The organism is Xanthobacteraceae bacterium (assembly GCA_019454205.1).
Classification (GTDB): domain Bacteria; phylum Pseudomonadota; class Alphaproteobacteria; order Rhizobiales; family Xanthobacteraceae.
This window is the reverse complement of sequence record CP075369.1, coordinates 1-115,343: the sequence shown is the minus strand read 5'-3', so window position 1 is coordinate 115,343 and position 115,343 is coordinate 1. Positions and strand designations below refer to the sequence as shown.

The 115,343-nt window shown below is 61.7% G+C and carries 97 protein-coding genes and 1 pseudogene (1 of these 98 running past the window's edge); 40 read left to right on the top strand and 58 right to left on the bottom strand.

Annotated elements, in window-relative coordinates; translation table 11 throughout:
* The 5 genes in view from KF794_00490 to KF794_00470 are tightly spaced (at most 42 nt apart) and all read right to left on the bottom strand, a layout consistent with a single transcriptional unit that may run on beyond the window.
* A protein-coding gene (locus tag KF794_00490) for an acyl-CoA thioesterase (protein ID QYK45235.1) crosses the window boundary here: on the bottom strand, positions 1-141 show its start. 297 nt of this gene lie to the left of the window's left edge; 141 of the gene's 438 nt are visible here — the first part of the coding sequence; the start codon lies at positions 139-141; the stop codon falls past the left edge of the window.
* On the bottom strand, positions 141-902 hold the full coding sequence (locus KF794_00485; protein ID QYK45234.1) for an SDR family NAD(P)-dependent oxidoreductase: 762 nt from the start codon (positions 900-902) through the stop codon (positions 141-143). Before KF794_00485 ends, KF794_00490 begins: the two co-directional genes overlap by 1 nt.
* A gap of 1 nt (position 903) precedes the next feature.
* Positions 904-2,163 carry a thiolase family protein gene (locus tag KF794_00480; GenBank protein QYK45233.1) on the bottom strand — a complete coding sequence of 420 codons (1,260 nt, stop codon included), beginning with the start codon at positions 2,161-2,163 and terminating at the stop codon, positions 904-906.
* Position 2,164: 1 nt separating this feature from the next.
* Positions 2,165-4,048, bottom strand: coding sequence for a feruloyl-CoA synthase (locus KF794_00475; GenBank protein QYK45232.1), 1,884 nt, complete (start codon positions 4,046-4,048; stop codon positions 2,165-2,167).
* A 42-nt stretch (positions 4,049-4,090) separates the two neighbouring features.
* Positions 4,091-4,894, bottom strand: coding sequence for a crotonase/enoyl-CoA hydratase family protein (locus KF794_00470; protein QYK45231.1), 804 nt, complete (start codon positions 4,892-4,894; stop codon positions 4,091-4,093).
* 450 nt (positions 4,895-5,344) lie between these two features.
* Here KF794_00470 and KF794_00465 point away from each other — a divergent pair, with 450 nt between their 5' ends.
* The 8 genes from KF794_00465 (at position 5,345) to KF794_00430 (ending at position 15,222) form a co-directional block, all read left to right on the top strand.
* The gene (locus KF794_00465) at positions 5,345-6,352 is read left to right on the top strand and encodes a tripartite tricarboxylate transporter substrate binding protein (GenBank protein ID QYK45230.1); all 1,008 of its coding nucleotides are present in this window, start codon (positions 5,345-5,347) and stop codon (positions 6,350-6,352) included.
* A 74-nt stretch (positions 6,353-6,426) separates the two neighbouring features.
* A complete protein-coding gene (locus KF794_00460) occupies positions 6,427-6,954 on the top strand; it encodes a tripartite tricarboxylate transporter TctB family protein (protein ID QYK45229.1) in 528 nt (175 codons plus the stop codon).
* A 30-nt stretch (positions 6,955-6,984) separates the two neighbouring features.
* Positions 6,985-8,511, top strand: a complete 1,527-nt coding sequence (locus KF794_00455; protein ID QYK45228.1) for a tripartite tricarboxylate transporter permease — start codon at positions 6,985-6,987, stop codon at positions 8,509-8,511.
* Between the two features lie 87 nt (positions 8,512-8,598).
* On the top strand, positions 8,599-9,318 hold the full coding sequence (locus KF794_00450) for a GntR family transcriptional regulator (protein QYK45227.1): 720 nt from the start codon (positions 8,599-8,601) through the stop codon (positions 9,316-9,318).
* A gap of 23 nt (positions 9,319-9,341) precedes the next feature.
* Positions 9,342-11,066 carry an oxalyl-CoA decarboxylase gene (gene oxc, locus KF794_00445; protein QYK45226.1) on the top strand — a complete coding sequence of 575 codons (1,725 nt, stop codon included), beginning with the start codon at positions 9,342-9,344 and terminating at the stop codon, positions 11,064-11,066.
* Positions 11,067-11,083: 17 nt separating this feature from the next.
* On the top strand, positions 11,084-12,487 hold the full coding sequence (gene frc, locus KF794_00440; protein QYK45225.1) for a formyl-CoA transferase: 1,404 nt from the start codon (positions 11,084-11,086) through the stop codon (positions 12,485-12,487).
* A gap of 68 nt (positions 12,488-12,555) precedes the next feature.
* Positions 12,556-13,482, top strand: a complete 927-nt coding sequence (locus tag KF794_00435; GenBank protein QYK45224.1) for a methionyl-tRNA formyltransferase — start codon at positions 12,556-12,558, stop codon at positions 13,480-13,482.
* Between the two features lie 42 nt (positions 13,483-13,524).
* Entirely contained in the window at positions 13,525-15,222 is a 1,698-nt protein-coding gene (locus KF794_00430) for a formate--tetrahydrofolate ligase (protein QYK45223.1), read from the top strand.
* Positions 15,223-15,285: 63 nt separating this feature from the next.
* Here KF794_00430 and KF794_00425 read toward each other — a convergent pair whose 3' ends face one another.
* From KF794_00425 to cpaB, 12 genes are all read right to left on the bottom strand, one after another.
* Positions 15,286-15,696, bottom strand: a complete 411-nt coding sequence (locus tag KF794_00425; protein ID QYK45222.1) for an OmpA family protein — start codon at positions 15,694-15,696, stop codon at positions 15,286-15,288.
* A gap of 29 nt (positions 15,697-15,725) precedes the next feature.
* Positions 15,726-16,649: a LysR family transcriptional regulator gene (locus KF794_00420; GenBank protein ID QYK45221.1), complete on the bottom strand. Its 924-nt coding sequence runs from the start codon at positions 16,647-16,649 to the stop codon at positions 15,726-15,728.
* Between the two features lie 156 nt (positions 16,650-16,805).
* Complete coding sequence (locus KF794_00415) at positions 16,806-17,174, bottom strand: hypothetical protein (protein ID QYK45220.1); 369 nt, start codon at positions 17,172-17,174, stop codon at positions 16,806-16,808.
* A gap of 309 nt (positions 17,175-17,483) precedes the next feature.
* On the bottom strand, positions 17,484-17,834 hold the full coding sequence (locus KF794_00410) for a hypothetical protein (GenBank protein QYK45219.1): 351 nt from the start codon (positions 17,832-17,834) through the stop codon (positions 17,484-17,486).
* Positions 17,835-18,018: 184 nt separating this feature from the next.
* The gene (locus KF794_00405) at positions 18,019-18,627 is read right to left on the bottom strand and encodes a tetratricopeptide repeat protein (GenBank protein ID QYK45218.1); all 609 of its coding nucleotides are present in this window, start codon (positions 18,625-18,627) and stop codon (positions 18,019-18,021) included.
* A 146-nt stretch (positions 18,628-18,773) separates the two neighbouring features.
* Positions 18,774-19,751: a type II secretion system F family protein gene (locus tag KF794_00400; GenBank protein QYK45217.1), complete on the bottom strand. Its 978-nt coding sequence runs from the start codon at positions 19,749-19,751 to the stop codon at positions 18,774-18,776.
* 4 nt (positions 19,752-19,755) lie between these two features.
* Positions 19,756-20,724, bottom strand: a complete 969-nt coding sequence (locus KF794_00395; protein ID QYK45216.1) for a type II secretion system F family protein — start codon at positions 20,722-20,724, stop codon at positions 19,756-19,758.
* Between the two features lie 5 nt (positions 20,725-20,729).
* A complete protein-coding gene (locus KF794_00390; protein ID QYK45215.1) occupies positions 20,730-22,154 on the bottom strand; it encodes a CpaF family protein in 1,425 nt (474 codons plus the stop codon).
* Between the two features lie 5 nt (positions 22,155-22,159).
* On the bottom strand, positions 22,160-23,362 hold the full coding sequence (locus KF794_00385; GenBank protein QYK45214.1) for a response regulator receiver protein: 1,203 nt from the start codon (positions 23,360-23,362) through the stop codon (positions 22,160-22,162).
* A gap of 169 nt (positions 23,363-23,531) precedes the next feature.
* Positions 23,532-23,861 carry a hypothetical protein gene (locus KF794_00380; GenBank protein ID QYK45213.1) on the bottom strand — a complete coding sequence of 110 codons (330 nt, stop codon included), beginning with the start codon at positions 23,859-23,861 and terminating at the stop codon, positions 23,532-23,534.
* Positions 23,848-25,284, bottom strand: coding sequence for a type II and III secretion system protein family protein (locus KF794_00375; protein ID QYK45212.1), 1,437 nt, complete (start codon positions 25,282-25,284; stop codon positions 23,848-23,850). The genes KF794_00380 and KF794_00375 overlap by 14 nt, the downstream gene beginning before the upstream one ends.
* Before the next feature lie 32 nt (positions 25,285-25,316).
* On the bottom strand, positions 25,317-26,162 hold the full coding sequence (gene cpaB / locus KF794_00370; protein QYK45211.1) for a Flp pilus assembly protein CpaB: 846 nt from the start codon (positions 26,160-26,162) through the stop codon (positions 25,317-25,319).
* A gap of 523 nt (positions 26,163-26,685) precedes the next feature.
* Between cpaB and KF794_00365 the strand changes: the two genes are divergently transcribed.
* Positions 26,686-27,642, top strand: coding sequence for a crotonase/enoyl-CoA hydratase family protein (locus KF794_00365; GenBank protein ID QYK45210.1), 957 nt, complete (start codon positions 26,686-26,688; stop codon positions 27,640-27,642).
* 18 nt (positions 27,643-27,660) lie between these two features.
* On the opposite strand, the gene KF794_00360 is transcribed toward KF794_00365, so the two are convergent.
* The 3 genes from KF794_00360 to KF794_00350 all read right to left on the bottom strand — a co-directional run bounded on the left by KF794_00360 (position 27,661) and on the right by KF794_00350 (position 33,480).
* Entirely contained in the window at positions 27,661-30,219 is a 2,559-nt protein-coding gene (locus KF794_00360) for a response regulator (protein ID QYK45209.1), read from the bottom strand.
* 9 nt (positions 30,220-30,228) lie between these two features.
* Positions 30,229-32,373, bottom strand: coding sequence for an EAL domain-containing protein (locus KF794_00355; GenBank protein QYK45208.1), 2,145 nt, complete (start codon positions 32,371-32,373; stop codon positions 30,229-30,231).
* Positions 32,374-32,655: 282 nt separating this feature from the next.
* Positions 32,656-33,480, bottom strand: coding sequence for an IclR family transcriptional regulator (locus KF794_00350; GenBank protein QYK45207.1), 825 nt, complete (start codon positions 33,478-33,480; stop codon positions 32,656-32,658).
* A 222-nt stretch (positions 33,481-33,702) separates the two neighbouring features.
* Between KF794_00350 and KF794_00345 the strand changes: the two genes are divergently transcribed.
* Genes KF794_00345 through KF794_00320 form a run of 6 tightly spaced genes read left to right on the top strand, consistent with a single transcriptional unit; the run spans position 33,703 to position 42,352 of the window.
* Complete coding sequence (locus KF794_00345) at positions 33,703-35,805, top strand: enoyl-CoA hydratase/isomerase family protein (GenBank protein ID QYK45206.1); 2,103 nt, start codon at positions 33,703-33,705, stop codon at positions 35,803-35,805.
* Entirely contained in the window at positions 35,802-37,514 is a 1,713-nt protein-coding gene (gene pimA, locus KF794_00340) for a dicarboxylate--CoA ligase PimA (GenBank protein QYK45205.1), read from the top strand. Before KF794_00345 ends, pimA begins: the two co-directional genes overlap by 4 nt.
* A 10-nt stretch (positions 37,515-37,524) precedes the next feature.
* Entirely contained in the window at positions 37,525-38,706 is a 1,182-nt protein-coding gene (locus tag KF794_00335) for an acetyl-CoA C-acyltransferase (protein QYK45204.1), read from the top strand.
* 14 nt (positions 38,707-38,720) lie between these two features.
* Positions 38,721-39,920 carry a pimeloyl-CoA dehydrogenase large subunit gene (gene pimC, locus KF794_00330; GenBank protein ID QYK45203.1) on the top strand — a complete coding sequence of 400 codons (1,200 nt, stop codon included), beginning with the start codon at positions 38,721-38,723 and terminating at the stop codon, positions 39,918-39,920.
* A gap of 28 nt (positions 39,921-39,948) precedes the next feature.
* A complete protein-coding gene (locus KF794_00325) occupies positions 39,949-41,100 on the top strand; it encodes an acyl-CoA dehydrogenase family protein (protein ID QYK45202.1) in 1,152 nt (383 codons plus the stop codon).
* Between the two features lie 25 nt (positions 41,101-41,125).
* Entirely contained in the window at positions 41,126-42,352 is a 1,227-nt protein-coding gene (locus KF794_00320) for an acyl-CoA dehydrogenase family protein (protein ID QYK45201.1), read from the top strand.
* A gap of 129 nt (positions 42,353-42,481) precedes the next feature.
* On the opposite strand, the gene KF794_00315 is transcribed toward KF794_00320, so the two are convergent.
* Entirely contained in the window at positions 42,482-43,249 is a 768-nt protein-coding gene (locus KF794_00315; protein QYK45200.1) for a glucose 1-dehydrogenase, read from the bottom strand.
* 147 nt (positions 43,250-43,396) lie between these two features.
* Here KF794_00315 and KF794_00310 point away from each other — a divergent pair, with 147 nt between their 5' ends.
* Entirely contained in the window at positions 43,397-44,809 is a 1,413-nt protein-coding gene (locus tag KF794_00310; GenBank protein QYK45199.1) for a sodium:proton antiporter, read from the top strand.
* A 9-nt stretch (positions 44,810-44,818) separates the two neighbouring features.
* Here the strand turns inward: KF794_00310 and KF794_00305 are convergent, their stop codons facing one another.
* Positions 44,819-46,366, bottom strand: coding sequence for a methylmalonyl-CoA carboxyltransferase (locus KF794_00305; protein ID QYK45198.1), 1,548 nt, complete (start codon positions 46,364-46,366; stop codon positions 44,819-44,821).
* Between the two features lie 87 nt (positions 46,367-46,453).
* On the opposite strand from KF794_00305, the gene KF794_00300 reads away from it, so the two are divergent.
* A complete protein-coding gene (locus KF794_00300; GenBank protein ID QYK45197.1) occupies positions 46,454-46,675 on the top strand; it encodes an acetyl-CoA carboxylase biotin carboxyl carrier protein subunit in 222 nt (73 codons plus the stop codon).
* 55 nt (positions 46,676-46,730) lie between these two features.
* On the opposite strand, the gene KF794_00295 is transcribed toward KF794_00300, so the two are convergent.
* The 5 genes from KF794_00295 to KF794_00275 all read right to left on the bottom strand — a co-directional run bounded on the left by KF794_00295 (position 46,731) and on the right by KF794_00275 (position 51,345).
* Positions 46,731-47,441 (bottom strand): ABC transporter ATP-binding protein, encoded by a 711-nt coding sequence (locus tag KF794_00295; GenBank protein QYK46525.1) that lies wholly within the window; start codon positions 47,439-47,441, stop codon positions 46,731-46,733.
* Positions 47,441-48,163 (bottom strand): ABC transporter ATP-binding protein, encoded by a 723-nt coding sequence (locus KF794_00290; GenBank protein ID QYK46524.1) that lies wholly within the window; start codon positions 48,161-48,163, stop codon positions 47,441-47,443. Before KF794_00290 ends, KF794_00295 begins: the two co-directional genes overlap by 1 nt.
* Complete coding sequence (locus KF794_00285; GenBank protein QYK45196.1) at positions 48,160-49,167, bottom strand: branched-chain amino acid ABC transporter permease; 1,008 nt, start codon at positions 49,165-49,167, stop codon at positions 48,160-48,162. The genes KF794_00290 and KF794_00285 overlap by 4 nt, the downstream gene beginning before the upstream one ends.
* Complete coding sequence (locus KF794_00280; protein ID QYK45195.1) at positions 49,164-50,039, bottom strand: branched-chain amino acid ABC transporter permease; 876 nt, start codon at positions 50,037-50,039, stop codon at positions 49,164-49,166. The genes KF794_00285 and KF794_00280 overlap by 4 nt, the downstream gene beginning before the upstream one ends.
* A 67-nt stretch (positions 50,040-50,106) precedes the next feature.
* The gene (locus KF794_00275; GenBank protein QYK45194.1) at positions 50,107-51,345 is read right to left on the bottom strand and encodes an ABC transporter substrate-binding protein; all 1,239 of its coding nucleotides are present in this window, start codon (positions 51,343-51,345) and stop codon (positions 50,107-50,109) included.
* Positions 51,346-51,682: 337 nt separating this feature from the next.
* On the opposite strand from KF794_00275, the gene KF794_00270 reads away from it, so the two are divergent.
* The 4 genes from KF794_00270 to KF794_00255 all read left to right on the top strand — a co-directional run bounded on the left by KF794_00270 (position 51,683) and on the right by KF794_00255 (position 56,346).
* Complete coding sequence (locus KF794_00270) at positions 51,683-52,879, top strand: ABC transporter substrate-binding protein (GenBank protein QYK45193.1); 1,197 nt, start codon at positions 51,683-51,685, stop codon at positions 52,877-52,879.
* Between the two features lie 75 nt (positions 52,880-52,954).
* Entirely contained in the window at positions 52,955-53,818 is an 864-nt protein-coding gene (locus KF794_00265; protein ID QYK45192.1) for a branched-chain amino acid ABC transporter permease, read from the top strand.
* The gene (locus KF794_00260; protein QYK45191.1) at positions 53,819-55,648 is read left to right on the top strand and encodes a branched-chain amino acid ABC transporter ATP-binding protein/permease; all 1,830 of its coding nucleotides are present in this window, start codon (positions 53,819-53,821) and stop codon (positions 55,646-55,648) included.
* Positions 55,645-56,346: an ABC transporter ATP-binding protein gene (locus tag KF794_00255; protein ID QYK45190.1), complete on the top strand. Its 702-nt coding sequence runs from the start codon at positions 55,645-55,647 to the stop codon at positions 56,344-56,346. The genes KF794_00260 and KF794_00255 overlap by 4 nt, the downstream gene beginning before the upstream one ends.
* Before the next feature lie 2 nt (positions 56,347-56,348).
* On the opposite strand, the gene KF794_00250 is transcribed toward KF794_00255, so the two are convergent.
* Positions 56,349-57,272: a helix-turn-helix transcriptional regulator gene (locus KF794_00250; GenBank protein ID QYK45189.1), complete on the bottom strand. Its 924-nt coding sequence runs from the start codon at positions 57,270-57,272 to the stop codon at positions 56,349-56,351.
* A 157-nt stretch (positions 57,273-57,429) separates the two neighbouring features.
* On the opposite strand from KF794_00250, the gene KF794_00245 reads away from it, so the two are divergent.
* From KF794_00245 to KF794_00190, 12 genes are all read left to right on the top strand, one after another.
* On the top strand, positions 57,430-59,025 hold the full coding sequence (locus KF794_00245; GenBank protein ID QYK45188.1) for a benzoate-CoA ligase family protein: 1,596 nt from the start codon (positions 57,430-57,432) through the stop codon (positions 59,023-59,025).
* 12 nt (positions 59,026-59,037) lie between these two features.
* Positions 59,038-59,844, top strand: a complete 807-nt coding sequence (locus tag KF794_00240; protein QYK45187.1) for an alpha/beta hydrolase — start codon at positions 59,038-59,040, stop codon at positions 59,842-59,844.
* Between the two features lie 138 nt (positions 59,845-59,982).
* Complete coding sequence (gene boxC / locus KF794_00235) at positions 59,983-61,638, top strand: 2,3-epoxybenzoyl-CoA dihydrolase (GenBank protein QYK45186.1); 1,656 nt, start codon at positions 59,983-59,985, stop codon at positions 61,636-61,638.
* A 13-nt stretch (positions 61,639-61,651) separates the two neighbouring features.
* Entirely contained in the window at positions 61,652-63,085 is a 1,434-nt protein-coding gene (gene boxB, locus KF794_00230) for a benzoyl-CoA 2,3-epoxidase subunit BoxB (protein ID QYK46523.1), read from the top strand.
* A gap of 11 nt (positions 63,086-63,096) precedes the next feature.
* Entirely contained in the window at positions 63,097-64,320 is a 1,224-nt protein-coding gene (gene boxA, locus KF794_00225) for a benzoyl-CoA 2,3-epoxidase subunit BoxA (protein ID QYK45185.1), read from the top strand.
* A 374-nt stretch (positions 64,321-64,694) separates the two neighbouring features.
* Complete coding sequence (locus tag KF794_00220; protein ID QYK46522.1) at positions 64,695-65,957, top strand: branched-chain amino acid ABC transporter substrate-binding protein; 1,263 nt, start codon at positions 64,695-64,697, stop codon at positions 65,955-65,957.
* A gap of 133 nt (positions 65,958-66,090) precedes the next feature.
* Positions 66,091-67,002: a branched-chain amino acid ABC transporter permease gene (locus tag KF794_00215; protein ID QYK46521.1), complete on the top strand. Its 912-nt coding sequence runs from the start codon at positions 66,091-66,093 to the stop codon at positions 67,000-67,002.
* Positions 66,999-68,330: a branched-chain amino acid ABC transporter permease gene (locus KF794_00210; GenBank protein ID QYK45184.1), complete on the top strand. Its 1,332-nt coding sequence runs from the start codon at positions 66,999-67,001 to the stop codon at positions 68,328-68,330. The genes KF794_00215 and KF794_00210 overlap by 4 nt, the downstream gene beginning before the upstream one ends.
* The gene (locus KF794_00205) at positions 68,327-69,079 is read left to right on the top strand and encodes an ABC transporter ATP-binding protein (GenBank protein QYK45183.1); all 753 of its coding nucleotides are present in this window, start codon (positions 68,327-68,329) and stop codon (positions 69,077-69,079) included. The genes KF794_00210 and KF794_00205 overlap by 4 nt, the downstream gene beginning before the upstream one ends.
* A gap of 4 nt (positions 69,080-69,083) precedes the next feature.
* The gene (locus tag KF794_00200; protein ID QYK46520.1) at positions 69,084-69,779 is read left to right on the top strand and encodes an ABC transporter ATP-binding protein; all 696 of its coding nucleotides are present in this window, start codon (positions 69,084-69,086) and stop codon (positions 69,777-69,779) included.
* Between the two features lie 86 nt (positions 69,780-69,865).
* Positions 69,866-70,828, top strand: coding sequence for a fumarylacetoacetate hydrolase family protein (locus KF794_00195; GenBank protein QYK45182.1), 963 nt, complete (start codon positions 69,866-69,868; stop codon positions 70,826-70,828).
* 92 nt (positions 70,829-70,920) lie between these two features.
* Positions 70,921-72,720, top strand: coding sequence for an ABC transporter ATP-binding protein (locus KF794_00190; protein QYK45181.1), 1,800 nt, complete (start codon positions 70,921-70,923; stop codon positions 72,718-72,720).
* Between the two features lie 6 nt (positions 72,721-72,726).
* Here KF794_00190 and KF794_00185 read toward each other — a convergent pair whose 3' ends face one another.
* The 17 genes from KF794_00185 to urtA form a co-directional block, all read right to left on the bottom strand.
* A complete protein-coding gene (locus KF794_00185; protein ID QYK45180.1) occupies positions 72,727-72,978 on the bottom strand; it encodes a hypothetical protein in 252 nt (83 codons plus the stop codon).
* A gap of 84 nt (positions 72,979-73,062) precedes the next feature.
* Complete coding sequence (gene cysG / locus KF794_00180) at positions 73,063-74,535, bottom strand: siroheme synthase CysG (GenBank protein ID QYK46519.1); 1,473 nt, start codon at positions 74,533-74,535, stop codon at positions 73,063-73,065.
* Positions 74,510-77,209 (bottom strand): molybdopterin-dependent oxidoreductase, encoded by a 2,700-nt coding sequence (locus KF794_00175; GenBank protein ID QYK45179.1) that lies wholly within the window; start codon positions 77,207-77,209, stop codon positions 74,510-74,512. Before KF794_00175 ends, cysG begins: the two co-directional genes overlap by 26 nt.
* Complete coding sequence (locus KF794_00170; GenBank protein ID QYK45178.1) at positions 77,209-78,822, bottom strand: sulfite reductase subunit alpha; 1,614 nt, start codon at positions 78,820-78,822, stop codon at positions 77,209-77,211. Before KF794_00170 ends, KF794_00175 begins: the two co-directional genes overlap by 1 nt.
* Positions 78,819-80,579: a NirA family protein gene (locus KF794_00165; GenBank protein QYK45177.1), complete on the bottom strand. Its 1,761-nt coding sequence runs from the start codon at positions 80,577-80,579 to the stop codon at positions 78,819-78,821. Before KF794_00165 ends, KF794_00170 begins: the two co-directional genes overlap by 4 nt.
* Positions 80,579-81,793, bottom strand: a complete 1,215-nt coding sequence (locus KF794_00160) for an NAD(P)/FAD-dependent oxidoreductase (protein QYK45176.1) — start codon at positions 81,791-81,793, stop codon at positions 80,579-80,581. The genes KF794_00165 and KF794_00160 overlap by 1 nt, the downstream gene beginning before the upstream one ends.
* Positions 81,794-81,803: 10 nt before the next feature.
* The gene (locus KF794_00155) at positions 81,804-82,229 is read right to left on the bottom strand and encodes a hemin receptor (protein QYK45175.1); all 426 of its coding nucleotides are present in this window, start codon (positions 82,227-82,229) and stop codon (positions 81,804-81,806) included.
* A gap of 28 nt (positions 82,230-82,257) precedes the next feature.
* Positions 82,258-83,046: an ABC transporter ATP-binding protein gene (locus KF794_00150; protein QYK45174.1), complete on the bottom strand. Its 789-nt coding sequence runs from the start codon at positions 83,044-83,046 to the stop codon at positions 82,258-82,260.
* A 9-nt stretch (positions 83,047-83,055) separates the two neighbouring features.
* Positions 83,056-83,949 (bottom strand): nitrate ABC transporter permease, encoded by an 894-nt coding sequence (ntrB, locus tag KF794_00145; protein QYK45173.1) that lies wholly within the window; start codon positions 83,947-83,949, stop codon positions 83,056-83,058.
* 54 nt (positions 83,950-84,003) lie between these two features.
* Entirely contained in the window at positions 84,004-85,326 is a 1,323-nt protein-coding gene (locus KF794_00140) for an ABC transporter substrate-binding protein (protein ID QYK45172.1), read from the bottom strand.
* 292 nt (positions 85,327-85,618) lie between these two features.
* Positions 85,619-86,791: an ABC transporter substrate-binding protein gene (locus KF794_00135; GenBank protein QYK45171.1), complete on the bottom strand. Its 1,173-nt coding sequence runs from the start codon at positions 86,789-86,791 to the stop codon at positions 85,619-85,621.
* Positions 86,788-87,378 (bottom strand): ANTAR domain-containing protein, encoded by a 591-nt coding sequence (locus tag KF794_00130; GenBank protein QYK45170.1) that lies wholly within the window; start codon positions 87,376-87,378, stop codon positions 86,788-86,790. Before KF794_00130 ends, KF794_00135 begins: the two co-directional genes overlap by 4 nt.
* A gap of 64 nt (positions 87,379-87,442) precedes the next feature.
* On the bottom strand, positions 87,443-88,138 hold the full coding sequence (gene urtE, locus KF794_00125) for an urea ABC transporter ATP-binding subunit UrtE (protein ID QYK45169.1): 696 nt from the start codon (positions 88,136-88,138) through the stop codon (positions 87,443-87,445).
* 1 nt (position 88,139) lies between these two features.
* Positions 88,140-88,892, bottom strand: coding sequence for an urea ABC transporter ATP-binding protein UrtD (gene urtD, locus KF794_00120; GenBank protein QYK45168.1), 753 nt, complete (start codon positions 88,890-88,892; stop codon positions 88,140-88,142).
* Between the two features lie 3 nt (positions 88,893-88,895).
* Positions 88,896-90,332, bottom strand: a complete 1,437-nt coding sequence (gene urtC, locus KF794_00115; GenBank protein ID QYK46518.1) for an urea ABC transporter permease subunit UrtC — start codon at positions 90,330-90,332, stop codon at positions 88,896-88,898.
* A gap of 206 nt (positions 90,333-90,538) precedes the next feature.
* Positions 90,539-92,158: an urea ABC transporter permease subunit UrtB gene (gene urtB / locus KF794_00110; protein ID QYK45167.1), complete on the bottom strand. Its 1,620-nt coding sequence runs from the start codon at positions 92,156-92,158 to the stop codon at positions 90,539-90,541.
* A gap of 81 nt (positions 92,159-92,239) precedes the next feature.
* Positions 92,240-93,523 carry an urea ABC transporter substrate-binding protein gene (urtA, locus tag KF794_00105; GenBank protein QYK45166.1) on the bottom strand — a complete coding sequence of 428 codons (1,284 nt, stop codon included), beginning with the start codon at positions 93,521-93,523 and terminating at the stop codon, positions 92,240-92,242.
* A gap of 496 nt (positions 93,524-94,019) precedes the next feature.
* Here urtA and uca point away from each other — a divergent pair, with 496 nt between their 5' ends.
* Both uca and KF794_00095 read left to right on the top strand, forming a co-directional pair.
* Positions 94,020-97,649 (top strand): urea carboxylase, encoded by a 3,630-nt coding sequence (gene uca / locus KF794_00100; GenBank protein ID QYK45165.1) that lies wholly within the window; start codon positions 94,020-94,022, stop codon positions 97,647-97,649.
* A gap of 45 nt (positions 97,650-97,694) precedes the next feature.
* A pseudogene (locus tag KF794_00095) lies at positions 97,695-98,093 on the top strand (allophanate hydrolase).
* Between the two features lie 12 nt (positions 98,094-98,105).
* Here KF794_00095 and KF794_00090 read toward each other — a convergent pair.
* From KF794_00090 to KF794_00070, 5 genes are all read right to left on the bottom strand, one after another.
* Positions 98,106-98,909: an SDR family oxidoreductase gene (locus tag KF794_00090; GenBank protein ID QYK45164.1), complete on the bottom strand. Its 804-nt coding sequence runs from the start codon at positions 98,907-98,909 to the stop codon at positions 98,106-98,108.
* A 142-nt stretch (positions 98,910-99,051) separates the two neighbouring features.
* Positions 99,052-99,939 carry a xanthine dehydrogenase family protein subunit M gene (locus KF794_00085; GenBank protein ID QYK45163.1) on the bottom strand — a complete coding sequence of 296 codons (888 nt, stop codon included), beginning with the start codon at positions 99,937-99,939 and terminating at the stop codon, positions 99,052-99,054.
* Positions 99,939-100,430, bottom strand: a complete 492-nt coding sequence (locus KF794_00080) for a (2Fe-2S)-binding protein (protein QYK45162.1) — start codon at positions 100,428-100,430, stop codon at positions 99,939-99,941. Before KF794_00080 ends, KF794_00085 begins: the two co-directional genes overlap by 1 nt.
* Positions 100,427-102,739: a xanthine dehydrogenase family protein molybdopterin-binding subunit gene (locus KF794_00075; protein ID QYK45161.1), complete on the bottom strand. Its 2,313-nt coding sequence runs from the start codon at positions 102,737-102,739 to the stop codon at positions 100,427-100,429. The genes KF794_00080 and KF794_00075 overlap by 4 nt, the downstream gene beginning before the upstream one ends.
* Before the next feature lie 30 nt (positions 102,740-102,769).
* Entirely contained in the window at positions 102,770-103,822 is a 1,053-nt protein-coding gene (locus KF794_00070; protein ID QYK45160.1) for an alpha/beta hydrolase, read from the bottom strand.
* On the opposite strand from KF794_00070, the gene KF794_00065 reads away from it, so the two are divergent.
* Positions 103,754-104,788, top strand: coding sequence for a GntR family transcriptional regulator (locus tag KF794_00065; protein ID QYK45159.1), 1,035 nt, complete (start codon positions 103,754-103,756; stop codon positions 104,786-104,788). The two genes, KF794_00070 and KF794_00065, sit on opposite strands and share 69 nt — an antisense overlap.
* On the opposite strand, the gene KF794_00060 is transcribed toward KF794_00065, so the two are convergent.
* From KF794_00060 to KF794_00040, 5 genes are all read right to left on the bottom strand, one after another.
* Positions 104,785-105,426, bottom strand: a complete 642-nt coding sequence (locus KF794_00060; GenBank protein ID QYK45158.1) for an ATP-binding cassette domain-containing protein — start codon at positions 105,424-105,426, stop codon at positions 104,785-104,787. The genes KF794_00065 and KF794_00060 overlap by 4 nt on opposite strands.
* Positions 105,427-105,429: 3 nt before the next feature.
* Positions 105,430-106,173: an ATP-binding cassette domain-containing protein gene (locus KF794_00055; protein QYK45157.1), complete on the bottom strand. Its 744-nt coding sequence runs from the start codon at positions 106,171-106,173 to the stop codon at positions 105,430-105,432.
* Positions 106,170-107,132: a branched-chain amino acid ABC transporter permease gene (locus KF794_00050; GenBank protein ID QYK45156.1), complete on the bottom strand. Its 963-nt coding sequence runs from the start codon at positions 107,130-107,132 to the stop codon at positions 106,170-106,172. The genes KF794_00055 and KF794_00050 overlap by 4 nt, the downstream gene beginning before the upstream one ends.
* Before the next feature lies 1 nt (position 107,133).
* Complete coding sequence (locus tag KF794_00045; protein ID QYK45155.1) at positions 107,134-108,030, bottom strand: branched-chain amino acid ABC transporter permease; 897 nt, start codon at positions 108,028-108,030, stop codon at positions 107,134-107,136.
* Positions 108,031-108,120: 90 nt separating this feature from the next.
* A complete protein-coding gene (locus KF794_00040; GenBank protein ID QYK45154.1) occupies positions 108,121-109,437 on the bottom strand; it encodes an ABC transporter substrate-binding protein in 1,317 nt (438 codons plus the stop codon).
* A 125-nt stretch (positions 109,438-109,562) separates the two neighbouring features.
* Between KF794_00040 and KF794_00035 the strand changes: the two genes are divergently transcribed.
* Both KF794_00035 and KF794_00030 read left to right on the top strand, forming a co-directional pair.
* The gene (locus KF794_00035) at positions 109,563-109,877 is read left to right on the top strand and encodes an NIPSNAP family protein (GenBank protein ID QYK45153.1); all 315 of its coding nucleotides are present in this window, start codon (positions 109,563-109,565) and stop codon (positions 109,875-109,877) included.
* Positions 109,878-109,903: 26 nt separating this feature from the next.
* Positions 109,904-110,719, top strand: a complete 816-nt coding sequence (locus tag KF794_00030) for an alpha/beta fold hydrolase (GenBank protein ID QYK45152.1) — start codon at positions 109,904-109,906, stop codon at positions 110,717-110,719.
* Between the two features lie 73 nt (positions 110,720-110,792).
* On the opposite strand, the gene KF794_00025 is transcribed toward KF794_00030, so the two are convergent.
* Complete coding sequence (locus KF794_00025) at positions 110,793-111,455, bottom strand: ABC transporter substrate-binding protein (GenBank protein ID QYK45151.1); 663 nt, start codon at positions 111,453-111,455, stop codon at positions 110,793-110,795.
* A gap of 80 nt (positions 111,456-111,535) precedes the next feature.
* Between KF794_00025 and KF794_00020 the strand changes: the two genes are divergently transcribed.
* Both KF794_00020 and KF794_00015 read left to right on the top strand, forming a co-directional pair.
* Positions 111,536-111,820 (top strand): adenylyl-sulfate kinase, encoded by a 285-nt coding sequence (locus KF794_00020; GenBank protein QYK45150.1) that lies wholly within the window; start codon positions 111,536-111,538, stop codon positions 111,818-111,820.
* Positions 111,821-111,895: 75 nt separating this feature from the next.
* Complete coding sequence (locus tag KF794_00015; protein ID QYK45149.1) at positions 111,896-112,363, top strand: Rrf2 family transcriptional regulator; 468 nt, start codon at positions 111,896-111,898, stop codon at positions 112,361-112,363.
* A 99-nt stretch (positions 112,364-112,462) separates the two neighbouring features.
* Here the strand turns inward: KF794_00015 and KF794_00010 are convergent, their stop codons facing one another.
* Entirely contained in the window at positions 112,463-113,401 is a 939-nt protein-coding gene (locus tag KF794_00010) for a restriction endonuclease (GenBank protein QYK45148.1), read from the bottom strand.
* A gap of 8 nt (positions 113,402-113,409) precedes the next feature.
* Positions 113,410-115,343: type I restriction endonuclease subunit R (locus KF794_00005; GenBank protein ID QYK45147.1), on the bottom strand; the 1,934-nt coding region annotated here is incomplete at its 5' end.

Sequence of the window (115,343 nt, the reverse complement as noted above, 5' to 3'; positions counted from 1 at the left end):
GTACTTCGTCAGGCCGGTCGCGGCTTCGAGCAGCATCGCGGTCGAGTGATCGAACATCGCAAAGTAACGCGGGTAGAACACGATGCCCGCGGGGTCGCAGTCGCCCCACTCGATCCGCACCAGCCTGCGATTGACGAACATTATTTGGGCGCCATGCGGAGCGCGCCGTCGATACGCACCACTTCGCCATTGAGATAAGTGTTGCGCACCATCTCCATCGCGAGCGCGGCATACTGTTCCGGCTTGCCGAGCAGTTTCGGGAACGGCACCGAGGCGGCAAGGCTGCGCTGCACGTCTTCCGAAAGGCCAAGCAACATCGGCGTAAGGAAAATGCCCGGCGCAATTGCAAGCACGCGGATGCCGAACTGCGCAAGCTCGCGCGCCGCCGGCAACGTGAGGCCGACGATGCCGCCCTTCGACGCGGCATAAGCCGCCTGACCGATCTGGCCTTCGTAAGCCGCGACCGAGGCGGTCGAGATGATGACGCCGCGTTCGCCGTCGGCGAGCGCTTCCGCGTTCTGCAAATCGGCAGCCATCAGGCGCATCAGGTTGAACGAACCGATCAGGTTGATGCGGATCACGCGGTCGAAATCGGCGAGCGGCTGCGGGCCTTCGCGGCCGAGAATCTTCTTCGGCGTGCCGATGCCGGCGCAGTTGATGAGCACGCGCGCGACACCATTCTTCTCGCGCGCTTCCTTCACGGCGGCGACAGCGCTATCGGAATCGGATACGTCGCACTTGATGGCGATCGCACCGATCTTTTCGGCATGCGCTTTCGCGGCATCCAGATTGACGTCGAGCAGCGCGACCTTCGCGCCAGCGGCGGCCAGTGCGGCGGCGGTGGCCGCGCCGAGACCGGAGCCTCCGCCCGTTACGAGCGCGGCGTGTCCTTTTACATCCATCTCAATTCATCCGTGACTGTTTGGCGTTCATGTTTTCGACGAGCAGCGCGATGCCCTGCCCGCCCCCGATGCAAGCCGATGCGATGCCGTAACGCAAGCCCGTGCGCGACAGTTCGCGCGCCAGCGTCACGGAAAGCCGCACGCCGGTTGCGCCCAGCGGATGACCGATAGCGATGGCGCCGCCGTTCACGTTGAGCTTGTTCTCGTCGAGGCCGAGTTCGCGCGCACAGGCCATGACCTGCGCGCCGAATGCTTCGTTGATCTCGAAGCGATCTATGTCGGACAGCTTGAGTCCGGCTTTTTCCAGCACCGCCTTGATCGCAGGCACAGGCCCGATGCCCATGATCTCCGGCGGGCAACCGACCGCCGCACCGGCAACGACGCGCGCAAGCGGCGTCTTGCCGTTCTTCTTTATGTAATCGCCGGATGCGACCAGTGCGGCAGCCGCACCATCGACGATGGCGGAAGAATTGCCGCCGGTCTGCACGCCGCCGAAAGCGGGACGGATCTTCGCGAGCTGTTCGACCGGCGACGGGCGAATATGCGTATCGTCCTTCACCGCGTCGATCTTGCCGGAGAGCTTGATGCCGCGTGCATTGTAGCCCTCGCGGGCGAATTGCTCCGTGATGACCGGCGTAATCTCACCTGCGAGGAAACCGCTTTGTTGCGCACTCAAGGCGCGCTCGAAGGAACGCGCGGCGAAGGCATCCACTTCCGCGCGCGTGATCTGGTATTTCTGCGCGAGGTTCTCCGCCGTGTGACCCATCGTGACATCGGCGGCAGGATCGAGCAGCGCTTCCCAGAGGAAGTCCCTGAACTCAACCTGCCCCATGCGGAAACCGCTGCGCGAAGTGTAGTTCGCGACCGGATTGCGGCTCATGGATTCCGCACCGACGCAGAGCGCGAGGTTCGCGCCGCGATGCGTGATTGCGTCCGCCGCCTGCATGATGACTTCGATGCCTGTGCCGCATACGCGCTGCACCATGTGTGCGGGCACCTCGATCGGCACGCCGGAGTAAAGACCGACATGGCGCGGCAGCATGTAGGCGTCGAAACTCGCCTGCGCCATGTTGCCGGTGACGACAATGCCGGTGTCTTCGGGAGAGATGGAAGTCTTCGCGAAAACCGCGCGCGCGGCCTTGATGCCGAGGTCGGTCGGCGAAACCTGCGACAGCGCACCAGTGTAATCGACGAACGGCGTGCGCACGCCGTCGACCAGCCACACATCGTTCCAGCTTGCGCTCAATCCCTTTGCCGTCATGTCAGTTTCCTTCCGCTGCGATCACCCGCACGGACGGCGGGCTTGCATAGAGTTCTTTCACCAAATGCGCGCGGCGCGCGAGCAGTGCGCGCTGGTTGAGCGAGCCTTTGTCGGTCATCTCGCCCGCGTCCATCGACGGCGGCTCGTCCAGCAGCAGGACGCGAATCAGGCAATTCGAGCTGCCGGTGCTGTCGCGAATGAAAGCGCGGAGGCGCTCCTGTACGCGCACGCGCACGGGCTTCGCGGCAAGCACTTCCGCGTCGGAAAGGCTTTTATCGAGTTCGGGATGCAACGCGCGGATCGCCGGCATGTCGGGCACGCCGAGGGCGGTGATTTCGTTTTCGTTCTCGCCCGCAAGCACGACGTCGCGCATATAGGGCTGGAAGCGGTTCATGATCTGCGTGCGCAGAGGGCCGACGCTCACCCAGGTTCCGGTAGACAGTTTGAAATCTTCGGTGAGCCGCCCGTCGAACAGCAGGCCTTTCTCCGGGTGGGTCGGGTCCTCGAATTTGAGCGCGTCGCCGAGGCGATAGAATCCTTCCTCGTCGAAAGCTGCCTTCGTCAGTTCCGGCTGCCGCCAGTAGCCGGGCGTAATGTTCGGCCCACGCAGCCGCGCTTCGAGCTTGCCCTGCGCGGGGACGAGTTTCAGTTCGATGCCCGGCGCGGGCAGGCCCATGTTGGTCGAGTGCTCGCTGTCCCACATGCGGCCCAGCGCGAACGGCGCGGTTTCGGTGGAGCCGAGGCCGGTGAGAAACGGAATACGCTCGCCGCAGGTTTCGACCGCCAGTTCCTTCATCGCGTCGAATACCGGCTGCGACAGCGCCGCGCCCGCGAACCACAGCACTTTCAGCTTGCTGAAGAACGTTTCGCGCAATGCCTTGTCGGCGCGCAGATACGGGATCAGCACCTCGTAGCCTTTCGGCACATTGAAGTACCAGGTGCAGGCGACGTCGCGCAGGTTGCGTACGGTGGCTTCGATTGCGCCCGGCGCGGGTTTGCCTTCGTCGATGTAGAACGTGCCGCCGTTATACAATACGAGGCCGACATCGTGATTGCCGCCCGCAGTGTGGTGCCATGGCGCCCAGTCCAGCGTCACCGGCGGCTCATCCTGAAAGAACGCAAGCGCGGAGCGCAACATCACCTGATTGGCGCACAGCATACGCTGCGTGTTGATGACCGCCTTCGGCACGCCGGTCGAACCGGAAGTGAAAAGAAACTTCGCAATGGTATCGGGGCCGATCTTCGCGTGCGCCGTTTCCAGCGCCTCGCCCGCCTCGGCTTGCATCAGGTCACCGAACAGCGTGCAGGGGCGCGCCGGAACCGGGTTCTTCACGACGACGATCTCGACGCCTTCCGGCACGACGGCTTCGATTGCTTTCGCGAACATCGCCCCGTCGCTGACGAAGACAAGGCCCGGCGTCAGCAGCGTGAAGATTTCGCGCAGCTTCGCGAAATCCTGCGAGACCAGCGAATAGGCAGGAGAAACCGGCGCGTAGGGAATCCCCGCATAAAGCGCGCCGAGGCTCAGGAATTGATGGTCGAGGCCGTTGCCGGAAAGGATAACGATCGGCCTCTCCGCGGAAAGATTCCGCTGCAGCAGCGCTTCGCCGATGTTGCGGGCAATACGGCGCGTCTGCACATAGCTGCTCTCGCGCCAGCCTTCGCCCGCACGCTCCGCCATGAATATGTTTTCCGGCGTTTCGCGCGCCCAGTGATCGAGCCGTTCGGTGATCTTGTCCGGATAGGCTGCCAGCGGCGCCTTGCATTTCAAATAGATCACGCCGTCGGCACGCCGCTCGACTGCTGGTTCGAGCGAACCAAGCCGTACGTTGCGCACGGGCACATCGTGCTCCCGCGAATTTTCCCGGCGCACCGGCTCCGGCATCGCCGCCTCTCCCTTTATCCGGTCCCGTTCGCGGGACTCGTGTCAGCGGACCACTTTCGGTCCGCGCTTTTCCAGAAATGCGCGCAGGCGTTCCTTCGCTTCCGGGTCGGAGGAAGCAACGGACGAAATCATCGCCTCGACCACATAGCCGCCGGCCGTGTCGAATTCCGCAATGCGCGGCATGACCTGCGTGATCGCGAAATTGGTGAGCGGCGCATTGTTTGCGATGCGTTTCGCAAGCTCGACGCCTTTCGCGAGGCCCTCGCCGTTCGCCACCAGATAATTTGAGATGCCGATCTGCTGGCCGTCTTCCGCGTTGAACACTCGCCCCGTCAGCATCATGTCCATCGTCTTCGCGGTGCCGATCAGACGCGGAATACGCACCGAACCGCCGCCGCCAACGAAGATGCCGCGGCTTCCTTCCGGTAACGCGTAGAACGCGGAGGGCTCGGCGACGCGGACATGCGTCGAGCAGGCAAGCTCCAGCCCGCCGCCGACGACCGCGCCATGCAGAACGGAAACCACCGGTACCGGTCCGAACTCGATCCGCTCGAACGCGTGATGCCACATCCGCGAATGATGAAAACCGGAAGTGAAATTGGTTTCCGTGAGATCGGACAGATCGAGACCCGCGGAGAAATGTTCTCCGTCACCGTGGATCACGACCGCCTTCACACTGGCGGGCACGTTCTCGAAGAAGTGCTGAAGGCCGCGGACAATATCCTCGTTCAATGCGTTGCGTTTCTCTGCGCGCGAGAGTTTGAGGATCGCGATCTCGCCATCAAGCGAGACACGCAACGAATTCGGCAAAGCGTTTAACGCAGCGGGTAGAGCGGCATTGCTCATGGGATCGAAGTCCGGTGAATTAGTTATGAACTATAACATTATTTTTCTGTATGGGAAGGTCTGCAGAAGCCCTTGAGAATCATCTGGTTTCTCTGCTGCACGACGCATTTCAGTCGGGCTACTCCTCTCTCAATCACTATCCGCAATGAACGATGCTGCCGTGGCACCGGAATGTTGGCCTCACACCCCAGGGTGCCGTTCTAAAATGAAACGCATGCAGCACGTGTAGCATGCGACTCACTCGCAAGCAGCGCGAGGTAATAGAGGCACTCTATCGGAATCGTCAGAGTCGATTTCCGGTTAGCGCGTGCAGCGGGGAAATTCGCGCAGCGCATCAACGAATCTCTGGAATAATGTATGCATTATTTATTGTAAGTAGCTCTCCCTTCGGATTAGCGTAAGCGATCAAAACCGGCGCAAGATCGGTTCGTTAATCACTGGGAGGACGGAATGATCCAATCAAAAAACAAATCGCTTGCGTTGGCTCTCGCGCTGCTCGGCGCGACGGCGTTCGCAGGTTCGCCGGCGAACGCGCAATGGAAGCCCGATCGTCCGGTCGAAATCATCGTACCGGCAGGCACTGGCGGCGGCGCCGATCAGATGGCACGCGCCATTCAGGGCATCGTCGCCAAGCACAAGCTGATGGAACAGCCGCTTGTCGTCGTGAACAAGGCCGGCGGTGCCGGCGGCGAAGGCTTCCTTGACGTGAAGGGATCGAGCGGCAATCCGCACAAGCTCATCATCACGCTCTCGAACCTGTTCACTACCCCGCTCGCCACTGACATTCCTTTCAACTGGAAGGATCTGACCCCGGTAGCCATGCTCGCGCTCGACGAGTTCGTGCTCTGGGTCAACGCCGAGAAGCCGTACAAGAACGTGAAGGAATTCATCGAGGCCGCAAAGAAGGGCGGCTTCAAGATGGCCGGCACCGGCTCGCGGCAGGAAGACCAGATCATCACGGTTGCCGTCGAAAAGGCGGCGGGCGTGAAGTTCACCTACGTTCCGTATCGCGGCGGCGGCGAAGTTGCCGTGCAGCTCGTCGGCAACCATGCCGATGCTACCGTGAACAACCCGATCGAGGCGGTCGCGCACTGGCGCGGCGGCAAGCTGCGTCCGCTCTGCGTGTTCGACTCCAAGCCGCTCGCTTACGATACCAAGATCGCCGGCGATGCAGCGTGGAACAGCATTCCGACCTGCAAGTCGCAGGGTCTGGACGTCGAATACCTGATGCTGCGCGGCTTCTTCATGCCGGCAGGCGTCACCGCCGATCAGGTCAAGTTCTACGTCGATCTGTTCCGCAAGGTTCGCGAGACCCCGGAATGGAAGGAACTGATGGCGCAAGGCGCTTTCAACCAGACCTTCATGACCGGCGACGAGTTCAAGACCTGGGTCGAGAAGGAACATCAACGTCACTATGAGTTGATGAAAGCCGCAGGCTTCCTCGCCAACAAGAGCTAACGATCCTCCCGCCGGCGGCAGACAAAGCCGCCGGCGTTTTCTTGTCTTTTTCCTCAAAAAATCAGGTAGACGTCATGAGTGGCGATCACAATGCCGCAAAAAGCGGCCCTTCACAGCGCACGTTCGAGATCGCGATCGCGCTTTTCTTCGCGCTGTTCGGCGCCATCATCGTCGCCGGTGCGGTGAAAGCGGGAATTACCTGGGGTTTCGACGGTCCGCGCGCCGGGTTCTTTCCCTTCCTGATGGGTGTGCTCGTTCTCATCGGAGCAGGCGTGACGCTACTCCTGATTCTCAAAGACAAAAGCGATCTCGGTATTTTCTCGGAATGGGGACATATCGCGCAAGTCGCCTCGGTGGCGCTGCCGACACTCGCCTACATCATCACCATTTACTTGATCGGCATCTACATCGCTTCGGCGCTGCTGATCGCTTACTTCATGATCGTGCTGAGCGGCTACAAGCCGTTGTTTACCGCGGTCATCGCGATCTCGATGCCGGTCATCATCTACTTCGTATTCCAGAAGTGGTTCCTGATCGCCCTGCCCGACGGCCTGTTCGGCGAGCAGATCGTCCGCTCCGTTACCCGCCTGTTCGGCTACTGACCCTAAACCCGCGCAAATCGAGTTCTCGTCATGGAAGAAATCGCCAATCTGTTCAACGGCTTCGCAACGGTGCTGGTGCCGTTCAACATTCTGCTGATGGTGATCGGCATCGTGCTCGGCATCATCATCGGCATTTTGCCGGGTCTTGGCGGCGCCAACGGCGTCGCGATCCTTCTGCCGCTCACCTTCTCGCTCGGCCAGACACCGGCGGGACAAGTCTCCGCAATCATCCTGCTCTCCTGCATATATTGGGGAGCGCTGTTCGGGGGCGCGATTACATCCATTCTCTTTAATATTCCCGGCGAACCGTGGTCGGTCGCGACCACGTTCGACGGCTATCCGATGGCGCAGCAGGGCCGCGCCGGCGAAGCACTCACCGCAGCCTTCACCTCGTCGTTCGTCGGCGCGCTGTTCGCGATCATCCTGATCACGCTGCTGGCGCCACTGGTCGCCGGATTTGCGCTCAGATTTGGCGCGGCAGAAAAATTCGCCGTCTACTTCCTCGCTTTTGCGAGTTTCATCGGCCTCTCGAAGGAGCCGCCGTTCAAGACGCTTACCGCGATGGCGGTCGGCTTCGCACTCGGTACCATCGGCAACGACCAGATCACCGGCGGCCTGCGGCTGACTTTCGGAATTACCGAGCTGATCCCCGGCTTCGACTTCCTGATCGCGGTGATCGGCCTGTTCGGCATCGGCGAAATCCTCCTGACCATGGAGGAAGGGCTGAGCTTCAAGGGCCGCGAAGCCAAGATCAACGCAAAGGTCGTGGTCCAGACCTGGAAGGAACTCGGCAAATACTGGTGGCTCTCGCTGCGCTCCTGCATCATCGGCGTCTGGATGGGCATTACGCCCGCCGGTGCAACGCCTGCTTCGTTCATGAGCTACGGCATCGCCAAACGCATGTCGAAGCGCGGCAAGAACTTCGGCAACGGCGAAATCGAAGGCGTGGTCGCGCCGGAAACCGCAGCCCACGCAGCTGGCACCGCAGCGCTGCTGCCGATGCTCGCGCTCGGCGTGCCGGGTTCGCCGACCGCGGCCGTGTTGCTCGGCGGTCTCCTGATCTGGGGCCTGCAACCGGGGCCGATGCTGTTCGTCGAACAGAAAGAGTTCGTCTGGGGCCTGATCGCTTCGATGTATCTTGGCAACGTCGTCGGCCTGATCATCGTGCTGACTTGCGTGCCGTTGCTCGCGGCGATCCTGCGTATTCCGTTCGGCATCATCGCGCCCATCATCCTGATGTTCTGCGCAATCGGCGCCTATACGGTGCGTAACAGCTTCTTCGACGTGATCATGATGCTGGCCTTCGGCATCCTCGGTTACGTGATGAAGAAGACACAGTATCCGCTGGCGCCACTGGTGCTCGCACTCGTACTCGGCGACCGCGCGGAAGAAGCGTTCCGTCAGGCGCTTATTTCTTCCGGCGGCGGCCTTGGCATCTTTTTCGCCAACTGGCTGGTCAGCTCGATCATGCTGCTCGGCTTCATCGCCCTGTTCTGGGGCCTCATCTCGGCCGGCATCGCGAAATTGCGGGGCGCGCGTCCCGCGACCGCCGCGTAATTGCGAAAGAAACGGGGAAGGCACTCGCCTTCCCCGTAATTATGTATTACAGTAAAGGCTTCATGCAGTTAGCATGAAGGTCAGGGCATGAGTGATACGCCGATACTGCGCAATGCCGACGCTTCGCCGCGCATCGTGGCCGAGCCGCTCGAAGGCACCGCAACCTTCAAAGACCGCGCCTACAACGCACTGAAAGAAGTGCTGCTCTCGCTCGACATTTACGATCGTCCCGGCGAAATCCGCCTCGACGAGCGCGCGCTGGCGCTGCAATTCGGAATCAGCCGCACGCCCGTGCGCGAAGCGATGGCGCAGCTTGAGCGCGAAGGTTTCGTGCGCTCGGTGCCACGCCGCGGCATCTACATCGTCCGCAAGACCAAAAAAGAAGTCGTCGAACTGATCGAGGCCTGGGCTGCGCTGGAAAGCATGGCGGCTCGTCTCATCACCGAGAACGCGACCGACAAGGACATTTCCCAGCTCCGCGAACTATTCGCCAAGTTCGAGAACGGCAAACTGCATGTGAAGCTGGACGAGTATTCCGAGGCGAACGTCCAGTTTCATCAGACCATCATCGCGATGAGCAAGAACGAGGTGCTGATCCGCCTCGCCGAAAACCTGTTCACGCATATGCGCATGATCCGCCGCAAGACGATCACTGAAAAGAACCGCGCCGACCGCTCGATCCACGACCATCTGGTCATCATCGAAGCGATCGAGGCGCGCGATACCGACCGCGCTGAAGCGCTGGTGCGTCAGCATGCGCTCGGCCTCGCCGATCACGTTGCGAAGAACGCAAACTATCTCGACTAAGAAAAAGGTTTCTGGAGGACAAAATGGCAGAAGCGGCACTCAAACAAGCCGGCCCGGAAGAAGAACTGACCGATGGCTTCAATCTCCTGATCGATGCGCTCAAGCTGAACGGCCTGAACACGATCTACGGCGTGCCGGGCATTCCGATCACGGACTTCGGCCGCATGGCGCAGGCCGCGGGCATTCGCGTGCTTTCGTTCCGCCACGAACAGAACGCGGGCTACGCCGCCTCGATCGCGGGCTGGCTTACCAAGAAGCCGGGCATCTGCCTCACCGTTTCCGCGCCGGGCTTCCTGAACGGCCTCACCGCGCTGGCTCACGCCACCACGAACTGCTTCCCGATGATCCTGATTTCCGGTTCATCCGAGCGCGAGATCGTCGACCTCCAGCAGGGCGACTACGAAGAAATGGACCAGCTCGCCGTGGCCAAAACCATGTGCAAGGCGGCCTATCGCGTGCTGCACGCACAGGACATCGGCATCGGCCTCGCCCGTGCGATCCGCTCGGCAGTATCGGGTCGTCCCGGTGGCGTCTATCTCGACCTGCCGGCCAAGCTGTTCGGTCAGGTCATGGGCGCGGAAGCCGGCAAGAAGTCGCTGGTGAAGGTGATCGACGCGGCGCCCGCGCAGATTCCTGCGCCGGATGCGATCAAGCGCGCGCTCGACGTGATCAAGGGCGCGAAGAAGCCGCTCATTATTCTTGGCAAGGGCGCTGCCTACGCGCAGGCCGATGAAGCCATCAAGAACTTCGTCGAAAAGAGCGGCATTCCGTTCCTGCCGATGTCGATGGCGAAAGGTCTCCTGCCCGACACCCATCCGCAATGCGCGGGCGCGGCGCGTTCTCTCGTCCTGAAAGACTCGGACGTCGTGATCATGATGGGCGCACGCCTCAACTGGCTGCTCTCGCACGGCAAAGGCAAGAACTGGGGCGACGCGCCAAAGAAGTTCGTGCAGCTCGACATCGAACCGCGCGAAATGGACTCCAACGTCGAAATCGTCGCTCCGGTCGTCGGCGACATTGGCTCCAGCGTGGACGCACTGCTCGCGGCTATGGGCAACAGCTTCCCGAAGGCGAACAGCGACTGGATGGCGACCGTTGCCAAGAAGCGCGACGAGAACGTCGCCAAGATGGCGCCGAAGCTCATGAACAACAACGTGCCGATGGATTACCACGGCGCGCTCGGTGTCATTAAGAACGTGATCAAGGAGCGCCCGGACACGATGTTCGTGAACGAAGGCGCGAACACGCTCGACCTCGCCCGCGGCATCGTCGACATCTACAAGCCGCGCAAGCGCATCGACGTCGGCACCTGGGGCATCATGGGTATCGGCATGGGCTATTCGATCGCAGCCGCGATCGAAACCGGCCACAAGGTACTCGCGGTCGAAGGCGACTCGGCGTTCGGCTTCTCCGGTATGGAGGTCGAAACGATTGCCCGCTACAAGCTCCCGGTCTGTGTCGTCATCTTCAACAACGACGGCATCTATCGCGGTACCGATGTGAATACTGCGAGCAGCGATCCTGCCACCACGGTATTCGTGAAGGGCGCGCGCTACGACAAAATGATGGAAGCGTTTGGCGGTGTCGGCGTAAACGCCACCTCTCCCGACGAACTCCGTCAGGCGATCAATGCCGCCCTCGACAGCGGCAAGCCAACCCTCATCAACGCGGTGATCGATCCGGCGGCGGGCAGCGAGTCCGGCCGCATCGGCAATCTCAACCCGCAAAGCGCACTCAAGAAAAAGTAATTCGAGCGAGAACAATCATGGCAAAAGCGAAGAAGAAATCGAAACTCAAGGCAGTGAAGGCAAAGAAGCCCGCGGCAAAGAAGACGGCCGCGAAGAAGGCGAACGGCCTGCCCTCGCCTTCGAAGAAGCCGTTCGGCCAGGCGGGACTCGCGCTCGACGGCGTGCGCATTCTCGACTTCACCCACGTCCAGTCCGGCCCGACTTGCACGCAATTGCTCGCATGGTTCGGTGCGGACGTGATCAAGGTCGAGCGTCCGGGCGTCGGCGACATCACGCGCGGCCAGCTGGTCGACGTGAAGGGCGCGGACTCGCTCTACTTCACGATGCTCAACCACAACAAGCGCTCGATCACGATCGACTCCAAGCACAAGAAGGGCAAGGAGATCCTCGATCGCCTCATTAAAGAGTGCGACGTGCTGGTCGAAAACTTTGCGCCGGGTGCCTTGGACCGCATGGGCCTGACCTGGGAGCACATCCACAAGCTAAACCCGCGCATGATCGTGGCGTCGGTGAAGGGCTTCGGCCCCGGCCCCTACGAAGACTGCAAGGTTTACGAGAACGTCGCGCAGTGCACCGGCGGCTCGGCCTCGACTACCGGCTTCCGCGACGGCCCGCCGCTCGTCACCGGTGCGCAGATCGGCGACTCGGGCACCGGTCTGCACCTCGCGCTCGGAATCGTGACCGCGCTCTACCAGCGCATCCGCACCGGCCGCGGCCAGCGCGTGCTCTGCGCCATGCAGGACGGCGTGCTCAATCTCGCCCGCGTGAAGCTGCGCGACCAGCAGCGCCTGAAGCACGGTCCGCTCACCGAGTACTCGCAATATGGAGAAGGCGTTCCGTTCGGCGACGCCGTGCCGCGCGCGGGCAACGATTCCGGCGGCGGCCAGCCGGGCCGAATCCTGAAGTGCAAGGGCGCACCGCAAGACCCGAACGCCTACATCTACTTCATTACGCAGGCGCCGGTCTGGGAAGCGATCTGCGACGTGATCGGCGAGCCGACCTGGAAGACCGATCCGGAGTTCTCGACGCCGAAGGCGCGGCTGCCGAAGCTCAACGCGATCTTCGCGCGCATCGAGCAATGGACCATGACCAAGACCAAGTTCGAGGCCATGGACATTCTCAACAAGTACGACATTCCGTGCGGCCCGATCCTTTCGATGAAGGAGCTTGCGGAAGACCAGTCGCTCCGCAAGACCGGCACCGTCGTCGAAGTCGATCATCCAAAGCGCGGCAAGTACCTCTCGGTCGGCAACCCGATCAAGCTTTCGGACTCGATCTCGAAGGTGAAACGCTCGCCGCTGCTCGGCGAACACACCGACGAAATCCTGAAAGACGTGCTGCGCTACTCGGCCAAGGAGATCGCCGACATCAAGGTGTCCGGGGCGATCACGGCGCCGGAGAAAAAAGAGAAAGCGGCTTAAGAGAAAATCACCCCGCCCCATCAACGGGGCGGGGTTTTTAAGAACAATTTTCGTGGGGAGATCGGACGATGCGTATCGTCGTGCATGGCCAGCAGGCCTTCGGCAAAGCCGTACTCGAAGCGCTCATCAAGCGCGGTGAAAATATTGTCGGCGTCTATGTCGCGCCGGAAAAGGAAGGCCAGAAAGCGGACCCGCTCAAGGAAGCCGCGCTGGCCGCGAACCTCCCGGTGTTTCAGCCGGATTCCTACAAGAAGCCGGAAGTGTGGGAGCAGTTCAAATCGCTCAAGCCCGATCTTCAGGTGATGGCTTTCGTCACGCTGTTCGTGCCGGAAGAATTCCTCAACATCCCGACCCACGGTTCCATCCAGTATCACCCCTCGCTCCTGCCTGCGTATCGCGGCGCGTCGGCAATCAACTGGCCAATCATCAAGGGCGAAAAGGAAACCGGGCTTTCGATCTTCTGGCCGGATAACGGCTTGGATACCGGCGATATTCTCATCCAGAAGAAGACGCCGATCTCCGACAAGGACACGCTCGGCACCGTCTATTTCGACCGACTGTTTCCGATGGGCGTCGATGCGATGCTGGAGTCGGTCGATCTCGTGAAAGCCGGCAAGGCGCCGCGCGTACCCCAAGATCATTCGAAGGCGACCTACGAAGGCCTTTGCCGCGCGGACAACGCGCATATCGACTTCGGCAAGCCGTGGGAACAGATCGACCGCCTGATCCGCGGCTGCAATCCTGCGCCGGCCGCATGGGCCACGATCAACGGCGTGAAGCTCAAAATTCTCGAAGCCACTCCCATTCCGGCGCGCGATCCGAAAGGCATCGGCGGCAAGCTTGGTGAAGTGGTGCTGGTCGAGAGCGACGGCATCACCGTCGTTTGCGCCGACGGCCGTTTCAAGCTGACCCGCGTGCAGGCCGATGGGCCGAAAGTGGGCGCAGGCGAATGGGCCGCTGCAGCAAAAATCGAAAAAGGCGCCCGCTTCTCCTAATTCAATCCCGATTCAAAACCTTTCAGTCACGGACAAAGTCCCATGCCCGCTTCCCAACACCAGAACCCGAAATCGGATATCGAAATCGCCCAGGCCGCGAAGATGCGGCCGATCACCGACATCGCCAAGGAGCGTCTCGGCATCGATGCCAAGAACCTCGAACCCTATGGCCATTACAAGGCCAAGGTGTCGATGGACTACATCAAGTCGCTGAGCGGCAAGAAAGACGGCAAGCTCATTCTCGTCACCGCGATCTCCCCGACGCCTGCCGGCGAAGGCAAGACCACGACGACGGTCGGCCTCACCGATGCGCTCAATCACATCGGCAAGAAAGCCATGTGCGCGCTGCGCGAGCCTTCGCTCGGTCCCTGCTTCGGCGTGAAGGGTGGCGCGGCAGGCGGCGGCTATGCGCAAGTCGTGCCGATGGAGGACATCAACCTCCACTTCACCGGCGACTTCCACGCGATCACGTCCGCGCACAATCTGCTCTCGGCGCTGATCGACAACCATATTTACTGGGGTAACACCACCGGCATGGATTCCCGCCGCGTCGCATGGCGCCGCGTGCTGGATATGAACGATCGCGCGCTGCGCGAAATTGTGTGCTCGCTCGGCGGTGTCGCCAACGGATACCCGCGCGAAGCGGGCTTCGACATCACGGTCGCCTCCGAAGTCATGGCGATCTTCTGTCTCGCCAAAGACCTCGACGACCTGAAAACGCGCCTCGGCAATATCATCGTGGGCTACACCCGCGACCGTAAACCGATCCGCGCCAGCGAGATGAAGGCCCACGGCGCAATGACGGCGCTGTTGAAAGACGCGATTGCGCCGAACCTCGTGCAGACGCTGGAAGGTACGCCCGCTTTCATTCACGGCGGACCGTTCGCGAACATCGCACATGGCTGCAACTCGGTGTCGGCGACAACCTCCGCGCTGAAGCTCGCCGACTATGTCGTCACCGAAGCCGGCTTTGGCGCAGACCTCGGTGCCGAGAAGTTCCTCGACATCAAGTGCCGCAAGGCGGGCCTGAAGCCCGATTGCGTGGTGATCGTCGCAACCATCCGCGCGCTCAAGATGCATGGCGGCGTCAAGAAAGAAGACCTCAAGAAAGAGAGCCTTTCTGCGCTCGACGCCGGCATGTCGAACCTCCAGCGCCACATCGAGAACATCAAGAAATTCGGCCTGCCTGCCGTGGTCTCGATCAACCGCTTCTCGGCGGATACCGACGCTGAGATCGCGCTGGTGAAGGAGAAGTGCAAGGCGCTCGGCGTCGAAGCGCTGATGGCCGATCACTGGGCCGAGGGTGGTGCCGGTGCAGCCGACGTCGCCAAGGCCGTCGTGAAGATTTGCGACGAAGGCAAGGCGAACCTGAAGCTGCTCTATCCCGACGAAATGCCGCTGTTCGACAAGATCCGCACCATCGCCAAAGAAATCTATCGCGCGGACGACGCCACCGCCGACAAGTCGGTGAAGGATCAGCTCAAGACCTGGGAAGAAATGGGCTTCGGCAAACTGCCGGTCTGCATCGCGAAGACGCAGTATTCGTTCTCGACGAACCCCGATGCGAAGGGCGCGCCCACCGGCTTCAACATTCCGGTACGCGAAGTCCGGCTCTCCGCGGGCGCCGAGTTCATTGTCGCGATCTGCGGTGAGATCATGACCATGCCGGGCCTGCCGAAAGTGCCGTCGGCGGACTCGATCGACGTCAACGCCGAAGGCAAGATCGTCGGCCTGTTCTAAAACTAATTCCGTCCAAGACTGCGAAGCCGCCCTTCGGGGCGGCTTCTTTTTTTATGCGATGATTTATTCGATCGTTATCTCGACGCGGCGGTTTCTCGCCTCGCGGATATTCGGGCCGGTTTTGACCAGCGGCTGCGAGATACCGTTACTTAGCGCATTGAAGCGCACCTTCACGAGCGGCGGTTGCCGCAGGAAGTATGTCAGTACGGCGTTCGCGCGCGTCAGGCCGAGCATGTCCGGACGCGCTTCCGCGGTATCGCAGTTACCTGCGATGGTAACGCGAGCGCTCGGCAGGATTTTTCTGGCGATGGTGTCGGCCAGTTCGCGGGCGGACGCAGTCATTTCCGCGCTCTGGAAATCCATGAAGATATTGAAGGTTTCGGGCTGCAAACGTGCCAACGCAACGACGGGAGAGGAAAACGCAAAGACCGATACGGCTTGCAACACACGCCGGCGATTCAGAACAAGGTTCATCGTTCCCTCCAGCTTTGTAAGACTTCCGTTCAATTTCCGATTTCGGTCTGCTTTCTTGTTTCGGCTTCGAGCTGACTTCCGATTCTCTTCGCTTCCGCGACCAGCGCTGCCGTCAGCGGCGTCATCGGCTCGCGCAGCGGCACGATGAGACCGATGGTATGCACCGCTTCCGGCTCGATGATCGGAATGGCGCGGATGGTTTCGGTCAGGCCGAGCGTCTCGGCGAGCTTCTCCGGCATGACGCTGGCCCACTGCCCGCTGCGGACGTGCGCGAACAGCACGATCATGGAATTCGATTCCAGCATCGGCTTTGGATCGCCTCCCGCGGTGCGCAGTAACTGCTCGATGATGCGCCGGTTCTGCATGTCGGGCGTGAGCAGGCACAGCGGCACTCGCGCAACCTCTGCCCAGGACACTTCCTTACGGTTGCCGAGCGGAGAACTTGAGGATGTCAGCAGGCAGTAGCGCTCGCGATAGAGCGGCACCGTGTTGACGCGGCCGAGCGGCTCGTTGTCCAGATAGGTAACGCCGGCATCGACCTCGAGATTCTCCAGCGCGGTAAGAATCTGGATCGAGGTCATCGAAAAGATCGTGAACCGCACTTCCGGGTGCCGCGCGCGATAAGGCGTGGTCAACGCGGAAACCATCGCCAGTGCGGTCGGGATCGCGGCGATGCGCAGTTGCCCGGCAAGGCCGGATTTCAGCGCACGCATTTCCTCGTGCAGGGTTCGCGTGTCGGCGAGGATGCGGCGCGCCCAATCGAGGGTGCGCTCGCCCTCCGCCGTGAAGCCGATGAAGCGGGAGCCGCGCTGCACGAGCAGCACGCCGAGTTGCGCCTCGAGCTGCTTGATCCCGGCGGAGAGGGTCGGCTGGGTCACGCCACAGGCATCGGCGGCACGTCCGAAATGCCGCTCGCGCGCCAGCGCCATCAGGTATTCCAGCTTATCAATCAAGCGCTTACTCTCCCGAAAGCGAGCCTAGCGCATCAATAGATATTATCAATCATTCTGCTTCGCGAAGACTATGTGCAGCGCGAAGTGTATTCCGCAAAGCAAAAGGCCCCGCGCTTTCGCGCGGAGCCTTTCCAATTCAGAGGCGGAAGCTGTTGCTTACCACCACCAGCCGTGCGCGTGCTTATGCTTCAGAACGTACTTGCCGTTCTTGCAGCCTGCGCCGCGGAAAACGGCATGGAAGCCGGTGCACGGCGTGGTGACCGAGTGGATCACCGCAGCAGTCGCGACGCCAGCAACGAAGCCGCCGGTGACAGCGCCGGCAGTGGTCGCGCCGAGGCCGGTGCCGGCCGCAGTCGAGCCGAACCAGGTGTTGTGGAGGCCGATGCCAACCACGGTGCCGACAACGACGCCCGCGACGAGCGGGAATTTGTTGTGCTTGTGACGCTTGTGCTTGGCGTCGGCGGCAGTCATGCCGGACGCGACCAGCGCCACAACGGCGGTGAGAACAAGAAGAACCTTGCGCATTTCATCTCTCCTAATTTGCACAATGGCGCACGCGCAGATTTCTGCCGGACGCGCCTTATGCGTTCCAGAAAACGAACCAGTTATGGGCGCTGATGTAGCGGCCCCCCGCATCGGGCGCCACTAAGACTCTGATTCGCACTTAATGCAAACGAAAAACGCAGAATGAGAAATCCTTAAGCACACGGCTGCGTGATCGCCAGGCAAGGACGATTTCCGGACGGATTAACGTAAATAGTAATGTGAAAATACGAAACGGCCCCGCAAGTTTGCGGGGCCGTTGTTCTTATGGGCGGTCGAAAGCCGGCCGGTTTAACGATAGCCGACGTACTGACCGTTACGGCAACCGGAGCCACCGAACAGTGCATGGAAGCCAGTGCACGGCGTTGCAACCGCATGAATTACGGCCGCCGTTCCGACACCCGCAATGAAGCCGCCGGTGATCGCACCCGCCGTCGTCGCGCCGAGCGCAGTACCTGCCGCCGTAGTGCCGAACCAGCCGTCATAAAGACCGATACCAACCGCGGTACCCACAGCCGCGCCTGCGAGCGGCGCCCAGTGACCGTGATTATGATGATGCGTACGCCAGTGATCTGCGTTCGCAGCGGTGACCGGGAGTGCCATCGCCGCAGCGGTGGCGAGAGCGAGAATCGTCTTGCGCATGATGATCTCCAATTCAGTCGTGTTTCATCCTGCCCCGACGCAGCAACGCGCCACGCGCAATGCCGTTCCAGCCTGCGCTGAATCGCGCAGTCGTCACATGCAAGGTGATGATGTGCAGAAATTTTGGCGAATGGAACTGCGGTAACACGCCGTTACGGCATGTTGCGTTCGTGTGTACGCAGCTTCAGCGCGCGTTACGAACGGAATCCGCGAGCAGATCGAGATTGTTTTTTACGTAGGGGTTGTGCGGATCTTTTGCTTTCGCCGCGAGCAGCTTCTCGCGTGCGCGCTTGTAGTCGCCGCGCAGAATATAAGAGTAACCGTGGTTGCTCAGCACTTCCGGCGTCGGGCCGAGAATCGCCTGCGCCTGTCCGTATGCGCGATCGGCGAGATCGAAACGGCGAAGACGATCGTAGGACGCGGCAAGACCGAGCCATGCTTCGGCGTTGCGCGGATTGGCTTCCACCGCGCGGCGGAAATGGCGCTCTGCAAGGCCGTAATTCTGTTCGCGGTAATGTTTCTTGCCGAGCAACAGGTCATCCGCAGCATTGTTGCCTGGCAAGGCTTCGCCGCCGGGACCGTTGTTCGCGGCGTTATTCCATACCGGGGATTTTTCCGGCGGGGTCAGCGGTTGCTGATCGACGAAGGCCTGCGGTGCGGGCGGCTGATCCCACGACGCGGCTTTCGGCTCCTCATTGCCGAACACATCAAGCGAGCCTCCGGTCTTGCAGCCGGAAAGCAGCAAGAGGCCGAAGCCCGCGATCAGCAATGTTCGTGTAGCGGCCTTACGCATCGGTACGCTCCGGGTACCGCGGGGCCGATTGTGGCTGCCGGCCGGGAAACCCAACTACAGTGTCCCCGGACATACCCACCCGTATTGAGCCTACGAAGCGCCCGTAAATAATCCCTTGGAAATAGTGGTAAACGAATCCTTGCGATTCAGAACGGGCCATACTTCACCCGGACATAGGCCGGCAGCATCGTCACGATGACGAGCACCGGGAAGATGCACAGCACCAGCGGCACCGAGAGCTTGGCGGGCAAGCTGTATGCCTTCTCTTCCGCCAGCGAGAGACGCTTGTGGCGCATGTCATCGGAATAGACGCGCAACGCATCGGTCAGACTGGAGCCGAGTTCGGCGGATTGCTGGAGCAGCGTCGCGAAGGCGCGCGCTTCCTCAAGGCCGAGGCGTTCGGCCAGATGTTCGAGTGCTTCGCCGAGGGTGCGGCCGGCACGGATTTCGAGGGTCGCCATGTGTACGTTCGCACTGAGCGACGGATACGAGTCGGATAGTTCGCGCCCGACGCGATCCAGCGACGCTTCCATGCTGAGGCCCGCGTCTGCGCAAACGACCAGAAGGTCCATGAAATCGGGGAAGCCCGCGCGATGCTCGGTCTGGCTCGTGGCAATGCGGCGTCCGAGATAAAGGCTCGGCGTCATATAGCCCATCATCCCGGCGCACATCACCAGCATCCAGAACCAGCTACTGGTGAGGTCGGGCAACAGGTTCGGCACGACCGGCATCGCAGCCGCGGCAAAACCAATGGCAAGCACCGTGCGCGCGATAAAGAAGAAGCCCGGTGCGCGCGGATCGAGAATACCCGCCTCGATCAGACGGCGGCGCAATACTTTCATGTTGCCGTCGTCGGCCGCGGCGTAGTGCTTGGTCGTGTATTCGATCAGCTTCTGCGCGGCGGTGATGCTGGCGAAGCGAAGCGAGCGCTTGTTGGCGGCATCATTCTGACGGCCGGGAATATCGACCACGATTGCTGCGGCGCGTCGCTTCAATTCGGCGCGGTTGCGGATCACCGACATGATGCCGAGCGCCAGCGCGGTGGCGGCGAAGAAAATAAGCGCGCTCACCACGGTTGCGGGGCTGGACCAGAGTGCTGCGAGCTTGTCGGAGAACGCCTGCATCGCATCAGATCCGGAAGTTCACGAGCCGGTACATGACGTAATTGCCGGCCGCCATCCACGCGGCAGCGCAGCCAAGCACGATCTTGGTGACTTCGACGTGCCAGATCTTGCCGTAGAAGTCCGGCGTCATGCTTTGCAGGATCGCGAACATCGCAATCGGCAGGCCGGAGAGAATGATCGCCGAGAACTTTCCTTCCGCCGCGAGCGCTTTCACCTTGCGCCGCATCTTGAAGCGCAGGCGGATGATGGCTGACAGGTTGCCGAGAATTTCACTCAGGTTGCCGCCGGTCGAACCCTGAATCGCAACCGCGGTCACGAACAGCGGCAGGTCGTCCTGACCCACGCGGAAATAGAGATTGCGCATGGCCGTCTCCAGATCGGCGCCGTAGGTCACTTCATCGGACACCATGCCGAACTCGGAACCGATGGGATCGGGCATCTCCCGCGCAACCATCGAGATCGCGACCGGCACCGGATGACCGGCCTTGAGGCTTCGCACGATGATATCGATGGCATCGGGGAACTGCGCACCGAATGCCTTGTGACGGCGATTGCGCTTCGAACGCAGCACCATCATCGGCAATATGAACCCGGCGAAGCCTGCGGCAAGAATTGCCTGCAACAGGCTTTCGCGAAAGAACCAGACACCGCCGAAAGTAGCGACGCTCAGCACCGCACAAATAACGATGAAACGGCCGACCGTGATGCGCGCGCCCGATTGCAGCACCAGCCGGTTCAGCGAGATCAGTCCGCTCGCATAGGCGCCGTGCGCGCTCAACGAGCGCTCGCGGCGCAACTGCACCAGAATATGCTCGCGGTTCGGCTGATGCTTCATCAGGCTGAGCCGCCGGTTCAGATGGCTGCGATACGAAGCCTTGTTATAGAAGAACAGATAGATCGCTTCCGCGAACACGATCGCGGAAACCGCCGCCAAAAAATAGAAGAGATGAATCTGGTCGAGTTCGAACGGCATGGCGGTCAGAGCGGTTGCGCCGGATCGAAGTAAATGCCGGGAATGTTGATGCCGCGCGCGACCAGATCGGCGAGAAAGCGCGGACGCACGCCGGTCGCGCGAAACTCGCCTTCCACCGTGCCATCGGCCGCGGTGCCGGTACGCTTGTACTGGAAGATTTCCTGCATCTGCAGGATGTCGCCCTCCATGCCGGTGATTTCCGCGATGCTCGTGACTTTACGCTTGCCGTCGGAGAGGCGCTGCAACTGCACGATCATGCGCACGGCAGATGCAATCTGACCGCGGATACTCGCAATCGTCATCGGCATTCCGGCCATGCCAATCATCTGCTCGAGACGCGAGATCGCTTCGCGCGGTGCGTTGGCGTGGATCGTCGCCATCGAGCCTTCATGGCCGGTGTTCATCGCCTGCAACATGTCGAAGGCTTCCTCGCCGCGGCACTCGCCGAGGATGATGCGGTCGGGACGCATACGCAGCGCGTTCTTCACCAGTTCGCGCTGCCGGATTTCGCCTTTGCCTTCGATATTCGGCGGGCGTGTTTCCATGCGGCCGACGTGCGGCTGCTGAAGCTGCAATTCGGCGGCGTCTTCGATGGTGACGAGGCGTTCCTTCTCCGAGATGAACGCGGAAAGCGCATTCAGCATCGTAGTCTTGCCGGAACCGGTACCGCCGGAGATGAGCAGCGTCACGCGCGCCTTCACGGCGGCCGCGAGCACTTCGGCCATCTGCGGCCGGATCGCGCCGATGTCGATCAGCTTGTTCAGGTTGAACGGCTTCTTGGAGAACTTACGGATCGAGACCAGCGGGCCGTCCACCGCAATCGGGCGGATTGCGACGTTGACGCGCGAGCCGTCTAGCAGGCGCGCGTCGCAAAGCGGATGCGATTCATCCACGCGGCGGCCGACCGCGGACACGATCTTGTTCACGATGCGCAGGAGATGCGGCTCATCCTTGAAGCGGACCGGCGTCGATTCCAGCATGCCCATGCGCTCGACGAAAACACATTCCGGCCCGTTGATGAGAATGTCGTTGATGGTCGGATCTTTCAGGAGCGGCTCGATGGGACCGAGGCCGGTCATCTCGTCGATGATCTCGCTCACAAATTCATCAAGCTCGTGCGCGTTGAGCGCGATACGTTCCGCCTTCGTGAACTGCGAAACCATATTGTAAACCTGCCGACGGACTTCCTCCTCCGGCAGCTTCTCCATGGCTGAGAGATTGAACTCCTCGATCACCTTGCGATGGAGGCGCACTTTCGCGTCGAGCATCTTGCTGGTCAGCAGAAGATTCTGTGCACCGGCTGGCTCGGGTTCCGGCGTGTTCGCGAGATTCTCGAGAAGCGAAGGCACCAGCGGCGTGTGTTCCGCCACTGTCTCAGGCGCAGGATTGGAAGCGGCGACAGCACTGCGGGAAGTGAAACGGCCCAGCATCAGCGTCACCCTGCCCGCGCGAACAGACGTTTCAGGCCGCCTGTCTCACTTTTTGCCGCTGCGTGCGGCATGATGAGCTTGCGCAGCGCCATCGTGACGTTGTTGCCGGGTTTCACTTCCTCCAGCGGCACGCCACGGTCGATAGCCTCGCGCACGATGCGGAAATTGTTCGGCAGCGTTCCCGCGAAGGATTTTCCGAGCGCGGACTCGATATCGCCGTGCTTCAGGCCGGGCACGAACATGCGCTGCTCGAAGCGATTCACGATGACTTGCGGATTGCAGTTCTCGCCATGGCGCTCGCTGATCGCCGAGACGAGCTTTTTCGCGTGGCGCAGGCCGGGGATCGTCATTTCGCTGACGATGAACAACTTGTTCGAGCCGAGCAGCACGCTGTCGGTCCACGAAAACCATGTGCGCGGCATGTCGATCACGACGTAGCGAAAATTAGCGGAAACGAGATCGAGCAGGCGCGTCACCATCACCGGGTCGAACGAGCGCATTTCTGCAGGACGGTGCGGCGCGGCGATCACCGAAAGGCCCGATGAATGGCGCGTCAGCATGACTTCGAGGAGATGCCGGTCGAGGCGCTCCGGGCGCGGCTCGATTTCGCTGAGGTCTAGGCGCGGCTCCAGATCGAGATAGTCGGCGACTGCGCCGTGCTGGAAATCGAGATCGACCAGACAGGTCGACGAACCGCGCTTGGAAGTTCCCTGCAACAACAGCGCAGACTGAATCGCAATCGAGGTCACGCCGACGCCGCCGGCAGCCGGAAGGAACGTGAAAATCTCCGCCTCTGCGACCGGCTCGCCAGGCGGCGGCGCTTTCGCCGCACGTGCGCAAGCGCGAACCAGTTCGATCGGCGCGACCGGCTTCACCAGAAAATCCGCGACCCTGATCTGTAGAAGACGGCGCGCGACGTTCTCGTCGAAGAATTCGGTGACAACTACCATCGGCGCGATGCCGGGCCGCGTCGTGAGCTGCGCAAGCTCGGCGATCTGGTCATCCTTGCTGGCGTCGAGATCGACGACGACGACCGCCGCAGCATTCAGCGCGGCATCAGGCGCGCCGGAAATGCCGGTATCGAACTGGTCGAGAGCGATTTGCGGATGCGTCGCGAATGTATCGACGACCATCTGCCGGAAATCGGCATCGGTCGAAATCAGCACGACATTCGTCGCGGAATCCGGTTTCTTGTTGTTCGCGTTCATTGCCCGTCCGGCACCCCTTGGAACCGCAAACAGAATAGCGATTGCGCCTTTCGGCCGAATAAAAATGCGGGCATCAATTGAATAGAAATTGAACGATCGCTTTCACCGAAACAAAACTGCCGGCGCATGGCGGCGCCGGCAGAGAACCGTTTACGCAGATTGCTTTCTGTTACTGCTGAACCGCGGGACCGTTGTTGGTCGGCGCGACTTCAACCGAGCTGGTGCCAAGACCGCGCGGCTGGATGACTTTGCCCTGACGGTAACGCTCGATTGCCTTCTGCGATACTTCGCCGTTGGTATGGATGGTGCGGTTCGCGGCCTCGCGCGGCCACAAGTCGATGGTCTGCACTGCGATGTTGTTCGCGTTTGCGTCGCCCGCGGAGAGATGAACGCTGTCGCGGCGATCATAGTAAAAGTCGGAACACGCCGCGAGACAGAGCGAAAGCACGGCGCCGAGCGCGACCTGCTTCATGCAGCTTGTCGAGTTACTGCGCGCCATTGGGCACCTCCGGCAAATCGAGCATGTGGCCGACCTGAGGACGCTGCGCCACCGGGCCATACATCTTGCGGATGTCGGCGGGCGTTACTTCCATGCGGCCGTTGACGAAAAGATCGTTGTCGTTCGGCGGCACGGTTGCCTCAAGCGGCGTGCGCAGCCGGTCGCCGGGGCGCGCGGGCTGCACCAGCCGCGGCGTCACGATGATGACGAGATCGGTTTCTTTCTTTTGATACTGCGCGCTGCGAAACAGCGTACCCAGCACCGGAACGTCGGCAATCCAGGGAAGCTGTGCGGCGGCGGTCGTCGTATTCGATTGCAGCAGACCCGCGATGGCGAAGCTCTGGCCGTCGCGCAATTCGATGGTCGTGGTGGCGCGGCGCACGATGATGCTCGGGATCGAAACGTTGCCGACCTGCACCGTGTTGGTGGGATCGAGCTGGCTGACTTCCGGCTCGATCTTCAGGTTGATCAGGCCGCCGGAAAGCACGGTCGGCGTGAAGGCAAGGCCAACGCCGAACTTCTTGAACTGAATCGTGATCTGGTTGTTCTGCGCCGCGACCGGGAACGGAAACTCGCCGCCCGCGAGGAAGCTTGCGGTATCGCCGGATAACGCGACGAGGTTCGGTTCGGCCAGACGGCGCGCAACGCCGCGATCTTCGAGCGCCTGGATCATCGCGTCGACGCGCACGCCCTTGTTCAGCAACGTGCCGATTGCGACGCCGAACGGCGTGCTGCCCGAAAGCAAACCGGCAGTGCCCGCGGTCGCCGCGATATTGTTGCCGACCACATCCCAGCGCACGCCGAGTTCGCGGCCTGCGTTGCGCGAGGCTTCGACAAAGCGCACTTCCAGCATCACCTGCTGCGGCGCTGCCACGCTCATCGAATTGATCACGTCAGGGCTGAACTGCTTGGCGAAGGTCATGATGCGGTCGAGCATGATGCCGTCGGTGACCAGACCAGCCAGCAGGATGCGGCCGTTCACGGTCGAGACGCGGACCTTCGCTTCGGGGAACTGGGCGCGGATGGCGGCCGCGATCTGCTGCGTATCGTGCGAAACCTCGATGTCGAACACGCCGACCAGCACTTTGCCCTCGCCGTAAACCGAAATACGGGTGAGGCCGATCTTGCGGCCCAGCACCGAGAGCGTGCGGTCGGTGAGCGGCATGACGTCGGCAACTTCAGGGTCGCCGACCACGATGTCGAGGAAAGAAGTGTTGGTGCGAATGTTCTCGGACTTGCCGACCGGAACGCGCACTTGCGACGTCTTGTGACCGGGATGGAATTTCACGCGCTGCATTTGCGCCTGCGCGCTGCCTGCGGAAACGGCCGCGAGCGGGCTGGCGCCCGCAATCGCCGTTGCCAGCAGCGAGACCAGCACGCGGCGGAAATTACGGGCGAAACGCCCGTTGATCCTGTCACTCATGTAAGCCCCCGTAATCCGCAAGCCAGCCCGGCTTACTGGATGACTCCCTGGTTGACTGCGCTGTTGGTCAGCGGCTGCTGTTCGGCAGGCACGCTGTAGTTTTCTTTTTTATTTCCGCGCATGACCGAAATGGTCGAGAAGCCGCTGTTCTTCGTGTCTTTCTTTTTCTGCTGCTTGTTCAGGTCGTCGAGCGTGATCTGCCGGGTCGGATCTACCGCTAGATCGCCGGCCTTGCGCAACGCGAGCGAAAGCGTGCCGCTCGAACCCGCGAGGACGAGCTTCTGCCCGTCAACCGTATCGACTTCGAGCGTTACCGCCTTCACCACCGCGGGCTTGTCCACGCGGTCGTCGGCGATCTGGTCGATAGCGAGAACCTTCACGTTCTGGAGCACGATGTCGGAGCTGCCGTTGCCGCCGCGCTCGCCGATACGGGTGAGCATCACGTCGACGCGGTCGCCGGGAAGCACGAAGCCCGCGACGCCCTCGATATCGCTGACGCGCAGCGTTACCGCCTTCATGCCCGGCGTCAGCACCGCCGATAGCGTGGCGCGCTGACCCGCGCCGGTGATCTTGGTGGCGAGGATCGGTTCGTTCGGCGCAATCGCAAGCAACACGGTGCGCTTGCCTTGTCCGAGCAGCGCTTCGACGGATGCGAAAGCGCCATCCGGAATCGCGGCGTCCGGCCACGGCACTTCGCGCAAATTCTGGCGGGAGAGTTCGACGCCGAAACGTAGCGGTGCATCGGCGACGACAATGGTGCGCGTCTTGACGACTTGCGGAGCCGGCATGTTCTTGATGCGCGCGTCGTTCTGGCTGTTCAGCCAGGACTGCGCGACGAACACCGCCAACGCGCCGAACACGACGGCTACCACGATCATGAGCAACGCGCTGATCCGCAAGACGTTCTACTCCGCGAACAAAGTCTGTCCCTGTTCGCTAATAGAAGCTCGACCGCAGTGTGGAATCCGTGAAGGAAATCGGTGCAATTGCTTTATGATGAAGCGCGCATGAAACCATATCGTTGTCGGTTTCTTACTCGTGTACGGAATGCCGCGAATGCACGCGAATCCGTTCATGCGCGATTTGCAATTCGTTCAGGCTGATTGCATTTGAAGTTAGGGACGCGCCCTGCTGTTTCTTTGTTATCGCTGAACGGAGCGGAATACCGGCGGCGTCATCGGCGCGCCGCCTTGCCCATGCATGCACGCATCCGGAGTTCCATTAACCAAACCTGCCGAAACCGCGGGCAATATGGTGAACAATGTATTAAGGTGATCGTCAGTTGTTCGGCGGCGGACACCAAGAATGCGGCTATCTCTGCCCTTATTCGGGCCGGGAAGGCTCTGGCACCTCGTTTGCCTGCTACCGGACTTGGTCAGTGCGTAACGGAGCTCGCGCAGCATGAGCCTTCCGAAGTACACCTTGATTTCGAACCCGTGGTTCGTCCCGCCAGAGAATTACGGCGAGGCATACCGCGCGCCGGTTCCCGCCAGTTTTCCGAACCAGCACTTTTCGGAACTCGACGTCGAATTCGACAATTCGACGCGGGCCTGCTGGTGCTACATGAAACCCAAGGGGCGGCCCAGTTACACGCGCGGCATGCTGCGCGACCTCGACTCGCTCCAGCAGGCGATCAAGAAAGCCTGCGCCGACGCGCGGCCTGGCGAAACGCCGGTGCAGTATTTCGTGCTCGGCTCGCGGATTCCCGGCATCTTCAACCTCGGCGGCGACCTGAACTCGCTGGCCCGCTTCATCCGTACCCGCGACCGGCACGCGCTGATGAGTTACGCGCGCGCCTGCATCGACGTGCTTCATAATAATGCGATCGGGCTGGATATTCCGGTGATGACGGTCGCGCTGGTGCAGGGCGATGCGCTCGGCGGCGGCTTCGAATCCGCGCTGGCGTGCGACTTCATCGTCGCCGAACGGCACGCAAAATTCGGATTTCCCGAAATCCTGTTCAACCTGTTCCCCGGCATGGGCGCCTATAGTCTGCTCAGCCGCAGGCTGGACGCCGCACGCGCCGAGCAGATGATCCTCAGCGGACGCGTTTACGACGCGGAAGAGCTACACGCGATGGGGCTGATCAACATTCTCGCCGAACCGGGCGAAGGCGAAACCGTGTTGCGGGACTATCTCGCCAATCGTGGGCGGCGCTTCACTTCGCAATGCGCAGTCTATCAGGCGCGGCGCAAGACGCATCCCCTGCCCTACGAGGAGTTGCGCGACATCGCGGAGATCTGGGTCGAGACGGCGCTACAACTGAAGGAAATCGACCTGCGCAAGATGGAGCGGCTGGTCGCGGCACAGGACAAACGCCGCGCGGCGGGCGGCTCGTTGCGCCCGGTCAGTTCGTAGCAGCAGCGAGGCGGAGCGTCAGGCTTTCAGCGTCGCTTCCGCTGTTTCCGGCTTGTCCTCGGCGTAGGCAATCAGCGCATCGCGGACGCGCTCGAACTCGGCATTCAGCTTGCGGAGATATTCCGTGCCGTGCGAGGCAAGCTCGCGCTCGCCGATGTGACGCCAGGCCAGGCACATCTTGTAAATGCGGCGTGCGCCGATATTCGCGGCACCGCTGCGCAGGGCGTGCAACTCCTCGCGCAACGCCGTCACGTCGCCGGATTCGATCGAACGCTTCAGGTCTAGCAGCAGGCTCGCGGTTTCGCGGTTGAAGTCAGCGATCAACTCGCGGACGAAAGTTGCGCCGCCGAGCGACTCGAGGTCCGACAGGGCGCGCGTGTCGATCGAGGAAGAATCGGCATTGCGGAACTTCGGATGCGAGGTGATTCGCTTCACGGTTTCGCTTTCCGTGAAAGCCTCCTGATCGCTCACGGTGCGGGCGCCGACAATCGTATCGATGATGTTGAGCAGGCGTGCCGGTTCGATCGGCTTGATGACGCAGGCGTCCATGCCCGCCTCTTCGCAGCGCTGCTTGGTTTCCGGCGTCGCGTCCGCAGTCAGCGCGATGATCGGCAGGCGCGGCTTGCCGAGCGAAGCAAAGCGGTGAAGCTTGGTCGCCTCGATGCCGTTCAGCACCGGCATGTTCACGTCCATCAGCGCGATGTCGAATGCCTTGGCCTGCATGGCATCGAGCGCCTGCTCGCCGTTCTCGACAATGCTGACGTCGTGGCCGGCACGTTCGAGAATCTTGGCAATCACCTTCTGGTTGGTCTTGTTGTCGTCGGCGACCAGCACCGATAGTTTGCGATTCGAGACCTGCTTCTCGACTTCGTCGCTCTCGGAATCGTCGGCTTCGCCGGCGGATGCAGCGGTCAGCGCAGCCGCGAGCGCCTCTTGCGTAACCGGCGCAGCAACGACCGAGGCATAATCGAAGCGGACCGGAAGCGCCGGAAGCGCATCTGCGGTCTCACCGCTTACCAGTATAAGCGACAGATTACCGGTATCGTGCAGGCGATACAGCATGCTGCTGACGGCAGCGCGGTCGGTGCCAAGCTGCGAGTCATCGATGATGACTATGGTGCGGCGAATGTTGCCGGTGGAAGGAAGCGAAGCCTGATCGCAAGCCTGACCTGGCGAGCGCGCGACTTCTACAACAGCGTTCGCGCTCTCGATAATCTTTTCGATATGCGTGCCGGTTTCGTTGTTGCGCGTGAGAAGAATGACACGCGAGGAGGCGAGGTCCGGCATCTGCGCGGCATCCACGCCTTGTTCCGGGGTGCGATAGCCAAGTTCGAGCCAGAACGTGCTGCCCTTGCCGAGTTCGCTTTCCACGCCGATGCGGCCGCCCTGGCGCTCGACCAGTTGTTTGACGATCGCGAGGCCGAGGCCGGTACCGCCAAAACGGTCGATGATGGATTCGTCGGCTTGCGTGAAGCTCTCGAAAATCTTGCCGATTGCCGCGGGCGCGATGCCGATACCCGTATCGCTGACCTCGAAGCGAAGACGCGCGGTGCCGTCTTTCTGTTCGAGCGCGTGGGCTGCGATCACGATGTTGCCGTGACCGGTGAATTTCACCGCATTGGCGGCGAGATTGGTGAGAATGTCGTGCAGCGCTCGCGAATTACCGTGCAACATGCGCGGCGTCTGCGGCGTTACATGCAACGAGAGACGTACGCCTTTTTCCTTCGCCTGCGCGCTGAGCATCGAGCGCACCTGCCCCATGACCGAGTGCAGATCGAAGTCGACGGATTGGTCCGGCATCTGGCCCGCTTCGATGCGGGAATAGTTCAGAATCTCGTTGATCTGTGCAAGCAGCGTCCGCGCGGAGCCGCGGATGGTTTGCGTCATATCGAGTTGCTCGGCGTTGAGCTTCGTATCGCGCAGCATGTCGCTCATGCCGATCACGGCGTTCAGCGGCGTGCGGAATTCATGGCTGACGCTGGCAAGGAACAGGCTCTTTGCCTTGTTCGCCTGCTCGGCTTCGCTTTTTGCCTGCTGCAGCTTCTTGATCAGCGTCGCGGCGTAAAGCGGCAGAATAACCAGCCCGCCGATCAGGCCGTAAGCGAGCTTCGGGTGCGAGGCCCAGTACTCGGTTGTCGCGACTACCGCGGAGAAACCAGCCACCGCAACCAGCATCGAACCGAACAGATAGGGCAAGCCGAAGCGGAAGCCGTTGCCGAAGATGATCCACAGAAAGATCGGATAGAGCAGCGAAAGCGCTTCGTCGCCGGCGTGAATGCCCCAGGACAGAAAACCGAGATCGGAGAATATCGCAGTCACACGCCGCGGCACCGATACGCCGGGCTGGTAGAGCATGTGCGCGAGGAATGCGAAAGAAATACCGAAGAACAGCGTCGTGAGAATCACGGCCTCGCGCGGCACGATCGTGCCGAACATGGCCGCGCCACCGAGATAGATAAGGATCAGCGCGCTGATGGCGACACGATTGATCACCATCTCATGCTCGCCGTCAGGGCGATTGCGCAGGCGCGACTTCAAAAATCCGATCAGCGAGGGCTTGTTTGCTGCCGTTTCCATGAGACCCTCTTATGCCGTGCGGGCCAGCAGATTCTGCTGCTCAAACAGGAATTCGAAATCCTCGGCCGGAACCGGCGGGCTGAAATAGTAGCCCTGCACGTCGTCGCAGCCTTCGTTGCGGACGAACGCAAGCTGCTCGGCGGTTTCCACGCCTTCCGCGATGACTTCGAGGTTGAGGCTGTGTCCCAGCGTGATGATTGCGCGCACGATGGCCGCGTCGTTGGGATCGGTGTTTACGTCGCGAATGAAAGCCTGATCGATCTTGAGACGATCAATCGGCAAGTTCTTCACATAAGACAGCGAGGAATAGCCCACACCGAAATCGTCGATAGAGAAGGTGACGCCGATCTCCTGCAGCGCGCGCACATCGTTCGCGGCCGATTCCGGATTCTGCATCAGGATGCTTTCGGTCAACTCCAGTTCGAGACAGTGCGGATCGAGACCGGTGCGATGCAGCGCATCGAGCACATGCTGGCGGATGTCCTGCTTGCGGAACTGTACCGGGGACAGGTTCACCGCCATGCGGAAATGCGGACGGCCCGGCTTTTGCCAAGCCTTCGCCTGCGCGCAGGCTTCGATCAGCACCCATTCGTTGATCGGAACGATGAGACCGTTTTCTTCCGCGAGCGGCAGGAATTCCGCCGGGCGTACCAGACCGCACCCCGGACGCCGCCAGCGCAGCAGCGCTTCCGCACCGACGATTTGACCGCTGCGCAGATTGATCTGCGGCTGGTAGTTCATCAGGAATTGCTTGCGCGCGAGCGCTTGCCGCAGATCGCTTTCCAGCACGATAGCTTCGCGCGCGATGGTGTGCATGTCGTTTGCGAATACGCGCCAGGCGTTACGGCCCTCGGCCTTCGCCTGATACATCGCAAGATCCGCGTTCTTCAAGAGCACGTCGACGTCCACGCCGTCGGTTGGATGCACGGTGATACCGATGCTCGCGGTCGAATTGATTTCCTGTCCGTCGAGCACGAACGGTTCTTCGAGCGCCTTGATGACTTTCTGTGCGAGCGTCACCGCGTCTTCGGTGCGGCCGATCTCGGTCTGCAAAATCGCAAACTCGTCGCCGCCGAGGCGCGCAACAATGTCGGTTTCGCGCACCGCATTGCAGAGGCGCTGCGAAACGGCCTTCAGCAACTGGTCGCCTTGATGGTGGCCAAGCACGTCGTTCACGCCCTTGAAGCGGTCTAGATCGAGCAGCAGCAGCGCGAACTGGCGGTCGCCGCGGCGCGTACGTGCGATCTGACGACGCACGCTGTCATGGAAGAAGGTGCGGTTCGGCAGACCCGTGAGCGGATCGTGGTGCGCGAGATGGTGGAGATGTTCTTCCGCCTCCTTGCGCTCGGTAATGTCGAGCGAAGTGGTCAGTACGTTGATGACCTGACCAGCGCGGTCGCGCAGCGGCGACTTCGTGGTTAGGAATACATGGCGATTGCCGGCGCGGTCCGTGATCTCTTCTTCGTAGCTGGGCAGGCCCTTGCCGTTCTCGAACACGAGGCGGTCGAGACCGGCATTGTTCTGCACCACGTTCTTGAAGATGTCGGCGGCAGGCATACCGACCGCTTGCGAAGCATCGACACCGTGAAAGACAGCAGTGAAAGCATTGAGGAACACGCAGCGGCCGTCGCTGTCGGTCGCGCTGATCATCGCGGGAACGGTGTCGATCACCTGCGCTAGTCGCTCGCGGCTGTCGCGCAGCAGTTCCTTGCGGAAGCGCTCGCTGTCGATCAGCTCTTTCTCCAGCTCGACCGCGCGACTCTTGATGACGAGTTGCTGCTTGCGGAGCTTGAGAAGGTTACGGGCGCGCGTCAGGAATTCGTGGTGATCGACCGGACTTTGCAGGAAGTCGGTTGCGCCCGCTTCCAGCGCATTTATGCGATGCGAGCGCTCCTCATAAACGGTGATGACGACGGCCGGCACGTCGACGCATTCCGGCAGCTTGCGGAAGCGGCGCACGAATTCGGCACCGTCGATATTCGGCATCTTGTAATCGGTGACGACGAGGTCGGGGGTATTGTCCTTCAACCACTCCAGCGCTTCGATCGGATCGCCAAACGAGCGCACCGCGACGCCATCCTCGATCGAAGCGGCGAGCTTCGAGAAGATGTTGCGGTTCGTAATACGGTCGTCGACGATAACGATGAGCGACATGCCGTGTAACGCCTTCCCCCGTTTGCCGCTCTGCGGCGCACTATTTTTGCTTGCTCCGTCGGCTTTCGAGACGAAAGCCGCAGTTCAACCCGTATTCTCTAGCAATGATTGTTGAAGAAGCTGCTAATCGTGTCGTGACGATTTGTTAGGTGTAAGAGCTTGCGAACTTTGCGCTCTGCTAACGATTCCGGATTCGTTAAGGCTAACGTTTCGTTGCCACGCAACGAAAAGCTCCCCGCAAAGACGGGGAGTCATTATATATAGCGATACAGCTTCGCCCGCTCAGCCGCCGGCCAGTGCGGCCTCGATGTTTTTAGCGAGGTTGACGAGGCGGGGACCGATCTCTTCTTCGAGCCTTTCGCGCGAGGTCTGGTAGATATTGGCACCGCAGTTGAGCGCATAGACGCCGGACTCGTCGGCCGGAACGATGGGCACGCCGACAGCGAACACATCTTTTTCCCACTCGCCGAAGGAAGTGGTGAAACCGCGCTCGGCGACGTCGCGGATTGCTTTCTCGATGCCGGATTTCACCCCCGGCCAATTCTCGCCGGCGTGGCGCTTGATGTGGCCCATCAGCCAGTCGCGCTCGTCTTCGGGAAGCGCTGCGATCAGCGCGCGGCCCATCGCGGTGGTCGCCATCGGGATGCGCGAGCCGAGATTGAGCCGCAGCAGACCGTCCGATTTCGAGCGGCAGTGCTCGATATAGATAATGTGCATGCGGTCGCGGCTGCCGAGCGCGACCGAGGCGCCCGCATAGTTCGCGAAATCCTGCATCTGCTTGCGCGCAACCTGGCGGATGCGCAGGTTCGCGAGCGTCGAGTAGCCGATGGAAAGCGCGGCAGGCGCCAGCGAATATTTTCCGAGCCGCTCAAGGTGGGTCAGATAGCCGAGCTTGGTCAGCGTATAGGTCAGCCGCGAGATGGTGGTTTTCGGCAGTCCCGTGCGCTCGGCAATTTCGTTGTTGCCGAGCAGCCATTCACCCGGCGTGAAGGCGCGCAGCACATCCAGCCCGCGGGCCAGCGCGACGACGAATTTACGGTCGTTGCCTTCGTCGAGTTCGCTGAACTGACTGTCGGTACGTTTCGCCGCCACATCCGGACTGTGCACGCCTAAGCCCCTGCTTCTTATGCGCGTTTCGATTGACTTCAATCGCACCACTTTCTAGCTTTCGCGTCAAGAATGCAGAACGCTGTTCCGCATAGCGAAACTGGCAAATCCGGGCTGCATTCGTGACTTGAGCGGGGAACGGCTCGCCGCGCGGCGAAAATCCGCTACGCTTGCGGGCAAAGAACCAAAAGAAAAACGAAACGGGAAACGCCGGGGAATAAAGTGAGCGAACCAGTCACGCTGCGCCGCGAGGGCGCGATTGCCGTTATCACCGTCGACAATCCTCCCGTGAACGCGCTGAAACACGCAGTGCGCGCGGGCCTGCAACGCTTTTTCAAAGAAGCCGATGCCGACGCGGGCGTGCAGGCGATCGTGCTGGCCTGCGCCGGACGCACTTTCATCGCGGGCGCGGACATCACCGAGTTCGGCAAACCACCGATGGCGCCGACGCTGATCGACGTCATCACCGACATAGATAACGTGTCGAAGCCCACGGTCGCCGCGATCCACGGCACCGCGCTGGGCGGCGGCCTCGAAGTAGCGCTCGGCTGCAATTATCGCGTGGCAACGAAAGACGCGAAGCTCGGACTTCCTGAAATCAAGCTCGGCCTCATTCCGGGCGCAGGCGGAACGCAGCGCCTGCCGCGCCTGATCGGCGTGGAGAAGGCGCTCCCCATTATCCTGAGCGGCAACCCGGTTTCGGCCTCGCAGGCGCTGAAAGACGGGCTGGTCGACGAGATCGTCGAAGGCGACCTGACGGCGGGCGCAATCGCGTTCGCGAAGAAGGCGGTCGCGGAAAAGATGCCGCTGAAACGCGCGAGCCGCATCGACGACAAGCTCGCCGCCCTTCGCGCCAATCCGGATTCCTATAACGAGATCGCGGCCAAGGCCGCGGGCCGCAATAGAGGTCTCAAGGCTCCGATAGCGGCCATCGAAGCGGTGAAGTGGACACTCGACGTTCCGTTCGAGGAAGCGGTCAAGCGCGAGCGGCAGAAGTTCATCGAACTGCTCGTCACCGAAGAATCGAAATCGCAGCGCCACGCATTCTTCGCCGAGCGCGAAGCGACCAAAGTGCTCGATATGCCGGACGGTACGAAAGCGCGCGACGTGAAGCAGGCGGCAGTGATCGGCGGCGGCACCATGGGCGGCGGCATTGCGATGTGCTTCGCGAATGCCGGAATCCCGGTAATGCTGATCGAAACCACCGAGGAATTCCTGAAGAACGGCCTCGCGAAAATCCGCACCAATTACGAGAACACCGCGAAGCGCGGCGGCATCGCGGAAGCCGATGTCGAAAAGCGCATGAGCCTGATCAAGGGCGCGGTCGGCCTTGAGGCCGCGAAAGACGCCGACATGGTGATCGAAGCCGTGTTCGAGGAGATGAATCTCAAGAAAGAGATTTTCGGCAAGCTGGACGCAATCACGAAGAAGGGGGCGGTGCTCGCCACCAACACCTCCACGCTGGACGTAAACGAGATCGCGGAATCGACCTCGCGTCCGCAGGACGTCATCGGGATGCACTTCTTCAGCCCCGCCAACATCATGAAGCTGCTGGAAATCGTTCGCGGCGAGAAAAGCGCGTTCGACGCGCTGCAAACCGCTATCTCCGTCGGCCGCAAGATCGGCAAGGTGCCGGTCGTGGTCGGCGTCTGCTACGGCTTCGTGGGCAACCGCATGCTCCATCGCCGCGGCGAGCAGGCCGACCGGCTCATCCTCGAAAGCGCGTTGCCGCAGGAAGTGGACGCGGCCACCACCGAATTCGGTTTCCCGATGGGACCGTTCGCGATGGGCGACCTCGCGGGCATCGATGTCGGCTGGCGCATCCGCCGTGCGCTGGGAAAACGCAACGAAGTCGCCGACACGCTGGCCGAGGCCGGACGCTTCGGCCAGAAAACCGGCAAGGGCTACTATATATATGAGAAGGGTTCGCGGACGCCGATCCCGGACCCGGAAGTCGAGAAGATCATTCTCGACGCCGCAGCGCGTAAAGGCATCAAGCGCAGCCCGGTTTCGAAGCAGGAAATCATCGAGCGCACGGTCTATCCGATGATCAACGAAGGCGCGCGAATTCTCGAAGAAGGAATCGCGGCGCGTCCCGGCGACATCGACGTGATCTGGCTCTATGGCTACGGCTGGCCGGTGTGGCGCGGTGGGCCGATGCATTACGCCGACACGGTTGGCCTGAAACATATCCGCGACCGGCTCGCGCATTACGCGAAAGAGTCCGGCGACGAGACGCTCCAGCCCGCTGCGCTCCTGAACAAACTCGCCGACGAAGGCGGCACCTTCGCGTCGCTCGCAAGCGGAATGAAAAAAGCATCATGACGCACGCCCGCCCTTTCCCCTGGGAGAAGTCCTATCCTCCGAAGGTGGATTGGGCGGCGCCGGTGCGCGCGGGCACGGTGAACGAGTTGTTCGAACGCGCGGCCGCCACTTATCCCGGCAATTACGCGCTCGAATATCGCGACAAGCGCACGACCTACAAGGAACTGAACGATCTCGTTTCGCGCGCGGCGGCTGGACTGATTTCGCTCGGCGTGAAGCCGGGAACGCCGGTGGGTCTCTACCTGCCGAATACGCCCGTGCATCCCATCATGTTCTTCGCGGTGCTGAAATGCGGCGGGCGCGTCGTGCATATGTCGCCACTGGATGCGGAGCGCGAGCTTGCGCACAAGCTGAAAGATTCCGGTGCGCGGATCATGGTGACCACGAACTTTCCCGGCATGGTCACGCGCGCACTGAAGCTCGACGCGGAAGGCCTGCTCGATCACCTGATCGTCGGCGACGATGCCGAATTCGGCCCCGCACCCATCAATTACGATCCGATCCCGGCGAACGGCCGCTCGATCACGCTTAAAAGCCTGCTTTCGCTGGCATCGCCTCCGTCGCAATGGCCGGAAGTGAGCGAAGACGACATCGCGCTCCTGCAATATACCGGCGGCACCACGGGACTGCCGAAAGGCGCGATGATCCTTCATCGCAACCTGACCAGCACCAACTCGATCTACAAGAACTGGGCCGCGGCGCAGCGCGAAATCAAATCCGGCGAGAAGGTCATTCTCGTCCTGCCGCTGTTTCATATTTATGCGCTCAGCTCGGTGTTCCTTCGCGCAATCGACCAGGGCAACGAGTGCATGTTGCGACCGCGCTTCGATGTCGAGACCACGTTCCGCGATATCGAGGAGAAGAAGGCCAATTATTTTCCGGGCGTGCCGACCATGTGGATCGCGCTGGTCTCGTCGCCGGGCCTCGAAAAGCGCGACCTGTCCTCGCTTTCGATGTGCGCGTCCGGCGGCGCGCCGCTGCCCGTCGAAATCTTCGAGCGCTTCAAGAAGCTGACCGGCATTTCGCTGCGCGGCGGCTGGGGCATGACGGAAACGTCGCCGGCCGGAACGAACCTGCCCTATGACGGCGATGCGCCTGCCGGCACCATCGGCCTGCCGCTGCCGGGACTTTATATGGATATCGTCGCGCTCGACGATCCGTCGCGCGTGCTGCCGTTCGGCGAAACCGGCGAAATGCGCATCAAGGGGCCGAATGTTTTCGCGGGTTACTGGAACAAGCCGGAAGAGACGAAGAACGCCTTCGTTGGCGACGGTTATTTCCTCACCGGCGACATCGGCTACATGAACGAGGACGGCTGGCTGTTCCTCGTCGACCGCAAGAAGGACATGATCATCTCCGGCGGCTTCAACGTCTATCCGAGCGTGATCGAATATGCGCTGTTCGAGCATCCCGATATCGAAGGCGTGATCGTGATCGGCGTGCCGGACGATTATCGCGGCGAGGCGGCAAAGGCTTTCATCAAGATGCGCGCCGGCGCAACGCCGCTCACGCTTGATGCCGTTAGGGAATTCCTCGCCGACAAGGTCGGCAAGCACGAGATGCCTGCGGCTATCGAAATTCGCGACGCTCTCCCGATGACATCGGTCGGCAAGCTCTCCAAGAAAGAGCTTGTCGAGGAGGAGCGCCGCAAATACCAAGCTATGAAACAGCAAAATACGCCCGCTACCGCCGGCGCAAACAACCCGTGAGGAAATCGCAATGCGTGAGGCCGTCATCGTTTCCACCGCCCGCACCCCGATCGGCAAGGCCTATCGCGGCGCGTTCAACAACACCGAGGGCGCGACGCTCTACGGTCATGCCATCGAACATGCCGTGAAGCGCGCCGGCATCGACGGCGCCGAAGTCGAGGACGTGGTGATGGGCGCGGCGCTCCAGCAGGGCGCGACCGGCGGCAACATCGCGCGCAAGGCGTTGCTGCGCGCGGGACTGCCGGTCTCGGTCGCAGGCACCACCATCGACCGCCAATGCGCGTCCGGCTTGCAGGCCATCGCGCTGGCCGCGCGGTCGGTGATTTTCGACGGCGTGGAAATCGCAGTGGGCGGCGGCGGCGAGTCGATCAGCCTCGTGCAGAACGAGCACATGAACATGTTTCACGCGGTCGATCCCGAACTGAAGAAGATCAAGGGCGACGTTTACATGGCGATGCTGGACACGGCGGAAGTGGTCGCCAAGCGCTACAACATTTCGCGCGAAGCGCAGGACGAATATTCGCTGGAAAGCCAGCGCCGCACGGCCGCCGCGCAGCAGGGTGGCCGCTTCAAGGAAGAAATCGCGCCGATCTCGACCAAGATGGCGGTCGTGGACAAGGCGACCAAGGAAGTCTCCTACAAAGACATCACGCTCTCGCAGGACGAAGGCCCGCGTCCCGATACCAGCGCGGAGGGGCTGGCTTCGCTCAAGCCCGTGCGCGAAGGCGGCTCCGTCACCGCGGGCAATGCGAGCCAGCTTTCCGACGGCGCGAGCGCGACCGTCATCATGAGCGCGGAGATGGCGGCGAAGAAGGGCCTGAAGCCGCTCGGCATTTTCCGCGGCTTCGTCGCGGCGGGCTGCGAGCCGGACGAAATGGGGATCGGACCGGTGTTCGCAATTCCGCGCCTGCTCAAGCGTCACGGCCTCAAGATCGACGACATCGGCATCTGGGAACTGAACGAAGCCTTCGCGGTGCAGGTGATCTATTGCCGCGACAAGCTCGGCATCGACCCGGAAAAACTGAACGTCAGCGGCGGTTCGATCGCGGTCGGCCATCCCTATGGCATGACCGGAGCGCGGCTCACCGGGCATGTGCTGATCGAAGGCAAGCGCCGCAACGCGAAGTACGGCGTCGTCACCATGTGCGTCGGCGGCGGCATGGGTGCCGCCGGCCTGTTCGAAATCCAGTAACGCGGAGGATCGCGATGGATCTCAATTTCACCAAGGAAGAAATCGCATTCCGCGACGAAGTGCGCGAGTTCTTCAGCAAGAACGTTCCGGCAGAAACCCGCCGCAAGCTGATCGAAGGCCGCAAGCTGGAAAAAGCCGACATCGTCGACTGGCAGCGCATCCTGAATAAAAAAGGCTGGGCCGTTCCGAACTGGCCGAAGGAATACGGCGGCACCGGCTGGACGCCGGTGCAGAAGTATATCTTCCTCGAAGAACTGCAACGCGCGCCCGCGCCCGATCCGCTGCCGTTCGGCGTCAGCATGGTCGGCCCGGTGATCGCGGCGTTCGGTTCGGAAGAACAGAAGAAGCGTTTCCTGCCGCGCATCGCCAACATCGACGACTGGTGGTGTCAGGGCTTCTCGGAGCCGGGCGCCGGTTCCGACCTCGCCGGTCTTTCCACCAAGGCCGTGCGCGAAGGCGACCACTGGATCATCAACGGCCAGAAGACCTGGACCACGCTTGCGCAATATGCCGACTGGATTTTCGTGCTCGCGCGCACCGATACGAAAGCAAAGAAGCAGGAAGGCATTTCCTTCATCCTCGTCGACATGAAGACGCCGGGCATCACGGTTCGCCCGATTCAACTGATCGACGGCGGCAAGGAAGTGAACGAGGTATTCTTCGACAACGTGAAGGTGCCTTACGAGAATCTGGTCGGCCAGGAGAACCGCGGCTGGGATTACGCGAAGTTCCTGCTCGGCAACGAGCGTACTGGAATCGCGCGCGTCGGCATCTCGAAGGAGCGCATCCGCCGCCTGAAAGAGCTTGCCTCGAAGGAAATGTCGGGCGGCAGGCCGATGATGGAAGACCCGCGCTTCCGCGCCAAGGTCTCGCAGCTGGAGATCGAACTGAAGGCGCTGGAGATGACGCAGATGCGTGTCGTCGCCGCCGAAGGAAAGCGCCGCGACAACAAGCCGGACCCGGCTTCCTCGATCCTGAAAATCAAAGGCTCGGAAATCCAGCAGGGCATCACCGACCTTCTGATGGAAGTCGTCGGCCCGTTCGCGCTGCCTTTCACCGATGAGGATGAAACCGGCTCGAACGCATTGCCGATCGGCCCGGATTACGCAGGTCCGCTCGCGCCGAACTATTTCAACTATCGCAAGGTCTCGATCTACGGCGGCTCGAACGAGATTCAGAAGAACATCATCGCGAAAGCGATCCTCGGCCTCTGAGGCCGGGAGAGGAAAGAAAGACAAGCGTATGGATTTCGAGTTTTCCGAAGAGCAGCAGTTGCTGAAAGACAGCATCGAGGGCCTGCTCGGCGACAAATACGATTTCGAACACCGCAAGAAGATTCTGGAAAGCGCGGACGGCTGGAGCCGCGAGATCTGGAAGCAGTATGCCGAACTCGGCATCCTCGGCCTGCCCTTCGCCGAAGAACACGGCGGCATCAACGGCGGCCCGGTCGAGACCATGATTGTCATGAGCGCGATGGGCAATGCGCTCGCGCTGGAGCCTTACCTGCCGACCGTCGTGCTCGCGGGCGGATTCCTGCGCCGTTTCGGAACGGATGCGCAGAAGAATAAATATCTTCCAGCCATTGCCGAAGGAAAGATCACCGGCGCGTTTGCGCATACCGAGCGCCAGTCGCGTTACGACTTGTTCGACGTGAAGACCACCGCGAAACCTTCCGGCAACGGCTTCACGCTCGACGGCCAGAAAAGCGTGGTGCTGAACGGCGATCAGGCCGATTTCATCGTCGTCACCGCGCGCGTCTCCGGCAATTCGCGCGACCGCGACGGCCTTGGCCTCTTCATCGTCGACGCGAAAGCGAACGGCGTTTCGCGCCGCGGCTATCGCACGGTGGACGGACTGACGGCTGCCGAAATCCAGCTTTCCGGCGTAAGCGTTGACACAGATCAAGTGATCGGAAAGCCGGGCGCCGCATATCCTTTGATCGAACAGGTGGTGGATGACGGCATTGCGGCGCTCTGCGGCGAAGCGGTCGGTGTGCTGGCGGCGCTTACCGAAGCGACCACCGATTACATCCGCACGCGCAAGCAGTTCGGTGTCACCATCGGCTCGTTTCAGGTGCTGCAACATCGCAACGTCGAAATGCTCATCGCAGCCGAACAGGCAAAAAGCATGACGATGCTGGCTACCATGATGGTCAACGAAGCGGATGCGATTACCCGCCACAAGACGATGTCGGCGGCGAAAACGCAGATCGGCCGCTCCGCGCAATTCGTCGGCGAACAGGCGATCCAGTTGCATGGCGGCATCGGCATGACGATGGAATTGAAAGTCGGCCACTGGTTCAAGCGGGCCACTGCCATCGACATTCAGTTCGGCGACGCCGACTATCACCTCGAACGATTCGGAAACATGGGCGGCTTCGAGTCCGCTGCATAAGGAAAAAAGTAAGGGAGAAGAAAAAATGTTCATTCCACTTTCGCCGCGCGCGGCCGAGCTGAAAAAGAAAGTCGCGGCCTTCATGGACGCAAATGTCTATGCCGCGGAGCCGGTCTATGCGCGCCAGCTCGAAGAGCAAGGCGACCGCTGGAAAAGCCCGCCGATCATGGACGAACTGAAGAAGAAAGCGCGCGCGGAAGGCTTGTGGAACCTGTTCCTGCCGAAAGCCGAACATAAGGACGGCCTCACCAACTACGAATACGGCCAGATCTGCGAGATCATGGGCCGTTCGCCGATCGGCCCGGAAGCGTTCAACTGCTCCGCGCCGGACACCGGCAACATGGAGACGATACTCCGCTACGGCACCAAGGAACACCATAAGCAGTGGCTCGAGCCGCTGATGGAAGCGAAGATCCGTTCCTGCTTCGCTATGACGGAGCCAGCGGTTGCGTCGTCGGATGCCACCAACATCCAGTCCGAAATCAAGCGCGACGGCGATCACTACATCATCAACGGCCGCAAATGGTGGACCTCCGGTGCGAACGACCCGCGCTGCAAGATTGCGATCTTCATGGGCCAGACCGATCCCAAAGCGGAATTGCACAAGCGCCAGTCGATGGTCCTGGTCCCGATGGACACGCCGGGCGTGAAGGTGCTGCGTCATCTCGACGTGTTCGGGTACGACGACGCGCCGCACGGTCACGCGGAAGTTGTATTCGAAAACGTGCGCGTGCCGGTCTCGAACATCCTGCTCGGCGAAGGCCGCGGCTTCGAAATCGCGCAAGGCCGGCTTGGACCGGGCCGTATTCATCATTGCATGCGCGCCATCGGCTCGGCCGAACGCGCACTGGAACTGATGTGCCAGCGTTCGGTTTCGCGCACGGCCTTCGGCAAGAAGCTCGCCGAACACAGCGTAAACCGCCACTGGATCGCGGAATCGCGCATGGACATCGACCAGGCGCGGCTGCTCACGCTCTATGCCGCGCACAAGATGGACGAACTCGGCAACAAGGAAGCGCGCGCCGAAATCGCGATGATCAAGGTGGTGGCGCCGAACATGACGCAGAAGGTCATCGACCGCGCGATCCAGATGCATGGCGGCGGCGGCGTATCGTCCGACTTCCCGCTGGCAAAAGCGTGGGCCGGAAACCGCACGCTGCGCCTCGCCGACGGCCCGGATGAAGTGCATCGCGAAACCATCGCCAAGATGGAATTGAAAAAATACATGGCGACCGGCGGCAACGCGCGCTGAACGCCGTTCACAAAGAAGAAAAAGCCCGGCCTCCAAAGCCGGGTTTACCCGGCTTGAGCATTGAATATGCCGATGTCGGGTAGATCCGACATCAGTTGCCGGGCTTTTTTATTTTCTAGCGCGCCTTGCTTACGGCGCGATGGTCACGCCGCCATCGACCACGATCACTTCGCCGGTGATGTAGCTCGCCGCGGGTGACGCGAGGAACGCAGCCACGCCGCCGATCTCGTCCGGCTCGCCGATGCGCCGCAGCGGCGTCTTGGCATTGCGCTCTTTCGCAAGCTGCTCGTTTTCCCATAGCGCGCGGGCGAAATCGGTCTTGATGAGGCCCGGCGCAATGCAATTCACGCGAATGTTCTTGTGGCCCCATTCCTGCGCGTAGTTGCGCGCGAGCGCGAAGTCCGCGGCCTTGGAGATGCCGTAGGTGCCGATCATCGGCGAAGCGCGCAGGCCCCCGATCGAGGAAATAATGATGATCGAGCCGCCGCCCTGCTTCGCCATATCGGGGATTGCGAGATTGCAGAGCCAGACGTTGCTCTTAACGTTCGACCCCATGATCTTGTCGAACGCCTCGTCGGTAATGTCGATCATCGGCCCGAACGCCGGGTTCACCGCGGCGTTGCAGACCAGAATGTCGAGGCGGCCGTATTTATCCTTGGTGCCTTTGACCAGCGCCTCGACTTCGCTCCTGCGCGAGATGTTGCAGGGGATGACAGTCGCCTCCCCGCCGTCGGCGCGGATCGCCTTGGCCACCTCCTCGCAGGCGTCGGCCTTGCGCGAGGACACGACGACTTTCGCGCCAAGGCCGGCCATCGTCTCCGCAATCGAACGGCCGATGCCACGGCTGGAGCCGGTGATGAGCGCCACTTTCCCTGCGATGTCGAACGGCGATTTCATTCTTCTTCCTCCGGTTTGCGCAGGATTCAACCACTTTCGCATCCCTTGTCCACCTTGGCCGGCGAAGTGCCGCAAAGCGAAAGGTTGTGAGGTTACGGTTTCGCAGGCTACTGTCCTGCAAAAATCAAGGTGCCTTGGGGGACGGAAATGCGCAGTTCGCTTCGGAATACGGCTATCGCCGCACTCGTGGTATTCGCGGCCGGCATTTCCGAGGCGAGCGCCGCCGAGATCAACGGTGCCGCGCTCGGCCTCGCATGGGCGCTTCCTTTCGCCGGCGTCCTGCTTTCGATTGCGTTGTTCCCGCTGCTCGCCCCCCATTTCTGGGAACACCATTTCGGAAAGATTTCCGCGCTCTGGGCCGCGCTGGTTCTGATCCCGCTCGCGCTGGCCTACGGTTTCACGCCCGCGCTAAACGCGCTCTCGCATACCGCTTTCCTCGAATACATTCCGTTCATTCTGCTCCTGCTCGCGCTGTTCACGGTGGCCGGCGGCATCGTCGTATCCGGAAACCTGCACGGCTCGCCTGCAACCAACACGGCGCTGCTCGGCATCGGCACCGTGCTCGCCAGCATCATAGGCACCACAGGCGCCTCGATGGTGCTGATCCGTCCGCTGATGCGCGCGAACGACGACCGCAAGCACAACGTGCATGTGTTCGTCTTCTTTATCTTTCTGGTTTCCAATATCGGCGGCTCGCTGACGCCGCTCGGTGACCCGCCGCTGTTCCTCGGCTTCCTGCGCGGGGTCGATTTCTTCTGGACCACGACGAACCTGCTTCCCGAAACCCTGTTTTGTGCGGGTGTGCTGCTTGTTGGCTTCTTCGTGCTGGACAGCATCATCTACAAGCGCGAAGGCCATCTTCCGAAAGATCCGACCCCGGACAAGCCGGTCCGCGTGCGCGGCGGCATCAATTTCATCCTGATCGGCGTCATCATCGCCGCGATCTTGCTGAGCGCGAAAGTGAAGCTCGGCACCTTCACCGTGCTCGGCACCGAAGTGGCGGTCCAGAACGTCCTGCGCGACCTCACGATGATCGCCGTGACGCTGGTCTCGCTCTGGCTTACGCCGAAATCGAACCATGAAGCGAACGGCTTCAACTGGGGACCGATTCAGGAAGTCGCCAAGCTGTTCGCGGGTATCTTCATCACGATCATTCCCGTGCTGGCGATGCTGCAAGCCGGGCGCAACGGCGCGTTCGCGCCGCTGGTCGCGCTCGTCACCAACCCGGACGGCAGCGCAAACAACGTCGCCTACTTCTGGCTGACGGGAGTGCTTTCCTCGTTCCTCGACAACGCGCCGACCTATCTCGTGTTCTTCGAGCTTGCGGGTGGCGACCCGCAGAAACTGATGACGAGCGGCGCACTCACGCTGACCGCGATTTCGGCAGGCGCGGTGTTCATGGGCGCGAATACCTATATCGGCAACGCGCCGAACTTCATGGTCTACGCGATTGCACGCAACGGCGGCATCAAGATGCCGAGCTTCTTCGGCTACATGCTGTGGTCGGGGCTGATCCTCGTGCCGCTGTTCATCGTCACGACCTTCCTGTTCTTCCGCTGACGCCGCGCGTCACGGACGCATCGGCGCGGCGCGCGGGCCTGGCTTTCGCAACTTCGCGGTGAGGTTTGCGAACTCGCATAGCAGTCTTCGCGTGTCGCGCGGATCGACGATTTCCTCGACCATGAACGTCTCGGCGGTACGAAACGGCGAGCGGAAACGATTCAGCCGCTCGACGATTTCCCCCATCAGTTTCACCGGATCGGTGGAAGCCTCCAGTTCCGCGCGATAGGCGGCCTCGATACCGCCCTCGATCGGGAGCGAACCCCAGTCGCCGGAAGGCCATGCGAAGCGATAATGCAGCTTCGTGTGGTTCGTATGCGCAGCGCCTGCAACGCCGAAACTTTTGCGCACGATCACCGAACATTGCGGCACTTCCGACTGATAGATCGCGGCCAGCGCGCGTGCGCCGTGGCGGATGGTGCCCGCCTTCTCCGACTCCGGCCCGATCACAAAACCCGGCACGTCCACCAGATTGACGAGCGGCAGGTGAAACGTGTTCGCGAGATCGACGAAGCGCGTGACCTTTTGCGCGGCGTCGGCGGTCCAGCAGCCGCCGTAAACGAAAGGATCGCTTGCCAGCAGCGCAACCGGCCAGCCGTCGAGCCGCGCCAGGCCCGTGATCGCTGGCCCGCCGAATTTGCGCGACATCTCGAAGAACGTGCCCTTATCAACGAGCGCGTTCACGATCTTCCGCATGTCGTAGACCTTGCGGCGGTCCTGCGGCACGGCGGCGAGCAGAAACTCCTCGCGCCGCGCAGGGTCGTCGTCCTGTGCAGCGCGTTCCGGCAATTCGTGAACGGATGACGGAAGATAAGAGAGAAAGCGCCGCGCACGGGCGAAGGCTTCCTCCTCCGTCTCCACCACGTCGTCGATGGCCCCGGCCTTTGCATGAATGTCCGCGCCGCCGAGTTCTTCCTTGGTCATGGTCACGCCGGTACGCGCGACCACCGGCGGCCCGGCGATGAACATCTGCGAAAGGTTTTTCACCATCACCGAATAATGGCTCGACGCCATGCGCGCCGCGCCGAGGCCCGCGACCGAACCAAGGCCCAGCGCCACGACCGGCACCTGGCCGAGATTATCGACCACGAAATTCCAGCCCGGATTGTGCGCGAGATACGTGAAGCCGAGCATCTCGATGGTCTTCACCGAACCGCCGCCGCCGGTGCCGTCCACGAGTCGCACGACCGGGATACGGAGTTCGTTCGCCATCTGCTCGGCGGAAACCTGCTTCTGCATGATCGCGGCATCACCCGCGCCGCCGCGCACGGTGAAATCATCGCCGCCGACAACGATGGTTCGCCCATCAATGCGGCCACGGCCGAACACGAAATTCGCGGGCTGGAAATCGAGCAGTTCGCCATTGTCGCCGTAGCGGCCCTTACCTGCGAGCACGCCGACTTCGTGAAAACTGCCGCTGTCGAGCAGCTTCTCGATGCGCTCGCGCACCGTGAACTTGCCTGCATCCTTGTGGCGTTTCACTTTTTCTTCGCCGCCCATCCGCTTCGCGAGTTGTTCGCGGCGGCGCATTTCCTCGAGTTCTTTTTCCCAGCTCATTTCCCTGAATCCATTACGGCGCTTGACAGAATACGGCGGCGGCCAGAATGCTGCGCAAGCCTACGCCATCCCGCGAGAGAAATGAAAATGGCCGAATTCGAAGTTCGCTCGGAAATGAGCGGGATCGTCCGCAAGATCGAAGCGCAGCCCGGCAGCCATATTGAGAGTGAAGGCACGCTGCTCATTCTCGAATGCATGAAGATGGAAATTCCAGTCCTCGTTCCGAAGGGCGGACGGGTAAAGGCTCTACTGGTCGAGGAAGGCGCGACTGTCGAGGAAGGGCAGAAACTCGCGGTTCTGGAGTCCTGAGCGTTAAGCAGATGCCGCGCTGCTTCTCACGCGATCCAGAATGTGCGCAGAAAACTTAGTGCGCGATGCCCAGATAAGCCTGCCGCACGCCGTCATCGTGCAGCAGCTTCTCGCCGGTGCCGGAGAGAACGATACGGCCGTTCTCGATGACGTAGCCGCGGTCTGCCATCTTCAGCGAGATGCCGACATTCTGCTCGACCAGCAGCACGGTCAGGCCGCCGCTGCGCAACCGCTGAATGGTGCGGAATAATTCCTGCACCAGCGCGGGCGCGAGGCCGAGCGACGGCTCGTCGAACATGATCAGTTCCGGCTGGCCCATGAGGCAGCGGCCGATTGCCAGCATCTGCTGTTCGCCGCCCGACATCGTGCCTGCGAGTTGTTCCTTGCGTTCGGCGAGACGCGGGAAAAGTTCGTAGACGCGCGCCAGCTCGCTTTGCATCTTGCCGCGCGCGCGCGGCAGCAACGCGCCCATTTCCAGATTTTCCTGCACCGAGAGCGAAGGAAAAATCTGGCGGCCTTCCGCCACCTGCCCCACGCCAAGATTGCAAACGACATAACTCGGTTTGCCGGTGATGTCCTCGCCCCTGAACCGGATGCGGCCTGCGCGCGGCTTGTGAATCCCGGCGATGGTGCGGATCAGAGACGATTTCCCGGCGCCGTTCGCACCGACGATGGCGACCAGTTCGCCCTGCTCCACGCCGAGCGAAACTCCGTCGAGCGCCTGTGCGTCGCCGTAATACAGAGAGAGATTCTCTACTTCGAGGATCACAGCGCTTCCTCGCCGAGATAACACTCAAGCACTTTGGGATCGACCGCGATCTGTTGCGGCGTGCCGCGCGAAATCAGTTCGCCGTGATGCAACACCACTACATTGCCGGAAAGCGCCATCACGGCACGCATGACATGCTCGATCAGGAGAATGGTGAGGCCGCGGCTGTTGAGATCGCGCAGCACCCGGACCATCTGGTCCACTTCGGTCGGCCGCAGGCCCGCCATCACTTCGTCGAGCAACAGAATTTTCGGCCCCGTCGCCAGCGCCCTCGCAACTTCGAGCCGCTTGCGGTCGGGCAGCGTCAGCGTCGCGGCGAGCTGATCTGCCTTCGGCGCGAGGCCGAGCGTTTCCAGCACCTCGTCCGCCTTGGCGCGCGCCTGTGTCACCGTCGCGGCATCGTTCAGCGCGCCCACCACGACATTGTCGCGCACCGACAATTCCGGAAACGGCTTCACGATCTGGAAGGTACGCCCTACGCCCGCATTGCAAATCTGGTCGGGACGCTTGCCATCGATCCGCTCGCCGTCGAGGCGGATTTCGCCGGTGTCGGGCTTATAGACGCCCGCGATCATATTGAAGCAGGTCGTCTTGCCCGCGCCGTTCGGTCCGATCAGTGCGACGATTGCGCCCTGCGCCACCTCGAACGAAACGTCATGCACCGCGCGAAGGCCGCTGAAACTTTTCGAGATGTTCTTTACTTCGAGCAGCGCCATCACGCACCGCCCTTCGCATCGAGCTTCAGCCACTTCTTGATGCGCGGCCATATGCCTTCGGGCAGGAACATCACGACCAGCAGCAGACAGAAGCCGTAGAACACCTGTTTCACGCCCGGCAGATCGATGCCGAGGCGCAGCATCACGTCGCGCAATCCTTCCGCGAGACCCGTCAGCACGAACGCGCCGACCACCGGCCCAACTAGCGTGCCGATGCCGCCGATGATGGGGCCGAGGATGATCTCAATGGAGCGGTTGATGCCGAAGACTTCGTGAGGGAACAGGTTGTTGTAATAGAACGCATAGATCACGCCGCCGAGCGAGGTCATCGCCGCAGACAGCACGACCGCGTACATCTTGTAGGCGAAGGTGTTGATACCGAGCGCTTCCGCCGCTTCCGGGCTTTCGCGGATCGCCTGCCAGTAATAGCCGGCGCGGCTGCGCAATAGCAGGCGGCAGGCGATGAATGCCGCTACCGTCATCGCGAGCAGCAGATAGTAGAACATGGTCGGGCTGCCGCGCAGATTCAAAAGATCGTTCTGCTGGTAGTTCTCGACCTTGAGGAACAGGCCCGACGTGCCTTCGACGTAACGGAAATGCTCGAAGCCGATACGCGCAAATTCGGCAAACGCGATCGTGAGAATCGCGAAGTAGACGCCCGACACGCCGAAGCGGAAGGCGAGAAAGCCGATCACCGCGCCCGCCAGCGCCGAGACCGCCACCGAGAGCCAGAGACCAAGCCACGGCGTCACGCCGAATTTCACATAGAGCGCGGCAGAGGCATAAGAGCCGAGGCCAACATAAAGCGCGTGGCCGAGCGAGAGTTGTCCCGCAAAGCCCATCATGATGTTCCACGCCTGCCCGACATAAGCGTAGAACAGAATCGTGATCAGGATGCTGATGAGATAACTGTTCACGATGTAGGGCGCGGCCAGCAACACCGCGAACACAAGCGCCAGCGCGAGCAGCGCGCCACGGGAAACGCCGTCGAACAACGCACTTCTCATGCCGGTTTCCGTCCCAGGATGCCCTGCGGGCGGAACAGCAAGACGAGCACGAGAATCGCAAAGGCGAACATGCTTTTCGCGGACGGCGTGAGGATGAGCCCTCCAAGCGCTTCGGTGAGGCCGATCAGCAGGCCGCCAAGTAGCGCGCCCGGCATGGAGCCGAGGCCGCCGGTAATGACGATGACGAATGCGATCAGCGTGTAGCCGGGTCCCGCGGTCGGCGTGACGTCGGTGACGATGGTCAGCATCACGCCCGCCGCGCCGACGCAGGCTGCACCAATACCGAAGGTGAGCGCGTAGAGGTGCTTCACGTTCAATCCGACGACGAGCGCGCCGTTATAGTTGTCGGCGCAGGCGCGGATCGCCTTGCCGACCAGCGTCAGCCGGAAGAAGGCGAACAGCGCGGCGGTGACGATCAGCGCCGCGACGGCCGCGTATACCTTGCCGGCATCGACGATGATGTTGTGGCCGAGATCGAAGCTATCGAAGGAATAAGAGGTCGTGATGCCCTTCGAATCCGGCCCGAAGGTCAGCAGCAAGCCATTGACCATGATCAGCGCGACCGCGACCAGCAGCATGAACTGGCTATGCTCTGGCCGGTTGATGAACGGGCTGATGATGACGCTCTGCATGACATAGCCAAGCGCGAACAAAATAACCGCGATCGGGAGCATCATCAGCAACGGATCGAGTCCAAGCGCGGCGAACAGCAGGATCGCGAGATACATCGCAATCGTCATCATCTCGCCATGCGCGAAATTGACCACGCGCACCACGCCGAAAATGACGGATAGTCCGAGCGCCATCAGCCCATAGACCAACCCGGTCAACAGGCCGCTGATCGCGACTTTTATGTAAAGCTCTACGGGCACGGGCGGTGTCCGGTTATGCGAACGCTCCGGCCGGTTTCACCGTGCCGGAGCGTTGCGCGCGAGAGACTTAGCGCTTGTCGTAGGGTTTCATCGGGAATTCAGCGGTCGCATTCGAAGCAACCTTCGGTGCAACGGTGACGAGCTTGCCCCCGCGGTTCTGAATACCCGAGTTCTTCAGGAACGAGTTCTGGCCCTTGGCATCGAAGCGAATGCCATCGCCCGGAGAGACGTTGTCCTTGATGTTCGTGGTGCGGATCGCGTCTGCCAGCGCCTTCGGATCGGCGGAGCCGGCACGCTTGTAGGCGTCCGCGGCGATGAGCAACGCCTCGAAGGTGTAGACGTGGTTGGTGTTGAGGTTCACGCCTGCATGCGCTTTTGCGAGGGCAGCTTCGAGCGCCTTCGCGAGCTTTTTGTTCGGATCGTACCAGGGCACGAAGCTGATCGGGCCGTCGGAAAGTTTGCCCAGCGTTTTCAGATACTGGTCTTCGTACCAGCCCGGACCCATCGAGAGCACGGCCAGCGGCGACCAGCGCTGCTTGACCATCTCGCGGGTGAGCAGGATGGCGTCGTTCAGGCGGCTGACCATGAGCAGGGCTTCCGCGCCGGTGGCCTTCGCTTTCGCGATTTCGACCGAGAGGTCGCGTGCCTGCGCGTCATAGGCGATGGTTTCGGTGATCTTGTAGGGAAGATCGGGGAATTTCGGCATCACGCCGGAGATGCCCTTCTGCATCGCCGTGCCGAAGGTATCGTTGACGTGCATGAACACCGCCGACTTCGGCGCCTTGCCCGCGGCCTTGAAGATTTCGATCTGGTTGGCGAAGCCGTCAGAGAGCAACGCGCCCGCGGTCGGGAAGTTGCGGAACACGAACTTGTAGCCCTGTTCCGTGATCGCGGGAGCCGCCGCGATGTTGATGATGTAGGGAATCCCCTTCTGTTCGGCGACCTGCGCAATGGCAGTGGACTGACCGGAGTCGAACGCGCCGACAAGAAGCTGCGCGCCTTCGTTGATGAGACGCTCTGCGCGCGAGCGCGCGACCTCGACGTTGGTTTCGGTATCGGCGTTGATGATCTGCAGCGCCGGAAGTTTCAGGTCTTTCAGGAGACCCGCGGTGACGTCCACGCCGCGCTGGCAATCCTGCCCGATGCCGGCCTGCCCGCCGGAACGCGGCAGCAACACGCCGACTTTCAGCGGCGCGTTCTGCGAACGGACGATGTTAAACGGAGCCGTACCGGCAACGATGCCTGCCGCGCCGAGACCGGCGCTGAAGGTGCGTCGCGAAATGCGCTTTTTCGAACTGGCGGTCATTGTTTTCCTCCCTCGGAATATTTTTTTGCAGTTTGCGCTGTGGCCAGCGAAATTGTCGATGGTTATTTGACATTACAATCGCTGCGGTCAGCGACAGAAGCCTCTACCGTCGTTATGAAATATAATACATATAGGTAGCAAAGCGGCAAGCGGCTCAAACTCCACGGTAAATCTGCAGTAGTTTGCGGCTGCGAACGATTTTCCTGGTTCGAATCGCTCCAAAAGCGGCTTGCCGGGCGGCCAACCTGCCATATACTTCCTGAAGCTGGGATCGGGGAAACGACGTGGGCCGCACCGGCGCAACCACGCAGCCATCGCCAGACAGGGAGAGAACGTCATGCCGCGCAGTCCGAAGCTGTCTCGTCGTAAGATTCTGAAACTCGCAGGCGCGAGCGCGGCGGTCGCCGCACTGCCGTTTGCACGCCCCGCCATCGCGCAAGGCGCGCCGCTGAAAGTCGGCCTGCTCCTGCCCTACAGCGGTACCTTCGCGGCACTCGGCGTTGCAATCACGAACGCCATGGAATTGTACGTAAAGCAGCAGGGCGGCAGCCTCGCCGGACGCAAGATCGAATTCGTGAAGCTCGACGACGAGTCCGCGCCGCCGAAGGCGACCGAACTCACCACCAAGCTGATTCAGGGCGAGAAGGTGGACGTGCTGGTCGGCACCGTTCACTCCGGCGTCGCGATGGCGATGGCGAAACTCGCACGCGAAGCTGAAATCCCGACGCTGATCCCGAACGCGGGCGCGAATGCGCTGACGCGCGCGCAATGCGCGAAGAACATCTTCCGCACTTCGTTCGGCAACAGCCAGGTCGGCTATGCGACCGGCCTTGCCATGCTGGAAGCCGGCATCAAGTCAGTCGTCACCTACACCTGGAAATATGCCGCGGGCGACGAGTCGGTCGAAGGTTTCAAGGAAGCCTTCACCAAGGGCGGCGGCAAGATCATCAAGGAACTGGGCCTGCCGTTCCCGAACGTCGAATTCCAGGCCGGCATCACCGAGATCGCCTCGCTGAAACCGGAAGCGGTGTATTCATTCTACGCGGGCGCGGGCGCGCTGAAATATATCAAGGACTTCTCGGCCGCGGGCCTGAAGAACTCGATCCAGCTCTGGGGTCCGGGCTTCCTCACCGACGGCGTCGAGAAGGCAGCCGGCGCGGACGGCGACGGCGTGAAGACCGCGCTGCATTACGTCGACTCGCTCGACAACGCGGAGAACAAGAAATTCCGCGAGGACTATAACGGCGCGTTCAAGATCTTCCCGGACGTCTACGCGGTGCAGGGCTGGGACACGACGCAACTGCTCGACATCGGCCTGAAGGCGGTCGGCGGCGACGTCGCAAAGAAGGACGATCTCTACAAGGCGATGCGCGGCGCTTCGTTCAAAAGCCCGCGCGGGCCGTTCAAGCTCTCCGCTTCGCAGAACCCGATCCAGAACTTCTACCTGCGCGAATTGAAGGGCGGCGAGAACAAGTTCATCAAGGTCGCCGCGACCGACGTTTCCGACTCGACGGCAGGCTGCTCGATCGCCTGATCGCCGGCGTTCAGATTGCGCAAGCGGGGGCCAAAAGCCCCCGCTTGCCGCTTCCAGCGAGGGGGCGCTGGATTCATGGAACTGTTTCTGATTCAGCTTCTGAACGGAATTCAGTACGGGCTGCTGATTTTCCTCGCCGCCAGCGGGCTGACGCTCGTGTTCGGCATCATGGGCGTCATCAACCTCTCGCACGGCTCCTTCTACATGTTAGGCGCCTATTGCGCGGTGACGCTCACCGCCGCGACGGGTGATATTTTCCTCTCGCTCGCGCTCGGCGTACCGCTCGCTTTCCTGTTCGGCATGCTGATCGAGTGGCTGTTCATCCGTCATCTCTATGACCGCGACCACCTGCAACAGGTGCTGCTCACCTTCGCGCTCATTCTTATTTTCAACGAAGTGCAGAAGATCGTGTGGGGCAGCCACCCGTTGAGCGTGCCAACGCCCTCCTATCTGGCGTGGAGCATCCCGATCTCGTCGGTGCAGAACTATCCGGTGTACCGGATCGCGGTCGCCGCACTCTGCGTCGCGCTGGCGCTGGCGATGATGTTCGTGATCCAGAAAACGCGCGTCGGCCGCATCATCCGCGCGGGCGAATCGAACCGCGAGATGGTGGAGACGCTCGGCATCGACTCACGTCTTCTGTTTCGGTTCGTGTTCGCCGCGGGCGCGGCGCTCGCCGCCACCGCCGGCATCATCGCTTCGCCTCTGGAGAGCGCCTATCCGGGTATCGGCGAACCGGTGCTGATCGTCTCTTTCGTCGTCGTGGTGATCGGCGGGATCGGCAGCGTGAAGGGCGCATTCGTCGGCGCGTTGCTGATCGGCGTGGCGGACGCGCTCGGCAAGGTATTCCTGCCCGCGTTCTCCGCCAGTATGATCTACGCGCTGATGGCGGCGATCCTGATTTTGCGCCCCGGCGGCCTGTTCGGACGGACGGCCTAGATGCTCGCGCGCCCTTCGCTCGCCATCACGCTGTTCCTGATCGCGCTCGCGGCCTACGCGCTGGCGTTGCCGTTATTCGGCAGCACGTTCGCGCTGAAATTCATCACCAAGATCATGGTGTTCGGCATCTTTGTGATGAGCCTCGATCTCCTGATCGGGATTACCGGTCTGGTCAGCTTCGGGCACGCGATGTTCTTCGGCATCGGCGCCTATGCGCTTTATTTCTTCTCGCCGGTTTCCGCGGGCGGTAATGGCCTCTGGATTTTCCCCGCCGCCGCGTTGCTCGCGGGCGTAACCGCATTGATCGTCGGCGCAGTCGCCGTGCTGACGCGCGGCTTCTACTTCATCATGGTGACGCTCGCCTTTGGGCAGATGTTCTATTCGCTGTTCCACGACACCAAAATCGCGGGCGGTTCCGACGGCGCCTATATCAACGTGCGCCCGGTGCTCTCGCTCGCGGGGCAGACGTTTCTCAACTTCTCGAACCGCAACGCGCTGTTCTACTTCTGCTTCGCCGCGCTGATTGTCTCCTATCTGCTGTTGCTATGGCTGGCGCGCTCGCCGTTCGGCCGCGTGTTGCAAGGCATCCGCCACAACGAGCAGCGCATGGGTGCGCTCGGCTTCAACACCTACGCCTACAAGCTCGCGAGTTTCACCATCGCGGGCACCTTCGCCGGTTTTGCGGGCGTGCTGTTCGCTGCGATCGACGGCTACGTGCCGCCGCAACTGCTGGAGTGGCACGAGTCCGGCCTTGCGATCATGATGGTGGTGCTGGGCGGCGTCGGCACGCTGTTCGGGCCGGTGCTGGGCGCAATCATCTATTCGCTCGCACAGGACTTTCTCAAGAGCGCCAGCCAGATCAACGCTTTCCTCTCGATGTTCGCCGGTCCGGAATGGGGGAAGTTTCTCGGCAGTAAAGTCGCCGCGCACTGGCCGATTGCTATGGGCCTGTTCCTGATCGCCGCCGTGCTCTCGGCGCCGCGCGGCATCGCCGGATTTCTGGAGCGGCTGTTTCCGCCGAAACCCGCACGGAACGCCGGCGGCAGCGTAGCGAAGGAAGCGCACAAACCCGCGCCCGCAATGTCGCTCGAAGTGGAGAAACTTTCCCGCGCATTCGGCGGGCTGGTCGCGGTGAACGGCGTCAGCGTGAAATTCGCGCCGAACAAGGTGCACGGCATCATCGGGCCGAACGGCGCAGGCAAGACCACATTCATCAATCTCCTGTCCGGCGCGCTGAAGCCGACCGAAGGCAACATCCGCCTCGAAGGCGAGGAAATCGGCGCGAAGCCGAACTATGCCATTGCCCGGCGCGGTCTTGGCCGTTCGTACCAGCGCACCAACGTCATCCTTGCCTTTACCGCGCGCGAGAACTGCATGCTCGCGGCGCAGGCGAGGAAGCCGGACCTGTTCCAGCTTCGCGATCATGCGCGGACGGAAAACGAAATTGCGGTAAGCCGCGCGCTGCGCGCTGCGGGCATTGCGGAAGAACGCGCCGATATTCGCGCGTCGAACCTCAGCCACGGCGAACAGCGGCAATTGGAGATCGCCATGCTGATTGCGTCGGGCGCGAAACTCCTGCTGCTCGACGAGCCGCTCGCCGGGATGGGGCCGGAAGAAACCGGCCGTGTCACGTCGCTGCTGCGCGAACTCAGCGCCGACCACACCATCGTGCTGATCGAGCACGACATGGATGCGATCTTCACCGCCGCCGATACCCTCACCGTGCTGGTGGAAGGGAAGCTGCTCGCGCATGGTACGCCGCAGGAAATCCGCGCGAATGCGGCCGTGCGCGAAGCCTATCTCGGCGACTGGGGACAGGAGCGCGCATGAGCACGACGCCTGTCCTCGCCGCCGAAGGCATCAATACGTTCTATGGCCGCAGTCATATTTTGCGGAACGTCAGCTTCCATGTGAACGCGGGCGAAACCGTCACGCTGCTTGGCCGCAACGGCATGGGCAAGACCACCCTGCTGCGCACGCTGATGGGCCTCGTGCATCCGGCTTCGGGCCGCATCGCATTGAACGGGGCGGACGTCACTTCGCAACGCGCTTCCGTGCGCGCGCGTTCGGGTCTGGCGCTGGTGCCGGAGGGACGCGGGATATTCCCGAACCTGACCGTCGATGAAAACCTCACCTTTGCTTCAAGGAAAGGCGGCTGGGATTTGCAGCGCGTCTATTCGGTGTTCCCGCGTCTTGCGGAGCGCAAGCATCATTGGGGCAACGAGCTTTCCGGTGGCGAACAGCAGATGCTTTCCATCGGTCGCGCGCTGATGACGAACCCCTCGATCATTCTGCTCGACGAGGCGACCGAAGGCCTCGCCCCGAAGCTGCGCGACGAAATCTGGAATACGGTGAAGCAGATCACCGCGTCGGGCATCGCGGCGATCATCGTCGACAAGAACCTGACCGACCTGCTCGCGCTCGCGGACCGCAACACGATCATGGCCAAGGGCGAGATCGTGTTCGATGGCACATCGGCGGCACTGCGCGCCGACGAAGCGCTGATCCACCGCCACCTTGGCGTCTGAGGTTACGCGCTACGGCGCGACGTGACCGCCTTCGGATAATCGATCAGCGAGGTCAGCTCACGGAGACTCTGCTCGGGTTTGCGGCCGGCGGTATCGAGCACGCGATCGGCCTTGGCGTAGAGCGGCTCGCGGCTGCGCAGGATCGAAACCAGATCGTCCATCGCCTTCGCGTTCTCGGCCATCGGGCGAAGATCGCCCTGCTCGATCACGCGGTTCATGTGCTGGTCCGGCCCGGTACGCACCCAGACCGTGAAGCACGAGGTCAGCAGCAATTCGTAGGTCGCAGGCTCGGTGACGAGGCTGCCGCCGGTCGCAAGCACGAAGCGCGGATTATCCGCGAGAACTTTTTCCAGCGCCTCGCGCTCGAAACGGCGATAGGTCGGCTGCCCGAACATCTCGAAGATTTCCGAGAGCGCCATGCCGCTCAGTTTCTCGATCTCGCGGTCAAGCTCGACGAAAGGAATACCGAGTTCGGTTGCGAGCAATTTACCGAGCGTAGACTTGCCGCCGCCGCGCAATCCGATCATCGCGACACGCCCGCGACGATCCTCGCGGCTCGGCCCGCCGAAGCGCGACAGCAGCAGGTCGCGCGCTTCCTTGCGCTCGACGGGCGAGAGGCGGTCGATCAGTTGTTCGAGGAGTACGTGCTCGACTTCACGTTCGGGCCGGTCGTCGATCAGTTCGGCCACCGGCACGCCCATCGCCTTCGCGATCCGGCGCAGCAACACGATGGAGCAGTTGCCCTTGCCGAGTTCGAGTTGCGCCAGATAGCGCTCCGACACTTTCGATTGCCGCGCGAGGACTTTCCGCGACATGGCGCGGCGCGCCCGCGTGGTGCGCACACGCTCGCCGAGCTGGGCGAGAAAATCCTCGCTCGGCAGTTCTTTTTCTTTCCGTGCGGGACCGTCGGAGCGGTTGCGGGCCATTTGAACCCCTTAGCCAGAATGGCTTGCAGTATAATTCATGCCTTCCTAGGATGGGAACAGGAAAATCAGGGGCAAACCCTGCCCGGATGAAAAATTGGAATTATTCTTCATCCAACTCGCGCCGGAACGAAGCGCGGAAAACGGGAGAGCCGGAGGAATGAGCAGCCTCGAAGCCATCGCGGCAAGGCGGGCCTATAACGCCGCAGCCGATTTCGTCGATGCGAATGTAGCGCACGGACGCGGTGCGAAGATCGCGTTCAAGGAAGGTCCGCGCGCGCTAACCTACGGCGATTTGCAAAAGGATAGCTGCCGCTTCGCCAGCGGCCTGTATGCCCTCGGCTTCGAACGCGAAGCGCGCGTCGCGATGCTGGCGCTCGACGTGCTGGAATTTCCGATCGCCTTCTGGGGCGCGATCCGCGCGGGCATCGTACCGATCCCGCTCAACACGCTGCTCAATACCGAACAGTACGGCTACATGCTCGAAGACAGCCGGGTGCAGGCGCTGGTCGTTTCGGATGCGCTCGCGAAAGTGGTGGAGCCGATCATCGGCAAACTGCCCGCGTTGCGCGCCGTCATCGTGATCGGCGACCCGAACTCGATTTCGACGGGCAGCGTGCGGAAGATCCCGTTCGCGGACGTGCTGGCGAAGGGAAAACCGGAAGTCTGGACCGCACCGACGATTTCCGACGAGGTCGCGTTCTGGCTCTATTCGTCCGGCTCGACCGGGGCGCCAAAGGGCACCAAGCACGTTCATTCGAGTTTGATGTTTACCGCGCGCTCCTATGGCGAACAGGTGCTCGGGATCCGCGAGGACGATGTCGTCTATTCCGCGGCGAAGCTGTTCTTCGCCTATGGCCTTGGCAACGCCATGAGCTTTCCGATGGCGGTCGGCGCGACCACGATCCTGCTTCCCGCGCGACCGACGCCGGATGCCGTATTCGACATCATGAAGCGCGAACAGCCGACGATTTTCTACGGCGTGCCGACGCTCTACGCCGCGTTGGTCGCCGACAAGAACATGGGCAAGGGCGCGGGTTCCGGGCGGCTGCGCATGTGCGTTTCCGCAGGCGAAGCGCTGCCCGCGCATGTCGGCGAAAGCTGGAAGCAGAAAACCGGCGTCGACATTCTCGACGGCATCGGCTCAACCGAGATGCTGCACATCTTTCTCAGCAATCGGCCCGGTGAAATCCGCTACGGCACGTCCGGCAAGGCGGTGCCGGGCTATGACGCGAAAATCCTCGACGAACACGGCAAGGAATGCGGCACCGACGAGATCGGCGAACTGGTCGTGCGTGGCGCTTCTTCCGCCGAGGGCTACTGGAACCAGCGCGAGAAATCGCGCCGCACCTTCGCGGGCGAATGGACCTATACCGGCGACAAATACGTGCGCGATGCGGATGGTTTTCTCCGCTGCTGCGGACGCACCGACGACATGTTCAAGGTAAGCGGCATCTGGGTTTCGCCGCTGGAAGTCGAGGCCGCGCTGATCTCGCACGAAGCGATCCTGGAGGCCGCCGTAATCGGCCGCGAGGACGACGACGGATTGCTGAAGCCGAAAGCCTATATCGTGCTCAAGCAGGGCTTCACGTCGGACGACGCGCTGTTCGAGGCGTTGCGCTCGCACGTCAAGGACAAGGCGGGGCCGTGGAAATATCCGCGCTGGATCGACGTGAAAACCGAACTTCCCAAAACCGCGACCGGAAAAATCCAGCGCTTCAAGCTGCGCGACGAAGACGCCGTGAAGGCTTCGTAAGCAGGAGCGCCCATGGAACGGATGCTCGATATCGGCGGGCGCAAGATCGAAGCCGCCTTTTTCGGCCCTTCGCCGGATAAAGCGCCGACGCTGGTGCTGCTGCATGAGGGGCTGGGCTGCGTCGCGATGTGGCGCGACTTTCCGGAGAAGCTCGCAAAGGCGAGCGGTTACGGCGTGCTCGCCTATTCGCGCTTCGGTTACGGGAAGTCTTCACCCGCGCCGCTGCCGCGCCCGCTCTCCTACATGCACGACGAAGCGCTCGCAGTGTTGCCGCAGGTGCTCGACGCGGCGGGAGTAAAAAAAGCCGTACTGGTTGGCCATTCTGACGGCGCGTCGATCGCCGTGATCTATGGCGGCGGCGCGCAGGACTTTCGCGTGCGCGGCCTCGTGCTGATGGCGCCGCATTTTTTCGTCGAGGACGTTTCGGTCAAAAGCATCGCGGCAGCGAAAGTCGCCTACGAGACCGGCGGCCTGAAAGCGCGGCTCGCGAAATACCACGGCGAGAATACCGAAAACGCTTTTCGCGGCTGGAACGACGCTTGGCTCGACCCGGAATTCCGCGACTGGAACATCGAGGAATACATCGCAACCATCCGCGTACCGATCCTGCTGATCCAGGGCGAGGACGACGCCTACGGCACGCTGAAGCAACTCGACGCCTGCGAACGCGAAGCCTACTGCCCGGTCGAGCGGCTGGTGCTGGCGCGCTGCGGGCACGCCCCGCAGATCGAGCAGCCGGAAGAAACGCTGCGCGCCATCGCGGATTTCACCAACAGGCTGCTCGCGGTCCACGAGGGCCTGCGGCCCGCGGCGGCCTAAGGATTTGGGATTCAAGGCCAATCCACACCTATGAACTTTATTGCATGGGCATCTTGCAATCGCGATGCAGGCTGCCCTAGAACAATGCAAAATAATGCATAGGGCCTCCGCAAGGCCACAGACAGGGAGCTGGACGCCATGAAGGCGATCGACTGCCAGACCGAGCCAAGCCGCTACCGGCACTGGAAACTCGAATTCGACGGCGAGGTCGCCAACCTCATCATGGACGTCGACCCGGCAGGCGGGTTGTCGAGCGACTACGAATTGAAGCTCAACTCCTACGATCTCTCGGTCGACATCGAACTGAACGATGCGATCCAGCGGCTGCGCTTCGAGCACCCGGAAGTGCGCGCGGTCGTCATCAAGTCCGGCAAGGAAAACGTGTTCTGTTCCGGCGCGAACATCCGCATGCTCGGCAAGGCGACGCACGGCCACAAGGTGAACTTCTGCAAGTTCACGAACGAAACGCGCCTCTCGATCGAGGACGCCAGCGAGAACTCGAAGCAGCATTATCTCTGCGCGGTGAACGGCACCGCGGCGGGCGGCGGCTACGAACTCGCGCTTACCGCCGACCATATTATGCTGATCGACGACCGCCGTTCGGCGGTGTCGCTGCCGGAGACGCCGCTGCTCGCGGTACTGCCCGGAACGGGCGGCATCACGCGCGTCACCGACAAGCGCAAGGTCCGCCGCGACTATGCGGACTTCTTCTGCTCAACCGAAGAAGGCATCCGCGGGCAGAAGGCCGTACAATGGCGGCTGGTGGACGAGACCGTGCCGAAGTCGAAGTGGAACGACGCGGTGAAGGAGCGCGCGAAAGAACTCGCCGCAAAGTCCGACCGTCCGAAAGAAGCGAAGGGCGTTGCCCTTACTACGTTAGACCGCAAGATCGACTATGACCGGATCGTCTACCCGCATGTCTCGGTGGAGATCGAGCGCGAGCGCAAACTCGCAACCATCACCATTCGCGCATCGAAGGAAAAAGCGCCTGCTTCCACCGCAGAAGCGCTCGCGCAAGGCGACAAATTCTGGCCGCTCGCGGTTTCGCGCGAACTGGAAGACGCGATCCTGCATCTGCGCTTCAATGAACCGGCCATCGGCCTCCTGCTGTTCAAGACCGAGGGCGACGCGCAAAGCGTGCTCGACTTCGACAAATTCATCGCCGCGAACCAGAACGACTGGTTCCTCCGCGAAGTGCGCCACTACATCAAGCGCACGCTGAAGCGCGTCGATGTAACGTCGCGCAGCTTCGTTTCCCTGATCGAACCCGGCACCTGCTTCGCCGGGATGCTGGCCGAACTCGTGTTCGCGTCCGACCGCGCGCTGATGCTGATCGGCCAGCGCGAAGGCGACAACAAGCCGCCCGCCGCGATCATGCTCTCGGAAGCGAACTTCGGCCTCTACCCGATGGGCAACGGCCTGACTCGCTTAGAGACGCGCTTCCTCGGCGAGCCTGCGAGCGTCGAGCGCGCGAAAGCGAAACAGGGCGCGAAGATCGAAGGCGATGAGGCGGTCGAACTCGGCCTCGTCACGTTCGCTTATGAAAATTTCGACTGGGACGACGAGATCCGCGTGATGCTGGAAGAGCGCGCGAGCTACTCGCCCGATGCGCTGACCGGTATGGAAGCGAATATCCGCTTCGCCGGCCCCGAAACCATGGAAACCAAAATCTTCGGCCGCCTCACTGCATGGCAGAACTGGATTTTCCAGCGCCCCAACTCCGTGGGCGAACAAGGCGCACTGAAACTCTACGGCACCGGCATTCAACCGACCTACGACCGCGAAAGGGTGTGAAACAATGAACATCATGAACGTCGATTACGACGGCCTCATCCCGAACAACGTCAATCTCAACGGCGATCCGCGCGTGAAAGCCGCGCTGGAGAAGTGGCATCCCGGCTACCTCGACTGGTGGAACGACATGGGTCCGGACGGCTTTCAGGAGTCGCTGGTCTATCTGCGCACCGCCGTCTCGGTCGATCCGAAAGGCTGGGCGAAGTTCGATTACGTGAAAATGCCGGACTACAAGTGGGGCATCCTGCTCGCGCCGCAGGGCGAGGACCGCAAGATTCCGTTCGGCTCGCATGCCGGCGAAAAGGCTTGGCAGGAAGTGCCGGGCGAATATCGCGCGATGCTCCGCCGCCTGATCGTCATTCAGGGCGACACCGAACCGGCGTCGGTCGAACAGCAGCGCTTCCTCGGCAAGACCGCGCCGTCGCTCTACGACATGCGCAACCTGTTTCAGGTGAACGTGGAAGAAGGCCGCCACCTCTGGGCGATGGTCTACCTGCTGCAAAAATACTTCGGCGCCGACGGCCGCGAGGAAGCGGAAGCGCTGTTGCAGCGCCGCTCCGGCGACGAGGATACGCCGCGCATGCTGGGTGCCTTCAACGAGGAAACGCCGGACTGGCTTTCCTTCTTCATGTTCACCTTCTTCACTGACCGCGACGGCAAGATGCAACTCGAAGCGCTGGCGCAATCGGGCTTCGATCCGCTGTCGCGCACCACGCGCTTCATGTTGACGGAAGAAGCGCACCATATGTTCGTCGGCGAGACCGGCGTGGGCCGCACCATCGAGCGCACCTGCCAGGAAATGCAGAAGGCCGGTATCGAAGATCCGTTCGACATCAATGCCGTGCGCAAGCTCGGCGTGATCGACCTGCCGACGCTGCAAAAGAAAGCGAACCTGCACTATTCGCTGACCCTCGACCTGTTCGGCAATGAAATCTCGACGAACGCGGCGAGCGCGTTCCATGCCGGGATCAAGGGCCGTTACCGCGAGGACAAACTCGACGACGATCACAAGCTGGAATCGTCCACCTATCCCGTCACGCGCTTCAAGGACGGCCGGATCGTCACCGAGGAAGTGCCCGCGCTCTCCGCGCTCAACATGCGGCTGCGCGACGACTACGTCGCCGATTGCCAGGGCGGCGTGTCGCGCTGGAACAAGGTGATCGAGAAATACAACATCCCGTTCCAGCTCAAGCTGCCGCATGTCGCCTTCCACCGGCACATCGGCGAGTTCTCCTCGATCAAATCGGATGTCGACGGCAACGTGATCGACGAATCGAAGTGGGAGAAGACGAAGGACGAAGTGCTGCCGTCTTCGAGCGACAAGGACTACATCGAAAGCCTGATGAACCCGCAGTTCGAGCCGGGCAAGTTCGCGAGCTGGATCGTGCCGCCGAAAGTCGGCATCGACAACAAGCCGGGCGATTTCGAATACGTGAAGATCGCGTAACATCACGAATAATGACCGCGCCCATCAAGCAGCACCTGATCGATCCCGCCGTTTGCATCCGTTGCAATACGTGCGAGGCGACCTGTCCGATCGGCGCGGTCACGCATGACGCGAACAACTATGTGGTGGACGTCACGAAGTGCAATTTCTGCATGGACTGCGTTTCGCCCTGCCCGACCGGCTCGATCAATCACTTCGTCAAGGTGAAGACGCCGTTCTCGCTGGACGAGCAGTTCTCGTGGTCTGACCTGCCGGAGATCGAGGAAATCCCCGACGCGGAAGGCCCCGCGATCTCGGTCGCGGAAGCGATCGACGACGAAGCGGCGGCGTTGCTCGACGACGCCCACAAGGGCGCGGGCGGCCAGATGAAGGCCCCGCTGTCGGCCAGCAAACCGCGCATCAACCTGTTCGGACGCCGCGCGCCGGCCGAAGCGAAAGTCACCGGCAACCTGAAACTGACCGGCGAAGGTGCCAGCGCCGACATCCATCACATTATATTGGACTTCGGGACGACTTCCTTCCCGGTGCTGGAAGGCCAGAGCATCGGCATCGTGCTTCCCGGTGCCGATGAGAACGGCCGGCCGCACAAGATGCGGCTCTATTCGGTCGCCTCTCCGCGCGACGGCGAACGACCGAACACCAACAACCTTTCGCTTACCGTGAAGCGCGTGATCGCGAAGCAGCCGGACGGGCGCGAGCACCGCGGCATCGCGTCGAATTACGTTTGCGATCTGAAGCGGGGCGACGCGGTGCGGATCGCAGGTCCGTTCGGCTCGACCTTCCTGATGCCGGACGATCCGGAATCGGATGTCATCATGATCTGTACTGGAACCGGCTCCGCGCCGTTTCGTGCCTTTACCGAGCGCCGCCGCCGCTCGATGCCGAATGCGAAGGGAAAACTGTATCTATTTTTCGGCGCACGCACGCCGGAGGAACTTCCCTACTTCGGACCCTTGCAAAAAGTGCCGAAGACGCTGCTCGATCAGGAACTCGTATTCTCGCGGCTTGCCGACCAGCCGAAAGAATACGTGCAGGACCGCATGAAAAAGCGCAGCGCCGATCTGGCCGCGCTGCTTCGCAAGGAAACCACGCACGTTTACCTGTGCGGACTGCGCGGCATGGAAACCGGCGTGGAGGAATCCTTTGCCTCAATTTGCCGCGAACACAAACTCGACTGGGCCTCGATCCGCATGAAGATGCGCGACGAAGGACGCTTTCACGTCGAGACGTACTGAGCTGCGGCGGACGCCACGAAGCAGCATTATTTTTATTTCAGTTCCGTTACGCGAAATACGCGCACAAACAGGTCAGCATTCCTTCCGCACAGCGGAGTGGATATTGCGTTGCATCATTCTCAATTCACCACAAACAGACTTGCGATGATTTCGTGCACTTTCGCCGCTTCGCATACGCGGCAAAGCTATTGACGAACACTTTGCATCTAAAGGAAAGTTTGCCCCGATGGCTTGAAACGAAGCCAGAGTGCAGGACGTCTCGCGGGCCGAAAGAGAAGAGCGTTCGAGTACGCAAGCCGAAATAAAAACGAACGCGAATCCGGCCCGGTTCGCCAGAGAATTTCCCGAGGGAGGAAACCCACATGAAGTGGCAAATGCCTAAAACACTGCTCGGACTTGCAGCCATCGGTCTGGCTGCCGGCGCGAGCATCTTCGCGATGCCGCAGAAATCGGATGCGCAAGGTGCGCCGGTTCGCATCGCGTATGTCGATCCGCTCTCCGGCCCGATGGCCGGCATCGGCGACACCGGCCTCAAGAACTTCCAGTACATTCTGGAAGAAATCAACGCCAAGGGCGGCGTACTCGGCGGCCGCAAACTCGAAATCGTTCCCTACGACAACAAGCTGAACGCGCAGGAAACCATCGTGCAGGTGCAGAAGGCCATCGACGATGGCATCCGCATCATCACGCAGGGCAACGGCACCGCGTTCGCCATCGCGATTTCGGAATTCGTGACCAAGTACAACGAACGTAACCCCGGCAAGGAAGTCGTCTACCTCAACTACGCCGCGGTCGATCCGATCCTCACCAATGCGAAGTGCAGCTACTGGCACTTCCGCTGGGATGCCAACACCGAGCAGAAGATGGCGGCGATCACCAACTTCCTGCAGAACCGCAAAGACGTGAAGAAGATGTACCTGATCAATCAGGACTACGCCTTCGGTCAGGGTGTGCGCGATCTCGCGGTGAAGATGCTGAAGGAAAAGCGTTCGGACATCGAAATCGTCGGCAACGAACTGCATCCGCTCGCCAAGGTCACCGACTTCTCGCCCTACATCGCCAAGATCAAGGCGTCGGGCGCGGACAGCGTGATCACCGGCAACTGGGGTTCCGATATGGCGCTGCTTGTGAAGGCAGCGGCTGACGCAGGCCTGCAGGTGAACTTCTTCACCTTCTATGCCGGCGGCACCGGCGGCCCGACCGCGATCAAGCAGGCCAACCTCTCCGACCGTGTCTATGCGGTAGGCGAAGGCTTCGCGAACATCGACCACAAGCCGGCCCATGCGTTCGAGAAGGGCCTGCGCGCGAAGTACGGCGTCAGCCTGTTCTATCCGCGTGGCGTCAACCAGATGCGCATGCTCGCCGCGGCGATCAACCAGGCGAAGTCGGACGACCCGAAGAAATTCGCGGCTGTCCTGCATGGCATGAAGTTCGAGGTGTTTAACGGCGGCGAAGGCACCATGCGCGCCGACGACCACCAGTTCATCCAGCCGCTCTACATGGCGAGCTTCGGACCGCTGAAAGCCGGTCAGGAATTCGACGAAGAGAAGACCGGCTGGGGCTGGACCATCGCGGGCAAGATCGACGCGAAGGACACCCTCGTCCCGACCACCTGCAAGATGAACAAGCCCTCCTGACGGGCTTCGATAAGGCGTCCGGCCGGAGCAATCCGGCCGGACGTCTATTTGCGTAACCTCGGTTCAGCAGGGGGAAACCGTGGCGACACTCGAATTCATCATCACATCGACGCTGAACAGCGTGCTGCTAGGGATGCTTTATTTCCTGATGGCGGCGGGCTTGACGCTCATCTTCAGCATGATGGGCGTGCTCAACTTCGCGCATGCGAGCTTCTATATGCTCGGCGCGTTTCTCGGTTATCAGATCAGCCAGTGGGCGGGCTTCTTTCCCGCGCTGTTCCTCGCGCCGCTGATTGCGGGCGCCATCGGTGCGCTGGTCGAGCGCTTCGGACTGCGCACGGTCCATAAATACGGCCACGTCGCTGAGCTGCTTTTCACCTTCGGTCTCGCCTATGTGATCGAGGAAGTCATCCAGATGATCTGGGGCAAGTTGCAGGTCGATTACCGCAAGCCAGAGATTCTCGATTTCAGCGCCTTCACCATTCTCGGCACGAACTATCCCGCGTTCCGCGTGTTCATGCTGGTGTTCTCGGTCCTGATCTTCATCGGATTGATGCTGATGCTGACGCGCACGCGCGCGGGCCTCATCATTCAGGCCTCGCTCACGCATCCCAATATGGTCGGCATGCTCGGACATAACGTGCCGCGCGTGTTCATGCTGGTATTCGGCCTCGGCACCGCGCTGGCAGCGGTCGCGGGCGCGCTGAACGGCGCCAACCAAGTAACGCAGGCGAACATGGCCGCGCTGCTCGGGCCGATCCTGTTCGTCATCGTAGTCGTCGGCGGACTCGGCTCGCTGTTGGGAGGGTTCGTGGCTTCGCTGCTGATTGCCTTCGTCGTGATCTTCGCGACCGGCTCGGATGCTTCGCTCTCGAAGATCGTGCCATGGCTGACCGGCGTGCAATTCCAGCCCGCGTCGCCGAGTCTCCTGAACGACGTCTGGACCGTGACCCTCGCACAGATCGCGCCACTGCTGCCTTATCTGATGCTGGTGCTGGTTCTCATCTTCCGGCCTACCGGCCTGTTCGGGACGCGTGACACATGAGCGACATGGCAAAGCCCGCGGCTCCGGCTTCCGCACAAAACACCGTGCCGGCCCTGCTCCAGACCCTCGGCATCTGGATTATCTTCGCGGCGATTCTTGCGTTCCTGCCGTTCGTATTTTCGGCAAACGCCGCGATCACCACGATGTGCCTCATGGGCATCCTGGTCGTATTCGCGCTCTCTTATAATATGCTGCTCGGCCAGACCGGCATGCTGTCGTTCGGCCATGCGGTCTATTACGGCCTCGCCGCCTTCGTGACCGCCAATGCCATCAAATACTATCTGGCAGGCGGCAACGTTTCGTTGCCCTTGATCGTGATCCCGGTCATCGGCGGTTTCGCCGGGCTGTTCTTCGGCATCGTGTTCGGCTCATTCTCGACCAAACGCGGCGGCACCGCATTCGCGATGATCTCGCTCGGACTGGCCGAACTGGTTTCCTCCAGTTCGCTGGTGCTGCGCAGCTTCTTCGGCGGCGAGGAAGGCGTCAGCTTCGACCGCACCAAGCTGGCGCCGCTGTTCGGCTACACCTTCGGGCCGCAGATTCAGGTCTACTACCTGATCGCGTTCTGGTGCTTCGTTTGCGTCGCGCTGATGTATGCGTTCACCCGCACGCCGCTGGGCCGCATGTGCAACGCGGTTCGCGAGAACCCTGAGCGCGTCGAATTCGTCGGATACAATCCGCAATTCGTCCGCTTCCTCGCCTTCTCCATCGCGGGATTTTTCGCAGGCGTTGCGGGTTCGCTCGCGGCGATCAACATCGAGATCGCGCAGGCGAGCTTCATGGGCGCGGCGCAATCCGGCCTTGTGCTGCTTGCGGCCTATATCGGCGGCGTCGGCTTCTTTGTCGGGCCGATCCTCGGCGCGATCCTGATCCAGTTGCTTTCGGTGAAGCTCAGCGATTTCACCGAAATCTGGCAGCTCTATTTCGGCATCCTGTTCATCACGGTCATCCTGTTCGCTCCGGGCGGACTGGCGGGACTGCTGATGATGCACGCCCCGCTATGGCGTGGTCCGATGGGTACGCGTTTCGCACGAATGGGCCGCCTGCTCGGCAGCTACCTGATCGCGCTCGTTCCCGCACTCGTCATGGTTATCGGCGCGTCGCTGCTGATTGAACTCATCCACCACGTCGCGCAGAAAAGCGCGGAAGGTCCGGCGATGCATTTCCTCCGCCTGCGCTGGCTGACGATCAATTCGCACTCGTTGTTGATCTGGGCGGGCGCTGTCGTCGCGCTGGTCGGCGGCTTCTTCGCTTTCCGCATGACGTGGCCGATCGTCCGCAAGGCATGGAACGACGCCGCGGCCGATGCACAACGGAGCGTGTCATGAACTCCGCCGTTGAACTGAAGAGCCTCGAAAAGCGCTTCGGAAAGACCGAGATCATCCGCGGCGTCAGCCTCGACGTGCGCGCCGGCGAACGTCACGCGGTGATCGGACCGAACGGCGCGGGCAAGTCGACGCTGTTCAACCTCATCAGCGGGCGACTGGTGCCGTCCGCGGGATCGATCCATCTGCGCGGCGAGAACATCACCGGACTACGGCCGTTCGAGATCAACCGCCGCGGCCTGTCGCGCAGCTTTCAGGTGACCAATATCTTCCCGCGCCTCAGCGTGTGGGAGAACGTGCGTTGCGCGGTGCTGTGGTCGAAGGGCTACAAGTATTCGTTCTGGCAGAACGTCGACAAACTCGCAGATGTGCGCGAACGCACGCAGGAAATCCTCGAGCAGATCAACATGGCCGACCGCCGCAACATTCCCGCTGGCGTGTTGACCTATGCCGAACAGCGCGCGCTGGAAATCGGCATCACCATCGCGGGCGGCGCGGACATCATCCTGCTCGACGAGCCGACCGCCGGCATGAGCCGCAGCGAGACCGAGCACGCGGTGGCATTGATCAAGAAAGTCAGCGAAGGCCGCACCCTCGTCATCATCGAGCACGACATGGGCGTGGTCTTCAATCTCGCGGACCGGATCTCGGTGCTGGTGTACGGCCAGATTATTGCGACCGATGAACCGGCGAAGATCAAATCGAACCAGAAAGTGCAAGAAGCGTATCTCGGAGCGGCCGGCCATGACTGATGCAATGCTCGAGGTCCGCGACCTCCACGCCTATTACGGCAAGAGCCACATTCTTCAGGGCGTGAACCTGAACGTGAAGGACGGCGAGATCGTCTCTATTCTCGGACGCAACGGCGTCGGCCGCTCGACCACACTGAAAGCGATCATGGGCGACGTGCAGCCGCACGGCTCGATCATGTTCAAGGGCAAGCAAATCGCCGGGCTAAAATCGTATCAGGTCGCTTATTGCGGCCTCGGCTACGTGCCGGAAGACCGCTCGATTTTCCCTGGCCTCACCGTCGAGCAGAATCTGATCCTCGGCGAGAAATCCGGGCGCAAGGCGCCGCGCTGGTCGATCGAGGATGTCTACAACCTGTTCCCGATCCTCCGCGAGCGCAAGGACACCGACGCCTCGGTGCTTTCCGGCGGCGAACAGCAGATGCTCACCGTATGCCGTACGCTGATGGGCGACCCCGACCTCATCATGGTCGACGAGCCGACCGAAGGTCTGTCGCCGCAAATGACGGAGCGCGTCGGCAACCTTTTGCAGAGCATCGCGGAGCGCAAAATTTCGATCCTGCTGGTGGAGCAGAAGCTCACCATCGCCATGCGCATCTCGCACCGCGTCTACGTCATGGGCCACGGCCATATCGTGTTCGAGGGAACGCCGGCGGACTTAGAGAAGAACGACGCCGTGCGCCGCGAGTGGCTCGAAGTCTGAAGCGATTTCGCGCGCGACAAATCCGTCGATTGGAGTAAAGTCCCGGCCGCAGGCGCGTTCCCATGGCCTTTGCGGAGACTTCAACGATGAAATTCGCGACCTTCAAGAAGAACGGCCATTCCGCAATCGGCATCGTCGATACCGCGCGCGGTGAGATTCTCGATCTCTCGATGGCGGGCGACGGCAACCCGGCATTCCGCGACATGCTCTCGCTGATCGAAGCGGGTGCTGGCGGCATTGCCGCAGCAAAAGCTGCCGCCGAAGCGTGGGACGCGAATGCTATCGTTGTGCTGAAGGATGCGAAGCTGCTCGCGCCCATTCCGGTGCCGCCGCAAATCCGCGACGCTTCCGTGTACGGCACCCATATCCGGCAAGCACCGCGCGGGATGCAGCGGCTTGCCGCGCGCAAACGCGGCGACGAAGCCGCGGCCGCGAAGATCGAGGCGGACGCGGAGGTGCCGCCGACTTACAAACAGATCCCGATCTATTACATAACCAACCGCTTCAGCGTGATCGGACCGGATGCGACCGTGACCTGGCCGCGCTACAGCGACACGATGGACTTCGAACTCGAACTCGGCATCTTCATCGGCAAGACCGGAAGCAACATCGCCAAGGAAAAAGCCGCCGACCACATCTTCGGCTACACCATCTTCAACGATTTCTCCGCGCGCGATCAGCAGATGAAAGAGATGCAGGCGCGCCTCGGCCCCGCAAAAGGCAAGAGCTTCGATACCGGCAACGCGGTCGGCCCGTGGATCGTGACGCCGGACGAACTCGGCGACCCGCAGAAACTGAACGTCGAGGTGCGCGTCAACGGCGAAAGCTGGTCGAAGAACACGACCGCCGGGATGCTGCACTCCTTCGAAGACATGATCGCCTACATTTCCACCGACGAGACGCTGCATGCCGGGGAACTGATCGGCTCCGGCACGGTCGGCAACTGCTGCGGCCTCGAACTCGACCGCTTCCTGAAGGACGGCGACACCGTGGAACTGGAAGTCGAAAAGATCGGCATTCTGCGCAATAAAGTGGTGCGCCCGAAGTAAACGCCTGTTTTTCAAGCAGTTACCGGGGCTGCGCGCGGCAGGCGATTTGACTTCCGCGCCGAAAAGGTTTTCCCCTCTCCCCGGATAGCGAAATGCTGAAAGATTTCCTGAAAACCCGCCTCGGCGGACTGTTCGGCGACGACGCGCGCAAGGTGATCCCGCGCCTCCTCACCACCGACGGCAAGCGCCACATCTGGGGCTACGGCTTCGCCTTCCTCCTGATGCTCGTGGTCGCGGGCACCACCGCGCTTCCCGCTTATCTGATGAAGGATGTGGTGAACCGCATCTTCGTCGACCAGAATTATATCGCGGTGTGGGCGCTCGGCGTGGCGCTGGCCGTGATCTTCATGGTGAAGGGCTTCGCCATGTGGGGCGTGGCGGTCGCGCTCGGCCGCGTGGGCAACCGCGTGATCGCGGATTACCAGCGCCGCGTCTACGACAACCTGCTGCAACAGGGATTGCCGTTCTTCGGCGCGCACCACACTTCCGATCTCATGCACCGCATCAACAGCGGTTCCTACGCGGCGCGCGGCATTCTCGACACGCTGATCTCCGGCATCGGCCGCGATCTCGTTTCGCTGATCCTGCTCGTCGTGGTGATGATCGTGCATGACCCGGTGATGGCGCTCGTCGGCGGCATCATCATGCCGGTCGCGGTGCTCGGCATCCGCAAGCTGATCAAGCGCTCGCGCTCGATCGTCGAACATCAGTTCTCAACGATCACCAACACCAACAGCCTGCTGATGGAGACGATCCAGGGCGCCAAGATCGTCAAGGCCTACAATCTCGAAGATCGCATGCGCGAGCGGATGCACGGCAGCATCGACCGTTACGAGCAGCTCACCAACAAGATGATCCGCGTGCAATCGCGCACCAGCCCGCTGATGGAAACGCTCGGCGGCCTCGCGGTCGCGGCGGTGGTCATGTATGCGGGTCACAAGGTGCTGGCCGGTAGCGCCAAGCCCGGCGAATTCTTCTCCGTCATCACCGCGCTGCTGCTCGCCTACGAACCGGCGAAGCGCCTCGCGAAGATGAACGTCGACCTCACCAGCAACCTCTATTTCGCGCGCTATATCCTCGAACTGATCGACGCGACACCTTCGGAGCGCGAAAGCGCGGACAAGCCGAAGCTCGAAGTCACGAACGGCCGCATCGAATTCAGGAACGTTAAGTTCTCGTATCGCGAGAACGAGCCGGTGCTGGAAGACATTTCCTTCGTCGCCGAGCCGGGCACGACCACGGCGCTGGTCGGCCTTTCCGGTGCGGGCAAGTCAACGATCATCAGCATGATCGAGCGCTTCTACGAGCCGACGGCGGGGGTCATCGCAATCGACGACACCGACATTGCTTCTGTATCGCTGCGCTCCTTGCGTGATTCCATCGCCTATGTCGGGCAGGATGCCTACATGTTCTCCGGCACGATCCGCGACAACATCGAGATCGGTAAGCCCGGCGCGAGCGACGAGGAAATCGCCGAAGCCGCGAAGGCGGCGTTCGCGCACGATTTCATCTCCGCGTTTCCGGGCGGCTATGCCATGAAAGTCGGCGAACAGGGTGGCTCGTTATCCGGCGGCGAGCGGGCGCGCGTGACGATCGCGCGCGCATTCCTGAAGAACTCGCCTATCCTGTTGCTCGACGAGCCGACGGCCGCACTCGACTCCGAGTCGGAACGTCATGTGCAGCGCGCGCTAAACCAGCTTCGCGCCTCGCGCACGACCATCGTGATCGCGCACCGGCTGCAAACCATCGTTTCGGCGGACAGGATTTGCGTCATCGAGAAGGGACGCATCGTGGAAACCGGCCGTCACGACGAGCTGATCGCCCGCCGCGGCCGCTATCATACGTTCTACGAAATGCAGTTCGGCAAGCAGGTGGCCGCGCTGGTCTCCTGACCGCGATCAGCCTTCCTTCTTGGCTTCGGTCTTTTTCTTCGGCTTCTTCTTCGGCTTCGGCTCGCTGTCATCCTTCGCCATGCAGCGGGTCAGGAATTTCTTGCGTTCCGCGCCGGTCAGCTTCTGCTCGTTCGCGCCGAACTCGCAGGTGCCCTTCTTTTCTTTTGCCGTCACCTGAGCCTGAGCCGAGAACTGCGGGCCGGAAGCAAACACAAGCCCGAGAATTCCGATCGCGGCCAGCAAAATCCGATACTTCATGGCGATCCCCCATCTACGCAAAACTACGACGGGCAGAAGAGACCACGGCCTTGCGCGGCAGGCAAGCGTTCGCGGGTTCCGGCATCAACCGGCGAGCGCTTTTACCTCCGGCGCGTTAACCAATGCCGCGTGCGCTTCTTCCTTGAGGGCATTTCCGATCAGCACGATGACCGGCCCTGCGTCTTGCGGCGAACCCATGCGGCCCGGCAGCGCGCGCAGGGTCGAGCGGATCGAGGCTTCGTTCTCGCGCGTCGCGTTACGAACCGCGATGGCCGGGGTTTCCGGGTCGAGGCCGGCGGCGATTGCGCGTTCGGAGAACTCGGCCAGCGTCCGCGAAGGCATGTAGATCGCCGTCACGGCCGAAGCATCGGCGATGCTGCGCCAGTCGAGATCGGCGGGAAGTTTTCCGTCCAGCGCATGGCCGGTGACATATTGCAGCCGCCGCGCAAGCCTGCGATGCGTCAGCGAAAGTTGCAGACGACTTGCCGCGCCCTGCGCGGCAGTGACGCCGGGCACGACTTCGATGGCGATGCCCGCCGCGCGGCAAGCTTCGATCTCCTCGCCCCCGCGACCGAAAATCATCGGGTCGCCGCCCTTAAGACGCACCACGCGTTTGCCTTTCAGCGCGAGCGAAACCATCAGCTTGTTGATGTCGTCCTGCTTGCAGGCGGGACCGCCGCCGGTTTTTCCGACCATCATCTTTTTCGCTTCGCGGCGGGCGAAATCGAGCACGCCTCCTGAGACAAGATCGTCAATGAGGATCACATCTGCGGATTGCAACGCGCGCACCGCGCGCAGCGTCAGCAACTCCGGGTCGCCAGGCCCCGCACCGACCAGCGTAACGGACCCTCGCTCGACGGCATCGCTTTCGTTCTGCAACTCGCGCAGCAGCGACTCGTAATCCGCCTGCCCCGGCACGTGCTCCGGCGCAGCAAGTGCGCGCGCGGTGAAAAGCTGCCAGAACCGGCGCCGCGCCGCGAACGAAAGTCCAGATGCAGCTTGCAACACGCCGCGCCAGCGCCGCGCAGCATCGGCCCATGACGCGAACCCCGCAGGCAGCATCGCCTCCAGCTTTGCGCGGATGGCCTGGCCGAATACGGGCGCGGCGCCATCCGTCGAAATGCCGATCACGAGCGGCGAACGGTTGACGATGGAGCCGAAAGCAAAATCGCAGAACGCGGGCTTGTCGATCACGTTCACCGGCACACCGGCCGCGCGTGCTCCCACCGCGAAACGTGCGGCGTCTTCGTCGGCCTTGAAGGTGCCGACCGCAATCGCCGCGTTCTCGAAGTCCTGTGCAATCCATGCGCGATGATGAATGTTGATCGCGTCGCCCGGCGCATCCTCTGCGAGCGCAAGAATGTCCGCGCCGGGCTTCGGTGCATACACATCGACCGCGGCACCGGCCGCAGAAAGCAATTCGATCTTCCACGCGGCGCCCATGCCTTCGGCTGCGACCAGCGCGCGCTTGCCTTCGAGCGCGAAGAAGACGGGTAGCCGCGCCAGCCGGCCCATGCGGCCGGGCTTTGCTTCAGACGGCTTCCGCGACGGGAGCAGATTTTGCATAGCTCAGGATCCTTTTCAGTTCCGGCTTGCAGGAACCGCAGTTGGTACCGGCACGGAGCGCCGCGCCGATCTCTTCGACCGTCGTTGCTTTTCCGGATTCGATGGCCGCGCAAATCCGGTTCAGGCCAACGCCGTAGCAAGCGCAGACCGTCGGCCCGTCACTCGCGAGACCCTCCGCGCTTTTTCCCGAAAGCAAAGTGCGGCGCATATCCGGATTTAGCGCCACGCGCGCGAGCGCGGCCTTCACCGAATCGGCGGCAGGCGTATCGGCGAACGGACCACTAAACAGACAGAATTCGAGACGGTTCCCGCGAAGCCCGGCAACGCGATAGACGCCGGCCGCTTCGTCGCAGAACTCGATGACCTCGCAATCCTTCGCGATTTGCTTCGCCGCGAATGTGCGCCAGAACCCCACGCTCTCGTTCGCGGCAAATATATAATGACTGCCATCCTCGACCGTCGCCCGCGACCACCACGCCTGCGCGGGCATCCGCACCATGCTTCGCGACACGACGAACCCTGCCTGCGAGAATGCGAGCGGCTCGATGGCGGCGGGCGTCGCTTTTGCTTCCGGCTGGCCGGACAAAGGATCGGTCGCAGGCGCGACCGCATTGCCAGTGCGCGCGGCAGACGTATTTTCCAGACTCCAGTGGATCGGCGCGAACAGCGAGCCGCGCGGCAATCCTTCGTCGAAGCGCACGCGATAGGCCGCCTCGCCCTGCCGTGAACGCACCAGCGCGATGCTTCCTTCCGCCAGCCCGATCCAGCGCGCATCGTCGGGATGAATCTCGACGAAAGGTTCGGCGCGGTGCTGCGCGAGGCGCACGCTTTGCCCGCTCCGCGTCATGGTGTGCCACTGGTCGCGGATGCGGCCGGTGTTCAGCACGAACGGATAGCTGCTGGAAACATCCTCACGCAGCGCAGGCTGTTCGGGTGCCACGAACTTTGCGCGCTGGTCTGCGGTATAGAAATGACCGTTGTCGAAAAAGCGCGGCGCGGATTTCTTCGTCCCCGCCCTCACTGGCCACAGCACCGGTTCGAGCGAATCATAAGCCTCGCCGGAAAGCGCCGCCAGCCCGCCAATGTCGAAGTCGCGCGAACCGCCGTTCTCGAATGCGGAGAGCGCGGCGTGCTCGCGGAAAATATCGGCCGCACAGGAGTAAGCGAAGGCTTCGCCGAAACCCATGCGCGCCGCGACTTCGCTCACGATCTTCCAGTCCGGTTTCGCCTCTCCCGGCAGGGGAAGAAAAGCGCGCTGCCGCGAGATGCGGCGTTCGGAATTCGTGACCGTGCCGTCCTTCTCGCCCCACGCCGCGGCAGGCAGCAACACATGCGCGCCACTCGCAATCGTGTCGTTAGAAAGCATGTTGTCGGAGACGACGAACAGTTCGAGCTTCTTCAGCGCCTCCGCCATCGCGCCCGAACGCGGCAACGACACCACCGGATTGGTCGCCATCACCCACAGCCCCTTGATCTCGCCGCGCTCGATGGCCTCGAACATCTGCACGGCCTTGAGGCCTTCGCGTTGCGCCATGCGCGGCGCGCGCCAGAAACGGCCAACGCGATCGATCTCCGCGGGCGTGAAATTCATATGCGCCGCGAGCTGGTTGGCGAGGCCGCCCACTTCGCGCCCGCCCATCGCATTGGGCTGACCCGTAAGCGAGAACGGACCCATGCCCGCGCGGCCGATGCGGCCGGTCGCGAGGTGGCAGTTGATGATCGCGTTCGCCTTGTCGGTGCCCTGCGCCGACTGGTTCACGCCCTGCGAATAACAGGTGACGGTGCGCTTGGTGGTGCGGAAGAGTTCGTAGAAGCGCAGCACGTCTTTCTTCGGCAGGCGCGTCAGCGCGGCGACGCGCTCCAGCGACGGCGCGATTTCGCGTGCGCGGGCAAGTGCCGCTTCGAAGCCGCTGGTGTGGGACGAAATAAAAGAGAAATCCAGCGTGTGCCTGTCGGCCAGTTCGGCGAGCAGGCCGGAAAACAGCACCGTGTCCATGCCGGGTGCGACGGGAAGAAACAGATCGGCTTCCTGCGCGGTCGCGGTGCGGCGCGGATCGATCACGACGAGCTTCGCGCCGCGCCGTTCGCGGTTTTCCGTCATGCGCCGGAACAATACGGGATGGCACCACGCCGCGTTCGAGCCGGTGAGGATGATCAGGTCGGCTTCGTCGAGGTCTTCATAAATCCCCGGCACCGTATCGGCACCGAAGGCGCGGCGATGCGCCGCCACGGAAGAAGACATGCACAGCCGCGAGTTCGTATCGACATTGGCGGAGCCGATGAAGCCCTTCATCAACTTGTTCGCGACGTAATAATCCTCGGTGAGCAACTGGCCGGAGAGATAGAACGCGACCGCATCCGGTCCGTGACGGGCGACGATTTCAGAGAACCCGTGCGCAACCGTATCCAGCGCAGTGCCCCAGCCGGTTCGCTCCAACGCACCGTTCCTGCGCAGCATCGGATGCAGCAGACGCCCGTCGAGACGCAAGGTCTCGCCAAGCGCAGTACCCTTCGAACACAACCTGCCGAAATTCGCCGGATGTTCGGGATCGCCGGAAATATCCGCGCCGCCTTTTCCATCGGCGCGCGCGAGTACGCCGCATCCCACGCCGCAATAAGGACAGGCGGTGCGCACCGAGGGGAGCATCGGCGCCTGCATGTTCATCAGTACACATCCGCCTGATAGCGGCCCGTTTTCTTCAGCGCGGCGATATATGCGACTGCGTCGTCGTTCGAGCGCTTGCCGTGCTGCGCCACGATTTCCACCAGCGCGCGCTCGACGTCTTTCGCCATGCGTTTGGCGTCGCCGCAGATATAGAAGTGCGCGCCCGCTTCCAGCCAAGCGAACAATTCCGCGCCTTCCTCGCGCATGCGATCCTGCACATAGATTTTTTCATTGCCGTCGCGCGACCATGCCAGCGTCAGGCGATTGAGCAGGCCTGCTTCCTGCATCCCGGCGAGTTCGTCCTTGTAGAAGAAATCGCAATCGCTGCGCTGGTGGCCGAAGAACAGCCAGTTCTTTCCCGGCGCTTTTATAGCCATGCGTTCTTGCAGGAAGGCGCGAAACGGCGCGACGCCGGTACCCGGCCCGACCATGATGACCGGCGTTTGCGGATTCTGCGGAAGACCGAAGTTGTGCGCGCGTTGCACATAGACGCGCAACGCGCCGCCGGTTTCGATGCCGTTCGCGAGAAACTCCGACGCAACGCCGCGACGCTCGCGGGCGCCAATCACGTAACGCACCAGATCGACGGTAAGGGATACCTTGTCCTTGCCGGCCTTCGGACTCGAAGAAATCGAATAGAGCCGCGGCTGTAGCGGCTCCAGCGCCTCCACGAACACTTCCGGGTCCGGCCGCACGCCTTCGAATTTCTTCAACGCAGCCAGCACGTCGAGGGTCGCGGCGTCGCCATCCGGGTCTTCTCCGGCGGCGAGCGCATTTGCTTTTTTCCGGCGCTCGCCCCCGACCAGCAGCGAGATCAGCTGAAACAGGGAATCCGGCGCGGGCGAAAGCGACACGTCCTTGCGCAACACTTCGCGGAACGTCTTCTCCCCGATCTTCGCATCGGGACGTGCGCCGGTCATGGCGATGATCGCATCGACGAGGCCCGGATGATTTTCCGGAAACACACCGAAAGAATCGCCGACGACATAATCGAGGCCGGTGCCGGAGAGATCGAACTCGATGTGATAGGTGCGCTTCTCCGATTTCTCGCCGTTCAGGAGATAGCGCGTGGAAAGTTTCGCGACCGCCGGGTTATCGCGCGAGCGGCCCGGATCACCCGCGGGGATCGCGAATTGCATAGTCGCCGCGTCCGCCGTTTTCTTCGGCGCTTCGCCACCGAATTCCTCGAACAGCTTTTTCAACATCCGGTTGGTTTCTTTTCCGCCCGGAACGCAGAGGTTCATCCGTTCTTCGGTTTTCAGAAACAGTGCGTTCGAATAATCCTCGCAGTTGTAACCGCATTGCCCGCAATCCTGCTGCGCCATCGCGGCCATCAGCTTGCGGCGGAACGGGCGGCTCTCGGCGAGCTTCATGCGCTCCGTGAGCGGCATGGTCTGGTCGTGCCAGGGCGCTTCGCCATCGTCCCCGTCATCGAGCGGGCCTGCGGGCGCGGCGGGAAGCAAATCCTTCGCCTGTGCCGGCGAAAGCGCAGTCACCTGATCGAGCGAAACCAGACCGGCGAAAAAGCCGTTCAGCCATGAACGCTGCTCGTCGGAGAACGGTGCGCTCTCCGGCACGATCTGCGGCAGAACAGGTTGTGCGGTCACGGTCATTCGGCCGCCTCCGCATCGAAGATGGAACGCAGCATATCGACTTCATGGCGTTTCGAGAACGCAAGGAAGGTTTCTTCGCCTTCGCGTTCCGCAAGATAGCCCTTCAGCATCTTTTCGATGGTGCGCGGGGCATCTTCGGCTTTCACGTCACGATAGATCTCGCGGCCGATGGCGGCTTCCCCGCCGAACCCGCCGCCGACATAGATGTGATAGCCCTCGACCGTGTCGCCTTCCGCGCCGGTTTCGACGCGCGCGCCGAGCAGGCCGATGTCGCCAATATAGTGCTGCGCGCAGGAATGATGGCAGCCGGTGAGGTGAATATTCACCGGACCATCGAGTTGCACCCGCGCTTCGCAATGTTTCGCGATGGCTTCGGCGTGGCCCTTGGTATCGGAAGCGGCGAAACGGCAGCCGGTATTGCCGGTGCAGGCGACAAGACCCGCGCGGATCGAGGTCGCCTTGACGGAAAGGCCGAGCGCTTCGATCGCGTGCTCCGCTTCCATGAGCTTCGCCTGCGGGATGCCGGAGAGCAGGAGGTTCTGCCACACGGTAAGGCGAATATCGCCGTCGCCCAGTTCGTTCGAGATTTTCGCCAGCCCGTGCATTTGCGCGGCCGTCATCTTGCCGAGCGGCAGCACGACGCCGAGCCAGTAGAGGCCCTTCTGCTTCTGCTCATGCGCGCCAATGTGCGCGAGGCGGTCGAACGGCAAGCGCGGCTTGATTGCTTCCTTCGGCACATGAACGAGTTTCGTGCCGAGCTTTTCCTCTACCGCCGCGAGATATTTCTCGAAGCCCCAGTCATCGAGCACGTATTTCAGCCGCGCCTTGTTGCGGTTGGTGCGGTCGCCGTGATCGATGAACACGCGCACGATGGCATCCGCGATCTTGCCGGCCTCGGAAGGCTTCACGATCACGCCGGTATCGCGCGCAAAATCCTTGTGGCCGGTGATGCCGCCGAGCGCGAGGCGGAACCACACGCCCGGCTCGACGCCGAAGCCGTCGCACACTTCGACCGCCTGAAACCCGATGTCGTTGGTGTCTTCCAGCACCGGAACGATACCTGCGCCGTCGAAGGCGACATTGAATTTGCGCGGCAGTCCGTAGAGGCCGCGATCGTTCAGGATGCGGTGATGCCATTCGCGCGCATAGGGCCGCGTATCCAGCAGTTCCTGCGGATCGATGCCCGCCGTCGGCGTGCCGGTGACATTGCGGATGTTGTCGGCGCCAGAGCCTTTGGTCGCGAGTCCGAGATCGACAATCTCCTCGATCAACGCGGGGCCATCGGCGGCAGGAATTTCGCGCACCTGCAAATTCGCGCGCGTCGTCACATGCGCGTAGCCGCCGCCACGGCGCTCCGCAATATCGGCGACGCCCGCGAACTGCCATGCTTTCAGAATGCCGTTCGCGATACGCAACCGGCACATGAAGGAATCCTGTGCAGGTGCGACGTAGAACAGGCCATGATATTTCCAGCGGAAGATGTCCTGTCCCTTGGGATAGTTTCCGTGCTCCGCCTGATCCTTCAGCCGCGCATAGGCGTCGAAGGCATTCTCATCGCGCTTTCCTTTTTCTTCGGCGGCGAGTTTCTTGCCTTCGGCTTCAAAGCGGGCTTGCGCCGCGAGATGCGCGGCGTCGGGACCGGATGGCGCGGCACTTCCGTTCTGTGCGCCGGTGCCCCTCGCCGCGCGCGCGGTTTGCAGTCCCGAAGCGAAGCCTTCGAGATAGCGTTTCTGGTCGGGGGTGAAATCGGCCGACATTACGCAGCCTCGCGCACGGCCAGCGCGCGGCCGAATGCCAGATCGTTGCGGAAGTGCGCGACGGATTCACCGGAGCGGATGAGATCGAGATACCAGAGGCTGTCCGCCGTATCGCCGAGCAGCACCGCGCCCGCGAGACGGCCGTTCTTCAGAACAAGACGCTTGTAAATTCCGGAAGACGGATCGGAGAGAACGATTTGCTCGCTATCCTCCCCGTCCCCTATCATCCCGGCCGAGAACACGCCGACGCCGGAGACTTTCAAGTTCGTCGAAAGCGTCGAGCCTTCATACAGCGTATCGCGGCCGGCAAGGCGTTCGGCCAGCACCCGCGCCTGCTCATAGGCCGGCTCGACCAGTCCGTAGCAAACACCACGATGCTCCGCGCATTCGCCGATGGCGAATACGTCCGCCGCGCTGGTTGCGAGGCTGTCGTTCACGACGATGCCGCGCGCTGTTTGCAAGCCCGCCGCTTTCGCCAACGCGATGCTAGGACGAACGCCGAGCGCCATGACGACAAGGCCCGTGTCGATCACGCGGCCGTCCTTCAGGCGCACGCCGGTCACGCGCGTATCGCCTTCGATGGCAGCGGTGTCGGCTTCTAGCAGCACTTCGATATTCTTCGACTCGACGGCCTTCTTCAGCAGTTCCGCGCCGTGCGGATCGAGCTGCCGCTCCATGAGATGCGGCATCAGGTGAAGCAGCGTGACCGTAATGCCATGCTTCGCGAGGCCGGTTGCGGCTTCGAGGCCGAGCAGTCCGCCGCCGATCACCACCGCACGGCGCGAACGCCACGCGGCGGAAGAAATTTTTTCCACGTCCGCGAGATCGCGGAACGTCATGACATTGGGAAGGCCTGCACCCGGAATATCGAGCCGGATCGCGTTCGAACCGGTCGCAAGCACCAGCTTGCCGTACGGCAGGACGTGCCCATCGCCGAGGCGCACCTCCTTCGTGGCGGTATCGATCGTTTGCGCGCCGCTGCCGTACAGCAGCGTCACGCCGCGGCTGCGCCACCACTCCGCGGATTTAAGTTCGATTTCCTCGTTGCTGACTTCGCCAGCCAGCAGGGAAGACAGCAGCACGCGGTTATAGGCGAGGCACGGCTCGGCGCCGATGACAGCAATGGCGTAGCGGCCGCGCGCACGCGCGTCGAGTTCCTCGACGAAACGCGCGGCGGCCATGCCATTGCCGATGACGACGAGAGGCTCGCTCACTTGCCGCCTCCTATTCCGCAGCTTCGGCTTTGCCGTAAGCTTCGCCGATCATGAATCCGGAGAGCGTGACGTAGGCTTCGGTCCACGCAGCCGCGGCATCGGGCGTCCACTTGTCGCCGAGGCCTTTTTCCAGCGTCCACAACAGCGCGGCGCCAACCGGCTCGTAATGCGACGCCTTCACGCCGTAAGAGACATGCTTCTTCGCCAGATTGCTTGCGGCAGGAAGTATGCTCGGCAGATCGCTCAGGCCCCGCACGACGACACCGAGCGTCGCCATCAGCTTGCGGCCCTGCTCCGCGATGTCGTTCTTGAAGAGCGGCTTCACTTCCGGCGCGATCTCGAACAGGCGGCCGTAAAAGAGCGCCGCCGCCTGCTCCGCAATCGGGGCGACATCCGCGAAGGTCTTCTGGACGAGTTCGACTTGTGCTGGCTTCATGCTTGCCTCCTGTGTGCGAACTAGAACCTCATGCTGCCTCGACGTAGCGGTGGCGCTCGTAGAGGAACTTGAGCACCGCGGCGCGGCACTTGATGTAGGCGGGATCGGAAACCAGCTCGAGACGCTTGCGCGGGCGCGCCAACGGCACTTCGAGCACCTCGCCGATCTTCGCGGCGGGACCGTTGGTCATCATCACGATGCGGTCCGAGAGCAGCACGGCCTCATCGACATCGTGCGTGATCATCATGACGGTGTTGCCGAGCTTCTGGTGGAGCGCCATCACCGAGTCCTGCAAATGCGCGCGGGTCAGCGCATCGAGCGCGCCGAACGGTTCGTCGAGCAGAAGGACCTTCGGCTCCATCGCCAGCGCGCGTGCGATGCCGACGCGCTGTTTCATGCCGCCGGAGATTTCAGCGGGGCGTTTGTCTTTCGCGTGCACCATCTGCACCAGATCGAGATTGTGCAGCGTCCATGCATCGCGTTCGGCACGCGACTTTGTCTTCGAGAACACCTTGTCCACCGCGAGCCGCACGTTGTCGTAAACGGTCAACCACGGCAGCAGCGAGTGGTTCTGGAAGACGACGGCGCGATCCGGCCCCGGCTCGTCGACCTGCCGCCCTTCGAGGATGACGCCGCCCTGCGTCGCATTGGTAAGCCCGGCGACGATGTTGAGCAGCGTGGACTTGCCGCAGCCGGAATGGCCGATGATCGAGACGTACTCCCCCTTCTCGATGTCGAGGGTGATGCCGCGCAACACATCGGTCGTCTGCGATCCGCGCTGGAAAGTTTTATCGACGTGATCGATCCTGAGATACATCGCCCGCTCCTATGCTTTTGCCGTGCCGCGCGTGACGAGGATGGCGACGCCGGCCACGATACGGTCGAGCACGAATCCGACGATGCCGACGTAAAGCAGCGCCAGAATGATTTCGCTGATGCGCGACGAGTTCCACGCATCCCAGATGAAGAAGCCGATACCGACGCCGCCGATCAGCATTTCCGCCGCCACGATCGCGAGCCAAGACAGACCGATGCCGATGCGAAGACCCGTGAAGATGTAGGGGGCCGCGGCGGGAACCATGATCTTGAAGAAGAATTCCCACTGATTGAGCCGCAGCACCTGCGCGACATTGCGATAATCCAGCGGGATGTTGCGGATGCCGACCGCAGTGTTGATGATGACCGGCCAGATCGCCGTGATGAAAATCACGAAGATCGCGGCTGGCTGTCCCTGCCGGAACGCCGCGAGCGAGAGCGGCAACCACGCGAGCGGAGGCACGGTGCGCAACACCTGAAAGATCGGATCGAGTCCGCGCATCGCCCAGGTCGACTGGCCGACCAGCGTACCAAGCGCGATGCCCGCAGCAGCGGCAAGCGAATAGCCCAAGGCCACGCGTTGCAGGCTCGCCGACATGTGCCAGAACAAGCCTTTATCAATGCCGCCGCGGTCGTAGAACGGATCGACGATCAGTTCCCAGGTGTCGGACAGCACGCGCGACGGAGGCGGCAGCGAAGCGCCGGGTTTATTGCAAAGAATTTCCCACAGCACGAGTGCAACACCGATAACGATTACCGGCGGGATTACGTTTGCTGCGATCCTCTGCGCATACCCGGCGGCACGCACGAGTGCCGGAGTCGGCTTGAGGGGCATCGTCAGCACTTTCGCCTGCGGTGTGGCGATGGCCGTCACGGTTTCATTCTTGCGAACCGGCATGTTCATTTTTTTGCTCCAATGAAAGAGAAACCGGGCCGCGCGCGGCAGCCCGGACTGCCGTTAACCGATGTCCACGCGCTTGATTGCCAGACTCTTCAGGTAAGCCTTCGGATCTTCCGGATCGAAGACCTTGCCGTCGAAGAAGGTTTCCTTGCCGCGCGAGGTCGAAGCCGGGATTTGCGCAGCCGGCACGTTCAGCGCCTTCGCCGCTTCCTTCCACAGATCCTCGCGGTTGACCTTCGCGATCAATCCCTTCGCGTCATAGCCCGGCTCGAACTTGCCCCAGCGGATGTCTTCCGTGATGAACCACAGGTCGTGGCTCTGGAACGGGTACGACGCGAAGTCGTCCCAGTAGCGCATGATGTGCGGCGACTTCTCGACGAGCTTCCCCGGCAGGCCGTAATCGAACTTGCCCTTGAAGCGGTCGATGATGTCGGCGGGCGGAACGTTGATCCAGGCGCGCTTCGCGGAAATGATGGCCGCTTCCTCGCGGTTCTCCATCTTCTCGCACCACTGCTGCGCCTCCATCACGGCCATCAGCAGCGCCTTGGTGGCGTTCGGGTACTTGTCGACGAACGACGCGCGCATGCCGAAGGATTTCTCCGGGTGCTTGTCCCAAAGTTCGCCGGTCGTGATCGCGGTGTAGCCGATCTGCTGGTTGATGAGCTGGTGATTCCACGGCTCGCATACGCAGAAGCAGTCCATGGTGCCGACCTTCATGTTGGCCACCATTTGCGCGGGCGGAACGACGATGGTTTCGATGTCCTTGTCGGGATCGATGCCGCCTGCCGCCAGCCAGTAACGGATCCAGAGATCGTGCGTGCCGCCGGGGAATGTCATCGCGGCCTTGATCGATTTGCCGGATGCCTTTTTCTTTTCGAGCGCAACCTTGAAGTTCTTGGTGTGAACGTCGACCTTGATGTCCTCGTATTCCTTCGCGACGGAAATGCACTGGCCGTTCAGGTTGAGGCGCGCGAGGATATACATCGGCGTCGGCACGTTGTTCTGCGTAACCTTGCCGGCCGTAATGAGATAGGGCATCGGCGTCAGGATGTGCGCGCCGTCGATGCCGTTGCCCTCGCCGCCCAGCACGAGGTTGTCGCGCGTCGCGCCCCATGAAGCCTGCTTCAGCACTTCGGTATCGGGCACGCCGTACTTCGCGAAGATGCCCTTCTCCTTCGCGACGAAAAGCGGCGCGGCATCGGTGAGCGCGATGAAGCCGAGCTTCGCCCCTTTCACTTCCGGTCCCGCGGCCTGCGCAAATGCACCGCCGGGAAACGCCAACCTAGCCGCAGCCAGCAGCGCGGCCGAACCCGCAGTGGTCTTCAGGAATTCGCGGCGGCTGGTGCCACGCTTTGCGATGGTCTTTCCGTTTTTCTTCATCACTCAAGTCCCCTCTGGTTTGTCGGACCGAAAACAAAAATCGCCGCGAACGGTCCCCGCGCGTTTGCGCAAGGCGTTCAGCGGCGTCGCTGTTTTCGGATTGCCGTCTTCGTCGGCGGCAGTATTCGAACTTGTCTAATTCAAGCGGCGTGCCAGCCGGTCCGGCAAGACGATTTATCCGTCAATACCAATGCGTTATTGCTCAAACGCGCAGCGGCGGAGAGTCAGTGTTCGCGCGGTTTTGTTGCTTGATCGCGAGTCATCTGCGCGAATCTTGTGCAACGCAGCGATGTCAAGAGCGCCGGATTTTCCATGGCGCGAGGTGACCTTCGATGTCGGCGGGATTGAATTCCGGGCCGTCGAACGCGCCGACGCCATCCTTCGGTTCGCTTGCCGGCGGCACGTCGCCGGGACCGAGGACCTCATCGTAGAGATCGGGCCGGAATACGTTACGCGCTTCGATCAGAAGATCGCGCGACATCGGCGCCTGACCCCAGCGTACCATTTGCGCGTAGAGCCACGCCGCCTGTATGCGATCTGGCCGCGCCGCGCCGCGGCGGCCGACCAGCAGATACCGGTCGCTGCTGCGATATTCGCCCTGCGGAGAAACTTTCAGGCGGCCGTCGAGCGTACGCCGCGAGATTTCCGGCGCGACGTTCAAGCGGTCCGGCGCGGAAAGAATCCGGCAGACCTCGTCGCGGTTCGCCTCCTCCTCAATGAAAGCCGCCGCCTTGCCGTGCGCACGAACCAGCGCATGAACCGCTTCCGGATTGTCGATCGCCCACTTCGCGCGCAGCGCCAGCACCTTCTCGGCGGCGCGCTGCAAAATCTCGGAGACGAAATGCAGGATATGCGCGATGCCGAGATCGACCGCGACCGAGTTCCAGGGCGCACCGACACAGAATGCATCGACGTGGCCGTTCTGGATGCTTTCCACCATGAACGGCGGCGGCAGCACCACCATCTGCACGTCTTCGTCGGGATCGACACCCGCGGACGCCATCCAGAAGCGAAGCTGGTAATTATGAGTCGAGAACGGGAAGGTCATGCCGAAATTGAGGGGCGGCGCGCCTTTCGCCTTGCGCTCGGCGACGATGGCGGCGAGCGCCTTCGCGGATACTTTGGGGTCCGTGACATCGCCTTCCGCCTTCTCCTGCAACGCCTTGTAGAGCGCGGTGGTGACCGTAATCGCGTTACCGTTCAGGCCAAGGTTGAACGGCGCAATCAACGGCACCCGGACATGACCGAGGCCGAGGCTGGTCGCAATCGCAACAGGCGCGAGCAGGTGCGCGGCGTCGAACAGGCCGATGTTGAGCTTGTCGCGCACGTTCGACCACGAAACCTCGCGGATCAGCTCGACGTCGAGGCCCTCCTCCTTCGCGAAGCCCTTGTCGATGGCGACGATCAGCGCGGCGGCGTCGGCCAGCGGAATGAAACCGATACGGAGCTTGCGAGAAAGGCTCATTTGAACAGCTCCGCTGCAGTAATGATGGACTGGGCGATGTCCGCGATTTTCTTCTTTTCGTTCTGGGCGGTTGCGCGGAGCAAGGCATAGGCTTCGTCTTCGGACAGGCCCTTGCGCTTCATCAGGATGCCCTTGGCGCGGTCGATGACCTTGCGCTCCTCCAGCGCGGACTTGGTCTGCTCCAGTTCGGTCGAGATGCGCGAGAAGGCGTTGAAGCGGGAAATCGAAATATCGAGGATGTGCTTGATGCGGTCTTTCTTCAGGCCATCCACGATGTAACTCGACACCCCGGCATCGACGGCGGCGGCGATGGATGCGCTATCGCTCTGATCGACGAACATCGCGACGGGACGCTTTACCGCACGGCTCATCTGGAACATCTGCTCCAACACGTCGCGGCTGGGATTTTCGAGATCAATCAGGATGACGTCGGGGTCGATTGCGTAAATGCGCGCAAGCAGATTTGCGGTATCGACGATATGAATGACATTGTTATGCCCGGCCTCGCGCAAACCCTCTTCGAGAATCGCCGCGCGTACGGGACTGTCGTCTACAATCACGATCTTGAGGCTGGCATCCAACTGCATGTTACGCCAGCAGGGAACAAGGCCTGCGCTCCGTCAACCCCGCAAAAGCTCGCATGACGAAAGCCTAAAGCGAGAGCCGTTGCCGCACATCGGTCGATTGCATCATGGCGCGGTCGCCGGAAAGAATGAATTGTCCGCGCTCCATCACCGCGAAGGTATCGGCAAGTTCGGCGGCGAAATCGAAATACTGCTCGACCAGCAGGATTGCGATGTCTCCGCGGTCGCGCAAATATTTGATGGCGTTGCCGATATCCTTGATGATCGAAGGCTGGATGCCTTCGGTCGGTTCGTCTAACACGATCAGTTTCGGGCGCATGGTGAGCGCGCGGCCGATCGCAAGCTGCTGCTGCTGGCCGCCGGAAAGATCGCCGCCACGCCGCCTTGTCATGGATTTGAGAACCGGAAACAGCGAATAGACGTCTTCCGGAATCGAGCGGTCGGCGCGCTTCAGCGGCGCAAAGCCGGTTTCCAGATTTTCTTCGACGGTCAGCAACGGGAATATCTCGCGCCCCTGCGGCACGAAGGCGATGCCCATGCGTGCGCGATCCGCCGGGCCGAGGGTTGTGATGTCCTTCCCCTCGAAACTAATTTTGCCGGTCGAGACCGGGTGCTGGCCGACGATGGCGCGCAGGAGCGAAGTCTTGCCGACGCCGTTGCGGCCCAGCACGCAGGCGACCTTGCCCGCTTCGACTTTCAGCGAAACGCCGCGCAGCGCCTGCGCAGCGCCGTAATAGAGTTCGATGCCGTTTACATCCAGCATGTCAGCGGCCCAGATACACTTCGATCACGCGCTCGTTCGCGGAGACCTGATCGAGCGTGCCTTCCGCGAGCACCGAGCCTTCGTGGAGACATGTCACGCGCACGCCGAGTTCGCGCACGAACACCATGTCGTGCTCGACCACGATCACGGTGCGCTCCTTGTTGATCTCTTTCAGCAGCTCCGCGGTCTGATGCGTTTCCGCGTCGGTCATGCCGGCGGCCGGTTCATCGACCAGCAACAGCTTTGGTTCCTGCGCGAGCAGCATGCCGATTTCCAGCCACTGCTTCTGGCCGTGCGAAAGCCCGCCCGCGAGCCGCTCGCGATGATCGCCTAGCCGAATGACGCCGAGCAGTTCCTCGATGCGCGCGGTCTCGCGCGTGCTTTCGCGAAAGAAAAGATTGCTCGCGGTATCGCGCGGGCCGGCCAGCGCCAGCACGATGTTGTCGTAGACGGTGTGATGCTCGAATACGGTCGGCTTCTGGAATTTACGCCCGATGCCGAGGGTTGCGATGTTGGCTTCGTCCAGCCGGGTCAGGTCGATGCTGCCACTTTCAAACAGCACGTCGCCACTGTCAGGCCGTGTCTTGCCGGTGATGACATCCATCATCGTGGTCTTGCCGGCGCCGTTCGGGCCGATGATCGCGCGCATTTCGCCCGGCTCGATCACCAGCGAAAGTTCATTCAGCGCGCGGAATCCGTCGAAGGCGACCGATACGCCATCGAGATAAAGCAATGCGGAGGTGATTTTCGACATGGGTTACTCCGCGGCACTCGGCTGGGGAACGCCATCGGGGGTTTTTGCTTTCTTGCCTGATCTGCGAGTCCTGATTTTGTCGCGCAGGTCCGCCAGCGAACCGATCACGCCCTTCGGCATCAGCAACGTGGTGAACACGAACAGCACACCGAGTGCGAACAGCCAGTATTCCGCAAGCGAGATGCCGAGCATCGGCGTACGGAAGAACAATACGCCGAGCAGTCCCAGCGCCGCGCCTGCCGCTTCGGCGCGCGTCGTGAGAATCCACGCCGCACCGGCAGCAGCGGCGAGGCCGAGCAGGATTTGCGGCACATGCTCGCCGCCAAGGAAGTGGACAAGCAAACCAGCAACGACGCCTGCACCGATACCGGCCGCCGCCAGCGCGCGACTACGGTAAACGAGATAGGCGGCAAGCAACACGAGCGCGACGCCGAACAGCCAGTACGGCGCAATCAGTCCGCCGGTGAACAGCGTCTTCGCATAGTTCACAATCACCGCGCCGAGCGCCGCGCCGAACAGCGTGCCACGCCCGCCCACCGCGACCCAGATGATGATTTCGATGGAGTTGGCCGGATGAAATTCGCTCGGATTGATGATGCCGACCTGCGGCACGTAGAGCGCACCGGCGACGCCGGCAAGGCAAGCCGAGACGACGAACGCGAACAGTTTGTAATACTCGACGCGATAACCGATGAAGCGCGTGCGCGACTCCGCATCGCGCACCGCGACCAGCACCTTGCCGAGCTTCGAGTTCACGATGGCGCGGCAGATCAGATAGCCGATGGCCAGCGCAATCGCGGACAGTGCGAACAGCACTGCGCGCGTGCCTTGCGTCTGCACGTTGAAGCCGAGAATATCCTTGAAGTCGGTCAGGCCGTTATTGCCCCCGAAACCGAAATTGTTGCGGAAGAATCCGAGCAGCAGCGCAAACGTCAGCGCCTGCGTGATGATGGAGAGATAAACGCCGGTGACGCGCGACCGGAATGCGAACCACCCGAACACGAAGGCGAGCAAGCCCGGCACCAGCAGCACCATCAGCATCGCGTAAGCGAAGTGATCGAAGAAGTACCAGAAGAACGGCAGTTCCTTCCAGTTCAGGAACACCATGAAATCCGGCAGGATCGGATGCGCGTAGACGCCGCGGCCCGCGATCTGCCGCATCAGGTACATGCCCATCGCATAGCCGCCGAGCGCGAAAAACGCGCCGTGTCCAAGCGACAGGATGCCGACGTAACCCCAGATCAGATCGACGGAGACTGCAAGCAGCGCGTAGCAGAGATATTTGCCGAGCAGCGCGACGATATAGGTCGGCACATGAAAGATAGAGGTCGGCGGCACCAGCAGGTTCAGCGTCGGGACGATCACCGCGATTGCAAGAATGCAGGCGACCACGATCCATGTCGCGCGCTCCGATTGTTGCTGACGCATCAACATGACCATCGAAGCGGTGACGACAATCACGACGAGCGCGAGCAGCAACTCGGAGACGACCCGCACGATGGCGGAAATCGTCGCGAACGGCACATGAAACGCCGACGGCGGCTTCACGAGCAGGTTCAGTATCGCGAGGCCGCCGAACAGCACGGCGAGAAAACCAAGCGTGCCGAAGCCTAGTATCGAGAGATTGCGGCGGGTGATCAGCGCGCTCACGATTCCACCGCCCTGCCCTTGAGCGCGAATAGCCCACGCGGCTTCTTCTGGATGAACAGGATGATGAGAACGAGAATCAGGATCTTGCCGAGCACCGCGCCCGCGACCGGCTCCAGGAATTTATTAGCGATGCCGAGCGATAGCGCAGCGATCAAGGTGCCAAACAGGTTACCGACACCGCCGAATACAACGACAAGGAAGCTGTCGATGATGTAGCCTTGCCCGAGGTTTGGCGAGACGTTGTCGATTTGCGAGAGCGCGACGCCCGCGATTCCCGCGATGCCGGAGCCGAGGCCGAAGGTCAGCGCATCGACGTAACTGGTCTTGATGCCCATGGAGGACGCCATACGGCGGTTTTGCGTCACCGCGCGCATTTCCAATCCGAAGCGCGTGTAACGCAGCACGAACAGCAGCATCGCTAACACCGCGAGCGAGAACACTATGATCCAGAGCCGATTGTAAGTGATCGAGAGGCCCCCCAGCTCGAACGCGCCGGACATCCAGCTCGGCGCGCCGACTTCGCGGTTGGTCGGACCGAAGGCGGTACGCACCGCCTGTTGCAGAACCAGCGAAAGACCCCAGGTCGCAAGCAGCGTTTCCAGCGGACGGCCATAGAGAAAGCGGATCACGCCACGCTCGATCAGGATGCCGACGAAACCCGCGATCAGGAAGGCGAGCGGCAGCGCAATCGCGAGCGAATAGTCGAACAGCCCCGGCGCATTCTGGCGGATCGTCTCCTGCACGACGAAGGTGACGTAGGCGCCGATCATCACCATCTCGCCGTGCGCCATGTTGATGACGCCCATCACGCCGAAGGTGATGGCGAGGCCGATGGCGGCGAGCAGCAGGACCGAACCGAGCGAGAGACCGTACCAGACGTTCTGGCCGATCTCCCACCATGCCAGCGAGCGCTGCACAGCGGCAGCGGCGGAATCGATCGCCGCCTTGATCGCGGGCGACGAGCCGGGAGGAATCTTGTTCAGGAGATCGAGCGCTTCGGCGTCGCCGCGCGCGCCGATCTCGTTGATGGCGGCAATGCGCGCAGCTTCCGGTGCGTTCGTATCGCTTGCGATGATCGCGGCGCGGGCATGGACGAGCGCACGCTTCACGCGCGGATCGGTTTCCTTCGCGAATGCTTCCTCGACCAGTTTCAGCGCCGACGCGTCACGCGACTTGAACACGGCCGCCGCGGCCTCAAGGCGCTTGTTGCGGTCCGGCGAAAGCAGGCGAAGCGTGCCGAGCGCGGCATCGAGTGTGGTGCGAATCCGGTTGTTCAGGCGCACCGGCTTCGCGCCCGCGGGCAATGCCGGCTCCGCCGCGCCGGTCGTGACGTTCAGGATTTTTCCGCCCGCGCTGCGGAGATAGATCGTCTTGGTGGCGGGATCGAACAGGAGACGTCCGTCGGCAATCGCCGAAATCACCGGCTCGGCATTCGGGTGGCCGCTCGTGGAGATTTCCGCGATGGCGGTCAGCGTATCGGAGAAGGAGTCCGCCGCGAGTTTGGGAAGCGCGTCCTCGAACGGACCGGCCAGCACGCGCGAAGGAGAGAGCAGCAAGGCGAGGAACAGCACCGCGAGGGCCGCGAGTTTCCCGAACCTTGCGGGAGCGAGCGTCATGGGTGCCGTGCTTCTGTTTCTTCAGGGAAAGGCCGGGCGGGAGCGGACTCCCGCCCGGTGTTCGTCAAGCAAGCGCGGAGATTACGAACCGCACTTGTTGGTCTTGGTGTTGTAGTTGCCGCACTTCAGCTTGACCCAGTCGGCAACCAGATCCTTCGAGCCTTCGAGATACGGCGACCAGGCCGCACCCGGCACCAGGCCGTCGGTCTTCCACACCACGTCGAACTGGCCGTCGGCGCGGATTTCACCGATGAACACGGGCTTGGTGATGTGGTGGTTCGGCAGCATTTCAGAGATGCCGCCGGTCAGGTTCGGGACCTTGATGCCCGGCAGCGCGTCGATCACCTTGTTCGCGTCGGTGGAACCGACCTTCTCGACCGCCTTCACCCACATCGCGAAACCGATCACGTGCGCTTCCATCGGGTCGTTGGAGACGCGCTTCGGATTCTTGGTGAACGCCTTCCACTTCTCGATGAAGGCCTTGTTCTCCGGCGTGTCGATCGACTGGAAGTAGTTCCAGGCGGCGAGATGGCCGACGAGGTTCTTGGTGTCGATGCCGGCGAGTTCTTCTTCGCCGACCGAGAACGCCACGACCGGGATGTCCTTCGCGGACACGCCCTGGTTCGACAGTTCCTTGTAGAACGGCACGTTGGCGTCGCCGTTGATCGTCGAGACGACCGCCGTGCGCTTGCCGCCCGTACCGAACTTCTTGATCTGGGCGACGATGGTCTGCCAATCCGAATGTCCGAACGGCGTGTAGTTGATGAGGATGTCCTCGTCCTTTACGCCCTTGGCCTTCAGGTAGGCTTCGAGAATCTTGTTGGTCGTGCGCGGATAGACGTAGTCGGTGCCGGCGAGCACCCAGCGCTCGATCTTGTATTCCTTCATCAGGTAGTCGACCGCCGGGATCGCCTGCTGGTTCGGCGCGGCGCCGGTGTAGAACACGTTACGCTCGGACTCTTCGCCCTCGTACTGCACCGGATAGAACAGGATCGAGTTCAGTTCCTTGAACACCGGCAGCACGGACTTGCGCGACACAGAAGTCCAGCAGCCGAACACGACCGAAACCTTGTTCGCGTTGATCAGTTCGCGGGCCTTTTCCGCGAACAGCGGCCAGTTCGATGCGGGATCGACCACGACCGGCTCGAGCTTGCGGCCGAGCAGGCCACCCTTCTTGTTTTGCTCGTCGATGAGCATGAGCATCACGTCTTTCAACGTGGTCTCGGAGATCGCCATGGTGCCGGAGAGCGAGTGCAGGATGCCGACCTTGATGGTTTCCTGCGCTTTCACCGGCGCGGCGGAGACGGAAAGCGCCAGTGCGGTGGTTGCCGCCGCGGCGCCGAGTTTCTTGAATACTGTGAACATGTAGGCTCCCCATGAGATTCGGAACGACAGCGGACCGAAGGCGCGCGAAGACAGGTTGCGCCGGGGTAGGTGTTGCAACGCACATGCCAGCCGTTACGGGTTTGATTCTGTATACAATTCCAGTGCCCAAACCCCTCTGCTGCATAATTTATGATCTTCCATAGGCGCTCTGGATAATAATTAGGCAGAGAAAGCCCTACTGTATTCAATACCGCTGCAGGCTCTCGCGCCGAGACCACGTGCCTGACGAGTGAGAAATCTCCGCAGCGCGCCGCCGCCCCGCTCGAATCAACGACTCGCAACCACAGCTTTCGCCGCCAGCCCGCATCGGGGGCGATGCGGAGCAAGTGGCACTGCCATTGCAAAGTTACTTGCCGAAGCGCGCAGGCGGCAGCCTTCGGCGGGGTTTCGCGTGTCCATGCTCACCCGGTGAGCAGACGGTTTCTCCCCCGAATGTCCGTGGCCGGCGGCACATCGATGTCCGGGGATCGCAGCCGTGTTCAAGACCGTCCTGATTGCCAACCGCGGCGAGATCGCCGTGCGCATCGCGTCCACGCTGAAGAAAATGGGGATCAGGAGCGTCGCGGTCTATTCCGACGCCGACCGCGCCAGCAGGCATGTCAGCGTGGCCGATGTTGCGATCCGGCTGGAGGGCACAAGCGCCGCCGACACATATCTTCGCAGCGATAAAATCCTCGCCGCCGCGAAGGAAACCGGCGCGGAAGCCATCATCCCCGGTTACGGCTTCCTCTCCGAGAATGCAGGCTTCGCGGAAGAATGCGAAGCCGCAGGCATCGCATTCGTCGGGCCGACGCCGGAGCAGATCCGTTCCTTTGGCCTGAAACACACCTCGCGCGAAATCGCGGAGAAGGCGTCGGTGCCCCTTACCCCCGGCACCGGCCTGCTCGCCTCGCTGGAAGAAGCGCAGGCCGCGGCCTCGAAGATCGGCTACCCGCTGATGTTAAAGAGCACCGCCGGCGGCGGCGGCATCGGCATGACGCGCTGCGCGAACGAGGGCGAGCTGATCGCCGCCTTCGACGGCGTGAAGCGCATGGCGCAGAACTTCTTCAAGGATACCGGCGTCTTTCTGGAGCGCTATGTCGACGGCGCGCGGCACGTCGAGGTGCAGATTTTCGGCGACGGTAAGGGCAACGTGGTTGCGCTCGGCGAGCGCGACTGCTCGCTCCAGCGCCGTAACCAGAAGGTCGTCGAGGAAACTCCCGCTCCCGACCTTCCTCCCGCGACGCGCGAGAAATTGCTCGCCGCATCCGAGAAGCTGGCAAAGGCGGTGAGCTACCGCTCCGCGGGCACGGTCGAATACATCTATGACCGCACGCGCGACGAGTTCTATTTCCTCGAAGTGAATACGCGCCTGCAGGTCGAACATCCGGTGACCGAATCCGTGCTCGGCCTCGATCTGGTCGAGTGGATGATCAAGATCGCCGCGGGCGAACCGCCTGTATTCGCAAAGACATACGAGCCGAAGGGCGCATCCATCGAAGTCCGCATCTATGCGGAAGACCCGGTGAAGAACTTCCAGCCCTCACCCGGCGTGCTGACGGAAGTCTTCTTCCCGCCGGATGCGCGCGTCGATACGTGGGTCGCGACCGGCACCGAAGTCTCGCCGTTCTACGATCCAATGATCGCGAAGCTGATCGTCCACGGCAAGGACCGCGCGGAAGCGATTGCGAAGATGATCGCAGCGTTGAACGCAACTTCGTTGCAGGGCATCGCCACCAATGTCGATTACCTGCGGCAAGTGGTGGCATGGCCGGATTTCGCGGCGGGCAAGGTTTCGACCGGCGCGCTTTCGCGCTTCATGTTCGTGCCGCCGGTGATCGAAGTGCTCGAACCGGGCACCTATTCAACGATTCAGGATTATCCGGGCCGTGTCGGGTACTGGTCGATCGGCGTATCGCCGTCCGGCCCGATGGACGACTACGCATTTCGCATCGGCAACCGCATCGTCGGTAACGACGAGGCTGCGGCCGGGCTTGAATGCACGATTCAGGGCGCGACGCTGCGCTTCCATGACGACTGCCTGTTCGCACTGACCGGCGCGGACAGTGGCGCAACGCTCGACGACAAGCCATGCGATTTCTGGAAACCGGTGCAGGCGAAAGCCGGGCAAGTGCTGAAGATGGGCCGCGCGAAAACCGGCTGCCGCATCTATCTCTCGATCCGTCACGGTTTCGACGTGCCGGTGTATCTCGGCAGTCGCTCGACATTTGCGCTCGGCCAGTTCGGCGGCCATGCCGGACGGCCGCTGCGCGCGGGCGACATGCTGCTGATGAGCAACCCGAAGATTGCCGCATGCAAGTCGCCGCCCGCGAAATACGAACCGAAGGCCGCGCCCGCCGAACTCATTCCATCCTATGATGTGAAAGAATGGGAGATCGGCTGCCTCTACGGCCCGCACGGCGCGCCGGACTTCTTCACCTACAGCGCCATCGAGACCTTCTTCGCCTCGACCTATCAGGTCCACTACAACTCCAACCGCCTCGGCATTCGCCTAAACGGCCCGAAACCGGAATGGACGCGCAGCGACGGCGGCGAAGCGGGCCTGCATCCCTCCAACGTACACGACTGCGAGTATGCAATCGGCAGCGTGAACTTCACCGGCGACCTGCCCGTGATCCTCACGCGCGACGGTCCGAGCCTCGGCGGCTTCGTCTGTCCGGTGACGATCGCGAAGGGAGAACTCTGGAAAGTTGGCCAGGTGAAGCCCGGCGACAGCATCCGCTTCCTGCCGATGACCTTCGACGAAGCATTGGCACTGGAAAAGGCGCAGGATGCGGCGATTGCGTCGCTGTCGCCGCTCACGAAATTACCCGCGCGCAAGCCCATCGAACTGAAAGCCGCGAAAACCGTTTCGCAAACCGTACTCGCGGAACTGCCGGAGCAAGGTTCGCGGCCCGCGGTCGCCTACCGGCAGGCAGGCGACAAATACATCTTGCTCGAATACGGCCCGATGGCGCTCGACCTGCGCTTCCGCTTCCGCGTTCACGCGCTGATGGAAGAACTGAAGAAGAATCCGGTCGCGGGCATCCTCGAACTTTCGCCCGGCGTACGCTCGCTGCAAATTAACTATGACAGCCGCGTGATACCGCAAGGCAAGCTGATCGAGACGTTGCTGCGGATCGAGGAAATCCTGCCCGCGGTCGATACCATGAAAATCCCGACGCGCATCGTGCACATGCCGATGGCGTTCGAGGATTCCGCGACCCTCGACGCGGTCGCGAAGTATCGCCAGTCGGTGCGCGACACCGCGCCGTGGCTGCCGAACAACGTCGATTTCATCCAGCGCCTGAACGGCCTCAAATCGCGCGACGAGGTGCGCGATATCGTGTTCAAGACCAGCTACATGGTGCTGGGCCTCGGCGACGTCTACCTCGGCGCGCCCTGCGCGGTGCCGGTCGATCCGCGCCACCGCCTGCTGACGTCCAAATACAATCCCGCGCGCACGTTCACCGCGGAAGGCACGGTCGGCATCGGCGGTGTCTATATGTGCATCTACGGCATGGACTCGCCCGGCGGCTACCAGCTTATCGGCCGTACGCTGCCGATCTGGAACAAGTTCCTACTCAACAAGACGTTCGAGAACGGCGAGCCGTGGCTGTTGAAATTCTTCGATCAGGTCCGCTTCTATCCGGTCAGCGAGGAAGAGCTCACCGAACAGCGCCTCGCCTTCCGCGAGGGCCGCGCGACCATCAAGATCGAGCACGAGGTGTTCGATCTCGCCGAGCACGAGAAATTCCTGAAGGACAATGCCGCGAGCATCGCCGCATTCAAGGAACAACAGCAGGCCGCGTTCACGAAAGAAGTCGCGGTCTGGCAGGCGACGGAAACCGCCGCGGCAACCGCCGCCGCGCTCGCCGAGCCGGAGAAGGAAATCGGCGAGATCGACGGTCAGCTTGTGTCGAGCGACATCAGCGGCAATATCTGGAAACTATTGGTCGAGGTTGGACAGCCGGTGGAAGCCGGCGCGCCGGTCGCCATCGTGGAAGCGATGAAGATGGAGTTTCCGGTAGTTGCGCCGTCCGGCGGCAAGGTCTCGGCGATCTTCTGCAAGCCCGGCAAGCAGGTCGGGCCGGGCGATCCATTGCTTTCGATCAAGGCCGCGTAAGCGGAACGGGAATCAAGAACGGGAAGTCTGGACAGGTGAGCCGTGGAAATTGAACTGGCCGTGGTCGGCGCACATTTGTCCGGGATGCCGCTCAACGTCGAGCTTACGAGCCGCGGCGCGCGGCTGCTGCGCGCGGTCGAAACGCTCCCTGAATACAGGCTGTTCGCGCTCGCGGGCGGGCCGCCGCGCAGGCCGGGCCTGCTCCGCGTGAGCGCAGGCCAGGGTCATGCCATCGCGACGGAAGTCTGGGCGCTGAAAACGGAAGCATTCGGCTCGTTCGTCGCGGGCGTTCCGGCGCCGCTCGGCATCGGGACGACGCGCCTCGCCGACGGCACGACGCCGAAAGGTTTCATCGTCGAGCCGGAAGGCATCAAGGGCGCCGAAGACATTTCGCGCTTCGGTGGCTGGCGCGCCTATATAAAGAGTCTCGAAGAAGCAGTGTAAGCGCCCGCGCCGTTACTCTCCCGCGACCGGCAGGCTGACATTGGCATAGACGATGCCGCCATCGACCGCGATGGAATTGCCGACCACATAATCTCCCGCGCGCGACGCAAGATAGATCGCGATGCCCGCCATGTCCTCGTCGGTTCCGATGCGGCGCGAGGGAATGTGCTTGGCAATCTCGTTGCCGTGGTCGCGCGCTGCCTTGTTCATCTCGGACGCGAAGGCGCCGGGACAAATCGCGGTGACGTTGATGTTGTCCTTGATCAGCTTCGCCGCGAGGCGGCGCGTGAGATGGATCACCGCGGCCTTGCTCGCCTGATAGGAATAGGTCTCCAGCGGATTGACGGAGAGGCCGTCGATAGAAGCGACGTTGATGACCTTCGCAGGCCGCTCTTTGGTCGCCGCCGCACGCAGCGGTTTCGCCAGTGCTTTCGTCAGAAAGAAAAGCGACTTCACGTTGAGGTCCATCACCTTGTCCCAGCCGCTTTCCGGAAATTCGTCGAAGTTCGCGCCCCACGCCGCACCGGCGTTGTTGACCAGAATGTCGATCTTCGGCTCGCGCTTCATCAACTCGGCCGCGAGCTGCTCGCAGCCTTCCACCGTGGACATGTCGATCGGGAGCGCGATGCACTCGCCCGGATATTGCGCGGAGAGTTCTTTCGCGGTCTCGTCCAGCTGACCAGCCTTTCGCGCGGTGATGTAAACCTTGCGCGCGCCATAGGCGAGATACCCGCTTGCAATCATCTTGCCGATGCCGCGCGAACCGCCAGTGATGACGGCAACGCGATCTTTCAGCGAGAACAGATTTTCGAACATGAGAAGCCTCCCCGTATTTTGCGCTAGATAGAACCGCTGGATGGGGCCGAGTCAATCGCACGCGCTTTTCCGCAGTGCGGTTGATGATTTGCGCAAGTGCGCCGTATGTGCCGCGATACTTGAGAAGCAAAACCGCTTTGTTTCAGATGCCCTGAAACGCTCCGGCTTTGGTCCGTTCCAGCACGCGGAGCAAGGCGCGCTCGACATAGGCGCGGCAGAGTTCGCGCTTGTCTTCTTCCGAGAAGTGCATATCCCCGCTTACATCCATGTCCTCGTCAGCGCGTAACGACGCTTCGGCAATGAGCGCAGGCGTGAACTGTTTCCCGCGAATCTCCGCTTCGACTCCCGATGCGCGGACGGCATGGGTATTGACGCCGGTAATTCCGATTCTTGCCTCGATGCAATTTCCGGCTTCATCGGTCGTGATCGCGGCACTCACGCCTACGACCGCAAAGCGCGACGCGGGATGCGGCAACTTCAGGTAGGTCGCCGCAGTGCGCGGCGGCAGACGCTTGTAGCGTAGCTCGCAAAGCACTTCGCCTTCCTCAAGCGCGGTCGTGAACAGACCTTGAAACCATTCGGAAGCGGGAACCACGCGCTCGCCGCTCGAACTCCGGCAAACGAAAGCGGCGTCGAGTGCAACCGCCGTGGCGGGCCAGTCCGCCGCCGGGTCCGAATTCGCGAGCGAGCCGCCCATCGTGCCGCGATTGCGCACCTGTGGATCGGCAATCAGGCCCGCTACTTCGCACAGCAGCGGCAGCGCGGCCTTCGCTTCTTTCGAAGATTCGACCTGATAGTGCGTCGTCGCCGCGCCGACGATCAGTTCTTCGCCGCTGATGCGAACCCCTTTCAGCGCGGCGATGCCGCCGAGGTCGATCAGGTGCTTCGGCTCCAGCAGGCGCAGTTTCATCGAAGGGATGAGGCTGTGCCCGCCCGCCATCAGTTTCGTATCGTCGCCGAGACTGCCGAGCAGCGCGATCGCTTCGTCGATCGTTTGCGGCCGGTGATATGCAAAAGACGCGGGAAACACTACAGCGCCCCCGTCGCTTTGCGCGCGCGGATTTTTTCCGCCGCCGACTGCACGGCCTTGATGATGCTGTGATAGCCGGTGCAACGGCAGATATTGCCGTCGAGCTGATGCTTGATTTGCTCCAGCGTGGGATCGGGATAACGGTCGAGCAGTTGCGTCGCCGCCATCATCATGCCCGGCGTGCAGAAGCCGCATTGCAGGCCGTGATGCTCGCGGAACGCTTCCTGAATCGGATGCATGTTGCCGCTCTGCGCCAGCCCTTCCACCGTTACGATCTTCGCGCCTTCGGCCTGCACCGCGAATACCGTGCAGGACTTCACCGCCTGATCGTTCATGCGAACGGTGCACGCGCCGCATTGCGTAGTGTCGCAACCGACATGGGTTCCGGTGAGATGGAGATGCTCACGCAGAAAATGCACCAGCAGCGTACGCGGCTCGACTTCAGCCGAGCGCGTCACGCCGTTCACGGTGAGGGAGACGGTGCGCTTCATTGGGTGCGTAACGCCGAAAGGATGGTGCTGCGGGTGATCGGCAGTTTCGTGATGCTGATGCGCCCTTCGAGCGCATCTTCCACCGCCGCGCTGAACGCAGCCGCGGGCGCATTCGGCGCGCTTTCGCCGACCGACTTGATGCCGAGCGGATTGTCGTTGGTCGGGAACACGACATGCTCGACGTCGATTTCCGGAACGTCGCCGATCCGCGGCACATAATAATCCATCAGGCTGCCGCTCAGCACCTGACCGTTCTCGTCGAAAGCCGCGTGCTCGCCGAACGCGATGCCCATGCCTTGCGCGAAGCCGCCGGAAATCTGCCCGTCCACTACCAGCGGGTTCAGCGGCAGGCCGCAATCGTGAACGATGACGTATTTCAGGATTTCGAGTGCGCCGGTCTTCGGATCGATCTCGACCACCGCGATATTGACGCCGCTACCCCACACCACCGTGCGCGGATAAAAGAACTCGGTCGCGTGAAGTCCCGGCCCGCCCAGCTCGATCATGCGCTTGTCGCGCACGGAGCGCGCCGCCAGCTCGCCGAGCGTAATGAAGTTCTGCTGCGCCCCCGCGACCGAGACGACGCTATCGTTGATGACGATTTCCGTCTCCGCGCAGCCCAGCACCTGCGCGGCGAAGCCGACGACCTTGCGGCGCACCTCGCCGGAAGCCTTCATCACGGCGTTACCTGCGTTGACCGCGACACGGCTCGCGCCGGTTCCGAAGCCGTGGTCCATCAATCGCGTGTCGCCGCCGAAGACCGATACGTCGTCGAACTTGGCACCGAGTGCATGCGCCGCGACCTGCGCGAGCGTGGTCTCGTGGCTCTGGCCCTGCGAATTGACGCCGATGAAAACCGAAACGCGCCCCTGCTCGTCGATTTTCACCCGCGAGCCTTCGCACGGGCCTAGCCCGCCCGCCTCGACATAGCTGCCGATGCCGATGCCGATATAGCGGCCCTTGGTGCGCAATTCTTTTTGCCGCTCGCGCCACCCCGCATAATCAACACGGCGGATCGCCTTCTCCAGCAACAGCGGAAAGTCGATGTCCTTATATTCGACCGGAACACCATCGCGATAAATCTGGCCGTTGCGATACGGCATGTCGGCGGGTGTCACGATATTCCTGCGGCGGACCTCTAGCGGATCCAGCCCGGTCTCGCGCGCGATGGCATCGAGCACGCGATCCATCGTGAACACCGCCTCCACGCGGCCCGCACCGCGATAGGGCGAACCCGGCGGCGTGTTGGTCGCGATCGCCCAGCCCTCGATCTTCAAGGCCGGCACTTTATATTGCGTGGTGAGGTGATTGATCGTGTTGATCTGCAACATCATGTCGAAGTGGTCGTAAGCACCCACTTCCTTGTAGAGCTTCAGATCGAGACCGAGGATCGTGCCGTCGCGCTTCGCGGCAATGCGCACGTCGTGCGCCTGATTGCCCGAATGGTTCGCGGAGGTCATGTGCTCGTTGCGCGTTTCCGCCCAGCGGATCGGGCAGCGCAGATGATAGGCCAGCACGGGCACGATGACGTCTTCGGCGTAGAGCACGCCCTTCAGGCCGAAACCGCCGCCGACATCGCGTGCGATCACCCGGACCTGATCGCTCGGCAAACCGAGCACGCCCGCAATCGTGTTGCGCATCATGTACGGGAACTGGCCCGTGGACCAGATATTGAGTGCGCCGGTCGGCGCATCGAATTGCGCGGCGACCGCGCGGCATTCGATGGCCATGGACTTCAGGCTCTGCGTCTCCAGTCTTTTCTCGATGACGACTTCGGCTGCGGCGAAAGCGGCTTCCGCATCTCCGACACTGTGCTTCAGGTGCGCGACGACATTGTCGAACCCGTCATGTACACGCGGAGAATTAGGCTTCATCGCCTCTTCCCACCGCGCCACCGCAGGAAGCGCGTCGTACTCCACTTCGACCGCAGCGACTCCATCCGCCGCCGCATAGGGCGACTCCGCCAGCACCACCGCCACCTGCTCGCCCACATAGCTTGCGCGTTTCGAGAACAGGAAATGGCCGGGCAGATTGATCTGGTCGATGTAGGGACTGGTCAGCGTGACCGAGCCGTTCAGTTCCGGCAGCCGCGCTTTAAGGCCGGGGAATTCGCTGCCGTCGTAAACGCCGACCACGCCCGGAACGGCGAGCGCCGCTTCCTTGTTTATCTTCAGGATGTCGGCGCGCGCGTGCGGGCTGCGAACGAAGGCGGCATACAACATGCCCGGAAGCTGCACGTCTTCGACGTACAGCCCGCGGCCTGTCAGCAGTCGCTCGTCCTCTTTTCGCGGAACCGCTTTTCCAAGCATGGTTCTCACCCGGGTAGGTTTGCCGCCCGGTTATAGCTTCCGCATCATGAAGTCGGCCATGCCGGGGCGCACGATATGTGAGCGATCATGGCAGCAATGGACGCTGTCCGGCCAGATCATCGTTTCGACCTCGCATTTGAGGTCTTTCAGCAGGAGGTCGGCGTTGTCCTGCGGCGTGATCACGTCGAGGCCGCCGTGGACGACCAGCGTCGGGCATTTGATCTTCGACGCATAGGGCACCAGATCGACGGTTTCGAAGAACTTCTCCATCTCGGCGAAATTCTTGCTGTTCGTGACGAACGCAAAGCCCTGCTGCGTGTGCTCAGGAACATCCTTCAGATTGCGCATGTGATACATGACGCCCCAGGCGCAGAGCGCCTTGATGCGGCTGTCCATCGCGGCGGCTTTGGGCGCATAGCAGCCGCCCATGCTGCGGCCGATTACGCCGATCCGGTTGCTGTCCACTTCAGGGCGCGTTTCGAGGAAATCGATCACCGCGAACACCGACTTTTCGAAATCGGTCGGCCACCAGCGCTCGAAAACCGTTTCGCCCTGTCCGGGACCATCGAATGCGAGCGTCGCGAGTCCACGGCGGATGCAGTGGTCGTTCACGGTAAGGTAGTCTTCCTTGGTGGTATCGAGACCGCCCTGTAGAATCACTACCGGTGGTTTCTTCACGCCCGGCGGCACGCGCAGATAGGCCGCCATCTTGATTCCGTCATAGGGAATGCCAACCCGCTCATACGGCACGTCGAACAGGCTCAACGACTTGGTGAAGGAAGCGACCTTCTTGTCGTGAATGCGCTTCTTTTCCTTGATGTCGTCGAAATACAGATACTGTCCGTAGTGGTGGAACAGGGAAGCGCGCGCGTACTCGGTCGCGGCGGTGAGCTTTTCGTTCAGGCTCTTGGCCTTGTCGGCGCGCTTTTCGGCTTCATCGCCCCACTTCGACCATGTCGCGGGCCACGAAGCCCAGTCCGGCGTGGCCTTACGCAGATCCATCAGATCGCGATAGTGCACGCCATCCGCGAGAAAACGATTGATGCCCTGATCGATCACAGCTTCGACGACAGATTTGCTCACCTTGGTCCCTCACCTTTTGGCGAGTTGTCTCGCCTAGCGTTCTTTGATGGCCTCTCGGCCATCTGGATTTCCAGGACTCCGCTATTGACACAGCAGCGCCCGCCGACGCACGAACATCCATTGATGGGCGGGAGCTTTATCTCGCGCAGTCTGTGCCAAACTTTGTATACAAACATACCAATACAGTCAAACCGGCTCATTCTCGTCATGGTCACTTCGGCAAAAAGCAAGAACAGGAAACCCAGGAACGGCGGGCGCGATTTTCTGTACCGCGACGTGGCGGATAAATTGCGCGAGCGTATTTCGTCCGGCCGCTATGCGCCGAATACAAAGCTGCCAAGCCTTCACGACCTGGTCGAGGAGTTCGGGGTCAGCGCGATCTCGGTGCGGCGCGCGCTGAAGGATCTCGCCTACGAAGGCCTGGTCAACGGCGAGCAGGGACGCGGGGTTTTCGTCAAGGAAAAGGGCGTCATCCACCGCGTGCTTGCCGCGAAATCGGACCGCTCGATCGGCGACGAGATTGCCCGCGCCGGATTTACGCCGCAGGTCAAGGAACTGGCGCACCGTAAAATTCGCGCGCCCGAAGATGTCGCGCGGCGCCTGCAAATCAAACCCGGCACCAAAGTCTTCCAGCACGAAAAGATCGCCTATGCGAACTCCGAACCGGTAAGCCTGCACTATCTTTTCTACAGCGAAGAGGTGGCGGCCAAGATCAAGGAATTGATCGGAGGCACCTTCGTGTTCCGGATGCTGGAACAGGCGAAGATCAAGGTGAAGGAGTCACGCTTCGAGTTCGGCGCGGCGGGCTTGTCCGCCCAGCACGCCGATCTGTTTCAGCTTCCTCCCGGCACGCCCATGGGATTGATCTATTTCACGCCCCTTAACGAAATCCGCACACCGATACTCACCGGCCTGACCATCTTCCGTTCCGACCGATTCCTGTTCGAAGTCGACGTCCCGCACTAGTTCACGTTCGCGCCGCGCTCGATGGTGTATTTCCGGTCGAGCAGCTTCGCCGAGTGATTGCTGTCGGATTGCGCGATCAGCACGGAAAGTTTCTGACCGCGCAACGCGCCGATGACTTCCGAAAGCCGCTGCGACAGCGCGGGCGCGACACCCTCGAAAGGTTCGTCCAGCAGCAGGAAATGCGTGCCGGCAACGATGGCACGCGCGAGCGCCACCAGCTTCTGTTGCCCGCCGCTGAGCAGGAGTGCACGGCGATCGCGCATGTTGGCGACTTCCGGCAGCAAGTCATAGGCAGCCTTCAGACGCGCGGACGAATCCAGATGCTTCATCGCCCAGACCGGTAGAAGCACGTTCTCCTCGACGGTCAGTTGCGGCACAAGCCTCCGATCTTCGGGCATGTAGCCGATGCCGAGCGCAGCGCGCCGGTTCGGTGAAAAGCCGTCGATGGCCTTGCCGCGATACGCGATGCTGCCGCGTTGCACCGGCAGAATTCCCATCAGCGCGCGCATGGTGGTGGTCTTGCCTGCGCCGTTGCGGCCGACGAGGCCGATCATCTCGCCCTCGCCGATCTTCAGGTCGATGCCACGCAGAATCTCGATAGACTTGATGGAAACGTGGAGTGATTTTGCTTCAAACATGGCTCACCCCGCCGTTCCGGTAATGTGACGCCTGACCGTCTCGTTATCCAGCACCGCCTGCGGCGAGTCGTCGGCGATGATCTTGCCGTCGTAGAACGCAAGCACGCGCTGTGCGTAGCGCGATACGATATCCATGTCGTGCTCGACAAAAAGCACGGTAACATCGTCATCGAGCGCCGCCATCACGATATCCATCAGCGCGAATTTCTGTTCGGCGGCGACGCCGCTGGTCGGCTCGTCCAGCAACAGGATTTTCGGCTTGCGCGTGACCGCAAGCGCAATGTCGATCAGCTTGCGGACGCCGCCAGGCAATTCCGAGACTAGTTGATCGCGGTAATCCGTCAGGCGAAAACGCTCCAGCAGATTCTCGATGGTGCGTTCCATTTTTTCATCGACAGTCGCGTAAGGCGAGAAAGCCGATCCTTCCGCGATGCCGAGACCAACCGCGAGGTTCTGTGCCGCGGTCAGCGTCAGGTAGAGTTGCGGCACCTGGAACGAGCGGCAAACACCTTCGCGCGTAATTTCGCGCGGCGCCTGGCCCGTTATGTTCCGGCCTTCAAGCGAGATCGTGCCGCTGTCGGGCTTGATGTAGCCGGTGACGATGTTGACGAACGTGGTTTTGCCCGCGCCGTTGGTGCCGATCAGACCGAGCCGCTCCGCCCGTTTCACCGTGACATTGATGTCGTTCGCGGCGACGACAGAGCCGAACGCCTTGTTGACGCTTTTCGCTTCGAGCACGGCGGTCATGCGGATTTCCTTTCCGCCGAAGTTTTTTTCCGGCGGCGGATCAAACCGCCGAGGCCGTTCGGAAGGAACAGGATCGAAGCGAGCATGAAAATACCGAGCGACATCTGCCAGGCATTCGGGAAGTACTGGCTGGAAAACGAGCGGATGAACTCGAGCAGGATCGAGGAAACGAACACGGCGGCGACGCTGACGTGGCCGCTCAAAATCGCGACGAATACGAATTCGCCGGAAGTGGTCCAGAATGCCAGCTCAGGGTCGATATGGGCGACCGCGATCGCGTTCACCGCGCCGCCGAGGCCGCCGAGGAATGCCGCCGCGACGAAGTTCTCCGAGATCACGCGGCGCACCGATGCGCCGAGATATTCGACGCGAATTTCGTTGTCGCGGGTTGCCAGCGACAACATTCCGCGCACGGAGTCGAAATGCACGCGGCAGGCCGCAGCCGCGATCACGACGAGAACGCTCGTGAACAGGAACAGCCCGTACACCGCTTCGGCCGAGCTTGCGGGCTGAAAGCCGAAGAAGCTCGGCGGACGCAGATTGAGGCCGTCCGAACCGCCGAGGAAATCCGCTTTGGTCAGTGCGCCGTGCGCGAGCATGGAGAGCGCGAGCGTCAGCGTGGCGAAGAAAATGCTGCGATAACCGGCGAGCAGCGGCGCGATGATGCCACCTAGCACGAGCGCAACCACCCCGCCCGCGAGCACCAGCAATGTCATGTCGTTGATGCCGCCCCAGAGCATGACGAGGCCCGCGCCGTAACCGCCCGCGCAGTAGAACAGTCCCTGTCCGAACGAGAGCTGGCCGCTGCGGATCAGGAGAACCAGACCAAGCGCGGCGAGGCCTTTTGCGAAAGCCGTGACCAGCAGGAATACGCACCAGCCGGGCAGAATCCTGCCTAGCACTGCGAGCGCGACGACCGTGACAACGGCCGCAACCGGAATGGCGAGACGCGATGACATGCTAGATTTTCCGGAGTGCGGTGGGACTGAAGATGCCCTGCGGACGAATCGCGAGCATCAGCGCCATCACCAGATAGACGATGAAGAGTTCGGCCCAGGGCGCGAGATGAATCGCAAGTGCGCGTGAGAGGCCGACGATGAGCGAGGCAATCGCCGCGCCTTCGATGCTGCCCAGCCCGCCGATGACGACCACCGCGAAGCTCAGCAGCACGACCATGACCGCGAGGCCCGGCTGCACCGAAATCTTCGGCGCAGTGAACGCGCCACCGAGTGCCGCCAGAAATACGCCGATCGTGAACGCAATCACGAAAATCTTGGTGACGTTCACACCAGCCGCACTGCTCATTTCGCGGTCGTGAATGACCGCGAGCACGACCTTGCCGCTTTTCGTGCGGTTGAGTCCGAACCAGAGCACGATGCCGATTACGATTGCGAGCGCGATCAGGAAGAAATCGTAGCCGACATAGCTGAGACGCCCGACGTTGACATTGCCGAACAGGCTATAGGGTTCGTAGGCATAATACGGGTTCACGCCCCAGATCAGCTTGGTCGCGTCTTCGAGAATCAGGAACAGCGCATAGGTGACGAGAACGAGCACGATCTCGTCGCGATGATAGAAGAAGCGAAGCAGACCGCGCTCCAGCAGCGGACCGAGCACGATGGCGGCGGCCAGCGCCGCGGCAGTCATCGCCACCAGACCCAGCATCGGCGGGTTGGAGCCGGAATAATAAATTCCCACCGCGTTCGCCGCGACGTAAGCGCCGATCGCATAGAAGTTGCCGTGTGCGATGTTGAGGATGTTCAACACGCCGAAAATCAGCGTCAGCCCGACGGCGACGATGAAAATCCAGGACGCGTCGATCAATCCATCGATCAATATGGTGGCGGCGAGCTGCACGGTCAGGGTGCCCCGATTTCAGTTTGAAATTTGGGACGCAACGGCGGGCCGTTGCGTCCCCTTTCCGGTTTGGCCGGCGTCAGCGACAGATTAGTCGCATTTGGCACCGGGGAAGCCCTGGGCGATCCAGTCCTCGGACTTGATGCCCGGCGGCGGGTTCACGCATTCGGCGGCGAAAACCTCGACATCCGTGACGGTCATAACGTTACGCTGCGGGTCCCACTTGGTGACGCCGATAGCGTTCGCCTGAATCGCCTGATGGCCGTTGCCGAGCGCCATCTTGATTTTGCCCGACGGGGTATCCCACTCAAGGCCCCGCAAGGCGGCAGCAATCTGCTCCGGCGTCGGCTTCTTGTTGCCGTTCGCCGCCATCGCCTTCTCGACCGCAGTCTTCAGGCCGAGCACGGATTGCGTCATGCGGTAGTGACCCTGACTCGGCATCACGCCCGGTTCGTACTTCTGCGTATTCGCAACCAGCCAGTCGTTGAGTGCGCTCTTTACTGCGAACGGACCGCCGACGCCACGCGCGCCGATGATCACGCCTTCCGGCATACGGCGGCCGAGCGGATGCAGAACGTGATCGCCTGCCATGATCGCAACGTGACGGTTCTTGAACAGGCCTCTCGGCACCGACTGCAGGATGAAGGCCTGCAGGTCGCCGCCCCAGAGGCTGGTGTGAACGATGCTCGGATTGGTTTGCAGCAGCGCTGAAATTTCGGTGCCGTACTGGCCCGCGCCCAACTTCGGCCAAAGCTCGGAACCGGTTTTCGTGCCTTGGCTAACCTTTTGAAGACTCTGGATAAAATCCTTCCAGTTGTCGCGGCCATAAGCGTAGTCGGGGTTGATGCCTGCGGCAGTATCGAGTTTCAGCTTGCGCTTCTGGAAGTAGCGAACGAGCGCGACGTTATCCATCGTCGCGTGCGACGAGTTGCGGAAAACGTACTGATAGGTGCGATCCTCGAAAATGCGCGGCGTGCCGCAATCGAACAGGATCAGCAGCTTCTTCATTTCCTCGGCAACCGGCGCGGCGGCAAGACAGTTGCTCGATGAAATGTAGCCGATGATCGCATCGTAGCCATCGCGCTCGAATGCGTTGCGCAATTCCTGCACCTGCTTCGTGGTGCCGCCGCTCTCGTCGATGACGTTGATCTCGACCCTCAGCCCGCCGAAGCCGATCTTGTCGTAGGGAGCCGGCAGTTGTCCGCCTTCGTTGAGCGCCTGAATCAGGCGCTGCGCTGCGTACCAGCTAGGCGCACCGAAGGATTCCGCGCCCGGACCCGACGTAAACGTCACGATCCCAAGACGAAAAACCTTATCCTTGTCCTGCGCAGACGCCGGCTGCACACCGATGGTCAGTGCAGCGAAGGCTGCGAGTATTCCCATAAATCGCCATAAGCCGGTTCTCATTTTTCCGTCTCCCTTATCGATGTTTTATTTCTTCGATGTTATTTCTCTTGGCGTTGGCAAACTATGTATACAAGGTTTGCGGGCTGTCAAACGCTGCCCGCAAAACGGGTCCGGAGAAACATCCCATGATAATCGAAATGCGCACATACACACTGCGGCCGGGAACGCTCGCGGAATACATAAAGCTCTATGAAGACAAAGGGTTGGCGGTTCACCGCGAGATTCTCGGCAATCTGCTCGGATATTTCAAAACGGAAATCGGCGACATCAATCAGGTCGTGCATCTCTGGGGCTACGCCTCGTTCGAGGACCGGGCACAACGCAGGGCAAAACTCGCAGAAAACGCGCAATGGCAAGGGTTTCTCAAAGCCGCGCAGCCCTATTTCGTCACGCAGAAGAACCAGCTGCTGACCGGCACGAACTTCTCTCCAATCCGCTAGCACGCAATTTTTTGAAAGTGACAATAATGAACGCCCGGATTCCAGTGTCTTCCGATGTGCGGCTTGCCGTAAATGCCGAAATTCGCGGCGGGCGGCCGGTGTTGGCGCTCTCCAATTCGCTCGCAGCAGAGATGACGATGTGGAACGAACTGGTCCGGCTCGTCTCGGATGAAATGGACGTCATCCGCTATGACGCGCGCGGACATGGCCAATCCGATACCGGCACCGGATCGCTCTCGATCGAAACGCTCGGCCGCGACGTCATCGCAATTCTCGATCACTTCAAGATCGAGAAATCCTATCTGTGCGGATTGTCGCTCGGCGGTTTAACGGCACAGTGGCTCGGCGTGCATTTCCCCGCACGCTTTTCGGGCCTCATGCTTGCGAATACCGCGTTCAGTTTTCCGCCCGCATCGATGTGGACGGATCGCGCACGGCTTGCCCGCGAGCAAGGATTGGCGCCGCTCCTCGAAGCAACGCTCGACCGCTGGCTTACGAAATCGTTTCAGCAGAACAACCCCGGCCGTTCGGCGGAAGTGTCCGGAATGATTTCCGGCACGCCGGGAGAAGGTTATGCGCGCTGCTGCGAAGTGCTGGCGCAGACCGATCTAAGCGCAGCCGTTTCCGGAATTACGATTCCGGTCCGCGTTATCTGCGGCGAGCACGACAAGTCGACCACGCCTGAACGCGGAAGCGAACTGGCGGCAAAAATTCCGCAAGCAGATGTCGTGGTGCTTAATGCCGCCCACATTTCCTCGATCGAGGCGGCCGATGACTTCGCAAACGCAGTCAAAGAATTCGTCGGCGCCGTCGAACGGGATAACTGGCCAATTCGGGTTTAGCGTTCACAGCAATCCTGAGAATAAAAAAAGCGCCGGACAATTTCGTCCGGCGCTTTTGCGTTCGTGACGTTTTTTACTGATTTGGATGTTGCGTCAGGTATTCCTTGGCGTACTTCAAGAAGGAGGTATCGATCGGGTCTTCGAACTTCACTTCGCTCGAAACGATAAGCCCGCGCTTCTTGAACCATTCGAAGTCGTCGCGCATGGAGACGAGATCCATCTCGCCCCAACGATCCAATCCAGCCGCCTGCATGATCTTGTAAAGCTCGGCGTCCTTCACGCGGGTATGCTTCTGCATGATCTTCACCAGCCACTCAGCCGGCGGAAGGCCGTTCTTGTAGGCTTCCTGATAGTCCCGCAGCCCGCGCACATAAGCGACCATAAAACGGCGCGCGAGATCGGTGTCCTTGATGAACTTGCTCGAATAATAGAGCACTGCAAGCTGCTCATGCGGACGCAACTGGTTGTGACGCCTCAGCACACGGATAAGACCGTTCTTCTCGTTGATCGCGATCAGCGGATCGCCAAGATGGCCGAAGTCGATCGCCCCATTCACAAGTGCAGGCACGACGTCGCTGTACGACATCGACTTCAGGTTCACGTCTTTCAGCGTCAGTCCGCAGGTCTGCAGCCAGATCTCGATGGCGTGGAGAATGCCGTTCGAGGTCGAGCCATTGGCCATGTTCTTGCCCTTGACGTCTTTGCACTCCTTGATCGGAGAGTCTTTGAGCGTCACCAGGCCGAAATAGCTGAAGGGGTCTTTCTGAATCTGACCCTTGTCCGGCCGCTATCTCTCCGGTAGCCGCAGACCGGGCGATGGCGCGCGAACTCGTGGGCGAGCGCTTCTTCGAGATTCATGTCGCGACTCCGCTCGCGGTTTGCGAGGAACGCGACCCGAAGGGACTCTACAGGCGCGCCCGCGCGGGCGAGATCAAGGGCTTCACGGGCGTGGACGGCGTCTACGAAGAACCCGCCGCACCCGACCTGACGCTCCGCACCGACGAGATGCCCGTCGAAATCGCGGTGGCCCGCGTCGTCGATCTGCTGCGCGACACAGGCGTACTCAAGCGAACCGAAACCGACACCAACACGACGATCTAAAAGCGCTCTCGATGCCCTGTTGCATCGCGATAGCGGTCGACAAGGCTGGGGCAGCCCCGTAAAGGAGAAACGCCGGTGCGAATCTCGGTAGAATGGGACATGCTGAAGCTGCCTCGGAGGAGTGTCGTTGCCATCGAAGCAATGGTGCACGTCGCGTTGACAGGCGCCGGGCGCACGATCCCCACCATCGAAATTTCCGAGGCCATCGGCGTACCAAAACGTGGGCTTGAGCCGATCCTGCAACAACTCGTCCGCGCCGGTTTGCTGGCAAGCACGCGCGGCCCGCAAGGCGGATACGGCCTCGCGCGCGAACGCGCAAGAATCTCCGCCGCGGCCATCGTCGAGGCTTCGCTCGACACCGATACGGCCACGAGCGACGACCGCAGCTCGCGTTACGGCAAGGCGCTGGCTAAATTCGAAGCAAAGGCGGAACGCCACCTGCGCGCGGCGCTCGGCGAATATTCGCTCGACGATCTGTGCGAGGACGCCCGCAAAAGCGGCGTGAAGGTTTCCGTCGCCCGGAACCTCGACTACTCGATCTGAAATCGCGTTGAGCGCGGCAGCGCCGCCAATTCCGGAAAGAGGCTGGCGGGCCGCGACCGATAGTGATGATCACTACGTTTACGCTATAGCCCTATGATATCATTCAAAGAAATCTTCATCGATTTTGCGGACGTGTAGGCTTTCCTCGATCCGGCAGCCAACATTGTGCCGGATCATCAGCCGTGTCAGTTGCCTACCATCGATCAGCACGATGCGCTTGCTCAAATATTCGGCGGTATCGCGAGCACTGGCGGTGAAGGTCGATGTGGTGACGAACAGGCCCTTGGCGGCCTTGTGCCGGTCAAGACTGCCGAAGAAATCGCGGATTGCGCCAGAGCTTACGCTGTTGCCCGCAGCATAACGTTTGGCCTGGATGTAAACCCGGTCAAGTCCCAACTCATCCTGATCGATCACGCCATCAACGCCGTCGTCCCCGCTACGCCCGAGCGCACGCCCAGCTTCTCCAACCGATCCGCCATAGCCCATTGCGAGTAGAAGATTGACGATCAGCCGCTCAAAGAAGTCCGGTGGTGCGGCGCGAACACGATCCAGCAAATCCTCTCCCAGCGCAGCCTCGATCCGGCGATGCGCGGCGCGCATGATTTCGTCTGGTGTTGCTTCAGCGGTGTCGGAAGCGACGTCGATCCGATCAGCTTCCTCCGTGGCGGACGACGTTCCACGGTCTGTGAACGCGCGGAATTCCTCGAAGCGAGCTAAGAAGCGATTATCGATCCGCTCAGGCGCAGCGATGAGAACTTCAACGCCGCGCGGTGTGGCACGGAAATGGCCGCGTCGGGTGGTTTCAACCAGTCCGGCCTTCGCGAGATATGTTTTTGCCCAGTGCACACGGTTAGCGAAAATGGTCTGGCGGCCTGAAGCAAGCAGGGCGTTGCGCGCCGCTTCGCTCAACCCGAGGTCACTCCCGAGATTTACGATGACATCTCCGATCCGCACCTCGGCCTGTTTGGCGGCGTGCAGGACTGGCAGCATCAGGCTTTGGTAATCAGGAATCTCAGCGGCAGTGTCAGGCGTTTCCATTGGTTTGCTCATATCAGCCCGAAATACCGTTCAAAGAAAGCGGCCAGCTTATCGAGCACGGCCTGCTTTTTGGTGGCATGGCCGTTGCCTTTCGAGAATCGCGACACCGGCGGCAGGATTCTGGTGATGGCGGTGCCGGTGGAAGGGATGCTGCCATCGCGGAACGCATTGTCGATGAAGCTGTGGGTCGCCGCAGCATTCAGGCTTTCCTCGGCAATAATCCGCTCCAGTTCCTCCACCTTCTTCGCCGCCATGAAGGCTTGCCATTGCGCATCCACCTTTGCCGTCGCGGAAACCGAATCCACGAACTGTTCGATGAGGTCTTTCTTGTTGCGCAGCGACGGGCTGGAGTTGATCGCGCGGTCGATGGTCGCGCGGATTTCCTTGTCGTCTCCGGTGCCCTTGGCCTGGATGAACCGTTCGACCAGCATCAGGATGTAATCGACGTTGATCTCGACCTGTTTGATCAGCTCGATCTCGAACACCACGTCGTCGTTGATCGCTTCCTTTTCAGCGTCGGAAACGCTGCGGAATTGGGCGTGCAGGTTCAGGTAGAGGCTCTGATAGTCCTGAAAATCGCGTTCGCTGAGAATTTCATTGCCAGCAAAATCGTCGAACGCCGTGAGGATGTTTTTCAACCGCAGGATCGACCCAAACAGTTTGATGAACGTCTTCTGCGCGGCCTCTCCGACGATTGGCTCGCCCAGCGGGAACAGCGCCACCAGTTCGGCGACTTTCTTCTGATATTCCGCATAGTAATCGGCATAGGGCTTGAGCAGGACAATGCCCTTGGCGTCCTTGTTGCCGAACAGCGCCAGCGCATCATTCGTCGCCTGCTCCAGATCACGAAAGGAGACGATGTTACCGTAGGTCTTGACCGAGTTCAGAATGCGGTTGGTGCGCGAATAGGCCTGAATCAGCCCGTGCGCGCGCAGGTTCTTGTCCACCCATAACGTATTGAGCGTGGTGGCGTCGAAGCCGGTCAGGAACATGTTGACCACGATCACGAGATCAAGCTCGCGGTTCTTCAGCCGCTGAGACAAATCCTTGTAGTAGTTCTGGAACTTGTCGGCAGACGTATCGAAATTGGTGGCGAACAGGCTGTTATAGTCGCGTATGGCGGCTTCCAGAAAATCGCGCGATCCCTGATCCAGCCCTTCGGTCTCGAACTCCTCCTCGCTCAGCAAGCCGTCCGTCTCCCCCTCATTGGCGGCAAAACTGTAGATCAGGCCGATCTTCAGTCGTTGCGCTGGCGGGAGGTCCTTCTGCTGGCTAGCAAACTCGGTGTAATAGCGTTTGGCGGCGTCGATTGAGGCGCAGGCAAACAGCGAATTGAAGCCGTTCAGTCTCTTGCCGCCGTGCCTGTAGCTGGCGCTGCGTTTGGTCTTCTGGTCGAAATGTTCGCGGATATAGCCCGCCACCTGTGAAATACGCTCGGGCGCGAGCAACGCCCGTTCCGTGTCGATGGCCGAAACCTGCTTGTCATGGATCGCCGCCCCGGCCTTGATCGTATTGATGTAGTCGATGCGAAATGGCAGCACGTTCTTGTCGTTGATCGCATCGACGATGGTGTAGGTGTGCAGTTTGTCGCCGAATGCTTGGCTCGTGGTCCGCAGGAGTGGATTGCCGCCGGTACCGGAATTTTCGGCGAAGATCGGCGTGCCGGTGAAGCCGAACAGGTGATAGCGCCTGAAAGAGCGGGTGATTTCCGCGTGCATGTCGCCGAATTGGCTGCGGTGGCATTCATCGAAGATCACCACGACATGCGCGTCATAGACCGGATGCTTTTTGTTCCGGGCGACAAACCGGCTGAGCTTCTGGATGGTCGTGATGATGATGCGCGCGTTCGGGTCTTCCAGTTGCCGTTGCAGCACGGCGGTCGAGGTGTTGGAGTTCGCCGCCCCTTTCTCGAACCGTTCGTATTCGCGCATGGTCTGATAAT

Bases quoted from the DNA above. Each gene is read 5' to 3' on its own strand.
- KF794_00150 (QYK45174.1), bottom strand. From the start codon at position 83,046: ATGTATCTCAGGATCGATCACGTCGATAAAACTTTCCAGCGCGGATCG.
- KF794_00395 (QYK45216.1), bottom strand. From the start codon at position 20,724: ATGCCGTTCGAACTCGACCAGATTCATCTCTTCTATTTTTTGGCGGCG.
- boxA (QYK45185.1), top strand. From the start codon at position 63,097: ATGACCGCGCCCATCAAGCAGCACCTGATCGATCCCGCCGTTTGCATC.
- frc (QYK45225.1), top strand. From the start codon at position 11,084: ATGGCAAAAGCGAAGAAGAAATCGAAACTCAAGGCAGTGAAGGCAAAG.
- oxc (QYK45226.1), top strand. From the start codon at position 9,342: ATGGCAGAAGCGGCACTCAAACAAGCCGGCCCGGAAGAAGAACTGACC.
- KF794_00050 (QYK45156.1), bottom strand. From the start codon at position 107,132: ATGTCATCGCGTCTCGCCATTCCGGTTGCGGCCGTTGTCACGGTCGTC.
- KF794_00390 (QYK45215.1), bottom strand. From the start codon at position 22,154: ATGCTGGGCCGTTTCACTTCCCGCAGTGCTGTCGCCGCTTCCAATCCT.
- KF794_00400 (QYK45217.1), bottom strand. From the start codon at position 19,751: ATGCAGGCGTTCTCCGACAAGCTCGCAGCACTCTGGTCCAGCCCCGCA.
- KF794_00470 (QYK45231.1), bottom strand. From the start codon at position 4,894: ATGAGCAATGCCGCTCTACCCGCTGCGTTAAACGCTTTGCCGAATTCG.
- KF794_00320 (QYK45201.1), top strand. From the start codon at position 41,126: ATGTTCATTCCACTTTCGCCGCGCGCGGCCGAGCTGAAAAAGAAAGTC.
- KF794_00285 (QYK45196.1), bottom strand. From the start codon at position 49,167: ATGAGAAGTGCGTTGTTCGACGGCGTTTCCCGTGGCGCGCTGCTCGCG.
- pimA (QYK45205.1), top strand. From the start codon at position 35,802: ATGACGCACGCCCGCCCTTTCCCCTGGGAGAAGTCCTATCCTCCGAAG.
- KF794_00415 (QYK45220.1), bottom strand. From the start codon at position 17,174: ATGCGCAAGGTTCTTCTTGTTCTCACCGCCGTTGTGGCGCTGGTCGCG.
- KF794_00315 (QYK45200.1), bottom strand. From the start codon at position 43,249: ATGAAATCGCCGTTCGACATCGCAGGGAAAGTGGCGCTCATCACCGGC.
- KF794_00055 (QYK45157.1), bottom strand. From the start codon at position 106,173: ATGACCGCCGTGCTCGAAGCGAAAAGCGTCAACAAGGCGTTCGGCTCT.
- KF794_00310 (QYK45199.1), top strand. From the start codon at position 43,397: ATGCGCAGTTCGCTTCGGAATACGGCTATCGCCGCACTCGTGGTATTC.
- cpaB (QYK45211.1), bottom strand. From the start codon at position 26,162: ATGATCGTGGTAGCCGTCGTGTTCGGCGCGTTGGCGGTGTTCGTCGCG.
- KF794_00275 (QYK45194.1), bottom strand. From the start codon at position 51,345: ATGACCGCCAGTTCGAAAAAGCGCATTTCGCGACGCACCTTCAGCGCC.
- KF794_00475 (QYK45232.1), bottom strand. From the start codon at position 4,048: ATGCCGGAGCCGGTGCGCCGGGAAAATTCGCGGGAGCACGATGTGCCC.
- KF794_00185 (QYK45180.1), bottom strand. From the start codon at position 72,978: ATGAAGTATCGGATTTTGCTGGCCGCGATCGGAATTCTCGGGCTTGTG.
- KF794_00245 (QYK45188.1), top strand. From the start codon at position 57,430: ATGAGCAGCCTCGAAGCCATCGCGGCAAGGCGGGCCTATAACGCCGCA.
- KF794_00380 (QYK45213.1), bottom strand. From the start codon at position 23,861: ATGGCGCGCAGTAACTCGACAAGCTGCATGAAGCAGGTCGCGCTCGGC.
- urtD (QYK45168.1), bottom strand. From the start codon at position 88,892: ATGTCGAAAATCACCTCCGCATTGCTTTATCTCGATGGCGTATCGGTC.
- KF794_00010 (QYK45148.1), bottom strand. From the start codon at position 113,401: ATGGAAACGCCTGACACTGCCGCTGAGATTCCTGATTACCAAAGCCTG.
- KF794_00130 (QYK45170.1), bottom strand. From the start codon at position 87,378: ATGCAGTTGGATGCCAGCCTCAAGATCGTGATTGTAGACGACAGTCCC.
- urtA (QYK45166.1), bottom strand. From the start codon at position 93,523: ATGTTCACAGTATTCAAGAAACTCGGCGCCGCGGCGGCAACCACCGCA.
- KF794_00075 (QYK45161.1), bottom strand. From the start codon at position 102,739: ATGCTTGGAAAAGCGGTTCCGCGAAAAGAGGACGAGCGACTGCTGACA.
- KF794_00140 (QYK45172.1), bottom strand. From the start codon at position 85,326: ATGAAGAAAAACGGAAAGACCATCGCAAAGCGTGGCACCAGCCGCCGC.
- KF794_00215 (QYK46521.1), top strand. From the start codon at position 66,091: ATGCTTTATTTCCTGATGGCGGCGGGCTTGACGCTCATCTTCAGCATG.
- KF794_00205 (QYK45183.1), top strand. From the start codon at position 68,327: ATGAACTCCGCCGTTGAACTGAAGAGCCTCGAAAAGCGCTTCGGAAAG.
- KF794_00485 (QYK45234.1), bottom strand. From the start codon at position 902: ATGGATGTAAAAGGACACGCCGCGCTCGTAACGGGCGGAGGCTCCGGT.
- KF794_00465 (QYK45230.1), top strand. From the start codon at position 5,345: ATGATCCAATCAAAAAACAAATCGCTTGCGTTGGCTCTCGCGCTGCTC.
- ntrB (QYK45173.1), bottom strand. From the start codon at position 83,949: ATGAACATGCCGGTTCGCAAGAATGAAACCGTGACGGCCATCGCCACA.
- KF794_00035 (QYK45153.1), top strand. From the start codon at position 109,563: ATGATAATCGAAATGCGCACATACACACTGCGGCCGGGAACGCTCGCG.
- urtB (QYK45167.1), bottom strand. From the start codon at position 92,158: ATGACGCTCGCTCCCGCAAGGTTCGGGAAACTCGCGGCCCTCGCGGTG.
- KF794_00240 (QYK45187.1), top strand. From the start codon at position 59,038: ATGGAACGGATGCTCGATATCGGCGGGCGCAAGATCGAAGCCGCCTTT.
- KF794_00410 (QYK45219.1), bottom strand. From the start codon at position 17,834: ATGCGCAAGACGATTCTCGCTCTCGCCACCGCTGCGGCGATGGCACTC.
- pimC (QYK45203.1), top strand. From the start codon at position 38,721: ATGGATCTCAATTTCACCAAGGAAGAAATCGCATTCCGCGACGAAGTG.
- KF794_00450 (QYK45227.1), top strand. From the start codon at position 8,599: ATGAGTGATACGCCGATACTGCGCAATGCCGACGCTTCGCCGCGCATC.
- KF794_00430 (QYK45223.1), top strand. From the start codon at position 13,525: ATGCCCGCTTCCCAACACCAGAACCCGAAATCGGATATCGAAATCGCC.
- KF794_00155 (QYK45175.1), bottom strand. From the start codon at position 82,229: ATGAAGCCAGCACAAGTCGAACTCGTCCAGAAGACCTTCGCGGATGTC.
- KF794_00335 (QYK45204.1), top strand. From the start codon at position 37,525: ATGCGTGAGGCCGTCATCGTTTCCACCGCCCGCACCCCGATCGGCAAG.
- KF794_00305 (QYK45198.1), bottom strand. From the start codon at position 46,366: ATGAGCTGGGAAAAAGAACTCGAGGAAATGCGCCGCCGCGAACAACTC.
- urtC (QYK46518.1), bottom strand. From the start codon at position 90,332: ATGGTCATGTTGATGCGTCAGCAACAATCGGAGCGCGCGACATGGATC.
- KF794_00300 (QYK45197.1), top strand. From the start codon at position 46,454: ATGGCCGAATTCGAAGTTCGCTCGGAAATGAGCGGGATCGTCCGCAAG.
- KF794_00360 (QYK45209.1), bottom strand. From the start codon at position 30,219: ATGGAAACGGCAGCAAACAAGCCCTCGCTGATCGGATTTTTGAAGTCG.
- KF794_00480 (QYK45233.1), bottom strand. From the start codon at position 2,163: ATGACGGCAAAGGGATTGAGCGCAAGCTGGAACGATGTGTGGCTGGTC.
- KF794_00250 (QYK45189.1), bottom strand. From the start codon at position 57,272: ATGGCCCGCAACCGCTCCGACGGTCCCGCACGGAAAGAAAAAGAACTG.
- KF794_00455 (QYK45228.1), top strand. From the start codon at position 6,985: ATGGAAGAAATCGCCAATCTGTTCAACGGCTTCGCAACGGTGCTGGTG.
- KF794_00260 (QYK45191.1), top strand. From the start codon at position 53,819: ATGCTCGCGCGCCCTTCGCTCGCCATCACGCTGTTCCTGATCGCGCTC.
- KF794_00060 (QYK45158.1), bottom strand. From the start codon at position 105,426: ATGTTTGAAGCAAAATCACTCCACGTTTCCATCAAGTCTATCGAGATT.
- KF794_00195 (QYK45182.1), top strand. From the start codon at position 69,866: ATGAAATTCGCGACCTTCAAGAAGAACGGCCATTCCGCAATCGGCATC.
- KF794_00090 (QYK45164.1), bottom strand. From the start codon at position 98,909: ATGTTCGAAAATCTGTTCTCGCTGAAAGATCGCGTTGCCGTCATCACT.
- KF794_00135 (QYK45171.1), bottom strand. From the start codon at position 86,791: ATGAGCCTTTCTCGCAAGCTCCGTATCGGTTTCATTCCGCTGGCCGAC.
- KF794_00030 (QYK45152.1), top strand. From the start codon at position 109,904: ATGAACGCCCGGATTCCAGTGTCTTCCGATGTGCGGCTTGCCGTAAAT.
- KF794_00020 (QYK45150.1), top strand. From the start codon at position 111,536: ATGGCGCGCGAACTCGTGGGCGAGCGCTTCTTCGAGATTCATGTCGCG.
- KF794_00040 (QYK45154.1), bottom strand. From the start codon at position 109,437: ATGAGAACCGGCTTATGGCGATTTATGGGAATACTCGCAGCCTTCGCT.
- KF794_00170 (QYK45178.1), bottom strand. From the start codon at position 78,822: ATGACCGTGACCGCACAACCTGTTCTGCCGCAGATCGTGCCGGAGAGC.
- KF794_00080 (QYK45162.1), bottom strand. From the start codon at position 100,430: ATGAAGCGCACCGTCTCCCTCACCGTGAACGGCGTGACGCGCTCGGCT.
- urtE (QYK45169.1), bottom strand. From the start codon at position 88,138: ATGCTGGATGTAAACGGCATCGAACTCTATTACGGCGCTGCGCAGGCG.
- KF794_00405 (QYK45218.1), bottom strand. From the start codon at position 18,627: ATGCGTAAGGCCGCTACACGAACATTGCTGATCGCGGGCTTCGGCCTC.
- boxB (QYK46523.1), top strand. From the start codon at position 61,652: ATGAACGTCGATTACGACGGCCTCATCCCGAACAACGTCAATCTCAAC.
- boxC (QYK45186.1), top strand. From the start codon at position 59,983: ATGAAGGCGATCGACTGCCAGACCGAGCCAAGCCGCTACCGGCACTGG.
- KF794_00375 (QYK45212.1), bottom strand. From the start codon at position 25,284: ATGAGTGACAGGATCAACGGGCGTTTCGCCCGTAATTTCCGCCGCGTG.
- KF794_00385 (QYK45214.1), bottom strand. From the start codon at position 23,362: ATGAACGCGAACAACAAGAAACCGGATTCCGCGACGAATGTCGTGCTG.
- KF794_00165 (QYK45177.1), bottom strand. From the start codon at position 80,579: ATGTCGGCCGATTTCACCCCCGACCAGAAACGCTATCTCGAAGGCTTC.
- KF794_00435 (QYK45224.1), top strand. From the start codon at position 12,556: ATGCGTATCGTCGTGCATGGCCAGCAGGCCTTCGGCAAAGCCGTACTC.
- KF794_00175 (QYK45179.1), bottom strand. From the start codon at position 77,209: ATGAACATGCAGGCGCCGATGCTCCCCTCGGTGCGCACCGCCTGTCCT.
- KF794_00270 (QYK45193.1), top strand. From the start codon at position 51,683: ATGCCGCGCAGTCCGAAGCTGTCTCGTCGTAAGATTCTGAAACTCGCA.
- KF794_00425 (QYK45222.1), bottom strand. From the start codon at position 15,696: ATGAACCTTGTTCTGAATCGCCGGCGTGTGTTGCAAGCCGTATCGGTC.
- KF794_00325 (QYK45202.1), top strand. From the start codon at position 39,949: ATGGATTTCGAGTTTTCCGAAGAGCAGCAGTTGCTGAAAGACAGCATC.
- KF794_00355 (QYK45208.1), bottom strand. From the start codon at position 32,373: ATGTCGCTCATCGTTATCGTCGACGACCGTATTACGAACCGCAACATC.
- KF794_00200 (QYK46520.1), top strand. From the start codon at position 69,084: ATGCTCGAGGTCCGCGACCTCCACGCCTATTACGGCAAGAGCCACATT.
- KF794_00265 (QYK45192.1), top strand. From the start codon at position 52,955: ATGGAACTGTTTCTGATTCAGCTTCTGAACGGAATTCAGTACGGGCTG.
- KF794_00365 (QYK45210.1), top strand. From the start codon at position 26,686: ATGAGCCTTCCGAAGTACACCTTGATTTCGAACCCGTGGTTCGTCCCG.
- KF794_00190 (QYK45181.1), top strand. From the start codon at position 70,921: ATGCTGAAAGATTTCCTGAAAACCCGCCTCGGCGGACTGTTCGGCGAC.
- KF794_00255 (QYK45190.1), top strand. From the start codon at position 55,645: ATGAGCACGACGCCTGTCCTCGCCGCCGAAGGCATCAATACGTTCTAT.
- KF794_00220 (QYK46522.1), top strand. From the start codon at position 64,695: ATGCCTAAAACACTGCTCGGACTTGCAGCCATCGGTCTGGCTGCCGGC.
- KF794_00210 (QYK45184.1), top strand. From the start codon at position 66,999: ATGAGCGACATGGCAAAGCCCGCGGCTCCGGCTTCCGCACAAAACACC.
- KF794_00460 (QYK45229.1), top strand. From the start codon at position 6,427: ATGAGTGGCGATCACAATGCCGCAAAAAGCGGCCCTTCACAGCGCACG.